The organism is Agrobacterium sp. SOY23, from assembly GCF_027212525.1.
GTDB classification, from domain to species: Bacteria; Pseudomonadota; Alphaproteobacteria; order Rhizobiales; family Rhizobiaceae; genus Agrobacterium; species Agrobacterium tumefaciens_I.
The window spans coordinates 225,574-338,173 of the sequence record NZ_JAPWDT010000004.1; the positions used below are offsets into that span (position 1 = coordinate 225,574).

The following is a 112,600-nucleotide window of genomic DNA, read 5'->3' on the forward strand; positions in this document are numbered from 1 at the left end:
CCTGATAATGCAGGCCTTTCTTTCCACGTTGAAGACATGACCTGCGGTCACTGCGCCGGGGTTATCAAGGGCGCGATCGAAAAGACCGTTCCCGGTGCTGCCGTGCATGCGGATCCCGCAAGCCGCACGGTCGTGGTCGGCGGTGTCTCCGATGCAGCCCGTATTGCCGAAATCATCACCGCTGCTGGCTATACGCCGGAAGCGCGCGCCTGAACGAAAGATACCGGCGGCGTTTTATCCTGCCGCCGCCGGCTCGCCTACCTCGCTTCACGCTGAACCTGCGTGACAGCCGTTGGACGACATTGAATTCGTCCTTTCAGTCCTCCGAACAGATATCTCTCCCAAAGCCGGTGGCGAAAGATTCACGTCTCTTGCCGTCATCCTCGCGTTTGTTCCCGAGGATGACGGCGGAGTGTTTGGCGTAGCTCGTCATTCCAAATCAATATCATGCACATTGTCGAGAAATTTAGCCCGGACGGTAATGGCCCTGATCCGGCATCCGGCTGCTGCGCGACCGCATCATATCAGCAAAATGGCCCGGCTCTTGCGAGCCAGGCCACGTTTCGTCAGGACCGTCAGATCGGCTTATTTCGTCGCCAGATCCTTGGTCATGATGAAGTAGTTGATCGGATGTGGCTTGAAGTTTACGACCTTCTCCGAATAGGCATCGAAAGCGGTTTCATGGATGAGGTAGACGGTGACGGCTTCGTCGTAGACTCTCTTCGCCGCCTCGGCATAGATGGCATAACGCTTGGTCGGCTCAGCCACCGCATAGGCCGATTTGATCAGCTTGTCCGTTTCCTCACTGCAATAATGCGAGATGTTGTAGCCGCCTGTGCAGGTATAGTCGGCATTGAGGAAACCGATCGGTTCCGCAACATCCGTGGCATAACCGCGTGACAGAAGGACCATGTCGAAATTGCCGGAGAGGAGATCGGGCTCGATCGCGGTGTAGTCGGCAACGCGAACATCAACCTTGATGCCGATTTCCTGCAATTGGGCCTGGATAACGGCGGCAACGTCCTTGAGTTCGGTTCTTTCAGTGTAGGCCAGAAGCGTCAGCTTCAGGCTGCCGGGAGCAACTCCCGCCTCTTTCAGCAGGGCCTTTGCCTTCTCCACGTCATAAGCGGGTGTGACGTCTTTCGGCGCCCACGGCTCTCCCGGTGCGAAAGGCATCGTTGCGGGCTTTACCGCGCCTTCATAGATGCTGTCGGCAATACCGGCGGTGTCGATGGCAGCCCGGATCGCCTGCCGAACCTTGATATCCTTGAACGGCGGCTTCGAATTATTGAGCAGCATCTCCGTAATCCGGGGCACGGTGATCGGCGCAACCTTGACACCCTTCGTGGCTTCTATGGTCTTTACCGCCCAGGGTGGGATCACGCGCGAAATATGCACTTCACCGCTTCTTATCTGGGTGGCGCGCGTATCCGCATCCGGAATGAAGTTCACACGACCGCCCGAGAGCTTCGGCATGCCGGCCCAATAGTCATGGTTCGCGGTCAGCTCCATATATTGGTTAGCATCGACCTTGGTGATCTTGAACGGCCCGGTGCAGGTTCCGATCGGATCGACCTTGCCATCCTTGTAGGCGGCCGGCGCGAGGATCGAGGTCGCCGGGCTTGCCATCTGCGCCGGCAGCAACACCGACGGCTCGATGGTCGTGATCTTCACGATATCCTCACCGCCGGCATCGACGGCAGCGATGAGCTTGGGCGAAAAGGCACGGGCCGGAACCGGCGCCTTCAAGAGATTGGTGAGCGCATTGACTGCGGCTGCGGCATTGAGCGGCTCGCCGTTCTGGAACTTCACGCCCTTGCGCAGCTTGAATTCCCAAACCTTGGGTCCGGTCTGCGCCCAGGATTCGGCAAGACCCGGCTCCAGTTTCGTGTCATAGCCGACGCGGACCAGGCTTTCGAAACAGCCCGCGCGCGAACCGAGATAGGCGTCGTCGGAGGCCATTTGCCAGCCGGTCTTGACGCCCGTATAATCGTCATAGGTGATTGTTCCGGCGTTTGCCGCATGCGTTCCAAACGAGACGACGATGGCGCAGGTCGCCAAAAGTGCGTGCTTCATCATAGAATATTCCCCTTTTATTTTTGATGATAACGCTCTCAATTCACATATTCCACGAATTTCCATTCAATATTTGCGATTAATCAACAGACAAAAAGAATACCCAATGGATATCTTTCGATTATCCATCTGGATATTCTTTATTTTATGTTTTCATACTCGGAATTTTATTCCGATATTAATCCACAAACACACAATTCATCTGTTTTTACCGCAACAGAAAACTGTAACTGCGCCACCCCTCAGCCCAATTCCCGCCAGCGGTGGCAGCGTGCGAAATGCTCGCCTGCAACGCCTTCCAGAACCGGCTCCACCTCACCGCAGATCGCGGTCGCATATTTGCAGCGAGTGTGAAACTTGCAGCCGCCCGGAGGATTGAGCGGGCTCGGCAGGTCGCCGTCGAGAAGCATTTCCGGCGCATATAAGCCGGTCTCGTCAAGCATCGACGAGGCGATGAGAGCCTTGGTATAGGGGTGCTTCGGCGCCCGGAAAAGCTCTTCACGATCGGCGATTTCAACAACGCGCCCGAGATACATCACCGCGATGCGATCACAGAGATAACGCACGACGCGCAGGTCATGGGAAATCATCAGCACCGTCAGGCCGTGACGGCGCTTCATGTCCATCAGGAGGTTCAGGATCTGCGTGCGCATCGAGGCATCAAGCGCCGATGTCGGTTCGTCACAGACGAGGAAGCTCGGATTGAGGAGAAGCGCGCGGCCGATGACGACGCGCTGCAGCTGGCCGCCGGAACACTGGCTCGGATACCGGTCATAAAAGGAACCGTCGAGACCGACCTCCTCCAGCATGCGGAAAACCCGCGCCGTGCGTTCCTCGCGGGTGCCGATGCCGTGCTGGGCGAGCGGCGCTTCCATGCTCTGGCCGATGCGCATGCGCGGATCGAGTGCCGAATAGGGATCCTGAAACACCAGTTGCACGACCCGGCGCATGCGCCGGAGCGCTTCGCCCTGCATGTGCAATATGTCGTGATCTCCAATGCTGACCTCACCCCGCGTCGCGTGCGTCAGGCGCGTGATCAATCCGGCAACCGTACTTTTGCCGCAGCCGGATTCACCGACCAGACCCAGCACCTCCCCCTCGCCGATCGTCAGGGAAACATCATCGACGGATTTCACCACGCGGTGACCGAGGCCCGATATGGGATAATATTTGCAGAGGTTCTTCGCGACCACATAGGGCCGGCTGCTGTTTTCCGCCGAGGGCGGCATCTGTGTCATGACTTTGGATAACATCATCGCCTCCTTCAACAAACCGCATGGCCGGCATAGTCGTGATCGGCATGGTCATCGCCGACTGCCCAGCACCGCGCCTTGCGCCCTTCAGGCAAGGCATTCAAGGCCGGCTCCGTCGCCATGCAGCGGCTTCCCATGCCCTCAGACTTGGCAAGCGCGCAACGCGGATGAAAACGGCAGCCGCAGGACATGTCATGGGCCTGTGCGCCCGAACCGGGGATCGTCAGCAACTGTCCCTCGCTGTCGGTCGTCAGCAGCGAGCAGCTGATCAGCGCCTTGGTATAGGGGTGTTGAGGCGCCTTGAGGATCGCCTGCGTCGGCCCCTCCTCGACAATGCGGCCGGCATACATGACCGCGATCCGGTCCGCAAAGGCGGCGACAACCGAGAGATCGTGGGTGATGAGCAGCGTGGCCAGACGGCGCTTGCGGCGTTCATCATCCAGCAGGCGCAGGATTTGTGCCTGCACGGTGACATCGAGCGCCGTCGTTGGCTCATCGGCGATCAGGAGCTGCGGATTGCCCGACAGTGCCGCGGCAATCATCACACGTTGCGCCATGCCGCCGGAAAGCTCGTGCGCGAAACATTGCGCCCGCGCCGAGGGATCCGGAATGCCGACATCGGAAAGGAGGCCGACGACCCGGTTCAGCGCCGCGCTGCGACTCATCTTGCGGTGGATCCAGAGTGGCTCGGCCACCTGCGTCCTCACCCGGCTGGTCGGGTCCAGCATGGCCTGCGGCTGCTGGAACAGCATGCTGATATCGGCGCCGCGCAGCGCATCGAGTTCGGAGGATGAAAGAGCGAGAATGTCGCGTCCGGCAAAGGAAATACGGCCGGAATTGATTTCCGCGCCCTGCGGTAGAAGCCGCATCAGCGACAGAGCCGTCATGCTCTTTCCCGATCCGGATTCGCCAACGAGAGCGACGACTTCCCCGGCATTGACGGAAAGCGTCAGGCCCGAAATAACAAACTTGCGGCCATTTTGCGCCGGCACCGAAACGTGCAGGTCCTCGATCTCCAGAAGCGGTGCGCATTCGGGGGACATGGCCGTGTTGGCAAGCGTTTGTCCTTCGATATTCATAAGAGTTCCCCTTATTTTTATTGAATCGGAGGCATTTGCGTATTTTCATGCGGCTTCAGACGATATTACTCTCCTTCCGGTCCTGCGGCCTCATCTATGTTTGATAATCGTCAAATCTGCCTTCACCTGTTTGCAGGCGTCAATGGCTGTTCGTTTTCTTCGTTTCCAGATTGAGGCCATGGCCGATCCAGGTCACGCTGAGCGCCGACAGGAAGATCGCAAGACCCGGTGCTATGACGAGAACCGGCATGCGCTCGGCATAGGCCTGTGCATCGGAGAGCATCAGCGCCCAGTCGGCGGCCGGCGGCTGTACGCCGAGCCCCAGGAATGACAGGCCGCCTACTGTGATCAGCTTGTGGCCGAAGCGTAGGAACGCCACGGCCGCGATCGGCCAGATGGTGTTGGGAATGATGTGCCGGAAGATGATGAAGCCCCGCTTGCAGCCGAGCACTTCCGCCGCGCGGATATATTCGCGGGAATTGATCGACAGCGTCAATCCGCGCGCCAGCCGCGCAAAGGGTGTCCAGCCGACAATGGTCAGCGACGCGATCAGCGTTCCATATCCGGGGCCAAAGATGGCGACGAGGAAAATCGCGATCACCACGTCAGGTATGGCGATAAGCAGGTCGACCACGCGCATCAGCACCTCATCGAGGATACCGCGGCTGCGGCCGCTGATGATGCCGATGAAGGTTCCGATGACGACCGACAGAATGACGGTGATGGCGGCGATCGTGACGGTGAAACGGCCGCCGATCAAAAGCCGGCTCAGCACATCGCGACCGAGATGATCCGTCCCGAGCCAATAGGTGGCGCTCGGCGCGTTCAGTCTGAGGCGAAGGTTCTGCTGCGCCGGATTATAGGGCGAAATCGACGGCGCGATCACCAGGAGCAGGATGATGGCGAGAAAGATTGCCGATCCCGCATAGAAGGTCCAGTGCCGCCGGCGGATGAAATCCGTGAAGCGGGAGAGTGTCGAGGGGCGCGTGGGCAAGGTCATCGGCATGGCGGCGGCAGGCGCGCTCGTGAAAAGACTAGTGGTCATGTTGACCTCGCATTGCTGGATTGATCAGAACATAAAAGCTGTCGGCCAGGGTATTGACCAGAATGGACAGGGCCACGATGCAGATGAAACCGCCCTGCAGCATCGGGATGTCGCGATTGATCACGGCGTCGTAGAGAAGCCGGCCCATGCCGGGAATGGCGAAGATGACCTCCACCACCACCGATCCGCCAAGCAGGCCCGCAAGCCACAGCGCAAAGAAGGTGACGACCGGCAGCGAGCCGTTGCGGATGCCGTGGCGCATGACCGTGCCATGCATGCCAAGGCCGCGGCTGCGTGCCGCCGTGATATAGGGCGCGCGCAGAACCTCGGCCATGGCGGCGCGCGTGACCTGCGTGAAATAGGCGAGCGGCCGCAATGTCAGCGTCAGCGCGGGAAGCACCAGCGAACGCCAGCTGTCCCAGCCGGCCGAGGGCAACCAGCCGAGATAAAGCGCAAAGACCAGTGCCGACATGGGCGCGAACCAATATTCCGGCGTTGCGACGAAGGTCTGGATCATCAGCGTCGCGAAATTGTCGAGCCGCCCGCCCGGACGCATGGCCGCCAGCGTGCCGAGCGGCAGCGCCACGGCGACCGCGATGGCCAATGCCGTCAACGCAAGCGTCACCGATACGCCGAGAGAACGCAAAAGCTCGTTGGCCACCGGCTGGCTGCTGGTGAAGGAAAACCCGAGATCACCGTGCAGCGCATTCCACAACCATGTGAAATATTGCACGTAAAGCGGCCGGTCGAGCCCGAGACTGACCCTCAACGCCTCCACCGCATGCGGATCGAGCGCGGTATCGCGCATGCGCGAAAACAGGATCGTGCGCGCCGGGTCACCGCCCGCCATATAAGGCAACAGAAACGCGATGACGGAAACAATGGCCAGCATCAGGCACAGAATAAAGAAGCGCTGTATTATCTGTATCCACATGGCCTGCTCTCCTTCATCATGATTGGCATTTGCACTGCATTCGCCCCCAAAAGGGAACCGGGGCCTATTTCGCGGGACGCTGTAAATCCATCGCCGGACCGGATGTCCCCTTCAGCATGCCTGTCCGTTTGGGCACGACGGCAACCGTCGAAAAATCAAGATCTTCCGCATGGGCGAGGTCATGAATGATCGGGCACTCCGGCTCGCCATTGTCAGGGCAATAGGTGGCGAGGTTCCGAAGCGTGTCGGCCATCTCCCTCAGCGTATCCATCTTTGCTTCCAGGTCGATGACATGTTCCATGACGATGCGTTTGACATCGCAGGAGGCGCCGCCCGGATCGCGCCACAGGGTCATGAGCTGCCTGATCTTTTCGATGGAAAAACCGAGATCGCGTCCACGCCGGATGAAACGCAGCGTTTCCAGATCATTGGCCGTATAGACCCTGTAGCCGGAATCCGTGCGGCTTGCCGATTTGATCAGGCCGATCGTCTCGTAGTGCCTGATCATCTTTGCAGAAACACCGGAGGCGGTGGCGGCTGTGCCAATGTTCATCGATCCTGCTCCTATCTTTCCGGGGTGAAAAATACATCAGCATGAATGTCGGCCGTACGCATGCCGCGCGCCAGAAGCTGCGGCACCGTTGCCTCGATCATGGCCGGCGGGCCGGCAATATAGGCTTTCCAGCCATCGAGATCGTCGAAATCATCCGCCACTGCCGCACCGACATAACCGCGACGGATATTCGTATGGTCTTCATTCGAAAGAACCGGGACGAAGCTCAGATTGCCGTGCCGGGTGGCGAGGTCCTCGAAACGGTCGAGCATATAAAGGTCGCGCTCGGCGCGGGCACCGAAATAGACATGGACCGGACGCTCCCGGCCCGCTGCAAGCGCCGCTTCGACCACGGCCTTCACGGGGGCAAGCCCGGAGCCACCGGCAATGCCGAGGATCGGTCCGCAATGTTTTTCCCGCAGGAACGACGAGCCGAAAGGCCCCACGATCGTAACGGGATCACCCGCTTTGGCGAGCGAGAAGATGCGGCCGCTCGTCATGCCGCCGGGAACATGCCGGATGTGAAATTCAATCAGTTCCTCATCCACCCTGCTCGCGATCGAATAATCGCGCGGCGAACAGTCCGGATAAAGCAGGCGCACATATTGCCCGGGTTTGAAGGTGAACTGCGCCCGATCCTCGAGCCGGATGCGGATGAGCTTGATGTCATGGGTCGCATCCACCGCTTCCACGACGGTGCCCTCGAAACGGCCGGTCGGGATATCGGCGAATTCATCCTCGCCGTCGAGCCAGCCGATCGTCATATCGCTCATCGGCACGGCGCGGCAGGCAAGTGTGAGGCCTTCAGCCTTTTCCTCTTCGGTCAATGAAAAGGGCGTATGCTTGAGAAGATCGATCTCACCGGAGATGAGATGTGATTTGCAGGCGCCGCAACGGCCCATGCGACAGCCATGCGGATAGGCAATGCCGGCGGCGAGCGCGGCCTGAAGCACGGTCTCGCCGGCAGCCGCCATGATGCTGCGGCCGATCTGCGGCAGATAGATTGTGTTGCCAGGCGTCACCATATCCGCCTCCTATTCGGCCGCTGCAAGCTGCAGGTCGGACGATCTGTCCACCAGCGGCGCACGGAAGCTTTTCAGACGCAGCGCATTCGTCAATACGAAGACGCTGGAAAGCGCCATGGCTCCGGCAGCAAGGACGGGCGACAGCAGAACGCCGTTGACAGGATACAATATGCCGGCCGCCACGGGAACAAGCGCGGCATTGTAAGCAAAGGCCCAGAACAGATTCTGGCCGATATTGCGGATCGTCGCCTTGGAGAGAGCAATCGCGTTGGCAACACCGCGCAGATCGCCGGACATCAGCACCACGTCGGCACTTTCAATCGCGACATCCGTGCCCGTGCCGATGGCAAGCCCGACATCGGCTGCGGCAAGCGCCGGCGCATCATTGATGCCATCGCCGACAAAGGCGACCCGTCGTCCGCCGGCGGCAAGCCTCTTGACCGCCTCCACCTTGCCGTCGGGCAACACTTCGGCCACCACCTCGTCAATGCCGAGGCGACGGGCAATGGCTTCCGCCGTGCGGCGATTGTCACCCGTGATCATCGTGACCTTGAGGCCCAGCGCATGCAGCGCCGCAATCGCCTCCGGTGTCGTCTGCTTGATGGGATCGGCAACGGCGATGATCGCGGCCAACCTGCCATCGACGGCAGCATAAAGTGGCGACTGCCCTTCCCTGCCCATCCGCTCGGCATCGGCGGCGAAGGCCCCGACATCATAACCGAGTTTCACCATGAACCGGTCAGCACCCGCCTCTACCCGGTGGCCATCGACCATTGCCGCGACACCGAAGCCGGGGGTCGCCTCGAAAGCTTCAGCCTCGGCAAGCATCAGACCGCCATGTTTTGCAGCCTCGACGATCGCCTCGGCAATCGGATGCTCAGACCGGTTCTCGAGCGAGGCGACAAGGCGCAGCACCTCATCCGCATCGAAACCCTGGGTCGTGTTGAAATGCACCAGCTTCGGCTTGCCGAGCGTCAGCGTGCCGGTCTTGTCGACCGCGATGACATCGGCGTCGCGCAGCGTCTGGAGCGCATCGCCGCGCCGGAACAGCACGCCCATTTCGGCGGCGCGGCCGGTACCGACCATGATCGACGTCGGCGTGGCAAGGCCCATGGCGCAGGGACAGGCGATGATGAGAACCGCAACCGCATTGACGAGCGCGAAGGTCAAGGCCGGATCGGGCCCAAAGATAAACCAGACGGCGAAGGTGACGAGTGCGGCCAGCATGACCGCCGGCACGAACCAGTTGGTCACCTTGTCCACCAGCGCCTGGATGGGCAGCTTGTCGGCCTGCGCCTCCTCCACCATGCGGATGATCTGGGCGATCAGCGTATCGCTGCCGACCTTGGTGGCGCGGAAGGTGAAGGAGCCATTACGGTTCACCGTGCCACCCACGACCTCGGAACCCTCCGTCTTGGTAACCGGCACCGGCTCACCCGTGATCATCGATTCATCGACATAAGAAGAGCCGCTGAGAACCAGACCGTCGACCGGCACTTTCTCGCCGGGGCGAACGACGATCACATCGCCCGTTCGCACATCCTGCAGCGGTACATCGACGGTTTCGCCGTCGCGCAGCACACGGGCCGACTTGGCCTGCAGGCCGACGAGCCGCTTTATCGCCTCGCTGGTGCGGCCTTTGGCGCGCGCTTCAAGGAAACGGCCGAGCAGGATCAACGTGACGATGACCGCGGCGGCCTCATAATAGACATTGGCCGTGCCGCGCGGCAGGATTTCAGGCAGGAAAGTCGCGACCACCGAAAATCCCCAGGCGGCGGCAGTGCCCAGCACCACAAGCGAATTCATGTCCGGTGCAAGCCGCATAAGCGCGGGAATACCCTTTTTGAAGAAGCGCAGGCCCGGCCCGAACAGGACCAGCGTGGTCAGCACGAATTGCAGATACCAGCTTTCCTGCATGCCGACCGTTTCCATGACGAAATCATGGATGGCGGGCACCAGATGTGAACCCATTTCCAGCACGAAGACCGGCAATGTCAGGGCAACGGCCACGGCGAGGCTGATTTTCAGGCTGCTCATTTCCGCTGCGCGCCTGTCCTGCTCCGCATCACCGGCTTTGTCAGCGACGATTTCCTTCGCCTTGTAGCCCGCCCGCTTGATCGCCTCCGACAAGGTGGCGGCAGAGGCGGCATTGCCCGCCACGCGGATGGTGGCACGCTCGGTCGCGAGATTGACGCTCGCATCGGAAACACCGGAAACCGCCTTCAGCGCTTTTTCGACGCGCCCGACGCAGGAAGCACAGGTCATGCCTTCAATATCGAGCTCGACGGTTTTTTCTTCGACGCCATAACCCGCATGCCGAACCGCGGCGATCACCGCAGGCAGGTCAGGCGATCCGGAAAAGGAGATATCGGCACGTTCGGTCGCAAGATTGACCGAGGCCTTCAAAACGCCCGGCACCTTGGCAATCGCCTTCTCCACGCGACCCACACAGGAGGCGCATGTCATGCCGTCGATCGCAATCTGATGACTCGCCCGGATCTCCATTTGTGACATGCGTATGACCCCTCTTTTCTTTATATCGAAAAAGATAGGGCTTCCCATCGTGGCAAGGTCAATAGGTTCTTTTTGATAACTTTCAAGAAGGAATGACGCAGCCGTGAACAGGTGTCCCAACGCCGGGTAAAGTCTGGGTTACATCCGGTGCGAGAAGCAGAGGCGCAAGGCCGTCAAACGCCTGCACCTTCTTAAGGATGTAGTCGAAGATGCTTTTGAAAGCCGTAAAGCCGAATTGAAGGTGGCGGCAAGGTGAGGCGACGGTTCAGCCCGCTTGAGCTTCATATCTAGCCGAAACCGGGAAGACTCAGGTTGCAGAAATAGGACAAATGCAAACTCGAGATGCGCCTTCCCCCAATCTAGCAACGAAAGCGGCAACAGCACAAAAGGCACCGCCGCTCTAGATCTTGATGTCGACGACAGGCATCAGACGCGGGCACAAGTGATCGAACACGCGCAGAGTGCCGAGACATCAAGAACGCCGACTTCGCTCCACATCATTTTCAGCCGTTGAGGGCATGCGAGATAAGCTAAATGATGACCTCGCAGAAGCACGCCGTAGCCAGTCGACCTTGGCGTTCAGATACCGCACCCACCATTCATCGAAATAGCAAAGTGGCAAGGCGATGGACACGCAAAGTACCGCTGTAGTCGCGAAAAGAGGCATCCCTCCATTTGTAAATATGTGGAGAAAAAGCCAACTCGAGACTGAGCCGAATACAAGAAGGTGGACGAGGTACAAGGAAAAACTAAGACGACCGAGCGCGAACATCAGCCGATTGTTCATAACGCCATATATTTTACCGTTCGTCATAGTCGCAAATATCACGCAGGCGGAGCCAGCAGAGTAAATAATAGACCACGCGATTTGCGGAGAAGCGGCAGCAAGCGCCGACGACCATGCATAGGCCTGTGAGGGTTCAAAATATCCAAGCAAATAGATACCGAACCCTAAAATCCCCGCCGATAAGTACAAATTAACCCCGTGAATCTCCCATCTGCTTATGGCAAACGATACTCCCATTCCAACGATGAACGGCAGCATGAACGCCATGCCAGCTAAGGCAGGCAATCCAGATCCTGAAACACCGAAAATCGTTGCGAGGCATGCCATACAGATGAAGGTAATTGACCTGTTGTTGCCTAACTTCGAAAGGACAGGCATTGCGGCGAAAACGATAAGGCTGCCATAATACTCGTAGACCATTGTCCAGAGGCTTGGGTTTACTCCAGACTGCCCTGAGAAAAAAGTCGTCAGTCCCTGCCAGATGGCAGTGAGGAATGAGGGATAGCTTTCGTTAAAGGAAGAATGCCCAAACGTTTGCATCCAATAGCTGCCGCTCTTGGCCCCCGCGTCTTTGTAGAAATATAAGTCTGCCCGGAACAGAAGCGCGCTGAATAGGCAGACAACGACAACCGGTCCAGCGAGCCTCGGCCAGCGCTTTAATCCAGACCAAAGTGAGCGGTATGGATCGGGGTTTTTGAAGTATCCCCAACTCAAAACGAACCCGGACAGGGTGAAGAAGAAAAAAACTGCTCCGTTGCCGTTTATGAAAAAGAAGAAAGGCGATCCCACCAAGCTGCCGTCGTTGCGCTTGTCGGCTATGATTCCAGATATTGAAGGATGAAACGCCAGAACGAAATGGTGAACCGCCACGATTATGGCTGCGATGCCTCTCTGGCCCTCTAGCGGTATGAGCTTGTCAGATGATAAATATTTCGCGCGCACAGTTAGGATTGTCCTTCTAGTCTCTCGCCCCCGCTGACGCGCGAAAGGCTATTGTGTATTTGCGCGGAACCTTTTCCAAAAGGAAGGTTTTTCCACGGGTACGGTCGCCTCAACGACAACATCGACAGAGGTTGTCTCCGGCTTTTTGCTGACCACAGTCAAAAACTGAAGCGCCTCATCGTGAAACACGTTAACGATTTCCAGCCCGACAGACTCGGTGAATACCCTAGCTGCCCGGTCGTTGAAAAACGTATAGTGTGAATACACGACATATGGATCTCGATATGCGGGAACCTGCCAGACGAAAAGGCCACCTTCTTTCAGCTTCGTGGTCACAGCCTTTCCAAGCTCAAAAGCGTTGGGGATATGCTCCAACGTGTGCCACATGAAAATGGCATCCACGTTGCCAGGAACGTCGTCAAGCGACCCGGCAACCTTCAGTTTATCTCCCAGACCAAACTGAGGCACTGTTTTGTTTAGAAGGTCGACGTTGATGTCGATCGCCCACGACGTCTCGTAAAACGAGCAAGCGGCGGCAGCTAAATACCCCTCACCAGCACCGAGATCGACAATCGATTTTCCTCCGATGATGTTCCCCACCAGATAATTCAAGAAAGAGATATTCTCTCTGTTCTGGTGTAGGCGAAGGTCATCGATTTTTTGGCTATAGAACCCATCAGCGCTGTTGATCTGGACTTGCAACGCCTCGACAGAATCGACCTGCTCTTTGAGCAAGTTCGTACGGTTTGTGATCGCCGTACATGCAGAGCATATGCATATTTCAACGCTGTCGCCAGAAACATCAAGCCGCCTCTGAAACAAGTGCGTCGTGCCGATCGATCCGCAGCACGGACAACTTTCATTATTCATTTTCGTCCCTTTCAGACAACTTTCGCGACAATAGTTAGAAGGTGGGGGAAGCACAACTCTTGAAGCCGCAAGAGCCGGCTGCGTACATGAAAATGCTTACATCTTACAGGGAGCTTCCAACAAATTAGTCAAACTGAAATAGCGTTCCCGCCCGCCAAGCTGCAGTTGGGCTTTCCATGTATCTCACTCATGCAGATCGGGATGCGGCACGTCCGGGCGGGTTTCGCGAAGCGCGGTTTGCTGAAATTCACAGGTTCACTAGAACTTTCCGCTCAGGCTGAGTGGATTGTCTACTGCACGATACCCAGCCTTACCCCTCACCTCGTTGCAGGGACTAAGGTGACAATCTGCAAGAGGACCTCATCATCGGGACAGGTTGCTTTCATTGGCATCGAATATTCGCTCGATCACCGTAGTGAACGCGCGCTTTTCGACGGGTAAAAAGTGAGCAGAAAGGTAGATTAAAAACAGGGTATTCCACCTATCGGTTTAAAATATAGGTGCCCTTCTAAATTTATATGGTGCGGACGGCGGGCATTGAACTTCAGTAAAGCCGCGTAAGCTCTCGTCGCGCTGTGTCTCTATCCCCTTGATTCCCAGTCTATCCACTGTAAATGCCTGAATCCAAGCGAGAAATATCGAAGGGGACACTCTGATGACTGACCACGACGAGAAATCGAAGAGACCCAAAGAACGCCACGTTCCTATCGCGCTTCGGGGCGCCACCGTCATGGAAGGATTTCGCGAAAACCTCTTCGACGCTGCGAACCGCTCGGGGATGACCCCCAATGAATTCGTGCTTCAGGCAGCCGCCGAGAAGCTCAGGGCAACTGGCCGCAATTTCTCGGGCTTGTTTGCCCCCGGCGACCTCAAGACGATGGAGTGCAGATAATGGGTTTTCTCAGCTCTTTGACCGGAAGCAAGACCGGTAAAGCCACGATGACGGCGTCCGACCAGAACAAGGACGCGCTCTTTGCGCTTCGTGCGACTGGAAACAACATCATCGCGGATGGCGAAGGAAAGGCTCTTGGCGAGTTGGACAAAGCCATCGGCGTCTATCAGCCTTGGGTGGACAGCGGCAACAACGCACGCGGCATGTATGACAATGCGCTTGGTTTGAACGGCGCAGATGGCAATGCAGCTGCAACCGGCGCGTTTCAGGCTGGCCCCGGGTATCAGTTTGCGCTCGACCAAGGCACGCAGGCGGCCCTACGCGGCGCCTCTGCCTCGGGCATGCTCAACAGCGGCAACACGCTGACAGCGCTTTCTCAGTACGGCCAAGGGCTGGCAAATCAGGAATATGGCTCTTGGCTGGATCGTCTGTCTGGCGTTTCGTCTCAGGGCCTCTCTGCGGCTGGCGGTCAGGCAAGCGGTTACGGCGCGCGCTCTGGCGTCTATCAGGACTCCGCCGATGATCGACTCAGCCTCGAAAGCGGCGTGACGCAGGGTTTGCAGGGCGCAAACAACCAGTGGGCGACCGGTATGGAAGCCAATAACACGGCCCGCGGCAGTTTCTTGGGCAAGCTCCTGAACGGCGGCGTCAGCGCCCTGACCGGCGGCAAGGTGGGAGGTCTCTTCTGATGGCAATCGCAAATCTCACCGTCGCCAATCCTATTATTCCGCAGCCAGACCATTCGTGGCTCGACAAACTGGCAGGCAATCTTCAAAGCCTCGCGGTGAATGCCGGTGCCGGCAAAATCATCAACGAGGATCTAGCCGCGCGGGGTCTAGCTCCCTCACCTGCATCCGGTGGCGGCTTTCTCAGCAAGTTGTTCGGCGGTGCCAACCAGCAGCAGCCGCAAACCGCCTTCACCGGCCCCGTCACATCGAAAGAGCTTCCGGGCCAACCGGTTGTGTCGTCAGCGCCTGCCGCTCTTCAGGGTGACACCTACAAGCCGTTTATCGAGACGGTGCGTGCTGGCGGTCTCACCAACCCCTTTGGCCTCGCTGCCGTCGCATCGACCGGTAAGGCAGAAAGCGGCTGGTCTGCCAAGAACGCCATGCGCACATGGAGCGACCCGAGCGAGAGCGGTCAGCCCGGAACTGCTGGTGGCATCATGTCGTGGCGCGGCCCGCGCTATCAGGCTCTTGCTGCGACTGGCGACCTTTCCCCGGAAGGTCAAGCGCGTTTTTTCCTTCAGGAAGACCCGTCGCTTATCCAGAAGCTCAACAGCGCCAAGAGCGTGGAGGAAGCTCAGCAGCTTATGAACAACGCTTGGGCCTTCGCTGGTCACGACCGCCCCGGCGGTGAAGCTGCCCGGCGCATGGCAATGGCGCAGAACTACTACGCCAACGAATTCCGCAACGTCCCGCCCAATGGTGGGGCTGCTGCTATCGAGGCGATTGCACCGCTTGAACAGGGTGACACCAGCGGGGCAGAAACTGCTTACGTCGATCCCATGGTGAAGGTTGAGCCACGCGCCGACGCGGCGCCTTACACCATGGCTTCGCCCACGGCTCCCGCTCAGCAGTCCCGCGCCCCGATGCAGGTTGCTGACTCATCGGGCCGCGTCATCTCGCAGCCGCAGGCGCAGCAGCCCACCATTCCCGTCAATGCGGACCTCATCCGCCGCATGGTGCAGAACCCCATCACACGGGAACGCGGACTTGCTCTTTGGCAGCAAGCGACCGAAGGCCGAAAGATGGGCTTTGATTTCATGCTCGGCCAGAATGGCGACTTGATCCGCACCGACAATCAGGGCGGGGCAAGCGTTGTCGGCAATTTCTCGAAGCCAGACAGACAGGGCCTCGTCAATGCCGGCAATGGTCAGCTTTACGACCCAAACAGCGGGCAATGGCTTTCTTCACCAAACGCGGGTCAGCAGTTCCGACAGGCTACCCCGGAAGAGGCGAACCAGTACGGCGCCCAAGCTGGCCAGTTTGGACCGGACGGCAAGTTCTATCCGATCAACCCACCCTCTGGCACATCGCTTTCAGTTGGCGCGGACGGGCAGGTATCCGAGCACGCGTGGGAAGACTGGAGAATGCATCTCATTCGAAGCTTCGGCGGTCAGTTGTGGTAATATTGGCTGATGGCCACCCTCGGGAAGAAATTGATGCATTTCTGTCCAATGAGGGCATTCACCAGGATGGGCTCCAGCCGATTATTATTTTCAACGCCGGCCACGCAAACATTGCAGGCTGCGAGCGTAAGCCTCTGAGGATGGTATAGATGAGAAATCTCGTATCGCGGCTAGAGAAGCTTGAAAACGACAGGACCGGCGGGGCACGCCTCATCTTGGTCCGAACCGGCGGAGGCCATACGAGCGCTGACGTGTCCAAGATGCTGAAAGAGAAAGGCATCAACGAAACGCCGACCGACAGAGTCGTGTGCTTCGCAACGATCTACTTGGATCGCGACGGCCACGACATCCCCGCAGATTTTGAGCCTGAGCTGCTCTCCGTACACTGAAAACAATCAGGAAATATTTGAGCATGGCAAAGATAGGTGGAGCGAGACCAGGAGCCGGCCGGAAGCCGGGAACAATGAACCAGCGTACTGCGGAACTGGCGGCTGATATCCTTGGCTCGAAAAAATCACCCTTGGAATATCTGATGGAAGTGATGATGGATGAAAACGCGGATCTGAAGCGGAGGGACTGGGCTGCCGAAAAGGCATCAGCCTACATCCACCCCCGCCCCGCTCCTGTTGCTCGACCGATCCAGATCAGCATCCCCAGCACCGCAACAGCCTCGGAAATCCCCGCTGCTATCTCTGGCATTCTCCAGGCGGTCGGTAGAGGCGAGATATCGCCCTCCGAGGCACAGGGCGTTGTTTCGATCATAGAAGCTCAGCGGAAAGCACTGGAGACCGCGGACTTACTGAGACGCATTGAGGAGCTTGAAGCTGCTGCCGACAGAAAACGATGATCTGCATTCATGCTTTCGTTTGCTGGCGGTGGGACAACGCTCGGCCACCGGCGTACACTTTCATGAGGTGAGAGGTGGTGAACTCCTGGGCCACATTGAGTTTGAAATATCTGGATGCTAGCTTCCCGACAAAGGAAGACACCATGCAATACGATTATTTTGATGCGGACTATTTCCAGAACGGCCAGACGAAGGGGACGGTATATAACAATTACCTTGAGGTGGCGCGCACATCGGCTATCTATCGAGAAATAGCCAAGCTCGTTTTCGAGGTATTCCGGCCTGTCCGCACGCTCGAAATTGGCTGCGCCACGGGGATTATCGTCAAGCATCTCAATGAGCTCGGTGTCGAGGCGCATGGCATAGATGTTTCTGAATGGGCAATTGCCAACAGAGAGCATGACAACGTCGTCCTGGCAGGGGCTGAACAGTTGCCTTACCCGGACGGGCATTTCGATTTTGTCTATTCAGTCCACGCGATTGAGCATATCCCGACCGCACTCAAAGAAGCTGCGTTCGCTGAATTGAAGCGCGTAAGTGGATCAGCAATCCATTTCCACATGCTGCCAATCGTGGGGGAAGGACCATATTCAGGACCCAAGGAGGTAGTGGACGAAATTCTCCATCGAGACCCGACCCATAGCTTGCTCCACAGTATCGGCTGGTGGCGCCAGCAGTTCTCGGAAATTGGCTTTAATCCCGTTCGCGCTTCCGTGTCGTTCGCCCACGAGAGCGGTACCGTTGACTTGGGCGTGAGCCAGCTCTTCGTTTCGAACTACGATGTCGGCCTGGATGTCCACGACCGTATCAGGGTGTGGAATGCGGATGTCGTCAATCAAATCAGGTCAAACTATCTCGCCGCTAAGAGAGGGTTACATCTCCCGGCCGGTGCGCTCTCCACCGACCACACATTGGCCGCAACAGGCGAGTGGAACGATGTTGTCTTTGAGCCGAAAGGCCTGAGGGTCAATCAGAACTCGGTAATGTCCGCAAAGGTATCCGTTCCTGGTGGCACCGGTTGCTCGCTCCGATTCTGCTTCGTAACCGAGGACGGAGCCGAGGCCGATCTTTGGCGGGATTTCCCCGCTGGCACCAGCGTGTTCTCTTTCCAGTTATCTGATTTCTTTCCCCGGATTGGCTCTGTAGATCGTTCGCCAGTCAGAAGAATTCACTTTGGCGGTGTTGCCAGCGCTGACACCACGCTCTCACTGGCGGTTACGGATAGCGGCAACTTGGTCTTCACGAGTTAGTAGGGCATCCCAACTCAAGTGAAGAAACACAGGCGTCTTTCAGACGGCTTTTATGAGCCATCGCATAAATCGCGAAAGGAGCGCGTGTTTATCTTCGGCGTCACTAGTGATAGCGTTTGTTTCAAAGTCGATCCTTGATTTGATACTCGATCGAAGCGCGCCAAGATTCGTCTTAACTTTAAGGAGGGCGTCCCTACGACTTGCTTCGCTATTCACGGGATTAGACGCTTCGTTGAACCCAGCCAAAATCTTGTCTTGATAGCCGTTGAAGTCTTCTAGCCAGTCGTCACCCTCAGCGAATTCGCTGTGATTTGCATCTGTCAGACGGGTCTCAACTTTACTCAGGGCGTCAATTGTCGCTCGGTTTAGGTCTTGAATGTCTTGGCCCAACTGCTTGAGAGTTTTACCACTACGGGCGATTGCCTCGGATTTGGTTGCAGCCTCCTCACAATCCTTCAGCGCATCAATTAGTGGTGTCTTAACTCCTGTTCGGAATTCCTCGAGTCTAAGAGTTTGTTTTCTGAGCTTTTTAGTAGCTTTGTTCGTACTCTGCCTATTTCTCTCGCTCACACACAAAGAAACGAGCGAAATGACGACCGCGCCCCAGAGACGAACATCATCCCACGTACTTGTGGCCGCCTTCGCTGCAATTTCTTGAGGTTCGGACATGCTTTACTGCCTGAATGCCGATCCGCGCCTCTCAGTGAGACTACGATCTATCCCCCGGAGGATCTGCTCCATCATCATTGGGCGAGCGATGAAATTGTAATGGCGCAAAAATTCATCCTTGGAGCCAAATTTTTTGACGCTTTCGGAAAACATTCCTTGAAAAAAAGACGCTGCGACGGCATCGATGTCGTCGGGAATAACTATAGATGCAATGTCGCCGGACGCATCCACGACATCGAGCTTGTACCGTCTCCGAGCTTCAGCACCACGCTCGTGCCCGGAGATGTTTCGTACGCCGCCAGCAATGTCACCGAAATTGATCTTCAACGCATCAAGCGCCATCGAAGCTTCTCCTTAGCACCTCTGGATCCAAATAAAACCCGATGCTTATCGCCGTTCCAGGCAGGCTGCCATTTAAATCAAAGACGAAATTCGGATCCGGAGGGATTCTAGCAGAATTTTCGTTATTAAACCATTGCACGCGGGGACCATCCGCTCCGCTGGTGTGCCCTCTGTTATAGTTACCCTTCAGTTGGATGCAAGAAGAGCCAGAAATAATTGTGACTTGAGGAGCATGCTTCTCGTCAACAGTTCGGCCGAGCACAGAGACAAAGTCGAGAATGTCCATCAAGCCATAGCCACCTCGGTCAGCGTTCTCCGCTTCCTCGACGCACGTTACTCCATCTTGCAATGCGGCAAGCGTTTTAAGGGTTTCCTCTGACTGGACCGCGCCTTTAGTTTTCATGTCCGTTATATATTCGCTGATGTTTGTCTTTTGGTCGGTGTGCGCACGATCAAGGCTTTCCGAGAAAGTGTCGCCAAGGGAAAGTATCCCAATACTGGCGCGATAAACTGGCTCACCCGCTTCACTGCTGCGCTTTGCCAGAAATCCTGATACCGACCATGAACCATCCCGACGGTGGCCGTCGGAATGACGCTCAGCATTCTCCAGAACCTCGCCCAAGAGGTTCATTAGCTTCTCACGTCCGGAGTCCGACAACTCTAGCTCAATCTCCGGACGGCCCAGCCACTCGTCCACCGCCTCCACAAACCGGTCGGTGGCATAGTCCCGAGTGGGTACATCAACGAAGGGAGATTTTGAGTCGGACGCACCGGGTTTGCGGCGCCGAGTGAGGGGAAAAGCCCAGACATCGTTAAAGTCGGAGATGCCTGTAAATCCCACGCCTAACGCGTACTGCACGCCGACAGCAGCGAGAACCTTCTGCATTGGCAAGTTCATCTCGCCGCCTTCGAAAACTGGCATCATCTCCTTCCAGCATTCTACGAGAAGCATAAACGGCGCAACGTCCAAGCAATACTCATCCTTGAAGTTTATCCTAGCGCCGAGCGCGCGGGATTCTGCTTGCGCGATAGCTTTCAAAGCGTCCAAGGTAGCCTGTGGACTTCGCAGAAAACTAAATTCTTCTAAGTCAATCTCAGTATTAGCTGTCGCGGGGTCTCGGCTGCGCAGTTTTTGCCAGTGATTTCGCTGCCGCCGTATTGGATATAGACCGTCCAACACAGTCGAAGGCCTTATCTCTCTCAAAAGCAGAACTCGATCCGCAGCGCTCAATCCAGAGCGTTTTGGATTGTAGGTTTTGTCTTTGCGAACCACTTTTTCTATCGCGCGCTGTAATTTCTTTTTGTGCCGGATACTTTTGCCGCTGACGTTCCACGCCTTTTTCAGTGAAGCCCTTTTTGATTGTGCTGACTTCCGCTTGACCAAATCCACGGCAGTCTCATTTTTAGCCAGCGCGCGGGCCACTATCTCTATGATGCTTAGACTTCTCATGATGCTCGGCGACACTTTTCCATCGAAATTTTAGCTGATTGCAGATCAATAGCCGCCAGGTTGAGCCCAAGCCCTACGGTTACCGCACCTATTCCCGGCCACGTCGCGTGCCGATTGCATTGGCAGTTGCCGCGGTATGCGTTTGGCGGTGGAGCTCCCCCCAACGCAATTGTTATTGGCACAAACGGGGACTTCGATCCCCACCATAGAGACAACAACCAACGCCGCAGCGCCGCCTCCAATATCTTCCCAAAAATGACAAAAACACGCAGAGAGATTGGAGTCGAGTCTACTCAACTAGAATTTTCATTAGGGAAGGCAAAAAGAAGTTTGGACTCTTGCGGTTTCAAATGATTTCTGGAGATATCCTGCTCGGGGACAAGCGGGGGCAAGTGGAACATGATCCGGAATCTTTGGCAGATTATCACGAACTACCGTCATCGGAGTGAGCTTTGGGGGATTCGCGCGGGTCGTGCGCTACCTGGTATGCTACGGCCGGCGCCGATCATGCTTTTGGTGATGGCTTGGTATATTTTGGCTTGCGTCCCTCTGGCTCTCGCCCATCTCCTGCTAATTGGGCTTGGCGCGAGCGAAACGGTCGCTGTCATGATTATGACCCTGCCCGCCATCGCCTTTTTGTTTATGATCACACCTTGGTTTTTTCGATGGTTTTGGATTGGCCTGAGCATGCAGTTCGGGGACTTCAAAAGTGCCGATGCGAAAGAGAAACAGTTGGTGGCATGGACCGAGGCATACGAGGCTCGTCGTCCGGCGACCTGAACCACAGCAGCGCGGCTCGGTTCCGAAAGCTCAATCTCCTACGTTCTTCCGGACACATACTTCGAAATCGGCAGTCTCAAGGGAATGCCGGCACTTTTCTCGAATCTGAAATGCCTTTAGTTGCGCTTCATCTATCGGCTTGCTTGAAATCGCCTGATGATAGAGGGGGTTCGCATTATCGAACAACGCCAGAGAGAAATGAAAGCCAAAAAGCCTTACGAAAGATTCTAATAGGCATTCACGTGTATCTCCACCCATGCTTGGGTCAATCAAAATTGAAGCTTCGTAATAAATGTCCTCTGAATCATTTTCATTTATTGCTCCTACATAACAATAGTCGTAACGACTATTTACAACATCAAAATTAGATCCAAAACCTGTGATTTTACCAGCTTTTGCCTCTTTCAAAACGTCTTTTCCAATGAGTATTGCAATATTATTTCTATTTGGATGCTGCGTAAAATTAAAGAATTCTGCATAAAATTTGTACCACTCAGAGATATATTCAAACAGTGGCTCACTGCCAGTTCCCGCTCTTATGTTAATGAAAGTTGGGGACCTGTAGTCGAAAGACCCTTTTTTGGCCGCACGCAGGATGTACGACTCGAGGACCGCGTTGATTGAGGCATCCTTGTTGGGGTCAGATGCATATGTGCGGGTGGTTACGAGGCAGTAGCAAACCACGGCGACAAACCAAGTAAAAAATATCCTTGCCCCTACTGAAGGGCCGCAAAAGCGTAACCGCTTGCACCAATGCATACACGCCTCCGATGAATTTTGTCCCTGCGTCCGTCTCTGCCAGCCTGTCTTGCGGCTAAAGCCGAAGAACACCATTAAGACAGCCGGGATGCTCGCACCAGTGGTCGCCTCATATGTCTCTCCCGGACACAGTTATCCACTGTTTGACCCGAAGCTGGGCACACCCCTGTGGATGTTAGTTATTGGAGAACCCTCGTTTTCGGCACAACTTGCCCTGTAGAGCGCCGGGTCTAGGTTCGGATCGTTAGCTGAATGAACAATACGAGGCCCGAACATGACCCCCACGGTCGCAAAACCAATGTCCACACGCTCCAATCTAAACAACGATGAAGCGGAAGTGGCAGCACATTTCGTTAAGATGGTAGCCGCAGTCGGCGCGGCCCAACGTCTCCAAGACGGGAGCACAGACGTAGAAAAAGAAATGGCAGACGAAGAGTTTGCTGCGTGCAATTTTGACGCTTGGATTCATGAAGAGGGGGAATGGACTCCACCGACCAATGACCAGTGGGCCAAACTCGCCAATCCGCATTTGGTTACAATCCGGATCGCATGGCTAACACTCTACAAGACAAAGGCCGAACTGATTGAAATGCTAAGAGACCAACTCCGCGATAGCGAAGATGATGGGAATGAATTTATTACTTCAATACTCGATCACCTTTCGGCAACTTCAGACTTCCTGAACGGCATGCTCACTGTGGTGGATTCAGCGCTCGCGCGATTGCTGGTTGCCGGAATGAATATTCCTAACTCGGAATTCAATACATCATTCACCAGAGACAGCGCTTGAGATTGCGCGCCACTTCAATCCTTAGACATCCTTCTTCGCGAGCCGGACGCCGGGGCCGCCGTCGATCAATACCCCATCGTCTTGAAAGATGATGCCGGCCTCTTCGAGCGCAGATTGAATTGCCCGCAACGTGGAAGCCTTCGGATCAGCAGCGTTGCGTTCAATGTTGTTTAGGCCGGTGGTTGAGATACCGGCAGATTTAGCTAGCTGGGCCTGTGTCAGTCCAAGCATGGCGCGCGCGCCTCGGATTTGGTCAGGTGTAATCATTCCTCTTTCTACATCGCACTTGTTTTTTTATCAAGCAGGCTTGACGTTATCGGCAATTAACGTTAACACAACTACAGTTGACAAATTCTCAAGTGGAGCCGCCCAGATGCCGAACACCACCGTTCCGGCCACCGCCGAAGGCATGCCCAAATTCAACCTGGCAGCAATCATGTCTGATGCATGGGAGCGCTACCGCCATATCCGCCGCCAGTACGGTGCATGGCAGATCGAGCGCGGCATTGTTGACGCCTCGTTCTCGGCCTGCCTCAAGACCGCATGGCGCGTTGCCAAGCAGGCCCGCACAAAGGCCGCCGTTGCTGCGAAAGTTGCGAAGCTGGCTGGATCCCCTGCCGGTGACCGACTCCGCGCTCTCCGCGCCGCTCTGGCAGACACCGACACGCTTTCATTCCGTTACAGCGCCGCCGCCCGTCGCGCTTCCATCAAATCCGAGATAGCCGCCATCACGGCTCACTGATCCGCACCAATTAAACAATCAGGAGACATCATCATGCCAAACACGATTCCGGCCGCTGGCGAAGCTATGCCCGCCGAAGTGAAATCCTCGAGAAAGCAGCTTGACGCCCTTCTTGAAGGTGCGGTGAAAATCATCCGGGATAATCCCGATCTGATGATCGACCACATCACCGCCTACAGGCACGGTGTTTACACCAGCCTCACTATTCCCGGTACTGAGGAACACCCGTGGACCAAGGCGCGCCGATTGATGAAGGAGCTTTCGGACACGCTTGCCGACTGCGACAGCGCAAAATGGTCGGCTTACGTGATGCCACCGGTCCCGCCGGTTTTTAACGGATTCGCGGCCTATCCTATGGGACAGAAGCCAGACGAGTTGCCGGTTGACCATGTCGAGCGCTTGTCGTGGGAGCTTTCGGAAGCCTTGAGCCGATACCAGAACGGCGCTTTCTCGGCCATGGTTTTGCCTTCCATCTCGGCTGGCCACACGGTGATGCTGACCAAGGTCGGCGTGTTCGATCTGAGGGCAAAAGTATGAAAACGACCCGTCGCACCTTCCTCGGCGGCGCTGCCGTCGCCTCGCTGCCGGTTGCTGCTGCTACCTGCGTTGCTGTTACAGCCATTCAGGCCGAGGCCGCCGCGCCTGCGGTTGTTGCTGAAAACCCCGATCTGCTGGCGGCATATGCCCGCCTTCAGGATGCCCAGGCCGAATTGCACGCCGCAAAGGACGCGCTGGAGTGGATCGTAGACGAGTGGCGACACCGGTGGCCGCTCGCTCCCGAGGAACTGCTGGGCGGCTCGCACGCCAACGCCAGTTGGGGGCGCTCCGATGGCGCTGAGCGAGATATTGTTGGTCGCTTCCTTGTCAGGGACACAAGCACACTGTGCAAGCGGTTCAGCAAGCGGCAACGGCAGGAAACCCCGACTGCTTGCTTCTTCGTCATGAGCCCCGAGGACGCCGCCGAAACCCTTGAAACCTTGCGTAACCGTACGCCGAGTGGACGAAGCGAGAAGGCGCTGGCCAAATCTCGTGCGGACTTGGATGTTGCTATCAAACGGTTCGAACACAAACTGGTTCTGGCGCAGGAATACGAGACAAACACGGCCATACTGCGCGAAGCTGCCGGCGTTGACGCTGCGAAACAGCGCATCAAGGAGGCTGAAACCCGCGTGGCCGTAATCAGTTCTCAAATCTCAAAAATACCAGCCTTCACTCATGAGGGCTTGGTGATCAAGGCCGACGCCATCAGCGCCAGCGGCATTTTCGAGGCTATGCGGCGAAGCGAGGGCATTATTCCTGAAATGGCTCGTTTCATCAAACAGGTGATTGCCATGGGCGGGAGGGTTTCAGCATGAAGCCCCTTCAACCATTCGTATTCGATCCCGAGCCGTTTCAGAAGCAGCTCATTGAGCTTGAAACACTTCTTGCTCTCATCAGTGAACACCGCGCCACGCTCGATGCTTCCGAAGCCATTACAGCGGAGGAATTCGAAGAGGCCGGCGGCGGCGAAATAGGGCAAAAGGAAGTTGCGCTCCTCATGCAGGTGGCGTCCTTCCCGGCCTCGTCAGCCGAAGCCATTCTTTTAAAGGGCCGCTATCTGGCAGCGCTGCATGCCAATCATGCCCTCGGCTTCGAGTTTGCGGAGGCGTTCGTTGAAAGCTTTGCTGCTCTTGGGAGGGCTTCTGCATGAGCAATATTTCGCGGAAGCCTCTCCTGCCGTCCTCGCTCTCTTCGCAACTGCTGAACGGGACCGCTACCGCTGATGAAATCCAGCAGGTAGCCGATTATCTGGCTGACCTTATGCGTGGCGTTTACGGCGGTGATTGGCGCGTGTCGGTCAATCATGAAGCTCGTTTCGTCATGATTTCGGAGAACTTGCGATGAGGGAAGCCCGCGCCCAACATAAGGACGTGCCAATGCGCCGCTCCTCTGAAATCCTTATGCTTCGCCGCGCTGAATTAGAGAAGAAGATTGAGGAGTTGATTGCGCTCCTCGATCTGCTGGACGGCGACGAAAACCTTGAACCGTATCTGGCCGATACCGACCCGGAAAATGAAGACCGGGAAGATGACGACGAAAGGGAGCCCGGTACCGATGACGAGCCTTCGCTTGGTTGGTCTAATCCAGGCGGCCTACGTGTCGAAGTTCCTGAAGACTTGGAGCAGCTTTTGATAAACGGCCTGAGACCTGCTTGTTGAAAGCAGGCGAAGACGCATACTCAACCGAGATACTCCAGTCATCTACATTTTGATATGTGCCGAGCTAGACATCATCAGTTCTGCAAATTGAGGCGCTCAAGTAGCCTCTGGTAGGCCTTCAGTGCTTCCAAAGCTGAATCCAGGACCTGCCCAGTGGACATGCTTCCGCGATAAAATTCATTGATCTGGGCTGTAGGATTGAGGCCCTCTAAATTCATTAGCCGGCCCAATTGCTCTGCTCTGACCGGGCTCGTTCTGAGAAGCGTAAGAACGTCTTCGTTCACAGACTTTGCTGAGAATGCAAGGCGGGAGTAAACGTCTTGGAACTGGATAAAATCGCGCATTTCGAGAAGCATCGGACCGCTTCCGTAACGAAACTCATGAGCAAGTACGGGAATGTCGATGCTGGCGGGCAATTGCTGTCTCGCCAGCAGCCGGATCAGATCCTCGGTGTCCCTAATTGCGTCAGAAAGACTGCGGCGCAAGCCGCCCTCGACTACATTACTGACGGCGTCCCCAGATGAGATGGACCGCCGAGTAGCGGTGATTGCTGCGTACCCTTGCGCTAGCGTACCGAGTGCCCCAACGGCACTGATTACCAGAGTCGCTATTAGAAATGGGTCAGGGTCAATGAGGTCGGTTTCAAAATTATCCTGATTCACTACCAGTTGCGCCTTATCTCAGAGGGAATTGTAAAAAATGACTTGAATGCCGACAGCTCACTCGTCCTCCATTTCGAAGGTTCGGTACTCACCGCTTTCATTGTCATACACTTCGACTTCGACAGACGACCCCGAGCGTCTAATTGATTGAACTTCGACATCGCGATACGAGCCGGAGCCGTAATCATAAACCTCTATATCGCGACCGGGGCGAACTAGATTACCGCTTCCTATTTCAACGTCGTTTCCGCTTTCCGTATCGACGCCATCCCAGGCGAGCGAATTGGTGGCTGGAGAAAAAAACACTGCAAGAGCAGCAAACAGATACCTTGTCCGCATTGGTATACTTTCTTCAGTAATAGCCACCGGGGCGAGCCCATGCGCTGCGATTGCCGCAGCGGTTACCGGCTGCATCGTATTGCCAGTTGTATTGACAATTGCCGTGGTACGATCGAGGCGGAGGATAGCCGCCACCCCCACAATTGTTGTTTGCACACACGGCTACAGCGGTGCCCACGAGCGCTACAGCAACAAGCGCAGTGGCCGCTGCATCCTGATTCTGAACCATCTGAGGACAGTCAAGAGCTTGAACGCCACGGCGATTGAGTTCTTTCAGAATATCTTGCTGGAATACTGGATCTTGGCTCTGCAAGTATGTCCGACAGAGCGTCGGTTTGTCGATCGACTTTGGATTAGCGTTGAATGCTTCCCGCGAAGTTGTACATGCGCTCAGGGCGCACGAAATGAACAGGGCGCCAAGCACCCGCAAATACACCATTGTCAAGAAAACCCCCAATAACGTCCCCGCCGCTACAAAAACACGCAGAGAGATTGGAGTCGAGCCTACTCAACTAGAATTTTCATTTGGCGAGTGGAAAGGAAGAAGGATGGATCGGTTCAAACGCTCATTGCTTTGAAGAATTGGCGTCGTGTGAATTGTTGGCCAATTCATTATTTTTGGCCGTCAGCCGCACTATCTTCAAGGCAGTTTTCGCGTCTGTGCCTTTGCAGAACTCGGCTCTAGTTCTTTGAAGCAACAATTTTATAATTGCTTTGTCGTATGCCATTATCCAACTCCGTAGGACTGTTATTCGCAGCGAGCGCATTATGGATACTCAGGGCAGACAGCAGGCCGCCAATGTGATGTTTGACTTTATTACGGCGATGACAGCGGCCAACGATGCAGACGCTATCATTCGCGACCTATCGACAGTTTCCAAGACATTTGGCCTCGATTGCTTCGCAATTTCGGGAATTCCCCTACCTGGCGAGACAATCGATCGGTACGTTTTGCTGAGTGCCTGGCCGGAAGGATGGTTCGAGCGTTATGTGGCGGAAAACTACGTTCACATCGATCCCGTGATTTACCAGAGCAAAATTTCAGACGGTGCCTTTGTCTGGTCGGAAGAGTTGGGTGGAAAGCCTATTCGGCGCGAAGCGAGAAAACTTATGAACGAGGCGTCAGAATTCAGAATGATCGATGGCTATAGCGTGCCGCTACACATGCCGGGTGCGCTTCAGGCTATCGTCACATTCGGCGCTGAAAAAATCGACCTCTCTACCGAAGCAAAAGGTATTCTCCACATCGTTGCCATTTACGCCCACAATCGCCTCAGGGCTCTTCTAGAGCAGCAAAGCGGGGTCGGCAGGAAAGATGCTCCCTATATCACACAGCACGAACGTGACGTAATTCGCTGGTGTGCGGAAGGCAAAACCAATTGGGAGATAGGGCAAATTCTCGGGCGCTCAGAGAAAACCGTCCAGCATGAGCTACACAACGCGCAACGAAAGATGAATTGCGTCAATCGTGCGCAGCTCATAGCCGAAGCCATCCGCATAGGTATCATTCGCTGACAATAGGCAGAACGGCCTATTTACCCAAAAGCACGCTGCATTATCCCTACCCCTGAAAATCAGTGGGAGTTATAATGCTACGATATTTCAAGGGTTCATCACTCCAAGCTTCCGGTTTTGCCGAGCGAGTTTGGCAATTCAGGCACAGGCATTTTGTCGAACGCTTCGGCTGGGAGGCGCTTCGTAAACCAGATTGCCGGGAAACGGATATCTTCGATACAGACGAGGCAGTTCATCTCGTCCTGGAAGATGACGGTGTCATTTTAGGTTATTCTCGACTTCTCGCCACAAACGCACCGCATCTGCTCTCCGACGTCTACCCAGAAATCATGGGTGGCCGCGACTATCCCTGCGAGAAGAGTGTTTATGAATGGACACGATGCGTTGCGGAGCCTGGCGCAAGATTATGCGGTGTAGAAGCGTCGCACATGTTGCTCACTGGCGTTGCCGAATTCTGCCTGAGTGCGGGAATTGAAGCTCTCATAGTCGAGACACATCCGAAACTCGTCAACCTGCTCGTGTCCAATCTCTGGGATGTCACACCCCTAGCAGCGCCAATGGTATATGACGGCGCTCTCGTTGTTCCGATCCTTGCTGTACCCTCTCCTGCCGCACTGGCGTCTCATCACCGCGGCGCGGGCATTAATGGCAGCGTTTTGGAATTGGTCGCTGACGCCTCAAATCCGGTGACTGGGCAGACCCTGACCACATGTGTTGGCCACGCGCATACTGGCTTGGTTGCGGAGGTGTCCTATGCATAATCCGCTGACCGAGCATGCCGTCGCGCAATACATTGCTGAACAGACGGACGAGTTGATCGCCTTAGTCAATTTTTGCCAGCCAAGCGATCGACTACAGTTCCTCACCTACCTGTTGGATATGGTCCGATTAGAGGCGAAAGAGATTTATAATGACGCGCCAAAACAAAAGCCGATGCTTGTCTATTCGAGAACCGAGGCACCCGCTAACGATTGATGTCAGAGTGAGCGCTAGTAATGGATACGCCAGCCTTCCGGCTTTTTTTGCGTCAGTCTATGGGACGGGAAATTCCGGCATTAGGTAGCAAAGACCACCAAAAGCGCCTTACGCCTCTGAATCGAAACAGAACTTCAGGCCAGCATTCCCATGAATACGGATGACGTTGATTGGGTTAGTGACAACGTTGCCAGGGAGCCGACATCGGCGGAACGGCAATGCGATTGTGGAGAGTGACGCTTTTCAGAGCAGAGGGTGGGAATACTTCGGACATGTTGCCTCTGGTTGGGCAATTCGATGCACGGCTTGGGCTGCCTAAGCCTCCCTGGTCCCGCGCCCCTTTTCATCGGATGCAGGTGTTCGCGATTCCTGACCCGGCATCTGTTCCGCCTCGTCAAGAATCCATTCGCGAAAGGCGACGACACGGGGATCGGAAGCCGTTTCGTGCGGATACACGAGGAAATAGGCGAGTTCGGACGGGATCGGGATGCCAAGATCGAAAAGCCGGACAAGCCGCCCCTCGGCCAGATCGTTTGCGACAGTGGTGAGGTCCACAAGTGCCACAGCATCCCCGCTGATCGCGGCTTGAAGCATTTCCGATGACGTGGCGAGCGCAACCGTACGACTGTCGTCGAAGGCGTCGATACCGGCAGCCGCCATCCACGTCGACCAGTTCGGCCACGCGACACCCTGTCGCTCCCATTCGATATGGACCAAGGTGTGATCAAGCAGATCAGTCGGCGTTCGAATGGGCCTCTCGGACGCGAGTAGCCGAGGACTGCATACGGGCACGACAACGTCATCAAACAATCGATCAGCGCAAAGACCGGGATAGTTTCCCGTGCCAAAGCGAATGCCGATATCGATGTCGTCCAGCTCGAAGTCGCGCACCTCGGGGGAGATATCAAAGCGCAGGTCGATTTCCGGCCAAGCGCCACGGAAGCGTTTCAGCCGCTGCATCAACCATTTTACGGCAAAGTCCGGATCGACGGTGATTTTCAGGTGGCGGGAGCCGCGCTCGGTCCTGCGGGCCTGCGCGACGGCACGCTTCATGAGCTCGAGCGCGTCAGCGGATGCGCGGCAAAGGATCAATCCCGCCTCCGTCATGCGGATCGAGCGATTGGTGCGCTTGAAAAGCGACAGGCCGAGCTGGTCCTCGATTTCCTTGATCTGGTAGCTGACCGCCGCCGGGGTCAGGCCAAGTTCGTCGGCCGCTCGGCTGAAGTTCAGATGTCGCCCCGCGGCATCAAGCGCTCTTAGCGCCCGCATTCCAGGAATCATGCTCATTTTTTCTTCAAAGAAAATTTGAAATTCTGAACAGGAATACTCGTTTCCCTGCCCGCATTCAATATGCGATTATGTCAATTATTCGAGAAATATCAGCTCACTGCAAGAGCGGCAAGGAATATGCCCCATGGACTCGCCCAAAATTCTCATCGACTTTTTTAATTCAAAAATGCACGATCTGTTGCGTCGATTCAACGATGAAACGCGCCGGCGGCGAACACTGAATCACCTCAAGCGAGACCTGCGTCGTCTTAATGAGCAACGCCTACGGGACATAGGCATCAACCCGGAGAACATTCCTCATCTGACGAAATGTGAATTCGAGTTTTGAAATCAGGCCCCAATGAGCTTCTGCGAAGAAAGCCCCGACATCTGGGCATTCATTTCCACATGCCTGCAATGGGCCGAAAGCAATCGCGGGTCGCACGGATATCCAGCAAAAGGCTTTCGATCTCTCGCCAAAATTAACCATTTAGACCTCCTTCGGTCTAGCGCATGCATCAGTTCCTGAAACTCGGCCCGCTCCCGTTCAATCTGCTGTAGCCTGTCAGTCAAGGCGGCTCGCTTCTGCTTCAACTCGTACGCTACACTCATTCGAGGCTCCGTTTTCACCGGAACCAGGGTAGTCTGGATGCCATTTCAGGTCTGGTGGTTTTTGCTACCTAATGCCGGAAAATTCCCGGTTCTCGCTTTTTTTCACTCAGTCCAAGAGAGAAAAACGAGAAGCTAGTTCTATGGAGTTGACTAGAAATAGGTCAACGTGCGCAATGCGCTTTCGAGTACAGATCCACGGCGGCGTTTTTCCCTACAATGTTTAGAAGCTATTGTTTTACGACGATTATATTGGCAGTGGCAGCGTCATGGAGCCAAGCGCTATGCGCTGAAGGGGTGCAGACTCCTTCCCCACCGCCAACTGAACAGGTTGTAACCGAACCCGATAAAAGCCAGAATGAAGCGTCTCCGTTTCCTGTTATTATCGTTGAAAGTGGAGAACAAGCTGATGCTAGCAAGGGGAAAGAGGTTGAAACCCGTGAGCACGATGCCCGAGAGCTTGATGCCCAAATAAGAGCTGCGAATGCCGCCGAGAAGCAAATATTTCCTGCGTGGATAGGAGTCCTAGTCGGCGCTATTGGAACGGTCCTTTTAGTATGGACGTTGTTCGAAACCCGTAAGGCTGCCAAAGCGGCGTGGGATGCAGCTGATAGTGCCAGAAACGCTCTTCATAGCGACCGAGCTTGGATTACGCCAAATGAAGTTTGGGCCGATTTTGTTGATGATGATGGTAATGAAAAAATTCAGTGCGGGATAAGATGGGAAAATACTGGAAGGAGTCCAGCTCTCCGCGTCAAGTTTGGCTCCCACATCTCTTTTGTAGGCCCAAACGCCAAAGCTAATGTCGTCAAAATTGTTATGCCAAGCGATGCACCTTACTTTGTGCTGGGCGCCAATAAGAACGCCCTCGGAGCAATTTATACATGCGGGAAAAACGTTACTCCGGAAATGATTGCCCATCAAACTGTCGTTCATTTGTGTGGGCGTGCAGAATATGTTGATATTTACCAGGCTGAAAAAGTCAGAGTTTCCGAAGTTTTCTACCGTGTATTTGTTCACAAGAGTAAAGAAGGCAGGGCAGTTGTCCAAGCCCAACCTATCGGCCCCCAAAATTTCGCGGAATAAAACGAAGCGTGCTCTCTTGGCACTTCACTCGTGAAGGTCGGGATGACGCACGTTTGAAAGGGTTTCGCGAAGCGCTCTTTGCAGGAACTCACAGGTCCGCTCGAATTTTCCTCTTTGGCTGAGCGGATTGTCTATCACACGATACCCTGAACCGCCCCTCACCTCGTTGTTGGGGTTGCGCTGCCAAATATGAACGATACCCTCGTCATCCGGACCGGTTATCGCAAAATCTATATAGGTAAGCTTCCCGACCAGTTTCGTAATTTCCGGATGGTCGAACGAGTTTATCTCCAGACGATGCGCAAAAAGATTGCGGATCTCAGCTATCTTCTTGAGTGTAGTTAAAGCACCCTTTCCGATTATGCCCAAAGCAAAAGCCACATCCACGCGAGCAGTGAACGTACTAAGTGGCCCGTTCTTCATCGGGTCGAATATTCGCTCGATTACCTTTGGGTCCGTAGCTAGTCCGGGAAAGTGACGTTCGATCGCTGACCGCAAATGCTCCTCAACGACGCTTGTTTGCACAAGCGCCACTGAACGGTCTGCCTCGATGCGAGCTTGGTTAATCGCATTGATTTGTACCTTGTGTCGATCGTACGCGTGTCTTCCACCGAAACCTGAAGCAATTCTTTCTTCTACCTTTGCAGCAAACGCGTCTCCCCACGCAGATAATTCTTCCGGCGAAAAAACAGGAGGAGACGGAACCGGCCCCTGCCTGCCCGGCATCAATCTATCTAGGGCCGCCTCCTGCCACTGACGGAATTGTTCGTCCATTTCAGCGAGACGTTCTTCACTAATTGCTCCCAATTTTGCTCCCCGAAAACGTTGAAATCAGCTATCGGCGGATGTGATCAATGTCCATCCGTCCGGCGCCATCCGAATATACTCTCTCGCTTCTTCAGTTGTCGGATCCAGTCCTTCAACATACTGCGCAGGGACTGGATAGAGGCAGCGCACTCGCGGGCCATCAGGAAGGTCTTCGAGGAAGAAGATGTTTTCGAAAGGATGTTCAAGCACGCCTTTTTCCAGGCGGTACTGAACCAACCGAATAACCCCCTCGACCGGCGCGAACACCTCATGCGTGGTGTAGATTAATAAGTGAATCGGCTGCGGACCGACCGTATAGTGCTTGGCCTTATGTGCTATTGTGGCGATTAGGCGATCTGCTGCCTCGCCGAAAGTGTATGTGAAAGCTTCGCCTTTGCGATAAGGGCTTCCTTTCGTGGCGGGGGGAAATACCAGCTCTGTTAATTCTAGCTTTACAGAGCCTCTCGACGTTTCCAAAGTGAAGTCCAAATCGTTTTCTTTGCGACTGGGGAGCGCCCTGACCGAGACACCATTCGCGGCCCATGCCTCAACAAACTTGTCTGCTACAGCGCTTTCGATCTGTTCTTTTTCATGCCCCAGAAACTCGCGCATGAATGTGCCCGTTGAAGCGCCATCGGCTTGAACCTCAATACGGTAAAAGCCTTGTTGGCCGGTCGGCTTTTTCGGCATTTTGAATTAACCTCACAATGCTTTTCGACGGCGCTGCCTCATGTATGTCAGCAGCCCGAAACTGCTCCCAAGATGCACGACCAGTGGTCGTTTCGCAATTTAAGGAACGTAATCGGTAGGTTTTATGTGCCTCATCACGGGCTTGTGAACGACCATCTACCGACGCGCAAAAGGTGGGTAGAAAGGTGGATTGAAAACCACCACTGCCGCCTAAAAAATTGAAATATATGAACTTTTTATGATTTAATGGTGCGGACGGCGGGACTTGAACCCGCAAGACCAATGGTCGGCAGATTTTAAGTCTGCTGCGTCTACCGATTTCGCCACGTCCGCATTGCCGTGCCTTGCCCCCTTGCGGCCAAGACATTGCAAAAAAATCGTCACCCTCCGGGCGTGCGGCCCAACAGCCAGTCCCAAAGGCGACAGAGCCTCATCTACACAGGCCGGGCGGTTTCGGTCAACGGGGCCTCAGCCACACCAGGACTGATTTTTTGCCGAGACCGGATGGGCGAGCCCCTCCCGCACGAGCTGATCGGCAAAGGAGACGCCCGAACGTGAAAGCCGTTTGCGTTCCGTGGCTTGCCCGGCCGCATCGCCGGAGGACGCCACATCGAAGGCACCGGCATTCAGCATGTCGCGAAGCCTGACCTTTGCGACGAAACCGCGCTGGCGCTCTTCCATGCAGCGCGCCCGGTCGATCTGCGGAACGTCGATGCCGGCGAGCTGTGTCTTCACGCCCTTCATCCAGAAGGTGTTGCCATCGGCCACGCAATTATTGAGGCCGGAGCGGCCGCAGAAGGCAAAGGCGCCACTTTTTTCGCCGAGCGAGATTTTTTCGACTGAGGGACGCGTTTCCGGCAGGATAGCGGCGACCTGGCTTGGCTGCGCGGCGGAGGGCATGGCGATCGGACGTGGCGGCACCGGGCCGTTACCGGGCAGAACCGGCGCTGCTGGGCGAATGGATGCCACTTTCTCGGTCGTAACTGTGTCGCGTTTGGCCGCCGTCGCGACTTTCGGGGAACTTGTAGCCGACGATGTCGCCTTCGCGACATGCCGCTGCGGCAGAAGGCTTTCGCGATGTTCGTAGGCCTGAATGCCGCCGGCAACGACGCCCAGCATCAGCACCCAGGGCCAAACGCTGCCGCCGCTCGATTTCTTCGCCGTGCGGCGTCGCGCTGTCGATTTTCGGTTGCTCACGATCGGGCTCCTTTCAACGGAGCCGCATTATCGGCCAAAGGAGTTTCCGAAAGGTTGGCATTCCCAAACAGCTGTGGATAAACCCTCAGCGAACCTGATCGAGCAGGCGCTTGCATTCCAGCAGGTCGAACAGGGCTTCCTGCAACAGAGCCTGGTCGTCCTTGCCGATGCTCGATTTGCCGACCGATATTTCGGCATCGCTGCTGCCGCCACCGAAGCCGAAAAAACGGCCGCTCGGCTTGGCCTTCGGACGGCCGACGACCTCGTCCCCATCCGTATCGATGACGCGCGGTTCGGCGACTTCCTTTTCACCGCTCGCCGCCATGATGGCTTCCATGGTCGCCAGATCGCCGGAGGCGATTGCCGCCACGAAACGGTTGCCATTGGCCTTCAGAAGCTTCTGCACACCCTTGATGGTGTAACCATGGTCATAAAGAAGGTGACGGATGCCCTTCAGAAGATCGATATCATCCGGGCGGTAATAACGGCGGCCCCCGCCCCGCTTCATCGGCTTGATCTGCGGGAAGCGTGTTTCCCAGAAACGCAGCACATGCTGCGGCAGGTTCAGCTCATCCGCCACTTCACTGATCGTCCGAAACGCGTCGGGGCTTTTGTCCAAATTTCCACTCCCATCCGAACCGGATCGCCATGCATCCGGCCGGACACTGAACGAGAACGCTTTTCACTCACCGGTCAAACACCACACGAAAGTCCATCAGACCCTCGCGCCGGCGCCATTGCGGCGAGATACAAATCACTAAAATTGATTATGATGTGAGTCGACCGGATTTCAACGGCTTGCACGTTGAAATTCAAGTATGTTCACAAGAAGAATGGGTAAAAAGGCTTGCGATACAGCAAAAAGCGCGTATCGCGGCGGCTTCAGGGCGGGCTTATGCCCCGGCCTTCTGGCCCTTTTGCTTGGCCTTGCGGGCCGTATGGGCCTTGAGAATACGCTGTTTCAGCACATTCGAGGCCTTGAAGGTCATGACACGGCGCGGCGAAATCGGAACTTCCTCACCCGTCTTCGGGTTGCGGCCGATACGCTCGTTCTTTTCCCGGATCTGAAAAGTGGCGAAGGACGAAAGCTTGACGACCTCGCCGCGGGTGATCGCGTTGCAAATCTCGTCGATGATGGTCTCGACCAGTTCGGCGGATTCGGTGCGGGACAGCCCGACTTTACGAAACACAGATTCTGCAAGATCTGCGCGTGTCACTGTCTTCCCGGCCATTTTTCCCCACAAACCGTGTCTGAATTTTTCTCTAGGAGCCGCCGAGATTATTTCCCTTGTGGCGACCGGTCAAGGGATTGTTCCAGATTCATTTGAGGCTTTCGGCAATCAGTGCAAGGGCTTAGAGTGACTGATACGGTTTTGACACACGCTCGCGCCGTTCGGGCGCATCTGACCGGGGCATGAGCGCGAAAAACACAACCTATTTCGCGCCACCGCCCCGACAAATGCGGAAATCACGCCTTTACCAGCGCAGCAGCACGGCACCCCAGGTGAAGCCGCCGCCCATGGCCTCCAGCATAACCAGATCGCCCTTCTTGATGCGTCCGTCGCCGGCCGCAACGGCAAGCGCCAGCGGAATGGATGCAGCCGAAGTATTGCCGTGCTTATCGACGGTGATGACGACCTTTTCCGGATCGATGTTGAGCTTCTTCGCGGAACCGTCAATGATGCGCTTGTTGGCCTGATGCGGAACGAGCCAGTCAAGATCATCCGAAGTCGTGCCCGTCGCCTCAAAGGCCTGTTCGATTACGTCGGTGATCATGCCGACGGCGTGTTTAAACACTTCCCGGCCTTCCATGCGCAGATGGCCGACCGTGCCCGTCGTGGAAGGTCCACCGTCGACATAAAGCTTGTCCTTGTGCGAACCGTCGGAGCGCAGCTGCGCGGTCAGGACGCCGCGATCGGCCGAGGTGCCCTCGCCTTCGCCGGCTTCCAGAACCAGCGCACCGGCACCATCGCCGAAAAGAACGCAGGTGGTGCGGTCCTTCCAGTCGAGAATGCGCGAGAAGGTTTCGGACCCGATGACCAGAACGCGCTTGGCCATGCCGCCGCGAATATAGAGATCGGCGGTCGATACGGCATAAACGAAGCCGGAGCAGACGGCCTGCATGTCGAAGGCGAAACCGTGGGTCATGCCAAGTCGGTTCTGGATGTTCACCGCCGTTGCCGGAAAGGTATTATCCGGGGTCGAGGTGGCCAGAATGATGAGATCGATATCGTCGGGCGTGAGACCGGCATTGTCGAGCGCGGCACGGGCCGCCGCCTCGCCGAGAGACGCGGTGGTTTCACCTTCGCCGGCGATATAGCGTTGCTTGATGCCCGTGCGTTGCACGATCCATTCATCGGAGGTTTCGACAACCCCTTCGATTTCGCTGTTTGTCATGACACGCTTCGGAAGCGCTGCCCCGAAACCACGGACTATAGAGCGGATCATTCCCTTATTCCTCGTCAGCCACGAGAGCTTCGGGCGCCGGGGGCGGAAGCCGTCTTGCGTGGTAAATCTTCAGATCATTTTCAATCTTGGCCGTCAGGCCGTTGTGCACCATGTCGTAACCGACATCGACAGCGGAGGCAAAACCGATGGCATCCGTACCGCCGTGGCTCTTGATGACAATGCCGTTCAGGCCGAGAAAGACGCCGCCATTGACCTTGCGCGGGTCCATTTTTTCGCGCAGCACGTCAAAGGCGCTTTTCGCCAGGACGTAACCGATCTTGGCGAAGAAGCTGCGGGAGATCGCCTCACGCAAAAGCGTGGTGATCTGGCGCGCCGTACCTTCAGCGGCTTTGAGCGCGATGTTGCCGGTGAAACCTTCCGTCACCACCACATCCACCGTGCCCTTGCCGATATCGTCGCCTTCAACGAAACCGCGGTAATCGATGGTGCCGAGGTCAGCCTCGCGGATCAGCCGTCCGGCCTCACGCACTTCTTCCTGACCCTTGACCTCCTCGACGCCGACATTGAGCAGGCCGACGGTGGGGCGGTCGATATCAAAAAGTGCGCGCGCCATGGCGCCGCCCATCAGGGCAAAATCGAGAAGCTGCTGGGAATCGGCGCCGATCGTTGCACCAACATCGAGAACGATGCTTTCGCCCTTCAGCGTCGGCCAGATACCGGCAATCGCCGGGCGCTCCACCCGCGCCATGGTGCGCAAACAGAATTTCGCCATGGCCATCAGCGCGCCGGTATTGCCGGCGGAAACCACAACGTCGGCCTCACCAAGCTTCACCGCCTCGATGGCGCGCCACATGCTGGAGACGTAACGGCCACGGCGCAGCGCCTGGCTCGGCTTTTCGTCCATGCTGACCGAGACTTCACAATCGTGAAAGACCGACTTTTCCCGAAGGGCGGGATACTGTGCCAGAATGGGGTCGCATTTGCTCTTCTGCCCGTAGAGCAGAAAAGTTACATCGTTGTGCCGTTCAAGCGCCTTGGCGGCACCGGGTATGGCAACATCTGGGCCGAAATCGCCACCCATGACGTCAATTGCAATTCTGATCACTCGTCCCTTATCCTTCTTGCCGCCACTCAGGCGGTTTTGCGCGAAAATACCTTTTCCGGCCCTTGTTACAATAAAATTATTTCAGCCCGGTCGGGCCATTCAGTCTTTTTTCCAATCTTTCAGCACGGCAAAGGGCGACGGGCGCTTTTCCTCTTCGGGCTCCTTTTCAGCCGCTTCGGGAAATTCCGCATCCGGCTTGCGCGGATAGGGATCGATTGCAAGTGCGGCAAATTCGGCAACCACGGCACCGACATCGATGCTGTCGCCGGTGAACTGGTCGGGAATGTCCGGTCCATCGGGGTCGAGAACGATCTCGCCTTCCTCGTTTGTGACCATCCGCGCCAGTTTCGAGCCTTCCGGAACGAAAATCTGCTCGATGGCCTCGTCGATCTTGCTCGAGACCGGCTCCAGCGTAACGACGCAGGATTGGGTTATTGCCGCATGCACCTCACCCTTGACCTTCACGCCATCCTTCTTCCAGCGGGAGACCTGCAGCTCCGCCTTCAGATATTCGACAGAAACCACATCCCAGAATTTTGCCAGCGCCTTCAGTTCCTCGGCACTGGCCTCGAGACCAATCCTGACGGGATTGGCGGAAATATGGCCTACCTTTACGGGATAGGAAAAAGGCAGGTCGTCATTTGCGGGGTGTCGCGCGTTCATCGTGAACCTCATTGTCCAGGCAAGGGCAGCGTCAGGCTTCCGGTTGCTATCGTCTCTTCGGACTGGGCGGCAAGGGCTTGCGATGTTTCCATCATCCAGCCCGCCAGCCCCTCCATCTCGGGTGCCTTGTCGTCTGCCTGCGGATATATATTGCGCCGGAGCGCTGCGGCAAGAGCAACCCGGTCGGATGCATCCAGCGCCGCCGCATAGGATTCGAGCCGCCCATAGAACATGCCGGCGAATTTCTTCATGCGTTTCGGCACGCCCTGATCGCCTATGCCCAGCTCGCGAATGGAGTGGTCGAGGTCCTGAAAAAAGGCATCGACGATCTCCTGGGCGATCTCCTGCCCGCTGACACCGGAAGACTTGGTACGGCGGAAATAGAGAATCATGATGACCGACAGCATCTCGAAACGGCCCATGACGGTGTCGGGAACACCAAGATCAAGATAAAATCCGGGCGTGCGGGCAGCGGCCGTCAAGGTCGAATATTGCCGGTCGACTATGGCGCGATTGTTGTTTTTTTGTCTGAACAGCCCGAATATCATCTTTTTTTCCGAACGGGGCGGGTGAATTCACTTACCGCCCATCGCACTTGTTGCATGATCGTCAAAGCTGGTTTACCGAAGCATCCACGAATTGCAATGCTGTCGCGGTCACGTTCGTCTTTGGGCTGAAACAGTCGAAGAGAACCGGAGGAGCTCCAAAAGACCGGGAAAGCATTGAATTTGGGGAGTGATCGGGGTTTTCCGTCCCCGGATTGACACAATCATGTGCACAGACACTGTGCACCACGCAATGCCGGAAGGTGCCATTCATGATCGCAGTCGGGGAAAAGCAGTTGAGCAAGCAGAAATCCGCAAGTCACGGCAAAATTCTGAGCAAGACCGCCATCGCAATCGTGCTCGCATCCGGCCTGCTTTCCGCCTGCAGCAGCACCACCGACGTGTTCCACAACGGCTACGTCATGGACGAGCAGTCGCTTCAGCTGATCCCGGAAGGTTCCAGCCGCGAGCAGGTTCTGCTGACCATGGGCACGCCCTCCACCACCGCGACCTTCGGCAACGAGGTATTTTATTACATCTCGCAGAAGCGCGTGCGCCGCGCCGCCTTCATGAAGCCGTCGCTGGTCGAGCAGAACATTCTCGCCATCTATTTCAACAAGGACGGCGTCATCGAGCGCAAGGCCAATTATGCGCTTCAGGACGGCAAGGTCTTCGACACGATTTCGCGCACCACGCCGACCGGCGGCAAGGACCTCACCTTCCTGCAGCAGCTGCTTTCCGGCGGCACCTCTGGCGCCAATATCGCCAAGAGCATTCTCGGCCAGAACGGCAACAACCCCTGACCTCGGGGAAGAATGGAAAATTCAAAGGCCCGGGGATATCTCCCCGGGCCTTCTCATTTGTCAGGATGTCAGCCTTCAGTGGGCAAGAACCGCCAGCAGCAGCAACGCCACGATATTGGTGATCTTGATTGCCGGGTTGACGGCGGGACCGGCGGTGTCCTTGTAGGGATCGCCGACCGTGTCACCCGTCACAGACGCCTTGTGGGCATCCGAACCCTTGACATGGCGCACGCCGTCCTTGTCGATGAAACCGTCCTCGAAGCTCTTCTTGGCGTTATCCCAGGCACCGCCGCCTGACGTCATGGAAATCGCCACGAACAGGCCGTTGATGATGACACCGAGCAGCGATGCGCCGAGCGCGGCAAAGGCCGAGGCCTTGGAACCGGAAATCAGCAAAACGCCAAAATAAACGACGAGAGGCGCCAGAACCGGCAGGAGCGAGGGGATGACCATTTCCTTGATAGCCGCCTTGGTCAAAAGATCGACCGCCTTGCCATAGTCCGGCTTTTCCGTTCCGGCCATGATGCCGGGCTTTTCCCGGAACTGGCGACGGACCTCCTCCACGATGGAGCTTGCGGCCTTGCCCACCGCCGTCATGGCGATGCCGCCGAAGAGGTAGGGTATCAGGCCGCCGAACAGCAGACCGGCCACGACGTAGGGATTGGCGAGGCTGAAGGATATCTCGCCGATGTCCTTGAAGTAAGGATAGGTATCGCCGTTCGCAGCGAAATAGGACAGGTCGTTGGAATAGGCGGCAAACAGCACCAGCGCGCCGAGGCCTGCCGAACCGATGGCATAACCCTTGGTGACCGCCTTGGTGGTGTTGCCGACGGCGTCCAGCGCATCCGTCGCCTTGCGCACATCCGGGTCGAGACCGGCCATTTCGGCGATACCGCCGGCATTGTCCGTTACCGGGCCGAAGGCATCCAATGCCACGATCATGCCGGCAAGGCCGAGCATGGCGGTGACCGCGATGCCGGTGCCGAACAGGCCGCCGAGCTGGTAGGTGCCGATGATGCCGCCGACGATGACGATGGCCGGCAATGCCGTCGATTCCAGCGAGACCGCAAGGCCCTGGATGACGTTGGTGCCATGGCCCGTGACCGAGGCCTGGGCGATGGAGTTGACCGGCCGCTTGTTGGTGCCGGTATAATATTCGGTAATGACGACGATCAGTGCCGTGACGACGAGGCCAACCAATCCGCAGAAGAAGAGATTGGTGCCGGTGATCTCCACACCGGCAACAGTGCCGACCGTTCCCCAGCCGATCGTCGCATAGGTCGCGACCGCAAGGCCCACGACCGAGAAGACGCCGGTGGCGATGAGGCCCTTGTAAAGCGCGCCCATGATGGAATTGTTGGTGCCGAGCTTGACGAAGAAGGTGCCGGCAATCGAGGTCAGGATGCAGGCGCCGCAAATCGCCAGCGGATAGACCATGGCGCTTTCCAGCACCGGTGTTCCTGCGAAAAAGATTGCGGCGAGAACCATGGTGGCGACCACCGAAACGGCATAGGTCTCGAACAGATCGGCCGCCATGCCGGCGCAATCGCCAACGTTGTCGCCGACATTGTCGGCGATGGTAGCGGGGTTGCGCGGGTCATCCTCCGGAATGCCGGCTTCCACCTTGCCGACAAGATCGCCGCCGACATCGGCGCCCTTGGTAAAGATGCCGCCGCCGAGACGGGCAAAAATGGAAATCAGCGAGGCGCCGAAGCCGAGCGACACCAGCGCATCGATCACCTCACGCGATCCGGCCGGATGGCCCATCACTGCGGTGAGGATGTAATAATAGATCGAGACGCCGAGCAGCGCGAGGCCCGCCACCAGCATGCCGGTGATGGCGCCCGACTTGAAGGCGATATCGAGACCGGCGGAAAGGCTGTGCGAGGCGGCCTGCGCAGTGCGCAGGTTGGCGCGCACGGACACATGCATACCGACAAAACCGGCGACGCCCGACAGCACCGCGCCGACGAGGAAGCCGATGGCGGCCATGGATGAGAGAAGATACCAGGCCAGAATGGCGACGATCAGGCCGACAATGGCGATGGTGAGATACTGGCGGGTGAGATAAGCTTGTGCACCTTCACGGATATAACCTGCTATTTCACGCATGCGCTCATTGCCCTGATCGGCATCGAGAACGCTCTTGGTTGCCCATACCGCGTAAACCACGGACAGGACACCGCATAAAATTACTATGGGTATTACGGTCATGCGCACTTACCTCCCAAAAGGCCGGGTCTCACTCCCTCCCCGGCGCGGCGAAACCTTGTGCAGAAGGAGACGGACAGCCTGTCCGAAGTCCCCCATTGGGCATTTGTTCCCCTCCCAAGGAAAAATGTCCTCGCACGGAGATTGCGTTGGCGCGAGGTCTCGCGTCAAGCCCACAAATTTGCCTGAAACTTGAAAGGGGTAGAGTGCCGCGCGCGACTCAGGCGGCTTTTTTGCGCGTTGTCAGAAGCAGGGAGAGGACAAGCACAAGGCAAAGTCCCGCAACCGGCCAGATGACGAGGTTCATCACCGACCAGCCCCAGGCCGTGAACACCTTGCCGGACGAGAAGGACGACAACGCCACCGTGCCGAACAGCACGATATCGTGGAAGCCCTGCACCTTGTCCGCCTCATGCGGGCGGTAGCTGGAAGTGATGATGGCGGTTGCGCCGATGAAACCGAAATTCCAGCCGAGACCAAGAAGGATGAGCGCCGCCCAGAAATTCCACAGTTCTATGCCCATATGGGCGACAATCGCGCAGGCCATCAACACGATGAGGCCCGTCGCCACGATTTTTTCCGCGCCGAATCGGGAAATCAGCATGCCGGTGAAGAAGCTCGGGCCGAACATGGCGAGAACATGCCACTGGATGCCGAGCGTGGCGAGTTCGGTCGGGAAACCGCAGCCGACCACCATGGCGAGCGGCGCGCCGGTCATCATGAAAGTCATCAGGGCATAAGAGCCAATGCCGCAAATCATGCCGGTGACGAAACGCTGGGTGCGAACGATTTCCGACAGGGGTCTCACCGCCCCCGTATGGGTGGAAGCCGCCTTCGGGTCCGGCAATTTCAGAAATGCCAGAATGGCGATAGAGACGAGACCGAGCGGCACCAGCGCGATGAATGCACCAGCGAAGGTGACCGGTGCAAGCAGGTCCTTCCCGAGAATCGCCAGTTGCGGCCCGACAATGGCGGAGATGATGCCGCCTGCCAGAATCCACGAGATTGCCTTCGGCTTGTAGAAGGATGGCGATGCGTCCGCAGCGGCGAAGCGGATTTTCTGCGTGAAGCCGCCGGAAATGCCGATCAGCAGCAGGCCAACTGCAAACAGCCAGAAATCCGAACGGAAGAGTGCAACCGCGGCAATGCCGCCGCCGATGGAGCACATCAGCGCGCCGACCATGAAACCGGCCTTGCGGCCGAGGAAACGGGATGCTGCCGCCACGCAGATGGCGCCGAGCGCCACGCCAATGTTGAAGCCGGTGAGCGGCGCGGTCGCCAGTGACTTGTCGGCGCCGAGCAGCTGATAACCCGCGAGCGCACCGACCGAAAAGCTTAAGGGCGCGGCCGATCCCATGATCGCCTGCGCCATGGAGAGGAGGAAGACGTTGCGCTTCGCCTCGTCCAGTTGAACTTCAAGTCCGGGGACGGAAACTGCGCTCATCTCTTCCTCACCTGCCTGTTATTAGCGTTTTGCCTCGCCGCGCACCTGTTTGGCGATGCGGTCAAGCACCGCATTCACCAGTTTGGGCTCGTCGTGCTCGAAGAACGCACGGGCGATTTCAACATATTCCGTGACGATGACGGCAACCGGCACGTCCTTGCGCTCGAGAATCTCGAAGGTGCCGGCACGCAGGATGGCGCGCACGGTGGCATCGAGACGCGAAAGCGGCCAGTCTTCCAGAAGGGCGGAGCGCACCAGCGGGTCGATCTTCGTCTGGTCGCGTACCACACCCGAAACGATCGAACGGAACCACGAAGGATCGGCCTTCAGATAGGTATCGCCATCGACTTCCTGGCCGAGACGGTGCGCCTCATATTCGGCAACGACTTCCATTACGCCGGTTCCGCCGACATCCATCTGGTAAAGCGCCTGCACGGCCGCAAGGCGGGCCGCGCCGCGCTGGTTGGCGGGCTTTACCGAAGGCTGGCGCGGTTCGCCGCCATTTTCAACATCCGACATGCGTTCAGCCACCCAGTTTCTTTTTCAGCTCGATCATGGTGAGCGCCGCGCGGGCGGCAAAACCGCCCTTGTCCTTGTCGGAGCGGCGCACGCGCGCCCATGCCTGCTCGTCATTTTCGACGGTGAGGATGCCGTTGCCGATCGGCAGCGATTCGCTGACGGCGAGATCCATCAGGGCGCGGGAGGATTCGTTGGAGACGATATCGAAGTGATAGGTCTCACCGCGAATGACCATGCCGAGCGCGACGAAGCCGTCATATTCGGTGCCGTCATTGTCGGCACCATCGAGCGCCATGGCGATGGCGGCGGGGATTTCCAGCGCGCCGGGAACGGTGATGACGTCATAGGTGGCGCCGACTTCATCGAGCGCGAACTTCGCGCCTTCGAGAAGGGCATCTGCCATATCGTCATAAAAACGTGCTTCCACGATAAGAAGATGGGGTTTGGACATGTGAGGGTTCCTGGGGATTTTCCCGAAAAGCTTTACGCCGGATCATACCGGCATTTGCGGCGGTCAAACCACGGCTGGCCGTTCTTGGCAAGTATTTTCATGCATTACCCGCGCAGCATGACCCGTTTGCGCGGCATCCTGCAAGGCTTGATGTCCGTGTGGCGCGGCTGAAAAATCAGCTTTTCTGGAAAGCCAGATGTACGCCGAGCCCCATCAGCACCGTTCCGGCGGCGCGGCGGGCGAGTGCCTGCACGGCGCTGGATCGCTTCAGACGCCCGACCATGGCGCCCGCCAGAAGCACGCCGACGAGATCGGCGGAGGAGAAGATGAAATTGACGGCGATGCCGAGGATCAGGAACTGCAGCCAGACCGGAAAGGCGGCTGCCGGATCGACGAATTGCGGCAGGAAGGCCAGAAAGAACAGTGCCGTCTTCGGATTGAGCACGTCAACGATGATGCTGTCGATGAAAGCGCGGCGGGCCGATTTCGGCTCGATGGTCAGATTGACCGCCTCGCCTTCCATCTTGCTGCGCAGCATCGAAAAACCGAGCCAGACCAGATAAAGCGCGCCGCACAGCTTCACCGCAAGGTAAAGCCACGGCACCGCCTGAAACAGCACCGAAAGACCCGCAGCCGCCGCGAAAATGTGGAAATAGCAGCCGACATGGATACCGAGCACCGCCATCAGCCCGGCAAACCGGCCACGCGCCATGGTTTGCGCCGCCGCATAAAGCATGGCCGGGCCGGGAATATAGGCAAACAGGGCAGTGGTGATGAAAAAGGCTGTCAGCAGTTCAAAAGACGGCATGTTGTATTTCCCCTCCCCGTTTTGGGTGAAAACGGCTGAAGAGACGTCTTATAGTGTTTTGAGCTTCATCGGAAGCAAGGTAGCGACCATTATGCGGTTTGCTGTACTCGTCGCGATCGTTCCGTCATACCGGCCTTGAGCCGGTATCCAGTCGACGCGCATCTGCGCGGCGGTCACGCCCGCTTTCAGCCCAAGGACTTGGGCTGGCTGGATTCCGGCTCGGGGGCCGGAATGACGGGTGGACGGGGCGTCGGCGAGCATAATAACCCGCCGTGTCCCTTGTCGGTCTACGCCGAGGGAAATTCCGCAAGCCTTGCGGCATAACGCGCCATCGTATCAACCTCGAAATTGACGAAATCGCCCGGCTGGCGTTCACCCCAGGTGGTGACGGCAAGCGTGTGGCGGATCAGCAGCACGTCGAAATCGGTGCCTTCAACGGCATTGACGGTGAGCGAGGTACCATCGAGCGCCACGGAACCCTTGGGGGCGACGAATTTCGCCAGATGCTCCGGCGCGCGCAGGCGAATGCGCACCGCCTCGCCTTCCGATTCGACCGACAGTATTTCCGCCCTGCCATCGACATGGCCGGAGACGATGTGGCCACCGAGCTCGTCACCGATCTTGAGCGCCCGCTCCAGATTGACATGCGTGCCCTTCTGCCAGCCTGCGATCGTGGTGAGACGCAGCGCCTCTTCCCACGCCTCGACCTCGTACCAGCGCTCATTGCTGCCGTCGTCAGGCAGCTTTGTCACGGTCAGGCACACGCCGCCATGCGAGATCGAAGCGCCCATGTCGATGGTCTTCGGATCGTAATTGGTGGCCACCCGCAGGCGGACACCCTCCGGCAGCGCTTCCAGTTCGGACACGGTTCCGACATCGGTGACAATTCCGGTAAACATCAAATCGGCCTTTCATATTCGAAGCAGCGATCCGGCCCGTAGGCTATCTCGCTGACAAGAGCATAATCGCCCGGAATATCGGCACGGCTGAGCGGCGTTTCAATGCCACCCTCACCGATCACGACCGGGCTTTCGAACAGCATGATACGGTCCACCAGCCCGGCTTCAAGGAATGATTTTGCGGCAAGAGCCCCGCCTTCGACCAGAAGTTCCGACATACCGCTTTCGGCGAGGATGTGAAGGAGGTTTTCTAGCGACGGCGCTTCGAGGATTTGCACGCCGGCGTCGGTCAGGAGTTGGCGCTTTGACTCGGGGTTACCCCCCTCTGCCCTGCCGGGCATCTCCCCCTCAAGGGGGGAGATCGATGGGGCACCGTCCTGCCCGGCATCGATAGACAGAGAATGAGAGGTGGGTTCAAAATTTGAGCGAGCGGGCAACGCCTTGCCGATCTCCCCCCTTGAGGGGGAGATGCCCGGTAGGGCAGAGGGGGGTATCGCCGCAACGATCACCGGCACCTCGCGCGCCGCCTTCACCAGCTTAGACGTCAACGGCAACTCAAACTGCCGATCCAGCACGATCCGCACCGGCGAGCGGCTCTCCAAACCGGCGATGCGCACCGTCAGTTCCGGATCATCCGCAATCGCCGTCCGGATACCCACAAGGATGCAATCACAGCGCGCCCGCAGTTCATGCACGGCATGGCGGGCCTCGGGACCGGTGATCGCCACCTGCCCCTCGCCTTTCCTGCCAATCATGCCATCGGCGGAAACAGCAAGCTTCAGAATCACATGCGGGCGTTTTTTCATCTGGCGTGTGAGGTAACCGGCGAGCGCTCTCTTGCCTTCATCGCGCAGCAGGCCGGTTTCCACAACGATGCCCGCATCGCGTAAGATCGCGTAACCGCGGCCCGAAACGCGCTCATCGGGATCATCCACTGCCACCACGACACGGGCGACGCCGTATTCCACCAGCGCATTGGCGCAGGGCGGGGTCTTGCCCCAATGGGAACAGGGTTCAAGTGTCACATAGGCGGTCGCGCCACGCGCCGCCTCGCCGGCGATTTCCAGCGCCTGCCGTTCGGCATGCGGCCGGCCGCCGATGGCGGTTACGGCTTCGGCAATGATTTTTCCGTCCTTGACGAGAACGCAGCCGACCGATGGGTTGGTCAGCGTCTGGCCCTGGTGGCGAAGCGAAACCTCGATGGCCCGCGCCATGAATCTTTCGTCATCGGCACGGCTCGTCACATCTATGCTCCACCGTCCGTATCACGGGCGATCTTGGCGTTGATTTCGGCAATCACGTTCTCGAAATCCTCGGCATGGCTGAAATCGCGATAGACCGAGGCATAACGCACGAAGGCCACGTCATCGAGGCTCTTCAACGCTTCCAGAACCTGCAGGCCGATTTCTTCCGAGGGGATTTCGGTCTCGCCCGAACTTTCCAGGCGGCGGGCAATGCCGGAGACGGCACGCTCGATCCGGTCACGATCGACCGGGCGCTTCCGCAGCGCGATCTCGAAGGAACGCACCAGCTTTTCGCGGTCGAAGGGCAGCTTGCGGCCGCTTTTCTTGATGACCATCAGCTCGCGCAGTTGCACGCGCTCATAAGTCGTAAAGCGGCCGCCGCAATCCGGGCAGATGCGCCGCCGACGGATGGAGGTGTTGTCCTCCGCCGGACGCGAGTCCTTGACCTGTGTGTCTTCGGAACCGCAAAATGGGCAGCGCATCGTCTTCTTTTCCTTACATGTACGGGTACATCGGGAAACGGTCGGTCAGGCCGACGACCTTTTCACGCACCGCAGCCTCGACGGAGGCATTGCCTTCATCCGAATTGGCAACCTTCAGGCCGTCGAGAACCTCGACGATCAGCTTGCCGATTTCGCGGAATTCCGCTTCCTTGAAACCACGCGTCGTGCCGGCCGGCGTGCCGAGACGGACGCCAGAGGTGACGAAGGGCTTTTCCGGGTCGAAAGGAATGCCGTTCTTGTTGCAGGTGATGTAGGCGCGTCCGAGGGCTGCTTCCGCACGCTTGCCAGTCGCGTTCTTCTTGCGAAGGTCAACCAGCATCAGGTGGTTGTCGGTGCCGCCGGAAACGACATCCAGACCGCCTTCGATCAGGGTTTCGGCCAGCGCCTTGGCGTTCTTCACGACCTGTGCGGCATAATCCTTGAATTCCGGCTGCAACGCTTCACCGAAGGCGACGGCCTTGGCGGCGATGACATGCATCAGCGGGCCGCCCTGCAGGCCGGGGAATACGGCCGAATTGAACTTCTTGGCCAGATCCTCGTCATTGGTGAGGATCATGCCACCACGCGGGCCGCGCAGAGACTTGTGCGTGGTCGTCGTTGCGACGTGGCAATGCGGGAACGGCGACGGATGCTGGCCACCGGCGACGAGACCGGCGATGTGGGCCATGTCAACCATGAGATAAGCACCGACTTCATCGGCGATCTCGCGGAAACGCTTCCAGTCCCAGACGCGCGAATAGGCGGTGCCGCCGGCGAGAATGAGCTTCGGGCGGTGTTCCTTGGCCTTGCGCTCCACTTCGTCCATGTCGAGAAGGTTGTCGCCTTCGCGCACGCCGTAGGACACGACATTGAACCACTTGCCGGACATGTTGACCGGCGAACCATGCGTCAGGTGGCCGCCCGAGTTCAGGTCGAGACCCATGAAGGTATCGCCCGGCTGCAGGAGCGCGAGGAACACGGCCTGGTTCATCTGCGAACCGGAGTTCGGCTGGACGTTGGCGAAGTTGACGCCGAACAGCTTCTTGGCGCGCTCGATGGCGAGCTCTTCAGCGATATCGACGAACTGGCAGCCGCCGTAATAACGCTTGCCCGGATAACCTTCCGCATATTTGTTGGTCATGATCGAACCCTGCGCTTCGAGCACGGCGCGGGAAACGATGTTTTCCGAGGCGATCAGTTCGATCTCGTGGCGCTGGCGACCCAGTTCCTTCTCGATCGCGCCGAAAATATCCGGATCGACTTCGGCAAGCGGACGGGAGAAGAAAGCATCTGTGTTCGACATGGTGAAGGCTCCTGAAACAGTAATGCGATGGCGTCTTAGCGCCCTGCCCCGACAAGAGCAATACGGGCAGCGAGATTTGCCCGTCAAACTGCGACGTTGCGACAAAAAACGACAGTTGTTTTTATGATCGACAAAGAAAAAAGCCGCACCAGGATGGCGCGGCTCTCTTTATCGAAAATTCTGGAAGACCGATCAGTTGCGCGGCAGCAGATCGTCGTCCACCGCACCGGCCGGCTGCTCCATGCCGCTCGTGGTGTTGAGCGCCAGTTCGGCATTGCCGTCCTTGCCGTAGATATCGTCGCGGAACTGAACCACGCCGTCCTTCGCCGACCATGCGGTGATGTAGACGAAATAGACAGGAACTTCCTGCGCCAGCTTGATCGGCGTGTTAACCCGGGTGGCGATGACGCGTTCCATTTCCTGACGCGACCAGCCGGGCGTGTCGCGCAGCAGCCAGCTCGTCAGGTCGCGAACGTTCTGCACGCGCACGCAGCCGGAGGATTCGAAACGCATCAGCTTGTTGAACAGGCCCTGCTGCGGCGTATCGTGCATATATTCGTTGTTCGGATTGTGGAAGTTGATCTTCGTCGAGGACATGGCGTTGATCTTGCCGGGATCCTGACGGAACATCAGGTTCGGGGCCTTCGGGGCGAACCAGTCAACCGCGGTCGGCGAGACTTCCTGTCCCTTGCCGTCGATGAGGCGGATGTTGTTCCGCTCCAGATAGGTCGGGTCCTTCTGCATCAGCGGCACGATGTCCTTTTCGACGATCGAGCGCGGCGCGGTCCAGTAAGGATTGAGGATGACCTCGTAAATCTTGGAGTTGATGACGTGTGTCGGGCGGCTGGCGCGGCCGACAACGGCGGTGTTGCGCAGCACGACACGTTCATTTTCAACGGCTTCGATGGCGGCAGCCGGGATATTCACCATCAGGTGACGCTGGCCGAGATCACCGGACATGGACTGGATGCGCACGAGGTTGGTCTGCAGCTGCGCCAGACGGATCTGCGCCGAAACATTGAGCGCCTTCGTGGTGTATTCGCCGCTGACGCCGTCCGCCGGAAGGCCGTGACGGGCCTGGAAACGCTTCAGCGCGCCATCGACATAGGAATCGAAGGCGCTGGAAATACCGGCTTCGCGCGGCAGGTCGCCCGATACCATCAGTCGCTGACGCAGCGCCTGTACGGAAGGGTCGGAGACGCCGATCTGGAGACGCTGCTGGGACGTCGGCACTTCCGGCCAGCCGCCATTCTGAACGATCTGCTGATATTGCATGATCGCCTGCTGCATGTAGACAGGGGCTTCCCGTCCGAGAACCGGATTGTTGGAAACAACGCCCACGGCCGAACGCGAGGTATTCGCGTCGAACTGGTCATCCCAGTTGCCGCGGCGCGAAGAGCCCATGAGGTCGTTGAGCGCGTTCTGCGCAAAGGCCGGCGCGGCAAGTGCTGCTGCACCAACGGAAACGGCCGAACGCAGAAGCGCGCGGCGCGATACGGAATCGGAAACGGATTTTTTTGTCATTCTACCTACCAGCCACTCTCTTCGGCATTCTGAACAATGCCTAAATCAATATGATTAACAAACACGTACAACGTGTCTGCCGGCCGGTATTACCCGATACGCATGATCAGGGCGCTGGTGTCTGGCAGTACAATCGGCACTTGCCGCAACAACAGGAGGAACAGCCGGCTCCTTAGACTTGCGCGTCCCATATCAATATGGCCGATTCGTGTCACGGCCCTCTTCTCACGAAGCTGTGTTCCCCTGAAAAACAGGGCGAAGGCCTGGCGGATGGTCGGGCTTGACAGGCAAAAATGCGTGGCGGCAGGGTGTGGAATCCGCAAGCCGGGAGCAAAAAATGCCCCCGGCTTAAACAGTGAAACCGTCGCGGTATTACAGGCGGTAAGCGATCGAGTCGTTCCAGAAGCGATCGAGGCGCTGCAGCAGCTTGTTCATTTCGGAGAACTCGCCGGTGCCGATGCCGCCGACCTTTTCGATCGAACCGACGTGGCGCTCATAAAGGCGGGCAACCGTTTCGGCGATTTCCTGGCCCTTTTCCGTCAGGCTGATGCGGACCGAGCGACGGTCGACACGCGAGCGCTGGTGGTTGATGAGACCGAGGTCGACCAGCTTCTTGACGTTGTAGGAGACGTTCGAGCCGAGGTAATAACCACGCGAACGAAGCTCGCCGGCCGTCAGTTCGGAATTGCCGATGTTGAACAGCAGCAGGGCCTGAACGGCATTGACGTCATCGCGACCCTGACGGTCGAACTCATCCTTGATGACATCGAGGAGGCGGCGGTGGAGACGTTCCACCAGGTGCAGCGACTCCATGTAGAGCGAGCGGATGGTATCTTCATGTGCATCGGCAACAACGGCCTGGGGCTTAACTTTGCTATTGATCATGACTGCCTCACTGTTTTGTTTGGCGGTGTGTTTGTTTGTCTCCCGCCTTGAGTGAGAACCTAATCAATGCGCATAAAATTCTACTTAAAAGCTACGATTAACAAATGCTTACCTGCATTTTCCCCAGAGGGCCCAACTTGTGGCGAAGCGGGAATGGCCATATACAGATCATTATAAATCAATGGCTTAGCAATAAAAATCGGCCCGAAAACAGGCCGAATTGCTTTATTCTTATGGTAAATCAATTCTTGCGCGTTCTTCATTCTGGCGCTGATCCAGCCAGAAAGCGACCAGGAATAGTATATAAATGGTTGCCACGAGACCGTGCATGACGGGAACCAGCGTGTTGGCGCCGAAGATATGCGGCCAAACCTTATACATGGCGATCTGCGCGCCCGCGCCCATGACCCACATGACCGCACCCCAGGAGGCACCGAGCCAGAGTCCGAGCGCCGCGACCGGGAAAATAACCGCCAGTGCGCTGCCCGCCACACGCCAGGGCAGGTTCAGCATATCGAAGCGCCCATGGCCGCCAAGCGAATAACCCGTCAGCATCGCCCAATATTGCAGGCCGAACCAGAAACAGGAAACCGCGACCAGTCTCATGAAGACCAGAAAGAGAATTTCGGCAAGCGGACGCTTCGGCAGAGGTTGAGAATCAGGTTCCATGGCCGGAAGATACGGTCTCGATGGGCGGGCGACCAGTCCATATTGAATTCAGCCGCCTGCCTTGTCAAAGCATGATCGCCCACGCGGTACGTCAATGAGGGAAGATTGTCGCATTCGCATGGGCAACGCTTCATGCTATGCAGCTTTCGAAATTTGACCGAAGGACATTCTGACATGCAGGACAAAACGCACCTGGTCGACGAGATCACCGGCCATCGCCGCATGCGGCGCAATCGCAAGGCGGATTGGACGCGCCGTCTGGTTCAGGAAAATCGCCTGACCGTAGACGATCTCATCTGGCCGGTCTTCATCGTGCCGGGCAGCAATATTGTCGAACCCATTCCCGCCATGCCCGGCGTCAACCGCATGAGCGTCGACCGGCTGGTGGAAGCGGCAAAGGAAGCCGCCGATCTAGGCATTCCGGCAATCGCGACCTTTCCGAATATCGAGATGGAGCTGCGCGATGAAACCGGCTCGAACGCGCTCGAGGCCAACAATCTCATCAATCAGGCGACGATTGCGGTCAAAAAAGCCGTTCCTAATATCGGCATGATCACCGATGTCGCGCTCGACCCCTTCACCAGTCACGGGCATGACGGCATTCTGCGCGGTGACGAGATCGTCAATGACGAGACGGTGGAACAGGTCGTCAAGGCTGCAATCCTGCAGGCCGAGGCCGGCTCGGACATTATCTCTCCGTCGGAAATGATGGACGGCCGTATCGGCGCCATCCGTCGCGGTCTTGACGCGGCCGGGCACCAGAATGTCGGCATCATGTCCTATGCGACGAAATTCTCTTCCGGCTATTACGGCCCCTATCGTGAGGCGATTTCCACCGCCGGCCTGCTGAAGGGCGACAAGAACAGCTATTACATCAGCCCCGCCAACGGCATGGAGGCGATCCGCGACGCAGCACTCGACGTGGAGGAAGGCGCCGATATGCTGATGGTCAAGCCCGGCCTGCCCTATCTCGATATCTGCTGGCGGCTGAAGGAAAATTTCGGACTGCCGACTTTCGCCTATCAGGTCTCCGGTGAATATACCCAGATCAAGGCTGCGGCCATGAATGGCTGGATCGACGGTGAGCGCGTGATGATGGAAACGCTTCTCTGTTTCAAGCGTGCCGGTTGCGATGGCATTCTCACCTATTTCGCCATCGAGGCCGCGCGCAAACTGGCGAAGGGCTGAGGTCAGCGCTTATTGTATTCGGTCGTTTTCTTCCCATATTGTCTGCTGACACGGCATTCATGCCGAGCTGTCAGATCCTTTCAGGAGAAAACGACCGATGAGCCTCGAACAGAACCCCACCTATGCCGCACCGGATGACTGGCGCGCCTATAGCGGCGTCCTGAGCCGGCGGGTTTTTGCGTTCCTGATCGACTATGCGATCGTTCTGCTTCTGTGCATCCCGGCCGCGGTCATCGTATTTTTTCTCGGCGTGATTACCTTCGGCCTTGGCTGGTTCCTCTTCCCGGCGCTGTTCGTCATCGTTGCGGTGCTCTATTTCGGCATGACGCTCGGCGGCCCGTCACAGGCCACCCCCGGCATGCGGGCGATGGGGATTGCGATGGCGCGCATGGATGGGCAGCGAATCGATTTCCTGCTGTCGACCGTGCACATCGTGCTTTTCTGGGTCATCAACTCGGTTTTGACGCCGCTGATTCTGCTTGCAGGCCTGTTTACCGAGCGCTCGCGCCTTGTTCACGACTTCCTGCTTGGCACCGTCATCGTCAGAACGCGCTGATATTGCCGAAAGCTGCGAAAACGTGGCTTGCAAACCCGGCAAATGCCGCATCTCGCATTGACGTTTTCCGGCATTTTGCCATTCTGTGACATTATGCATGTCGCTTGAAGCGCCGCCGCCAGCCCCGTGAAATTGCGGCGCGCTTTATAACAGACGCAGGAGGCGATCACGGTTCGATGAACACGCAGGCGACGCCCTCTCCTCAATTCTATCTTACGGCGCCGGCCACATGCCCCTATCTGCCGAACCAGATGGAGCGGAAGGTCTTCACCCATCTGGTCGGCCCGCGCGCTTCGGAAATGAACGATCTTCTGACCCAGGGCGGTTTCAGGCGCTCGCAGAACATCGCCTATCGCCCGGCCTGCGAAAACTGCCGCGCCTGTGTCTCCGTGCGCATCCTCACCGAACAGTTCCAGCCGACGAAATCGATGCGGCGTGTTCTCGCCGCCAACAGGGATGTCGTCGCCACGGTTCATGCCGCCGAACCCTCCACCGAACAATTCGCCCTGTTTCGCCGCTATCTCGACCACCGCCACCAGTCCGGCGGCATGTCCGACATGTCGGCGCTGGATTATGCGATCATGGTGGAAGACACACATGTGAACACCCGCATCATCGAATATCGCGTGCGCGAACCCGGCTCCGGCATCGATTCCAGCAAGCGTGGCGAGCTTCTTGCGGTGGCGCTCAGTGACGTGATGAGCGACGGCCTGTCGATGGTCTATTCCTTCTTCAATCCCGAGCTCGAAAAACGCTCGCTCGGCACCTTCATGATCATCGATCACATCACCCGCACCCGCGCACTCGGCCTGCCGCATGTCTATCTCGGCTATTGGGTCGATGGTTCGGAAAAGATGGGCTACAAGACCCGCTATCACCCGCAGGAGCATCTGACGCCGCGCGGGTGGGAGGTTTATGTGCCGGAAGAAAAATGAGCTGTCGTCAAAGCCTCAGTGAATGCTGAGCTCTTGTAAGTAAGACAGGAAAGACGTCCCCGGCTTTGCCACCGGGAACGTCATTCACATATTATCCGCCAAACTTCCCGCTGCGCGGAAAGCCCTTCGGCACGGTACGGCCCGCCGTCGCGCGGTCGGCCAGCCATTCGCGCAGTTCTTCATCCACCTTGTTGAAGAGACGCCCGGCCGTGTCTGACCATGACAAGCCCTCGGCGAGCGCGAAACATTTCACATCGACGACACCGCCATCCTTGTAGCGCTGCAAGCGCACGCCCTTGCCGCGCGACATTTCCGGTACCTGCGCCAACGGGAAGGCCAAAAGCTTGCGGTTTTCGCCGACAACCGCGACATGGTCGCCCGTGACCGGCACCGCGAGTTTTGCTTCATCCGGCATCGAGACATTCATGATCTGCTTGCCCTTGCGGGTATTCGCGACCATTTCGCTCTCGGGTACGATGAAGCCGTTGCCGGCGGTGGAGACGAGCAGCAGCTTGCGCGACGGATCGTGGACGAAGGCGGTCAGGATGTCCTGATCGTTCTCCATGTCGACCATGATGCGGATCGGCTCGCCATGACCGCGCCCGCCCGGCAGCTTGTCGGCGCCGAGCGTATAGGCCTTGCCGCCTGTCGTCAGCAGCAAGAGCTTGTCGGTGGTCTGCGCCGGGAAAGCGAGTTTCGGGCCATCGCCTTCCTTGAAGGTGAGCGACGAGGTGTCGGACATATGTCCCTTCAACGCCCGGATCCAGCCCTTCTGCGAAATGACGATGGTGACCGGTTCCTTCTCGATCATCGCCTGCTGGATGGCCTCGATATCGGCATCCGGCGCATCCGCGAACTGGGTGCGGCGACGGCCGATCTCGGTTGCCTTGGCATATTTCTTTTTGACTTCGCCAATTTCCCAGGCGACGGTCTGCCACTGCTTGTCATCGGAAGCGAGCAGCGCCTCGATCTCGGCTTTTTCGCTGCTGAGTTCGTCGTGTTCCTTGCGGATTTCGATTTCCTCGAGCTTGCGCAGATTGCGCAGCCGCATATTGAGGATGGCTTCGGCCTGATTGTCGGTGAGTGACCACTTGGCCATCATCACCTGTTTTGGCTCATCCTCTTCGCGGATGATGCGGATCACCTCATCGAGATTGAGATAGGCAACCAGAAGGCCGCCGAGAATTTCGAGCCTGCGGTCGATGGCCGCCAGACGATGGCGGGAGCGGCGGACCAGCACGTCCTTGCGGTGCGCCAGCCATTCGCTCAGCACCTCGTTCAGCGCCATCACCTTCGGCACCTTGCCGAGCGACAGCACGTTCATGTTGAGCGGCAGGCGGCTTTCGAGGTCGGACAGGCGGAACAGCGATTCCATCAGGAGCGTCGCATCGACGGTGCGGCTCTTCGGCACCAGAACGATGCGCACATCCTCGGCGGATTCGTCGCGGATATCTTCGAGCAGCGGCAGCTTGCGGGCGATCAGCAACTCGGCGATCTTTTCGATCAGGCGCGATTTCTGCACCTGGAAGGGGATTTCGGTGATGACGATCTGGTAACCGCCGCGACCGAGATCTTCCGTTTCCCATTTGGCGCGCACGCGGAAACCGCCGCGGCCGGTCTTATAGGCATCGAGAATATTCTCGCGGCTTTCTACGATCACACCGCCGGTCGGCAGGTCGGGGCCGGGAATGAACTCGACCAGCTTTTCCACCGTCGCATCGGGATGCTTGATGAGATAAAGCGCCGCGTCGCAAAGTTCGTGGGCGTTGTGCGGCGGGATCGATGTCGCCATGCCGACGGCAATGCCGGAGGCACCGTTGGCGAGCAGATTGGGGAAAGCGCCCGGCAGGACAACGGGTTCCTCGTCTTCCTCGTTATAGGTGGCACGGAAATCCACCGCATCCTCGCCGATGCCTTCCAGCAGCAACGCCGCAACTTCGGTCATGCGCGCTTCGGTGTAACGATAGGCAGCGGCCCCATCGCCATCGATATTGCCGAAATTGCCCTGCCCGTCGACGATCGGATAACGCTGCGAGAAATCCTGCGCGAGGCGCACCAGCGCATCATAGACCGACTGGTCACCATGCGGGTGGAACTTACCGATCACGTCACCGACGATACGCGCGCATTTCTTGAAGGCCGAATTGGGACGAATACCCATTTCACTCATGGCGTGAATGATGCGGCGGTGAACCGGCTTCAGGCCGTCGCGCACATCCGGCAGCGCACGATGCATGATCGTGGACAAGGCGTAAGCGAGGTAGCGCTCTTCAAGCGCCGCCTTCAAATCGACCGGATGAATATTATCGTCTCCGCCGGACGGAGGTACAAGATCTTTTCCCATGGTGCTTGACTAGCGGAAATGCCGATAACCGGCAAGAAATTCAGGGGGTGCAGCTGTGGATGAAAGCAACCTTTTCATGCGATTTTTTGTTAACCGCGTTGCAAATGCCGCAATGCCGCCGTCATGGGAATCGATCTAAATCCTATAGACCTTTGAATAATCGCGAATATAAGTATCACCATTAGCATTCTGACACGGTGCACAGCCGTACGTTGAGGGAAGAAACATCATGAGACTGAAATCCACCCGGCAGGTTCTTTTTGCGAGTGCCGCGCTTCTTACGCTTTCGGCGCCGGCCTTTGCGCTTGATGGCGGGGATGTGCTGAAGAAGATCAATGCAGCTTACGCAGCGCAGGGCGGTGAGATCGCCGCCGGCTCCGTCGCCGTCAACGGCTCGACGGTGACGCTGAACAGCGTGACCTTCAACGCGGCCGCAGATCCGGCAAAGAAGATCCCGGTCGGCAATATCACGCTTGAAGGCGTCGAGGAAAACAACGGCGGTTACAAGATCAAGAACGCCCGCTTCGACAATATCGACTACAAGCAGGAAAACATCGAGATCAAGGCGAGCGACATCTACATGTCCGGCCTTGTCATTCCGGCCGATGCCACCACGGGCAACGTCGATGCGCTGATGTTCTATGACGAAGCCCATAGCGGCCCGATCTCCGTTTCCGTCGACGGCAAGCAGGCTTTCTCGCTTGAGGAAACCAGCGCGACGATGTCGGTCAGCGACGACAAGAACTCGATCGGTTTCGAACTCGACGCATCCGGCTTCAAGGCTGATCTCAGCGAAGTCACCGATCCGGCGACCAAGGATGCCATCGAAAAGCTGAAGCTGCAGGCGCTTTCCGGCGACATGACCATGAGCGGCAGCTGGGAAGTGGCCTCCGGTACCGTTGATGTCGAGGAATACGCCATCGACCTCGATGACGTCGGCCGTCTCAACATGTCGTTCGGTTTCTCCGGCTACACGCTCGACTTCATCAAGTCGATGCAGGAGACGGTAAAGGCGCAGGCTGCCAACCCGAACAAGGAACAGGCAGACCAGGCGGCAAGCCTTGCCATGCTCGGCCTGATGCAGCAGCTGTCCTTCGTTAATGCCGAAATCAGCTTCGAAGATGCCAGCATCACCAAGCGCGCGATCGACTATGCCGCAAGCCAGCAGGGCATGACCGGCGATCAGCTCGCCCAGACCATCAAGGGCATGGCCCCGATCATGATGGCCTCGCTCAACGTGCCGGAGCTGCAGAACATGGTGTCGACGGCAATCAACGCCTACATCGACAATCCGAAGAACTTCTCGATCACGGCAGAGCCGGAAAAGCCGGTTCCCTTCCCGATGATCATGGGTGCCGCCATGGGCGCGCCGAACACCCTGCCGAAAATGCTCGGCGTGACGGTGACGGCAAACGAATAAAACCAAAAAGCCCCGGTCATGCCGGGGCTTTTTATTTGTGCGAGATGCAGCGGCGGGTCGATCAGGCCGCTTCGTGCAGGCCGTATTCCTGTAAGCCAGCTTCGCTCAGCCGGAACTGCTGCACCAGTTCCTTGAGACGCGTGGTCTCGCCGGCCAGCATGGCGCTGGCGGCATTGTTCTCCTCGACCATGGCGGCATTCTGCTGTGTGCCCTGATCCAGATGGTTGACGCTGGTGTTGATTTCGGAGAGTCCAAGCGACTGCTCCCTCGTGGCTGCCGCGATGGCCTCGATGTGGTCATTGATCGTCTTTACCGAGCCACCGATGCGCGACAGGGCCGCGCCGGTTTCCCGGACGAAACGCGCCCCTTCCTTCACTTCGCTGCCGGAGGTCTGGATGAGTATCTTGATTTCGGCCGCCGCCTTTGCGGAGCGCTGCGCCAGTTCGCGCACCTCCTGGGCAACGACGGCAAAGCCCCGGCCCGCTTCGCCGGCGCGGGCCGCCTCGACACCGGCATTGAGCGCCAGAAGGTTCGTCTGGAAGGCGATCTCGTCAATGACGCTGATGATGCTGCCGATCCTGCCCGAGGATTGCTCGATCTTTTCCATAGCCGTGATCGTGTCGACGACGAGGTCAGCCGTACGATTGGCGTCCTCATCGGCCGAATGGGCGATCGTGCGAGCTTCCACCGCACGATCCGCCGAAATGCGGATATTCGCCGTCAGTTCATCGAGTGCGGCAGCGGTCTCCTCCAGCGAGGCCGCCTGCTGCTCGGTACGGCGTGCGAGATCGGCAGCACTCTGGCTGATTTCCTGGCTGCCGCCGTCAATCGCCACGGTCGACTGCACGACGCCGGACATGGCCGCATCAAGCTGACGGATCGTCAGGTTGAGATCGTGACGCAGCGCCTCGAAATCCGGTGCGAAAGGCTCGTTCAGTTCGAAGGAGAGATCGCCAGCCGCAAGGCGGCGCAGCGCCGCCGCAAGCCCGGTCGTCGCCTGCATAAGCCTTGCCTGCGCTTCGGCCTCCGCCTCGCGCTGGAAGCGGGTCTTTTCCGCCTCGGCCTGCTGCCGGGCCGCGAGCGCCTGATCTTCCAGTTCGATCTTGGCGATGGCCGCCTGCCGGAAGATTTCCAGCGCATGGGCCATGGCACCGAATTCATCCTTGCGACGCAGGCCGGGAACGGCGAATTCGGTTTCACCCTCGGCCAGACGGCGCATCGCGCCGGTGATTGCGGTTGCCGGCCGGGTTATCGAGCGGCCGATGAAATAGACGCCCGCGAAAAGGCTCACGACGGCAAGGGCGATGAGGGCAACAACAATCGAAACCGTCGTTTCCGCCGCAACCTGGTTTTCGAGCGCGCTTGCCTCCCTCTCCTGCCGATAGGCCGTGGAAATCTCCGTAACGATGGGCAGCAGGGCATTATAGGCGGAAGCGAGGGTTTCGCGCGCCTTCTGCTCGTCCAGCACGGCCGCAGCGTAAAAACGGAAGGACGCCGTGTATATTTCCAGTGCATCCATGATGCGCTGACGTTCCGCACCCGGCCGGTATTCCAGCTTCACCAGCGCCTTGAAGGTCTCTACCTCGGCGGCATGTTTTTCCACATAGGCTTCGTCGCGCCGCAGGATGAAATCCTTTTCGTGCCGACGCATCATCAGCATGCTGGCGCGGATTTCGGCATTGGCGACGACGTCGACGAGCTTTTCGATGGAATGCACGCCATTGCGCATTGCGCCTTCCAGGCCTTCGGCGGGCGTGAGGCCAAGCTCCCTGTTCTTGGCAACAAGCGCCTTCATGCGTTCACCATAGGCCACGGCACCCTGCGCCAGCGCTTCGAGCCGCGTCCGGGTCTGGGACGTCGCACTGCCTTCGAGGAAGCTCAGGGACTGGTGCATCTTCTCCATCGTCTGATCGAACTGCGCCACGGAACTCATATCCCTGGAGAGGAGAAAGTCCCGCTGGTGCAGGCGGCTTTCATGCAGATCGTCCACCAGCCTCATCAGCACCCCGTCCCGCTGGATAAGTCTGTCTTCGGCGACGCGATAACGCGCCTCCATATGCCTTTGCCAAAGCAGCATGCCGGCAATGACGGCAATACCGACCAGCGCAGCCAGCGCCAGCACCGAGATACGGTGACCTATCCTGAACGTTGAAACCAGCGAAAACATTCAACCCTCGTTTGCAGAATTTCATGAGGGATAAATGGGGGCACAAGGCTTAAGAACTCCTCTACCGGGTTTGTCAGTTTGATTAAGTTTTTATGACAATTCACAAGCGACAGCGGGCCGCAACAATCCGGGAAATCACCCGCAACGCCGCTGCCCGCTGCCATGCGGATTGGATAAGGGACGGGCGAGCATTCCCTCTCCCGCCCCATTTATCCAGCCGATCCATGCCGATCCGACGGGACCGGGTGGAGGCTATGCGGCCTTGTCGGTAGCGCGTGGCACCTGCAGAGCGCCGGCTCCCGACCAGTCGACCCTCCGGGTGGCGAACATGGTTGCGGCAATGGCGATGAAGGAGATCACCGCGCCCGCCAGCAGCGCATATTCGTCTTCGTTCAGGACCAGATACATGACGCCATAGGCGACCGCGAGAACCGTGAACAGGGCCGCACCGTTCCTGCGACTATTGATTGCGCTCCCGAGGTAAAACGAGATCAGCACCGCCGTCGACAATGAGGCCGGGGCATAAGCGACGGTGAAGCCTGTATGTTCGGAGAGTGCCAGCAGCAGCACGTAAAAGACGATCAGCGCCAGCCCCGTCAGCACATATTGTATCCAGTGCACGACGGTACCGCCCTTGAGTTCGACGATGAAGACGGCAAGGAAAACCAGCGAGATGAAGCCGATCGAATATTTCAGCGTCCGCGCGATGATCTGGTAGAACTTCACGGGTTCCACAAGGTTGATCGTCATCAGGCTGCTGGACAGCGGCAGGCGCGTCCCCTCCACCACGCGGTCTATGCCCCTTGCGAGATAGGGGATCGTCCAGCTGGCCGTAAAATCGGTGGCGGTAACGGTCTTTGCCTCCGGCAGGAACAGTCCCTCGAAACCGGGATGCGGCCAGTCGGCCTTCGCCGAAAAGCCTGTCGTCTGACCGGCGGGCGCCACCGCAAAACTGCCGGACCCGTTCAGGGAGAATGCGATGTCGAAGGCGAAACCGGTTTCGATGAGGCCTTTACCTATCGACCTGTGCACCCCGGCATCCGACCTTATCGCGATGTCCTGACCGGCGCGGGTCGTCATTGCCGAAATATCCCGCATGCCGGGATCGAAGGGCAGAACCGGACCGCCGTCTATGCTGACACCGGCACTGGAGCGGATGCCGGTAATATCCTGAATGCTGAGAACCAGAATGGCACTGTCCAGCCGCGGCGTGCCGGAGAAACGAGCGAGATCCTGCAGGATGCCGGGGCCAAAGCGGCCGTTCAGGACAAGATTGCCGTTATAGACCGGCAGGCTGTAGATCGACAGGCGCTTTTCCTCGGTCTTCAGGTCGGCAGTGACCTGCAGCGTTTCCGGCATCACCAGCGCCCACTCCGTCGTGCGATCGACGATGCTGCGGCCATCCACCTCCCGGCGGCGTTCCACATCGAAAGGTACGGCGAGATAGGGACCGTTCACCACCTGATCGCTGCCCCAGCCGCTGGCAATCCGCCCGGAGACGTCTTCCGCCCGTGAGGCACGTTCTTCCGTCAGCCCCCAGACAAGCAGAAGCGGCACCAGCAGAACCATGGATATGAAGCCGATCATCAGGAACTTGGCGCCCGGCGAACGCAGGCTGACGGCGAAATTGCCGCGTGGCTGGGCCGGAGACGCCTGCCCTCCTGCCGGTACAAGGTCTTTTTCCGTTTCATGTGCCATTCTGAAATCCTTCTAAATATGATCGCGCCGAAACCAAGAACGAAGTTCGGCCGGCGCTGTCCCAAGTTTAAAACCCCAAATAGTCTTGCGTCCCCCAGGTGAACGCGGGGCCTATACTGGGATCGGATTTCGGCTGATTGTGCGCGGAATTCGGTTTAATGCGCGGTAAAATTGTGACTTTGCCGCGTTCGTTGCAAAAACAAAAAGGGCTGGCGTCGCCGCCAGCCCTTTGTTTCAAACCTGAATAAATCCAGATCAGTCCTTCTTGGACGGAACCACACGCAGTGCCAGTTCGCGAAGCTGGGTCGGCGTTGCCGGCGACGGCGCGTTCATCAGAAGGTCCTGCGCCTGCTGGTTCATCGGGAACAGCGTGATTTCGCGCAGGTTCTTGGCGCCAACCAGCAGCATGACGACACGGTCGATACCGAATGCGCAACCGCCATGCGGAGGCGCGCCATACTGGAACGCACGGTAGAGGCCGCCGAAGCGCTCTTCCACATCCGTCTGGCTCAGGCCAACCTTTTCGAAGGCCTTGACCATCAGCTCAGGCGACTGGTTACGGATCGAGCCGGAGGCGATTTCGAAGCCGTTGCAGACCGCGTCATACTGGAACGCCTTGATGGACAGCGGATCCTGCCCTTCCAGCGCTTCCATTCCGCCCTGCGGCATGGAGAAGGGGTTGTGGGCGAAGTCGATCTTCTTTTCTTCCTCGTTGTATTCGAAGAAGGGGAAATCGACGATCCAGCACATCTCGAAACGGTCGCGGTCGATCAGGTTCAACTCGTCGGCAGCGCGGGTGCGCGCCTCACCGGCGAACTTGTAGAACTTGGCCGGATCGCCGGCAACGAAGAAGCAGGCGTCACCCGCCTCGAGGCCAAGCTGCTGGCGCAGCGCCTCGGTGCGTTCCTCGCCGATGTTCTTGGCGAGCGGACCGGAACCGCCGACCTTGCCGTCTTCTTCCTTCCAGAAGATGTAACCAAGACCGGGCTGGCCCTGGGACTGCGCCCAGGCGTTCATGCGGTCGCAGAATGCGCGCGAACCACCGGTCTTGGCCGGGATCGCCCAGACCTGAACCTTCGGGTTGGAGGCGATCATGTTCGCGAAGACCTTGAAGCCCGAACCATCGAAATGTTCGGTCACGGCTTCCATGACGATCGGGTTGCGCAGATCGGGCTTGTCGGAGCCGTATTTGCGGATTGCCTCGTCATAGGGAATGCGCGGCCATTCTTTGGTGACCGGCTTGCCTTCGGCGAACTTCTCGAACACGGCCGTCATCATCGGCTCCATCGTGGTCCAGACATCTTCCTGGGTCACGAAGCTCATTTCGACGTCGAGCTGGTAGAACTCGCCCGGCAGGCGGTCGGCACGCGGGTCTTCATCGCGGAAGCACGGCGCGATCTGGAAGTAGCGGTCGAAACCGGCGATCATCAGAAGCTGCTTGTACTGCTGCGGCGCCTGCGGCAGCGCAAAGAACTTGCCTTCATGGATGCGCGAGGGCACGAGGAAGTCGCGCGCGCCTTCCGGCGAGGATGCGGTGAGGATCGGCGTCGTATATTCGGCAAAGCCCATATCGCCCATGCCGGTGCGCATGGCGGAGATGATCTGCGTGCGGCGAACGATGTTTTTGTGCAGCGTTTCGCGGCGCAGGTCGAGGAAGCGGTACTTCAGGCGGACATCTTCAGGGTACTCGGGCTCGCCGAAGACCGGCAGCGGCAGTTCCTTGGCAACGCCCAGAACCTCGATTTCCTGCGCATAAAGCTCGATCTCGCCGGTCGCCATGCCCTTGTTGACGGTGTCTTCCGAACGGGCCTTGACGAGGCCGTCGATGCGGATGACCCATTCGCCGCGCACGGTTTCTGCAACCTTGAAGGCCGGGCTATCAGGATCGGCAACCACCTGGGTGATCCCGTAATGGTCACGAAGGTCGATGAAGAGAACGCCGCCATGATCTCGCACGCGATGAACCCAACCGGAAAGGCGAACGGTTTCGCCAACGTCGGACTTGCGGAGAGCGGCACAGGTGTGGCTGCGGTAACGATGCATTTTTTTATCCTGGAACGTGTCGTGGGCCTGTTGGAGGCCAGATGGGCGGCACTGTCGAAATTTGCCGGAAAAGCGCATGGCCAGCCTGATTTGTCAAGGCAAAGCGCAACAATGTCGCCTTGCGACTGTCCTTTCCCCCGCCTTGGCTTTAGATAGGGCTAATCCAGCCCGCCAAACCGAGTCGGCCCGCAATGAGCCAGATCAGACCTCTTATCCCGCTTCTCGTCACCGCCGGCATTCTGATCGGCGGCAACGGCCTGCAGGGAACCTATATCGCGCTGCGCGGCCTTTCCGAGGGATTTTCAGCCAGCACCATCGGCCTCATCAGCGCCGCCTACAGCATCGGCTTCGCGCTCGGCTGCATTTCGGTGACGCAGCTCATGCGCCGGATCGGCCATATCCGCACCTTCGCCACCATGGCGGCGGTCGCTTCCGCGGCATCCATCGCCATGCCGCTCGTCATCCACCCCGTGTTCTGGATGCTGATGCGTTTCGTCATCGGCATTGCGGTCGCCTGTCTTTTCGCCGTGATCGAAAGCTGGATCAATGCGCAGGTCACAAATTCCAACCGGGCGCGCACGCTCTCCGTCTATCGTTTCGTCGATCTCGGCTCCGTGACGCTTGCGCAATATATCATTCCCATCGCCGGCATCGGTGGACCGGTGGTGTTTTCACTGATCGCCATGGCCCTGTCGCTTTCGCTGGTGCCGATCTCGCTTGCCGACAAATCCAACCCCACCCCGCCGAAGCAGATTCCCTTCAATCTTTTCGCGGTCTGGCGCATCTCACCGCTTGCCGTAGTCGGCTGCGTGGCCGTCGGCCTCAGCATGGCGGCGTTTCGCAATATGGGGCCGATCTATGCCGAACAGATCGGCATGTCCGTCACCGCCATCGCCACCTTCATGAGCGCCGGCATCATCGGCGGCGTGGTGCTGCAATATCCGCTCGGCGTCTATTCCGACCGTTATGACCGCCGCATCATCATTCTCGCCACCACCGCCGGCTCTGTCATCGTCGGCCTGTTCCTCGCCTTCTTCGCCGGCACCGACGAGTGGAGCAACATCGTCGGCGTCTTCGTCTTCGGCGCCTTCGCGCTGCCGCTCTATTCGCTGAGTTCCGCGCATGGCAACGATCACGCCAAGGAAGGCGAGCATGCGATGATGTCGGCCGGGCTCCTGTTCTTCTGGTCCGTGGGCGCGACGGTCGGACCACTTCTCGCCTCCGTGCTGATCGACCAGTTCGGCCCGAAGGCGCTGTTCAGCTATACGGCCGCGATCCAGATCGTTTTCATCGCCTATACCATCTACCGGCTGCAGGTGCGCGAGGGCGTTCCCGTGGAGGAGCGGAACTGGCGGTTCAGCTCGCTTTTGCGCACCTCAGCCTATTTCCAGAAGCTCGCCGCAGCTCCACCACCCAAAAAGGATGGACAGGAGCCCGATCCGCCCGAGAAAAACGATCCTTGAGGCCGGAAAAGCGGGCTTTGTATTGACATGCGCCCGGCAAAGGGAAAGTAAGACGGATAATTTTCACGAGTGGCCATTTGCAATGATTGAAACGACTGCCGCCCTCGCCGAAGCCTGCACGGAACTGGCGAAATCGGAATTCATCACCATCGACACCGAATTTTTGCGGGAAACGACCTTCTGGCCGGAGCTGTGCCTCGTACAGATGGCGAGCCCGACGCTCGAAGTACTGGTTGATCCGCTGGCCAAGGGTCTCGATCTTACGCCGATGTTCGAACTGATGGCCAATCCAAACGTCGTGAAGGTTTTCCACGCCGCACGGCAGGATATCGAAATCATCTACCACCTCGGCGGGCTCATTCCGCACCCGATCTTCGACACGCAGGTTGCCGCCATGGTCTGCGGTTTCGGCGATTCGATCTCCTACGACCAGCTGGTGCAGAAGATCAAGAATGTGCAGATCGACAAATCCTCGCGTTTCACCGACTGGAGCCGCCGCCCGCTGACCGAGAAGCAGCTGGATTACGCGCTGGCCGATGTGACCCATCTGCGCGATGCCTATCTGGCGCTGAAGGCGCAGCTGGAGCGCGAAGGCCGCTCACTGTGGCTGACCGAAGAGATGGATATTCTGGAATCGCGCGACACCTACGACATGCATCCCGACGATGCGTGGCTGCGGCTGAAATCGCGCCTGCGCAAGCCGACGGAACTCGCCATCCTCAAATTCGTCGCCGCCTGGCGCGAGCGTGAGGCGCGGTCGCGCAACGTGCCGCGCTCCCGCGTGCTGAAGGACGACGCCATCTTCGAAATCGCCCAGCAGCAGCCGAAGGATGCCGAGGCACTGTCGCGGCTGCGCACCATCCCGAAGGGCTGGGAACGATCCGCCTCCGGCACCGCCATCGTCGAGACGGTGAATGCGGCACTGGCGTTGCCGAAGGAAGAGATGCCGAAGGCGCCGCGTCACAGCCACGCGCCGGAAGGTTCCGGTGCTGCCGTGGAGCTTTTGAAAGTTCTCCTGAAGCTGACGGCAGACAAGCACGGCGTCGCCGCCAAGGTCATCGCCAATAGCGACGATCTGGACAAGATCGCCGCCGAGGGCGAGAACGCAACCGTCGCGGCGCTGACCGGCTGGCGGCGCGAGCTGTTCGGCGATGTGGCGCTGAAGCTCATCAATGGCGAAGTCGCCCTGCGTTTCGCCGGCAAGAAGGTCGAGGCCGTGGAGGTTGCGGCGAGCGAGTCGTAACCGCCCGCCGCTTTCCACCCCAATTTTGCCCGCATCGCGCCCCATCTCTCTGCTGATGGTCGCGCGATTCCAAGGGTATTTCCATGAAACCTGCCCGCATTCCGCTGCTCGCCGCACTTGTCGCGGCGGCAGGCATTCTCCCCTCTCTTCCCGCCCACGCCGCTGAAGGCAAGGTCGACCTTCAAGGTGAATGGACGACAGATTGCCTGAAGATCGGCAAGAATGACCGCCACGGCATCGTCACGCGTATCACCATTCGCGGCGAGCGCATGCAGGCAGTCTCGCAGCTTTATGCCCGCAGCGGCTGCCAGCAGCCAACGGTGCAGGTGCGCTACGAAGGCACGTTGGACGGTGGCCTGAAGGATCAGGACAGCCTGCAGTTTGCCCATACCGCCACCTCGATCACCATGACGCCGAACGACAGCGACGTCGTCGAGCACTATAATCGCGACCCGAAAGGCGCCGGCTGCGGCCTGACCGGCTGGAGGGAAAATATCCCCTTCGACGTCGATGGCCGAACCTGCGCGGCGATCGCCTTCGCCCGCAAGGGCGATACGCTGTTCGACCGGGCCTGGATCGACGGCAACAGGCTGCGCTTTGCCGCCTTCCCGATCAAATGGTCGAACCGCACGCAAGAGGACCGGCCGCAATCCCCGCTTGAAACGGTCTATTACAGAACCTCCTATTAGGGCAGTTCCAGAAAAGGTGGATCGTAGTTTCGCGCCCCAAAAATGCGACAAAACATCTCAGTCGCAACGGCGCATCCGCACCCGTTTGCGGCAACGGGGCAACAGCCTTACCAATCCTTCATGCAACCTTACCGATTGCTCACTTTTTGCGGCGCTTTTTCCCCATTAATGTCGCATATGACCTGAACAGATGCTTCGCCCGAAGGGAGCGGCGGGCCTTCCCTTCCCGAGACCAGAACCGATATGAGAAAATTGCTGCCCATCCTGGATTACGTGGTGCTCTTCGTTGCCGTGGCCGGCAGCGGCGTGGCCTACGCCTTTCTGGAATATGGCGGCGGCGCGTTGATCGGCGCCACCTATGCGCTCTTCGCCTGCGCGCCGATTCTCGCCTTCGAGCGCGGTTACATCATGCCCGGCCTGTCGCGGCAGGTCAGCGCCCTGCCGACGCCTGCCTATATCGCCGTCGGTCTCATCATCTACGCCATCCTCGTCTTTTGCGGCTTCGGGCTCGGCGGCACGATCCTGTGGCTGAGCGGGATATTCCCCGGCACCTGGAAACGGGCCGTGCATGCCGAGGTGCAGACGTTGATCTTTACCCTGATCGTCTGCGGCATCATCGTCTTCATCATGCGTGTGCGTGAGCTTCTCGGCCGCGATATCTTCATCGATCTCATTCTCGGGCGCTATCGCCGGCCGGTCAGCGAAGACCGCGTCTTCATCTTCATCGATCTCGTCGGCTCCACCTCCTTCGCCGAAACCCATGGCGACCTGAAGGCCCAGGAGTTTCTCGGCGAGATTTTCGCAAGCTATGCCGCACCGGTGAGGAAACACGGCGGCGTCATCGATGATTATATCGGCGATGCCGCCATCATCACCTGGCCCTATCACATGGCGATCCGGCGGGCGGCCTGCGTGCGCTGCGTCTTCGATATCCAGGCCACCATCGAGGACAAGCGCGACATCTGGCTTTCCCGCTTCGGCGAAGTGCCGCGCCTGCGCTTCGCCATCCATGGCGGTCCGGTCATCACCGCCGAAATCGGCGTCGACCATCACAAGATCACCTATTTTGGCGATACGGTGAACACGACCTCGCGGCTCGAATCACTGAGCAAGATGCTCGGCCATCCGGTGCTGATTTCCGCCGATCTCGCCCACCAGCTGGTGCTTCCGAAGGGCGTGCGCAGCGAATATCTCGGCGAACATGCGGTGAAGGGCCGTGGCCAGACGCTTGGCGTCTGCACGCTCAGCCAGCAACAGGCCTCCGCCGCATAAGGGCCTCTCGCCCCCAGAGGCCATCTGTCGGTGATGGCCGTCATAAAATTTCATCAAAGCTTCAAACGGCAATCACTTGCCTGTCATGCGACGACCCTATCGCGTCAATCCAGTCTTCAACAGGTATCGAGGGGTCACCATCATGAAGCACATTCTTTTCGCCTCCTGCGCGCTTCTTGCGCTTGCCACCGCATCGCACGCGGCAGAGCAGGAGTTTCCGGCAAAGCTCGTCTCCCACGCCATCCTGCCGGCCAACACCATCATCGCGGCGCCCGCCGATGCGCCGGAGCACCTCAAGACCTCCGCCAAGTTCACCACCGCCGACCGCAAGCGCGCCGAAGGCCTGGGCACCGTGCCCGGCAAGGACGGCATGCGCCTGACCGGCCTTTCCATGCCGTTCAACGGCCAGCCGATGCAGGGTTTCTCCGGCATCAAGGCCATGCCCGATGGCAGCTTCTGGAGCCTTTCCGACAATGGCTTCGGTTCCAAGCTCAATTCCAGCGACGCCATGCTGATGCTTCACCACCTGAAACTCGACTGGGATGCCGGCAAGGTCAATGCGCTTGAAACCGTGTTCCTTTCCGACCCGGACATGAAGGCGCCCTTCCCCATCGTTCTCGAAGGCACTGCCAAGCGTTATCTGACCGGTGCGGATTTCGACGTTGAGTCCATTCAGCCGGTTGCCGATGGCTTCTGGGTCGGCGAAGAATTCGGCCCCTACATCCTGAAATTCACCCGCGACGGCAAGCTGACCGACGTCATCGCCACCAAGGCCGGCGACATCGAGGTGAAGTCTCCGGATCATCCCACGCTTGCCCTGCCCGGCAACCCGACACAGAAGATGCCGGCCTTCAACCTGAAGCGTTCCGGCGGTTACGAAGGCATGGCGCTTTCCAAGGATGGTTCCAAGCTCTACGGCCTTCTGGAAGGTCCGCTTTACATGGCCGATGGCCAGGTGGAAAAGACCGAAGACGGCGCAACCGCGCTGCGCATCATCGAACTCGACACCGCCAAGAAGCAATGGACCGGCCGCAGCTGGCTCTACCCGCTGGCCCAGGGCGGTGAAGCCATCGGCGACTTCAACATGCTGGACGACAGCACGGCGCTGGTCATCGAACGTGACAATGGCGCCGGCACCACCGACAAGGCCTGCGCCGACCCGAAGAAGCCGGAAGCAAACTGCTTTGCCGTGCCCGCCAAGGTGAAGCGCATCTACAAGATCGAGTTCAATGACGCCAATGTCGGCAAGGCCGCGCGCAAGATCGGCTATATCGATCTTCTGAAAATCTCCGACCCCGACAACAAGAAGCGTCAGGGCGGCGGCAACGGTTATTATGACATGCCTTTCGTCACCATCGAGAATGTCGACCGCGTCGATGCCACGCATATCATCGTTGGCAACGACAACAACCTGCCCTTCTCGGCCGGCCGTGCGCTGGACAAGGCTGACGACAACGAATTCGTCCTGCTGGACGTCAAGGACCTGCTTGACGCCAAGTAAGACCAAAGCTGCTGTCAATCGCTTTGGCAGCGGCGAATGATCCCGACGGAGCGCCCGGCAGACACAATATCTGCATGGCGCTCCGTTTCGATTCTCCAGAGCTGGAGCAATTCCGGTGAACACCGGTTCACCTCCATTGCTCTATCTCTTTGTTTTTGCGCATTTCCGGACGCAAAACCGAGCACAGTTTTGCTGGAAATGCTTTAACCGAAACATGCTTGCGGAAAAGAAGACATTTCATGCAGGACCATGCAGAGAGACTATATTACGCCCTGAAGAAAAGCTGGTCGGGTGAGACCAGCAGCCTTTGGTCGCGCGAAAACCCCGCCAAGGGACAAGGCAGCGTCACCGCGCTGGTGGTGCAGGATATTTTCGGCGGTGAACTCGCCAAAACCGCTGTCAGCGGCGCCGAGCATTTCTACAATATCATCGAAGGCATTCGCTGGGACTTCACCTTCGCCCAGTTCGATATTCCGGTCGGTTATCAGGACAGGCTTGCCAGCCGCACGGAGGCCATGGCGACGATAACGCCGCTGCAATATGCCTATCTCAGCGCCTGCATCAGAAAGGCACTGGGGCACGGCTGAACCTTTGCGCGGGAATTTCGCCCCTGCGGTTTACCCGGCGACTTCCGGCATGACGCGTAATTATTCCGCCCCGTTCCACAACCGCAATTTCTGCCTTTCCGCAAAGCGGTCACAATCAATGCGATAATCCTGGCTGGCGCAATGGATGCAGTGACAGGAGAGTCTTTGATGAGTGAGAGTTGTCCGGTACCGACACCGGCAGAGCGGCAGATCCAGGATATATTGGAACGCAAGGAAGCGGCGATGATGGCGAGCATTCACGCCGCCCTTGAGCGCGCCAGCAAAGAGGTCGCTGAAGCGTTCAAGACCGTCGATTCGGACATGCAGCCACCGCCCCATGACTATTTTGCCGCAGTCGCGCATCAGCAGCTCTTCCTGCTCCTATGCGGGGCCGACCCGAAGACCTTCGAGGGCGGAGACCCTGAAATCGCCGGTCACATCATTCGCAACGCTCGGAACATAACCGAGCACTATTGGGAGACAAAAGGGACCCCGACCGATGTCACCGTCAGGTGATGCGCATCATGAAGAGAAGACGTTTGCACGAGCAACCGGCGTGATCCGCACTTGAGAGAAAATGGCGGCGGCCACGACCGGATAGCTTTCACCATCCCGCGTCACAGGCCCTTCATCATCCCCGGTTAAGCAGGCGCGAAATCCGGAGACTGGAATGGACTCGACCGCTCAGATCAAGCGCCCGAAAATCGCAGAGACCGTTATTCATGCGACAGCGAGCATAAGGGATTCAAGCATCGGTGAATGCTGCGAAATTCTGGCTGATACCTCGCTGCATAATGTCGAACTCGGGAGCTACTCCTATCTCGGTCCCCGCTGCATGGTAGGGGACGCGATAATCGGAAAGTTCTGCGCCATCGCCGCGGAAGTCAGGATCGGTGCGCCGAACCATCCGATGGACCGGCCATCCATGCATCGTTTCAGCTACTGCCCGGAATATTACTCCGCCGATGCGGTGCGCGACGACGCCTTTTTCGACCAGCGAAAGCAGGATCGCGCCATCATCGGCCATGATGTCTGGATCGGTCACGGGGTCATCGTCTTGCCGGGTGTAACGGTTGGAGATGGCGCGGTACTTGCCGCCGGTGCCGTGGTCACCAGAGATGTGCCGCCCTACACCATCGTCGGCGGTGTTCCTGCGAAAATCATTCGCGAGCGCTTTTCGCGATCCATCGCGGCGAAGCTTGCTTCCATCGCCTGGTGGGACTGGCCATTCGAGACGATCATGGCGCGGCTTGCCGACTTTCAGTCGAGCGATATCGAAGCCTTTTGCGAGCGCTGGTCGTAGCCAGCGCCGCAAGACGGGCATCGCCGCTCGTCACTCGAATACGAAGGCCAGTCGCTTGCCCGTCAGCTTCGCCAGCTGCTGCAAACGGCCATCCAGACGCTCGCCCGCGAAATCGCAATAATCATGCGGCACGACGAATTCCAGATCGAGATCCGGATTGTCGGATTTGCGGAATTTCAGATGGTCGACGACGCCCGGCATCGAGGCCGAAAAGAGGTAGACGACACGCAGCAGGCCGCCGAGCAGCTTGCCGAGTTCCTGCAGACGTTCGCCTGCCATTACCGCAAGCGGCTCCGTGGTGCCGTTATCGTTCAGGCCTTCGAAGCGATAATAATTGGCGAGCGCAATATAGGCGCGGCCGGGATGGGTGATCGCCACGAAGGACGAATGGGCGATGATGTTGAGCGCCTGCAAGCCGCGATAGTCCGGATGGGCGCGCCAGCTGATATCGGCCAGAAGGCAGGCCGCCTGCCGGTAACGGCTCTCCTCTTCGGTCTCATCAATGCCGAAGACCGGAAAGGTGCGACCGCTCCAGTCCGCCAGTTCGCGCGCATGTTCTGGCGAGCGGGCGCGCAGAATGGCAAGCTCATCCGCCGCGACCAGCAGCGGATCGGAATCCCGCTCCTCTTCCGTCAGCAGCGAATAAAGATAACCTTCGCGCACACCCTGCGCCGAAAAGGCGATCTTTGCCGGTTTCATCACCTTCAGGACTTCGCGCATGGCGATGGCGCCGAAAGGCAGCAGCGAACGGCGGTTCTTGGAGACCGCCTGCCAGGCCGGATCCTTGCTGTCCCGGGAGACGATGACCTCCTCCAGAAAATTCAGCATTTCCTCCAGCGGCAATTCATATCCCTGCATCATATGCAGCGAATAGCCGGTGATCTCCATATGCAGCTTGGCGATGTTTCGCCAGGTGCCGCCGACCGCATAAAAGGTGCGCCCCTCACCCGCCGCCAGAAGCTTCGCAAAGGATTTGACGTGTTTTCTGGCGATGGTGGCCGCTTTTTCCAGCGAGCCGTCCGATTGTTCCGACAGCCGCAGGCCGCCGAGCGGCAGGGTGATGCCCTCGCCGCAGCTCTTGCCCTTGATGTCGATGAGCTCGAGCGAACCGCCGCCCAGATCGCCGGCGATGCCATCGGGATCATGGAAACCGCTGATCACGCCATAGGCCGAATAAAGTGCTTCCTTTTCGCCGGACAGCACCTCGATCTCGCAGCCGAGAATGGCTTCGGCTTCACGGATGAAATCCGGGCCGTTTTCCGCTTCACGCGCCGCAGCCGTCGCCAGCACATAAAGCTTCTGCGCCTGCGCCTGTTCGGAAAGCACATGGAAGCGCCTCAACGCCATCAGCGCCCGGCTGACACCTTCCTCATGCATGCGGCCCGTCAGCGCCAGTCCCTTGCCAAGGCCGCAAAGGACCTTTTCGTTGAACAGCACCGCGGGCGCGCGGGAAAGGCCTTCATATACAACGAGACGAACGGAGTTCGAACCAATATCTATGACGGAAACGGGGGCAAGGCCGGTCAGCCGCCCCTGTGCTTCTGATCGAGTCATTCAGCCTGTTTCTTGCGGGAGGAAATCAACCCGGCAATCAATTTGGGCGCACTGGATTTCAGGGCTTCACCACGTCCGGAAAGGCTGGGATTGGTCATGAAATAGTGCTGCGCGTTGAACGGTTCTTCGCCTTTACGCACCTCAATGCGCCTTGACGTTCCGTCCGCAAGTATCTCGTAGCTCTGCTGGTTGTCAATGAGATTGCCCAGCATAATCTGTGAAAGAACCTGCTCGTGCACGGTCGGATTGGTGAGCGGAACAAGCGTCTCGACGCGACGGTCGAGGTTGCGCGGCATCATGTCGGCCGAGCCGATATAGACCAGCGCCTTGTCCGAAGGTAGCCCGAAACCATTGCCGAAGCAGAAGATGCGGCTGTGTTCCAGGAAGCGGCCGACGATGGATTTGACGCGGATATTGTCCGACAGTCCCGCCACCTGCGGGCGCAGGCAGCAGATGCCGCGCACGACCAGATCGACCTCCACACCCGCCGCGCTGGCGCGGTAGAGCGCATCGATGATCTCCGGATCGACCAGCGAATTCATCTTCATCCAGATCGCTGCCGGCGCACCGCGCTTGGCGTGCTCGATCTCTTCATTGATGTGCTTCACGATGCGGGCGCGCAGCGTATAAGGCGAAACCGCCAGCTTCATGCCCTCTTCCGGTTCGCCGTAACCCGTGATGAAGTTGAAGATATTCGCCATGTCATGGGCGATCTTCGGATTGCAGGTGAAGAAGGACAGGTCAGTGTAAATCTTCGCCGTGATCGGGTGGTAGTTGCCGGTACCAAGGTGGCAATAGGTTCTGAGCTTGCCGTCTTCACGGCGCACCACCATCGACATCTTGGCATGGGTCTTCAGTTCGATGAAGCCGAACACCACCTGCACGCCGGCGCGCTCCAGGTCGCGCGCCCAGCGGATGTTTGCCTCTTCGTCGAAACGCGCCTTCAGTTCCACCAGCGCAGTGACGGATTTACCGGCTTCGGCCGCATCGATCAGCGCGCGAACGATCGGGCTGTCATTGGAGGTACGATAGAGCGTCTGCTTGATGGCGAGCACGTCGGGATCGCGCGCGGCCTGCAGCAGGAACTGCACGACCACGTCGAAGCTCTCATAGGGATGGTGGACCACCATGTCCTTTTCGCGGATGGCGGCGAGGCAATCGCCGGCATGTTCGCGCACGCGCTCGGGGAAACGGGCGTTATAGGGCTCGAACTTCAGGTCGTCGCGCGGCGCGCGCACGATTTCCGAGATGGTGTTGAGCGCGAGAAGGCCGGGCAGAACGGCGACACGATTGTCCGGAACGCCCAGCTCATGCACCACGAACTGGCGCAGCGACTGCGGCATTTCACTGTCGGTCTCGATACGGATGACGGAACCGCGACGGCGGCGCTTCAATGCGCTTTCGAAAAAGCGCACCAGATCTTCCGCCTCTTCCTCCACCTCGATATCGCTGTCGCGGATGATGCGGAACGTGCCGGAACCGCGAACGGTATAGCCCGGATAAAGGCGGTGAATGAACAGGCCGACCACGTCTTCGAGCGTGATATAGCGAATGGCGTTCTTTTCATCCGGCAGGCGCACGAAGCGGTCAAGCGCCGGCGGCAGGCGCAGGAGCGCCGTCATCGGCTCGCGGCCGTTGACGCTGTCGAGCTGCAGGCCCATGGAAAAGCCGAGATTGGGAATGAAGGGGAACGGGTGTGCCGGATCGATGGAGAGCGGCGTCAGCACGGGGAACATGCGCTCCTCGAACTCCGTTTCCAGCCAGGTGCGGTCCGCATCCGAAAGTGCGGCGGGCCGCACGATGAAGATTTCTTCCCTGGCAAGATATTGCTGCAGAACGGCAAGCGAAGCCTGCTGCTCCATCTGCAGATTGTCGATTTCCTTCAGGATATCTTCCAGCTGTTCGGCCGGGGTCTTGCCATCGGGCGTCTTGACGGTGATCTTCTGGCGTACCTGGCCTTCGAGGCCGGCGACGCGGACCATGAAGAATTCATCGAGGTTGGCGGCCGAGATGGACAGGAAACGCAGCCGCTCCAGCAGCGGGTGATCCGTATTCAGCGTTTCTTCGAGGACGCGGCGATTGAACTGCAACCAGGAGAATTCGCGGTTGATGAAGCGCGCTGGGCTATCCCAGAGGTTCTCGCCCTCGTTCACTGGCTGAACCTTGTTGAAATCTTCCTGCGCGACAGCGTCCATGCCCTTTTCCATCCCCTTAGCTGTTTCCGTCCCGTGATCCTGTTGCATCGCGTGATCGTCCTTCTTGCCCGTATAACAGTTTGACGACGGAACTGTGACAGTTATTCGTCGTCCAATCCGCTGCCCGTGGGTACCGTGTCCATCGCATTGAGAACTTCCGCCACCAGCGGACGGGTTATCCGTGTTGCGCGCGCGAGCGCCAGCCGATCGATCCGCTCCACAATCGTCTGCGCGGTATCGAGCGAACGCTCCATTCTATTGACGATGTAGCCTATGAGTTTGTCGTCCATATAAAGCTGCCGGTCAGCGAAAAGTTTCACCAGCACCTGCGCCAGCAGCGCCTCGTCCGGCTCGCCGGTTTCCACCACCGTCACGGCCTTGAGGCGCGAACGCAGATCCGGCAGCGTCACCGGCCATGCGGCCGGCCATTGCCGGCTGGTCATCAGGAGCGTGGTGCCGTGCTGGCGCACGCTGTTGATGACATGGAAAAGTTCCGTATCGTCGAAACCGCGCCGATCGGCGTCCTCGAAAAGAACCGGTCCCGTTTCAGCCGCGCGCGCGGCATCCGCACCGGCCTTCGGGTGAATATCGCGGGCGTCGCTAATATTTTTCCAGATATTGGCGAGATGCGATTTCCCCGAACCCGGCGGCCCGGCCAGCACGACGACGGGCGAGCGCCAGTTCGGCCATTCGTCGATGAGGCTGACGGCAGCCGAAAGCGAGGCGGAAACGAGGAGATCCTCCCGGCCGGAAGCGGACTGGTGCGAGAATGCGAGCGGCAGCTGCTCGGCCTTCGACCGGGCGTTGTCGGTTTTGATTTGGTCAGTCATCGTCAGCTCTGAGAGTCAACCTTGCCGGAGGACGTTTCCCCTTCTTCCAGGGCAGGATTTGTGTCCCAGGGAAGGTTGGCGGCGTGCCCGTGGTAGAGATCGCTTTCAAGATACCGCGACAAGGCGAAGCGGACAAGCACGCCGACCGCCGCCGCAGCCGGCACCGCGACCAGAAGCCCGACGAAACCGAAAAGCGCACCGAAGGCGAAGAGGGCGAACATCAGCCACACCGGATGCAGGCCGACGCTTTTGCCGACAAGCTTCGGCTGCAGGATGTTGCCTTCGATGAACTGGCCGGAAAAGAACACGACGAGTGTCAGGAAGACATAGATATAGTCCGGCCAGAACTGCACGATGGCGACACCGACCGCAAGGATGAGGCCGACCATCGAACCGATATAGGGAATGAAGCTGATGAGACCGGAGAAAAGGCCGATCAGCAGGCCGAAATTCAGGCCCACCAACGACAGGCCGACGGCGTAATAAACCCCGAGAATGATGCAGAGCGACCCCTGCCCGCGCACGAAACCGGCGATCGTCTTGTCCATGTCGCGGGCGATCTGGCGGACGGTGTGCACGTAGTCGCGCGGGATCCAGCTATCGACCTTGTCGATCATCCGGTCCCAGTCGAGCAGCAGGTAGAAGGCGACGACGGGCGTGACTACCAGAAGCGACATGACATCGACGAGCGATTTTCCCGAATTCCAGATCTGCGTCAAAAGCGTGCCGATGAAACCGGCGCCTTCGGTCAGAAGCTTGGAGAAATTCTCCTTCACCGCGTCGATCTGGCTGCTCACCCAGTCCGGCAGGAGGTTGGTATCGGCGCCGGCGATCAGCTGCTGCAACGAGGAGACATATTGCGGGATGCGCGTGATGAATTCCGATGCCTGGGCGACGATCAACGGAATGATGATGATGAGCGACAGCGCAAAGATCAGCACGAAGGAAACGAGGATGACGACGGTCGCCATCAACCGGCTCAAGCCCCGCCGTTCCAGCCAGTCGGCCACCGGATCGAGGAAATAGGCAAGCGCCATGCCCGCCACGAAAGGCAGGAGAATGGAGCTGAAGACCATCAGGAACAGGACAAAGACGGCAAGCACGCCGATCCAGAAAAACACCTGCCGGCGCAGGCTCGTGCCGCTCACATGGGGTTGCATCCGTTCATCCTTCTGTCGCCGTGCCGTCATCGCCCATCATGGAGATAGGATGCGCGGATGCATATGGTCAAGACCGACGCTGTTGCCCTGCATGCCTGCAAAGAGCGCCCGCTGGCCGCCGGGTCCTTCGCGCAAACCCCGCATGCTGGTAAAATCGCCCATTTCCAGCCAACCCGCCGCAACGGCAGGTTGACCCGCGACAAATATTAGATAACGATCAAATATCGCCGGGCGGGCCAGCAGCGCTCTTCATGCCCGGTGGCCGGAGGCACGATGCAGAGCACCAGTGAAAATGGCATCGCGGAATATAATGCGGGTCTCTTCGATAACCCCGAAGTGGCCGCATGGTATGACAACCAGCAGCTTTACCCCGCCGAACGCATCATTCTTGAAGACTTCCGCCATGCCTATGCCGGCAAGCGGCTGCTGGACCTCGGGGTCGGCACCGGCCGGACGACAAAACCGCTTCTACCACTGGTGGGCGAGTATATAGGCATCGACCTTTCGCAGCCCATGCTTTCCCTTGCGCGGCGCAATTTTCCCGAGGCCACCTTTCTTGACATGGATGTGCGGGCGATCGGCCAGTTCGGGGCGGAGCGCTTCGATTGCGTGCTCGGCGCACTCGCCATCCTGAGCGCCTTCGACCATGAGGACCGGCTTGCCATCATTCGTGCCGTCCGCAGCATCCTGTCACCAGACGGGTACTTCATCTTCTCGTTTCATAACCGGCAGTGGAAGCGGGCCGGCGGCATGCCGCTGCATCGACGCTCCTGGCATCCGCGTGAGGTGGTGAATTCGCTGCATCCGCAAAGCTGGATCAATTATCTGCGGCTGCAATCCGCCACGCGGCAAACACCGGAATATGCCATTCTCGCGGATCAGGCGCACCGCTGGAGCGGCCTGTTTTATTTCATCGACCTTGCCGCCCAGACCCGCCAGCTGCAGGATGCGGGCTTCGAGGTGGTTGCCCGTTACGGCGAGAATGGACGGCGGATCGAGGAAAGTTCCGATACGTCCAATGACGGCCTGCTCAATCTCGTCTGTCGCGCCGCGCCGCAGTCATCCTGAGCCCCCGATACGGCAAGCCCCGCCAAAGCCGTTAAAAACCGGAGCTTTTGCCACTCAAACCCTTGCATCAGGCCCCGTCCCGTGCGAATGGCGACGCCAAAGGAACCAGCGGAGACGAGAGCCATGAGCCAGTCGGGCAAGAACGGTCTTACCTATAGTGATGCAGGTGTGGATATCGATGCCGGCAACCTGATGGTCGAAAAGATCAAACCGGCGGTGCGCTCCACGCGGCGTCCCGGCGCGGATGGCGAAATTGGCGGCTTCGGCGGCCTGTTCGATCTGAAGGCGGCAGGTTTCACCGATCCGGTTCTGGTGGCTGCCAATGACGGCGTCGGCACCAAGCTGAAGATCGCCATCGACGCGGACTATCACGACACTGTCGGCATCGACCTCGTCGCCATGTGCGTCAACGATCTCGTCGTTCAGGGCGCAGAACCGCTGTTCTTCCTCGATTATTTCGCCACCGGCAAGCTTGACCCGGATCAGGGTGCGGCGATTGTTTCCGGCATCGCCGCCGGCTGCCGCGAATCCGGCTGTGCGCTGATCGGTGGTGAAACCGCCGAAATGCCCGGCATGTATTCCGATGGCGACTACGATCTCGCAGGCTTTGCCGTGGGTGCTGCCGAACGCGGCCAGCTTCTGCCGGCCGGCGATATTTCCGAAGGCGACGTCATTCTCGGCCTTTCCTCCTCTGGCGTTCACTCCAACGGCTTTTCGCTGGTGCGCAAGATCGTATCGATCTCCGGCCTTGGCTGGGACGCCCCGGCCCCCTTCGCCGATGGCAAGAAGCTCGGCGAAGCCCTGCTGACGCCGACCCGCATCTATGTGAAGCCGCTTCTGAAGGCGATCCGCGAGACCGGCGCGCTGAAGGCGCTGGCGCATATTACCGGCGGCGGTTTCCCGGAGAATATTCCGCGCGTTCTGCCCAAGCACCTCGCCGCCGAAATCGATCTTGCCGCGATCGAGGTTCCGGCCGTCTTCTCCTGGCTTGCCAAGACCGGCGGCGTCGAAGCGAAGGAAATGCTGCGCACCTTCAATTGTGGCGTTGGCATGATCGTCGTTGTTTCGGCTGAAAACGCCCAGAAGGTTACAGAGGTTCTGACGGCGGAAGGCGAAACCGTCTTCCCGCTCGGCCGCATGGTTGCGCGGCAAGAGGGTGAACATGGCACGATCTACAAGGGCACCCTCGACCTATGATGCGCGCCGCCTTCACGTCCGGCCGCAAGCGCGTCGTCGTTTTCATCTCCGGCAGCGGCTCCAACATGGTGTCGCTGGCCAAAGCCTGCCAGGCGACGGATTTTCCGGCGGAAATCGTTTGCGTGATTTCGGACAAGGCCTCTGCGGGCGGGCTGGAAAAGGCCCGCGCTCTCGGCATTCCGACGCTGGTCTTCGAGCGTAAAACCTATGCCAGCAAGGCCGAACATGAAGGCGCCATTCTGGCCGCACTTGGCGAGATCGCGCCCGACATCATCTGCCTTGCCGGTTACATGCGGTTGATTTCGGGGGAATTCATAGCGCCCTATGAAGGCCGGATCATCAATATCCACCCTTCCCTGCTGCCGCTCTTTCCCGGTTTGCACACCCATCAGCGCGCCATCGACAGCGGCATGAAGATTTCCGGCTGCACCGTGCATTTCGTCACCGAAGGCATGGATGAAGGCCCGACCATCGCGCAGGGTGCCGTGCCGGTGCTTTCCGGGGACACGGCCGATACGCTTGCAGCGCGCATCCTGACCGTCGAGCACCAGCTTTACCCGCTCACGTTGAAGCGGCTGGCGGAAGGCAAGGTACGAATGGAAGGTGGCAAAGCTGTCTCCACGGACAATGACAGTAAATCAGAGTATTCAAGCCTGATTTCCGCTTTCTGATAAATAAATTTTTAAAGTACAAAAAATAAATCAGAAGTGGTATTTTTCGGAAAAATAAACCGATCATTTACCATAATCGCCCTTAATGCCCGCAACGGCCCCTATTTCAGGCCCTCCGGTCATTCAGGAGCGATCATGCCATTTTCGAGATTTTCACTGCCGCTTTCGGCCCTTCTGCTGATGGGCGCCAGCCTGCCGGTCATGGCCGAACAAGGCGGCGTTACAGCTTCACTGGATGCGGGTGTTCTCAATCTCCGTGCTACGGAGACCGTTCATCTGGGCGGACGCAAAGTGAGTGAACTCGAATGGGAAACCAAAAACGCCGTGGCGCTGCGCGGCTCGCTCGGGCTTGAGCTGGCGCCTGGCTGGCGCGTCAAGGCGGAAGGCCGCGTCGGCTTCGAAGGCGACGGCTACATGACCGATTATGACTGGATATGGCCTTTTTCCAGAGATAGCTCCAAAGAGAATTGGAGCCATCGCTCCCAGCATGACGATACGCGGCTCGACCATTATTTTTCGGGAAGCCTCGAACTCAATCGCATGTTGCTGGAAGATCCCCAGCAATATCTCAGCGCCGGCGTCGGCTTCCGTTATACGGATGTGCAATGGTCTGCCTATGGCGGCAAGGGCGTCTACAGCCTTTTCTCGCCAAGGGACCTGAGCGTAAGATTCAATGATGATGTCAAAGGCATCACCTACCGTCAGCAAATCCCGGTTTTCTACGGCAACCTGACGGGCGGCCAGAGGTTTGGCAACTGGTCGCTGAATGCCGGCGTCGAAGGCGGCGCGATGGTCTATGGCAAGGCAACGGACGACCATCACCTGCGCGACATGCGCTTCACCGACAAATTCGATGTTGCCGGCATGTTCGGGGTAAAGGCAGGCATTGCCTATGACCTGACCGAGAATGCCTCGATCTATCTCGACGGCGCCTATGACTATACCAGCCTGGGGCGCGGCGACACTCATTACAGCGGCGCAGGTGCGGGAAATCTTGCGTCGGAGAAAAATGCCGGCGGCGGTGACCTGCAGTCGATTTTCGTGGGAATGGGCGTCAAAGGACGGTTTTGACTAGAGGGCCCAGCACCAAAGAAGGGTGAGTTTCGCTCCCCTTGGCCAATAACACGCTCCTCGCAACGCATGACAAGGAACTTGCCGCGGTTGCCAAGCTGAGGAACACATCCTTCGTTTAGGGTTTTCTCAAAACCGCACGGTTCAACATTGCCCATTGCAGCAGGATGATCGTCTTGGAATCGGTGATTTCGCCTGATGCGATCATGGCGAAAGCCTCGTCGAGGCCATAGGTCAGAACCTCCAGATCCTCGCCTTCGCTTTCCAGTCCGCCGCCGCTGCCGGCCTGCACATCGAGATCGATGCGCGCAACGAACAGGCTGACCTTTTCCGTCAGCGTGCCGGGGCTGGCATACATGTCGAAGAGATATTCGACCTTTTCGACCGCATAACCGGATTCCTCCATTGCCTCGCGGCGAATGGCATCGGCGGCATCGTCCTCATCGAGCAGCCCGGCCGGCACCTCGATCATGAAGCTCGGATCGCCGTTCACGAAAGCGGCGGGACGGAACTGGCGCACCATCACCACGCTGTCACGTTTCACGTCATAAAGAAGAATGGCGGCGGCGACGCCATGATCGTGCACTTCCCGCACGATGCGCATTGTCCTGCCATCCGGCATGCGCTGGTCGAAAATGAGCTTCTGCATGTGCACGAAGCCCTTCCAGACCGTTTCCTTTTCCACCAGCCGGATTCTGCCGGCATCCATGTCGGCCGGAAGGTTTTTCGCCTGCGTCTGTGTCACCGGATATGTCCTTGCCTGTCGTGGGATTGTTTCAGACTGCCTGTGTTGCGGTGCAATATCAAGCCTCGCTGGCCTCGTCGTTTCGGCGGAGCCATACCTTGTTGTCGTGAAACGCCGCGCCGCCATAGGGGGCGACGGCATCGGCACCGGTCAGAACATTGATGCCCTCGCCGTCCAGATGCGCCTTGTTCGGCCACAGGCCCTCGGCAATCAGCACGCCGGGCCTTGCCCCCTCCACGATCTTCGCATGGAGGCGCACTTCGCCGCGTTCATTGCCTATACGGACGATGTCGCCATCGGCGATACCCTGATCTGCGGCATCGTCGGGACAGACCATCAACTCCGGACGACCTTCTTTCTGCACGGAAGTCTTGGTTTCCGCGAAGGTGGAGTTCAGGAAATTGCGCGCCGGTGATGTCGCCAGCCGGAAGGGATGGTCCGCATCCGCAACCTCGATGACGTCGACCTGATCCGGGAATTTCGGAAACTCGGAGACAGGCCCCATGACACCGATATTCTTCGGCGGCTTGTTCGGAGAAGGTCCGGTTGCCCAGTCGGGGCTGAAACGGAATTTTCCATCGCCGTACCCAAAACCCTCGAGATAATGCGCCACCTCGAAAGGCGGCTGCGCATCGATCCATTTCTCTTCCGCCAATGTGTCGAAATCGCCCCAGCCACTGACTTTCAGCATACGGTCGACATGCTCGCGGGCAGAGAGGCCGAAGCCGAGCATATGATCGACACCGAGGCGCTTTGCCAGTTCCTCGATGACGAAGAGGTTGGTGCGCACCGTTTCCGGCGGCTCCACCAGTTTGGGCCCGAGCAGAATGTGGTTCTGGCCGCCGGCGCGGTAGATGTCGTCATGCTCCAGGAACATGGTGGCCGGCAGCACGATATCGGCCACATCGGCCGTCTCAGTCATGAACTGCTCGTGCACGGCCACGAAAAGATCGTCGCGCAGGAAACCCTGTTTCACCAGCCGCTGTTCGGGCGCGACATTGACGGGATTGGTGTTCTGGATCAGCAGCGCCGTCACCGGGCCGCCATGGCGCAGCGCCTCCGCGTCCCCCGTCAGCACGCGGCCGATCTGCGACTGGTCAAGCTGGCGCACTTCGGGGTCAGCATAGGCCGTGCCCATCAGCTCCGCTTTGTTGAGCCGGAAGATGTCACCATTATTGTGGAACGCGCCGCCGCCTTCATATTGCCAGGAGCCGAGAACCGTGGCGATGGAAAGCGCCGCATGCATGGCGACCGCGCCATTGCGCTGGCGGGCAAAACCGTAACCCAGCCGGAAGAAGGTCTTTTTCGTCGTGCCGACGAGTCGCGCGAAAGCCTCGATCTCCTCCACCGAAAGACCGGTGATTTCGGATGCCCATTGCGGCGTCTTCGACTTCAGATGCGCTTCGAGCCCCGCCGGATCGTCGGCGAAACGCGCCATGTAATCGTGGTCGGCATAACCGTCGCGGAAGGCGATATGCATGACGGCGCAGGCCAGTGCGGCATCCGTTCCGGGCCGGACGACGAGGCGCATATCCGCCTGTTTCATGGTTGGATTGTCGTAGATATCGACAACGACGATCTTCGCGCCGCGCTCCTTGCGGGCCTTGACCGCATGGGTCATGACGTTGACCTGGGTGGCCACCGCATTGGTGCCCCAGATGACGACGACATCGGCCTTGCCGATCTCGCGCGGATCGGGGCCGCGCAAGGCGCCTGTACCCATCACATAACCGGTCCAGGCCATGTTGGTGCAGATCGAGCCAAAGAAGCCGGAATATTTCTTGGCATGGCGCAGCCGCTCAATGGAATCGCGCTGCACCTGCCCCATGGTACCGGCATAGAAATAGGGCCAGATGGCCTCGGCACCATGCCGGGCTTCCGCCTTGACGAAAGCGTCGGCCACCTCGTCCAGCGCCGCTTCCCAGGAAATCTCCTGCCAGTCACCGGCACCTTTTGCGCCCTTGCGGCGCTTCGGCGTCAGCAGACGACCGGGATGGTAGATGCGCTCGGAATAACGCGCCACCTTGGCGCAGATGACGCCGGCGGTATATGTATTGGCATTGGCGCCGCGCACACGGCCGATGCGGCCATCGGCATTGATGTCGACCTCCAGCGCGCAGGCGCTCGGACAGTCATGCGGGCAAACCGTGTGTCCGATACGGACTTCGGCCTTGGCGGTGGCTTTTTCAGCGGAAATCGGGGTCGCAACGTTCATGTCTTTTGTATATTGCATCAACGATGCGGCAAAAAGGCCGAAGTGACGTCCATCAAGAATATTCATCCTGACCATTCATCCCGATACACGGCAAGCGAGACATATCCATGAACTACCGCCACATCTACCACGCCGGCAATTTCGCGGATGTCCTCAAACATGCCGTTCTCGCCCGCCTCGTGCGTTATCTCCAGAACAAGGACAAGGCCTTTCGCGTGCTGGACACCCATGCCGGCATCGGGCTTTACGACCTCACGTCGGAAGAGGCGCAGAAGACCGGCGAATGGCAGACCGGCATCGGCAAGCTGATGGAGGACGATCTGCCCGCGCCCATCGCCGAATTGCTGGAACCTTATCTTGCCGCCGTGAAGGAACTCAATCCGGAAGGCGGTGTAAAATTCTATCCCGGTTCGCCGAAACTCGCCCGTATGCTGTTTCGCCCGCAGGACCGGCTTTCGGCCATGGAACTGCACCCGGATGACAGCCGCGCGCTAGCACGGCTATTCGAGGGCGACTATCAGGTGCGAGTGACCGAGCTGGATGGCTGGCTGTCGCTCGGCGCGCATCTGCCGCCCAAGGAAAAGCGCGGCCTCGTCCTCGTCGATCCGCCCTTCGAGCTGGAAAACGAATATCAACGGCTGGCCGATGGCCTGAATAAGGCCTATCGGCGTTTTTCCACCGGCACCTATTGCCTGTGGTATCCGTTGAAGAAGGGCGCGCCGATCAAGGATTTCCACGAGCGGCTGCAATCCTTCGAGATTCCGAAGATGCTGTGCGCGGAACTTTCCGTGAGAAGCGACCGGCTGGATGGCCTGAGCGGCTCCGGCCTCATCATCGTCAACCCGCCCTATACGCTGAAGGACGAGCTGCATGTGCTGCTCCCCTATCTCAAGACGGCGCTTGCGCAGGACAGGTTCGCCTCGCAACGCGCCTTCTGGCTGCGTGGCGAGGACAAGCCGGAAGAGAATTGAAGGGCTATCTCAGCCCTTCCCTTTTCTGCGCCGCTGCAAGCTGTGATCGTTCGAAGAACAGGATCACGAACAGCGCCATGATGAAGGGGATGATGAGGTAGAACAGGCGGAAGACCAGGAGTGCGGCGATTACATCCGCAGGGTTCATATCCGGCAGGCCGGTGACGAAGACCAGTTCCAGCACACCGAGCCCGCCGGGCGCATGCGAGATGAGCGCGGCCGAAAAAGACACCAGAAATATGCCGAGAATGACCATATAACCGGGATTTCCGGCCTCCGGCAGCGCGAAATAGATGATGCCAGCTGCGCCGATCAGCTCGATCGGGCCAATGACGAGCTGTTGCGCCACCAGTTTCGGCGCGGGGTAAGGCAGCACGAAGGAACCGATTTTCAGGGGCTTCAGCCTGAGCAGGCTGCCGAGAACATAAAGGCTGACGACGAGGAGCAGCAGAACGCCGGTAGTGGTCGAGGCTTCGACGGGCAGGATGCCGGTGAACCGTTCGGTGATGTCAGGCTCATATAACAGCACCAGACCGATGAGCATGATGGTGCCGATAAGGAAGGTGAAGGAGCAGAGGCCGACAAGGACGCCCACTTCCGCCACACTCAGCCCTTTGGACGTATAGGCCCGGTATCGCACCACGGCACCCGAGAATACGGATGCCCCGACATTGTGGGACAGCGCATAGGTGGTGAAAGAGGTGAGCGTGATGAAGAACCAGTTCACCTTGCGGCCAAGATGTTGCAGCGCGATGCGGTCGTAACCGGCAAGCGCAGCGTAGGCCAGCAGGGTTGCAAGGCCGGAACACAGCCAGTCCCGCACGCGAATGGCTTTCAGGCTGTCCCAGAGATCATCGAGCGACAGGCCACGCAGTTCGTGAAAAAGCAGCCAGGCGGAAAAACCGATCGTCGCGAAACCAACGACGGGCCAGATGTATTTTTTGAATTTCATGCGGTCATGCCGCCTATTTCCCCCAACATCGTCCCAGCCCTGTTTCCGTCTTTCGCGGAAGATTCGTTCGACTCTATTCGTTATGCGGCGAAGCTTTCAACCTTTTTGCCCGTTTGCCTCGTTCACAAATTTATGTAAGACCGGATCGTCGCCCAAGGGCGATATGAGGTGGTCCACTTTCCGGGGAACATGCACGGAATGAAACGTTATGCGGGTTTCATAGCCTTGGGTCTTCTGTCGCTTGCAGCGCTTTGGTTCGCGCAGGAAAAACCCTCCCCGAGCCGCCCCTCGAATGACTGGACCATGTATCCGCCGACAGCGCCGGCCGGAAGCCCTCCGTCGGACAATGCCCGGCGCGATGAGGGCGGCAGATCAGTCCCACGCGGTGCCGGCTTTGATTTTTACGTACTGTCCCTGTCCTGGTCGCCGGCCTTCTGCGCCAGCTCCGAAGGTTCCGGCAATCGCCAGCAATGTGGTAGTGACAGGCGTTACGGTTTCGTTGTGCACGGGCTCTGGCCACAGAACGAGAACGGCTATCCCGAATTCTGCCGAAGCAGCGAGCCGGACCGGGTTCCGGACGCCATCGGTCGCAGCCTGTTCGATATCATGCCCTCCATGGGCTTGATCGGCCACCAGTGGCGCAAACACGGTTCCTGCTCCGGCCTGTCGCAGAAGGATTATTTCGCGACGACACGGGCCGCCTTCGAGGCGATCAGGCTGCCCGGAACGATCGGCTCGGGCGCCGGTGCCACCACCCTTTCCGCCGAAGCCATCGAAACCTCCTTTACCGATGCCAATCCCGGCCTGTCGAAACGCGGTGTTTCGATCAGCTGCGATGGCAGGCGCCTTGAGGAAGTGCGCATCTGCCTCAACAGGGACCTGACATTCCGCGACTGCCCCGAGCTTGACCGCAGAGGCTGCCGCGCCAGCGCCACAGAAATCGTTCCCATTCGCTAATCACCCGACATCAACCCATAGGACCCGACCATGGAACTGCTTTATTCGCCCGCCTCCCCCTATTCCGCCAAGGTGCGCATGGCTGCCCGTCATCTCGGCATCGATGTCACCTCCGTGCGCGTCGACACCAATGCCGAGCCGGCCACGCTGATGGACAATAATCCGCTCGGTAAAATCCCGGTCCTGCTGCTGGACGAAGGCGGCTCGGTCTATGACAGCGTGACAATCATGCATTATCTCGACCGCCTTTCGGGCGGCAAGCTTTACCCCAAGAAGAACGGCAAGCGCACCGAAGCGGAAATTCTGGAAGCGCTGTGCGACGGCATCATGGATTGCCTGCTGGCCATCGTTTACGAGCGGCGTTTCCGCCCGGAAGACAAGATCCACCAGCCGTGGATCGACAAGCAGTGGAAAAAGGTGGTGAAGGGTCTCGACCATCTCAACGCCAACCTGCCGAAAACCGGCAAGAAGCTCAATGGCGGCCATTTTGCCCTTGCCGCGATGATCGGTTATCTCGACCTGCGTTTCGCCGGTGAGTGGGCTGAGGGACGCGAGGCGCTGGCAGGCTGGCCGGAAACCTTCAGCAAGCGTTTCGATGCCTATGCGGAAATGAAGGCCGCTGCCTGACCATGTATCGGAGTGATGCCCGGCCTGATCGCCGGGCATTGTTCCGGCCGCATACCGCAAAACAAAAAAGCCGGGGCGAAAACCCCGGCTTTTCTTTAACCGATCCGCGAGGGATCAGAACTTGACGCCGATACCGGCCTTGACGGAATGATCGTCGTAACCACGCGAGAACGCGCCGGAGTCAAGGCTGTAGTCCTTCTTCTGGTAGTCGCTGTAGCGATATTCCAGACGAGCGGTGATGTTGTCGGTCACCATGGCTTCAACACCGGCACCAACGGTGTAACCGAGGGCGGTGGCGCTGTCCTTGGAGGTCGCGTCACGGACCTTGTTGTCGGAGACAGCAAGACCGGCCGTACCATAAAGCAGGAACGGGTTCATGTCGTAACCGACGCGGCCACGCAGCGAGCCGTTGACGCCCTGCTTGCCTTCGACGGCGTTGCCGGCAACCGTACCGGCGGAGCCCTTCTCGTCGCCCAGGTTCACGTCTGCTTCAGCACCGTAAACGATCTGGCCGCTCTGCATGTTGTAACCACCGTAGAGGCCGCCACCGAAGCCCTTGGCGTCACGACCGTCATTGCTGGAGCTGAAACGGCCCCAGTCATAATTGACCGTACCACCGAGGTAGGCGCCGGACCAATCCTTGACCGGTGCAGGCTGGTCGTAGGACACCGGTGCCTGCGGCACTTCATTTACGGCGTCAGCGGCGTGCGCAGCCGAAAAGCCGGCGGCTGCCATGGTCGAAGCCATAAGGGTTGCTACGAAAATACGCATGCTATTCTCCTTTCAGGACCGCTCTGTACTCAAAACATCGTTTTCAGACGCGGCATAATTCGTCGGGTTAATCGCCCCTCTGGAAACCGAATTTGATGGGAGAATGCGGAGATCAAAGAGCCAAAATGTGAATTGTTTGGGGCAGAGACGTGACTAGAATTAGACGTTGCCTAATTGCCACAAGGGTTTTATTAACCCTAACAGAAGCCTAACCAGCAATAGATCGCTTTTAAACTTAGTTATATTCAAATTAAACCGAACTTTCATTGCGAATAAAAAATCGCCCAATTCTTTTGGGGCTGAGTGACAGCTTGCGATTTGCATTTATATCCAGCAAATAGGGCGTGTATGAGCAAATGCAGGTCCGCCGTGAAAGAACATATACCGAAGACAATCTTGATAACGGGGGCCGCCCGCCGGCTTGGTCGGGCAATCGCCACCGATCTGGCCGCCCATGGCTTCGCGATTGCCGTCCATGCCAATGAATCTATGGCCCAGGCCGAGGAATTCGCTAACGAAATAAGGCAAAACGGTGGCAAGGCCGCGGCCGTTCAGGCAGACCTGACACAATCTGCGCCCACCATCGCGCTTGTCGAAAAGGCCGCCTCCGCACTCGGGCCGATCGGCGTCGTCGTCAACAATGCGTCGGTTTTTCTCGACGATTCGGCGGAAACGCCCGATCCGGCGGTCTTCGATGCGCATTTCGCGGTGCATGTGCGCGCGCCGTCCCTCATCGCCGCCGCCTTCGTCGAGCAATTGCCTGCGGACAAATCCGGGCTGATCGTCAATATCATCGACCAGCGTGTGCTTGCGCTCACACCGCGTTTTTACTCCTATACGCTTTCGAAATCGGCGCTGTGGACCGCCACCCGAACGATGGCGCAAAGCTTCGCGCCGCGTGTGCGGGTCAATGCCATCGGGCCGGGTCCCACCTTCAAAAGCGAAAGACAGGCGCCCGAGGACTTTCAGGCGCAGATTGACGGCCTTATATTAAAGCGTGGTCCCGCACCGGATGAGTTCGGGCGGACGATTCGCTTTCTTTTCGACACGCCGTCGGTCACCGGACAAATGATCGCGCTCGACGGCGGCCAGCACCTTGGCTGGGAAACCCCTGACGTGGCGGAGATAAATGAATGAACGGAAAGAAGCTGCCTGATGGCGGTATTCTCTTCGATGAAACCGACGACGAAGACGACGATGCCAGCCTTGCCGCGACGGAAGCGGCGGAGGCGCCGCGCGACGTTGCCGGCGTGGACTGGAATGCGGGCTGGAAGAATGAATCCGGTCTGAAGGGCATGGACCTCATCGGCGAATTCGTCAAACACCTGCCGAATTCGCCGGGTGTCTACCGCATGTTCAACGAGGCTGGCGACGTGCTCTATGTCGGCAAGGCGCGCTCGCTGAAGAAGCGTGTCGGCAACTATGCGCAGGGTCGTGTTCATTCCAACCGCATTGCCCAGATGGTGCGTTTCACCACCCATATGGAGTTCGTCACCACCCGCACGGAGACCGAAGCGCTTCTGCTGGAAGCGAATCTCATCAAGCGCTTGCGGCCGCGCTTTAATGTGCTTTTGCGTGATGACAAGTCCTTTCCCTATATTCTCATCACCGCCGACAATCGCGCGCCGGCGATCTTCAAGCATCGCGGCGCCCGGGCGCGCAAGGGCGACTATTTCGGACCCTTTGCGTCGGCCGGTGCCGTTGGCCGCACGATCAATTCGCTGCAGCGCGCCTTCCTGATCCGTACCTGCACCGACAGCGTGTTCGAGACCCGCACGCGTCCCTGTCTGCTCTACCAGATCAAGCGCTGTTCCGGGCCCTGCACGCATGAGATCAGCGATCAGGGCTATGCGGAACTCGTCAAGGAAGCCAAGGATTTCCTGTCCGGTAAGAGCCAGAGCGTCAAGACCGCGATTGCGCAGCAGATGAACGAGGCGGCCGAAGATCTCGATTTCGAGCGCGCCGCGGTCTATCGCGACCGGCTGGCGGCGCTTTCCCACGTCCAGAGCCATCAGGGCATCAATCCCGCCGGCATCGAGGAAGCGGATGTCTTCGCCATTCACCACGAAGGCGGCATTTCCTGCATTCAGGTGTTCTTTTTCCGCACCGGCCAGAACTGGGGCAACCGCGCCTATTTCCCGAAAGCCGATCCCTCCCTGCCCGGCTCGGAAATCCTCAATGCGTTTCTCGCACAGTTTTACGACGACAAGCCGGTGCCGAAGCAAATCCTGCTTTCCGAAACCGTGGAGGAACAGGAACTGCTGGCCGCCGCACTCGGTGAAAAGGCCGGGCACAAGGTGACCATCAGCGTGCCGCAGCGCGGCGAGAAGAAAGACATTACCGACCATGTGCTTGCCAATGCCCGCGAAGCGCATGGCCGCAAGCTGGCGGAAACCTCGTCTCAGGCGCGGCTGCTGAAGGGTTTTGCGGAGACCTTCGGTCTTTCCACCGTGCCGCGCCGGATTGAGATTTACGATAACTCGCACATCATGGGCACCAATGCCGTGGGCGGCATGGTGGTGGCGGGGCCGGAAGGTTTCGTGAAGAACCAGTATCGCAAGTTCAACATCAAATCGACCGACATCACCCCCGGCGACGATTTCGGCATGATGCGCGAGGTGATGACCCGTCGTTTCTCGCGCCTCTTGAAGGAAGAAGGCAAGCCCGACCGCGAACGGGTGCCGACACCGGAAGAAGCGGCCGACATGCCCTTCCCCGCCTGGCCGGATGTGATCCTGATCGATGGCGGCCAGGGCCAGATGACGGCGGTGCGGGCTATCCTCGATGAACTCGGCATTCGCGACTGTGTGACGGCCATCGGCGTGGCGAAAGGTGTCGACCGCGAGGCGGGTCGCGAGCGCTTCTTTGCGGATGGGCGCAGCGATTTTTCCCTGCCGCCGCGCGATCCCGTGCTTTATTTCATCCAGCGCATGCGCGACGAGGCGCACCGCTTCGCCATCGGCTCACACCGGGCGCGGCGCAAGAAAGAAATGGTGCGCAATCCGCTTGATGAAATCTCGGGAATCGGGCCGGGACGCAAACGCTCCCTGCTGCAGCATTTCGGTACGGCCAAGGCGGTTTCCCGCGCCGGCCTCAACGATCTGATGGCCGTCAGCGGCATTTCCGAGACGGTTGCGCGGCAAATCTACAATCACTTCCACGAGAGCGGCAGCGATTGACGCAGAACGGTGGGACCGAACTGCTAAAAAAACATAATGACGTGTTGACGCTATGCCCTAGCGGCGGCATCAAGGCAGCTGATCTTTGACTGACAGGTTTCCCATGGCTTCGCGCGCATACAGCATTCCCAACCTTCTCACCTATGGCCGGATTCTTGCGGTTCCTGTCATCGTTCTGTGCTTTTTCATCGAAGGAAAGCTGGAAAGTTCGGATTTCGCACGCTGGACGGCGTTGTGGCTGTTCATCATCGCCTCGCTGACCGATTTCCTCGATGGTTATCTGGCGCGTATCTGGAACCAGACTTCCAATATCGGCCGCATGCTGGATCCGATCGCCGACAAGCTGCTGGTCGCCTCCGTGCTGCTGCTGATGGCTGCGGATGGCACCATTGCCGGCTGGTCGCTCTGGGCGGCCATCACCATTCTCTGCCGTGAAATTCTGGTTTCCGGCCTGCGCGAATATCTGGCGGCGCTGAAGGTCAGCGTTCCCGTCACCCGCATCGCCAAGTGGAAAACCACCATCCAGATGGTTGCCATTGCCTTCCTGCTCGCGGGCCCCGCGGGCGACAAGGTGCTGCCCTACACGACCGAAATGGGCATTACCCTGCTGTGGATCGCCGCGGCGCTGACCATGTATACCGGCTATGACTACTTCAAGGCCGGCCTGAAACACATCGTGGACGAAGACTGATGACACGGATCGTTTATTTTGCCTGGGTGCGTGAGAAGATCGGCACGGATGAGGAAGAGCTGGACATCCCCTCCTCCGTCACCACCGCCGGCGAGCTGATCGCCTGGCTCACGACCCGCGGCGAAAATTACGAGGCCGCCTTCGAGTTTCCGGATGTGATCCGCGTTGCCGTCAATCAGGAACACGTCGAGCATGACGAAAGCATCGTCGGCGCACGCGAGATCGGCATCTTTCCACCCATGACGGGGGGATAAACGGATGCAGAAAGCCCTTGAGCCAACTGTCCGCGTGCAGGCAGGGGATTTCGACGCCGCCGAAGAAACCCGCCTATTGACGCAGGGCGACAGAAGCATTGGCGCGGTCGTGGCCTTCACCGGGCTCTGCCGGGATGATGGCGGTACGCTCGCAGCCCTTGAACTCGAACATTATCCCGGCATGGCGGAAGCGGAAATCACCCGTATCGCCAAATTCGCCATGGAACGCTTCGGCCTGCTCGGCCTCACCGCCATCCACCGCCACGGCAAGATCGCCACCGGCGAGAACATCGTCCTCGTCATTGCCGCCTCCAGCCACCGGCAGGCGGCCTTCGACGGCGCGAATTTCGTGATGGACTATCTCAAGACCTCCGCCCCGTTCTGGAAAAAGGAACATGGCAAGGATGGCACGGCGGGCGATTGGGTTGCGGCCAAGGCGACCGACGATACGGCGAAGGACAAGTGGCGATAGCGCTTCTTCTTTTCTCGCATTTCCGGACGGAAAACCGGAACCGAGTTTTCCTGGAAATGCACTAAGGCGCTTCAACCCTGCTGCGCATGACGATCAGCCAGCCGACCAGCAAAGCCAGGACCGCCGCATCCCGCCAGGCAACAGGGCCGTAACCCACCCAGAATGTTTCCGCAAAACCGACGGCAGCGGCTCCGAGGCCGCAGATGAACGGGCTGGCATAACCGCCCGCCGCTGAAATCAGTACGACTTTCAGCCCAAAGACCAGACCTGCGCCGAAATCCATGGTGCCGTAATAAAACGTCGCCAGCACGCCGGCGATGGCGGCGACGAGGCCCGCTGCGCAATAGGACAAGAGAAATATCCTGCCCGCATTCACCCCGCAGAGCGAGGCGGCAAAGGCATCATCCGACACGGCCTTCCAGCGCCTGCCGAAAGCCGAGCGGCGAAGATAAAGCGAGCCTGTGAAAATGAGCAGGCAGAAAGCCGCCGTGTTCAGCATCTGCAACGGCGTCAGGGTCACGGCAAAGCTGCCGTCGGACCAGAAACAGACCGGGTTCGCGAGAAGCGGCGGAAGCCATAATTGCCTTGTATCGGCGGCGAGCCTCGCGCTTTCGGTCAGCGCAATCAGCACACCGACGGAGGCGACGGTGACCGCGTTGGGAGAGGCCTTTGCCAGTGGCCGCATCACCGCCCTGCCGATAAACCCCGCCGCCCAGAGCCCGCCGAACAGACCGGCCCCTGCCCCCAGCGCCAATGTTGCCGGCAGAACCAGCCACAGCCGGTTCCAGCCGAAATCGGCAAACAAGAGGCAGGTCTGGCCGGCAAAAGCGAATATGGCGCCATAGGTCACATCGGCGCGTTTCGTGACCGAAAAGGCGATGGCGTAACCGAAGGCCAGAGCCGCATAAAGGGCGGCGACCGGCACGGCATTCAGCAATTGTTGCAGGAAATAAGCCAAGCCCGTCCTCCCGTCGCGATTATAACTGTTAAAACGTATTTTGATAGTTATAATATGCGCATGACATTTCGCTGGACGGAACATCGTTTTGCAGGGGGAGCATTGGCGCTTGATGTCGCCAATAGTGTCATCCTGCGCCCGGACGCGGCAAGAACGCTCGACCGTTTTGCCGTGCCGGAACAGATCGCCGCCTTTGCCGAGGCCGCGACACGGCTTGGCACGGAGCGCGACAGGTTTCCCGACCTCATCGCGCCGGAAGCGGAAGAACGGCCGGTTTTTCTGGAGCTTCGCGAGGCGATCGACGATCATTTCCGTTCGTCTGTCTCCAGCGGGGCCGATGACGATGGCAAGCTGGCCCGGCTTCTCCTGGCTGGCGGTATGGCGCTGCGGGTATTCCCCAGGGCCGAAAATCTCGCCAACGCCACGGCCCATTCCGCTCTGTCTCTGCTTGCCGGCGAGACACGGGAGCGGCTGCGGATCTGCGGCAATTGCGGCTGGCTGTTCATCGACCGCAGCAGGAACAAAAGCCGTATCTGGTGCGACATGGCGGTGTGCGGCAACCGGCAGAAGGCCAGCCGGCATTATCACCGCAAGAAGGAGGTGCAATCGTGAAAAGAATTGCCCTGCCCCTGCTGGCGATTGCGGCGATGCTTTCTCTTTCCGGCTGCCAGCGCGATGAACCGCGTGAAGTCGCGAAAGTTTCCGGGCGCATGTTCGTTTTCAACTACCGTGTGGCCATCGCCACCTATCTGGTGACACTTCAACGCATCGCCCCCATCCGCGACGGCAGCAGCGTGGAAGCGGCCTTCGAAAACCCGCGCGGCGGTCCCGATCTCACCACCCGGGAAAAGATTTTCCCCAAGGACGGAAAGATCACCGTCCAGAGCCCGCCGGTCGAATGTGTGAAACAGGACCGGCCCTATAAGGTCACCATCCGTATCAAGGGGCCGGATGGCGATATTCTGCAGACGATCGAGACCACGATCCGTTCCGATACCGACCAGTCGGCTCTTCCGGCCAAGCCGCTGGTAGTCGGGCCGCTCTATACGCCGAATCCGGAAGTGTTCAAGCCGGATGGCACGACGGATATGCGGCCGGTTCAGGGGTGCCCGGCGTCGTAACCCTTCACCGCACCTCAACAAAAAACGGAGCCTTTCGGCTCCGTTTCTTCGAGTCTTTTCAACGGCCTCAGCCAATCACCTGAAACAGCGATTCAAGCCGTTGAGATTTTGAATCAGCCGACGATTTCGGTTTCGGCGAACCAGTAGGCGATTTCCTGTACAGCGGTTTCCGGAGCGTCGGAACCGTGAACGGAGTTTTCGCCGATGGAAAGCGCGAAGGTCTTGCGGATGGTGCCTTCAGCGGCCTGGGCCGGGTTGGTGGCGCCCATGATTTCGCGGTTCTTGAGGATGGCGTTTTCGCCTTCCAGAACCTGAACGATGGTCGGGCCGGAGGTCATGCCTTCAACGAGTTCGCCGAAGAAGGGGCGCTCTTTGTGAACGGCGTAGAAGCCTTCGGCTTCGCGCTTGCTCATCCAGACGCGCTTGGACGCGATGACGCGCAGGCCGTTGTCTTCAAATACCTTGGTGATCGCGCCCGTGAGGTTACGCTTGGTTGCGTCCGGCTTGATCATCGAAAATGTGCGTTCAATCGCCATGTGTCCGTTTCCTTTTCCTTCAGAGAAAGTGGGCGGTCTTTACCCGCCCAAAAGCCCGAAAACAAGGGGGATCAACGAGATTGCGATGATCACGGCAGACATTTCACGCCGCTGTCACACTGCGGCCTCTTGCATCGTAGAGATCGAGGCAGCCTTCGAACCAGTCCAGCACCGGGTCATTATCGGCAAACAGATCGGCCCCGGTGGTGATCCGCGCCCATTGCAGCGCGCCGAACACGATGTAATCGGAAAAGAGCGGCGAAGTGCCGCCGATAAAGGGCTGGAAGTTCAGCATGCGACGGATCGGTGCCAGCAATGCGGGAAAGGCGGCGATTTCCGTCTCGCGGTTGGCCACCACCTCCTCAAGCGGGCGACCGAGCGCCTTCGTGCGGCTTTCACGGAAATAACGGCGATCGGGCTCGTCCAGCATATTGTGGATATCGAGCACGGCAATGCGGACGATGGCCGGGTGAAGCACCGTCTGCGACCAGCTTTCGACAAAACGGGCCATCGCCTTGCCGCCCTCCCCGTCAAACAGCGACGGCCGTTCCGGGTAAGCCTCGTCAAGATAAAGCGCGATTTCGAAACTGTCGCTCACCAGCTGGTCGCCATCGCGCAGGATCGGCACGGTCTTCGAAAACCCATCCTCCACCGTCGGGATCACCGTGAAGGGCAAGGGACGCTCTTCGAAATCCAGCCCTTTATGGGCCAGCGAAAGCACGGTTTTCCAGCAATGGGGAGAAAAAGGCCGGGAAATATCGCTTCCGCACAGCGAATAAAGCGTTCTGGAATTCGTCATGGGCTGCCCTTCTTCTGCAACATCGATGAGCGATATTAAGAACGGCCACCGCATGAAATCAAATCAGGATTTGTCATGCAATCGATCAAGGAACGGCCACCGACCCGCATACGCAGCTGCGGCAGAAATTTACCGCTTCACGGGGCCAAAAATCTTTGCGGATTCAGTCTATTTTAAACCGTTACTTGTAAGAATAGCGTCATTCAACAATCGGTAATCGCCGATCAATTCATAATATTCTATTCGTATGGGGCTGTCAGTGACGACATCGGCGGGCGATAAAAAACGTGAACAGGCAAGAGGTGCTCTTGTCGTTACCAAAATCACGCAGTTCATCGCCAAGATGAATATTGCGCCGCTGCCGCGCAATTACGAACTGATCTATGAAATATTATCGGGACATAACCCGGCCATGGGCCGTGATATCCTTGCACTTGGCAACGCCCCGCAGCAACATGAAATCGACCTCATCGGCCAGCGGCACAATCTGCCCGGCTTTTCCCGGATCGAGGCCGAACAGATGGCAAGCGAGGCCTTTGAGACGCTGACGCGTATTTCCGCGCGGCTGGATGCAAGCCTTCAGCGCACTGAGACTTTCATGGACAGCCTTCAGCAGGACGGGGATGGCGAGCCGCCCGCAGCGGAGCGTTTCTTGGATCTGCTGGGCGATATTCACGAGGAACAGACGAGCCTTCGGCATTTCATCGCCATGGGGCTGGTGAAAATCCGCGAAGTTGAACGAAACCGGACGGAGCTTCAGGCCGCCTCGCTGCGCGACAGCCTGACGGCGCTTCCCAACCGGGCCGCCTTTCTTGAAAAGCTCGGCGCCCTGTTTGCGAAGGACCGGGCGGCATCCGCCACCTCGCTGGTGCTGATCGACATCGATCATTTCCGGGAAATCAACGGCAAATATGGCTCTTCCGCCGGCAACAAGGCGCTTAGAAGGCTCGCCGCCCTGTTTCGCAAGACCATCAAGAAGGACGATTTCGTCGCCCGTATCGGTGGCGATGAATTCGCCTTTCTGTTTGCCGGCGTGCCGCAGAATACGGCCGAGGCGATTGCCGAGCGGCTGCGGCAAAGCGTGGAGGCATTGCGCTTTGCGACCAGCGGCGGTGACGGCGAGCATCTGACGGTGTCGATCGGCGTCGCGGAGGTGGATGGCACCACCACGCCCGCCGAATTTTTCGGCCATGCCGAACTCGCCCTGCTTTCCGCCCGCTGCGGCACGCGCAACTGCGTTATCGGTTATTCGCGGGACGTGGCACAGCACAGCCGCAGCAGCTATCTGGCGCAACTCGGCGCGTGAGGCAGCATTCTCTCATGGTGTGGCGCGGGCGCTCTTGCCTTGGCCAGACAGTTCGGCCAAAACGGCGCCATGATTACGATTACCGATCTTTCCGCCCGCATTGCCGGGCGTCTGCTTCTTGACCATGCCAGCGTGACGCTTCCCGCCGGTGTGAAGGCGGGTCTCGTCGGCCGCAACGGCGCCGGCAAATCCACCCTGTTCCGGGTCATCACCGGCGATCTGGCGGCGGAAAGCGGTTCGGTGACGATCCCGAAACTCGCCCGCATCGGCCAGGTGGCGCAGGAAGCGCCGGGCACGGAGGAATCACTGATTTCCATCGTGCTCGCCGCCGATAAGGAGCGCAGCGCGCTTCTGGCGGAAGCGGAAACCGCGACCGATCCACACCGGATCGCCGAAATCCAAATGCGGCTTGTCGATATCGACGCGCATTCGGCCGAAGCGCGCGCCTCGAGCATTCTTGCCGGCCTCGGTTTTGATCACGAGGCGCAGCTTCGTCCCGCCTCCTCCTTCTCCGGCGGCTGGCGCATGCGCGTGGCGCTCGCCTCGGTGCTGTTTGCCGAACCGGACCTTTTGCTGCTCGACGAGCCGACCAACTATCTCGACCTCGAAGGCACGCTCTGGCTGGAAGATTATATCCGGCGTTATCCGCATACCGTCATCATCATCAGCCACGACCGCGATCTTCTCAACAACGCCGTCAACTCCATCGTGCATCTCGACCAGAAGAAGCTGACCTTCTACCGCGGCGGTTACGACCAGTTCGAGCGGCAGAAGGCCGAGGCCGACGAATTGCAGATGAAGGCGAAGGCGAAGAACGACGCCGCGCGCAAGCACCTGCAAAGCTTCATCGACCGTTTCCGCGCCAAGGCCACCAAGGCACGGCAGGCGCAGAGCCGCATCAAGGCGCTGGAGCGCATGGGCACCGTCGCCGCCGTGATCGAGGACCACGTCCAGCCGATCACATTTCCCGAGCCGGAAAAGCAGCCCGCCTCCCCCATCGTCGCCATCAATGGCGGTGCCGTCGGTTACGAGCCCGGCAAATCCATCCTGAAACAGCTCAATCTCAGGATCGACAATGACGACCGCATCGCGCTGCTTGGCTCGAACGGCAACGGCAAATCGACCTTCGCGAAATTCATCTCCGGCCGGCTTGCGCCGCAGGCGGGCGATCTCCGTGTCGCCCCGGGCCTCAAGATCGGCTTCTTCGCGCAGCATCAGCTCGATGACCTCGTGCCGGATGAAACGCCGGTCGAACATGTGCGCAAGCTGATGCCGCTGGCGCCGGAAGCGCAGGTGCGCGCCCGCGTGGCGCAGATGGGTCTAGCGACGGAAAAAATGGCGACGGCGGCGAAGGACTTGTCCGGTGGCGAAAAAGCCCGGCTGCTGATGGGGCTTGCGGCCTTCCACGCGCCGAACCTGCTGATCCTCGACGAACCGACCAACCATCTCGACATCGACAGCCGCCGGGCGCTGATCGAGGCGCTGAACGATTATAGCGGCGCGGTCATCCTCATCTCGCACGATCGCCACCTGATCGAGGCGACGGTGGACCGGCTGTGGCTGGTGGCCGATGGCACGGTCAAGACCTTCGAAGGCGACATGGAGGAATATCGCGATCTCGTCGTTTCCTCCGGCAGGAAGAAGGAGGACAAGGCAGAGGCGGCCAACGATCAAGCCTCGAAGGCCGACCAGCGCAAGGCCAATGCGGAAAAGCGCGCCCAGCTGGCACCGCTCAAGAAAAAGATCAACGAAATCGAATCCCTGACGGCAAAGCTTGAGAAAGTGATTCAGTCGCTCGACAAGGAACTGGCGGACCCTGCTCTATACGAAAAAGCGCCCGCCAAGGCCGCGCTGAAAGTGAAGGAACGCGGCGAGGCCGCCAGCAAGCTCTCGGACGCCGAGGAGCAATGGCTACTGCTTTCGAGCGAATATGAGGACGCGATGGCGTCCTGATGCATGACCGGAGGGGCCGGCGGCTGGAAGCCGCCGATCCCTGTTTTATGATGCTTACTTGGCGCCGATGGCGCTGAGGCCTTCGCGGGCGCATTCGGCGTCGATCGCGCCCGACGGTGCGCCGCCGACGCCGATGCCGCCGACCAGCGCATCGCCGATCTTGATCGGCAGGCCGCCCGCCTGGATGACCATGCGCTCATCCATGTTGCGAAGACCATCATTGGCCGGCTTGGAGGCGATGAAATCCGCGATCTCGCCGATGTCACGCCCGAGCGATGCGGCCGCAAAGGCCTTGCCGGTTGCGCTGGAGACGGTGTGCGGGCCGGAACCGTCCGCCTTCAGCACCGTCTTGGTGGCGCCATCGCGGGTGACGATGGCAACGGTGACGGCATTACCCTTGGCGGAGCAGGCCTGCAGCGCAGCCTTGGCAGCCTTTTCCGCCATGTCGAGCGGCAGATAGGGCGCGGTCGGCAGCGTCTGCGCCAATGCGGCCGAAGGAGCGATCAGGGCGGAAACGATAAGAAGGTTGCGGATCATGAAAAGGTCCTCTTGCTTGATGAGGACCCCAGCTTAGGCGGACGGCGCGGGGCTGCGAATCCGTAAGATTTGCCGGCCGCTCGGTAGTTCTACTGATCCGCGCCGGCCTCCAGCCACAACCGCGTCATTTCCGCCTGCGAGGTGGTGCCGAGCTTGAGGCCGATGGCCGCGCGGTGGCTATCGACCGTGCGCGGCGACAGGCCGAGCCCATCGGCGATCTGGCGCGTGGTGAAACCGAGCGCGATACGTTCGAGGATTTCACGCTCGCGCGCCGTCAGCTGCGCCAACAGCGCCCTCGTCTCGGCATGCAGCGCTTTCGCGTCGAGCGTGCGGGCCAATATCCCGTGCGCTTTCTGGATTGCGTCGATGAGATCCTGCTCATCCACGGGCTTGGAGAGAAAATCCACCGCGCCATTGTGAAAGGCGCGGCGGCAGGCTTCGATATTGCCATGCCCGGAAATGATGATGACCGGCCAGTCGACGCCCTCCTCCGCCAGCTTTTCCTGCAGCTTCAATCCGGTGATGGCCGGCATGCGGATATCGAGAATGAGGCAACCCGGCTCGAGAGCGGAAAGCTGGCCGAGGAAAACCACCGGATCGGCAAAGCCCTTCGCCTTGATGCCGACGGTGGACAGCAGCAATATCAGCGCCTTGCGCACGGCGTCATCGTCATCGACAAGATAGACAGGCAGCGTCATGGGTTCCGCGCCTCCGCCGCGACAGGCAGGATGACGCGGAAAAGCGCGCCATTCTCATTCTCGACATAAAGGATTTCGCCGCCGGCGCGCTCCACCAGCCGCTGGCTGAGGGCAAGCCCCAGACCCATGCCGTCCTTTTTCGTGGTCGCGAAAGGCGTAAACAGGCGGGCGCGCAAATCCGGTGCGACGCCGGGGCCGTTGTCGGCCACGTCGAATACCGCAAAATCGCCGTCGCGGCTCAATGTGGCGGTAATGGCTTTCCTGCCTTCAACGGCTGCGAGCGCATCGAGCGCGTTGCGCAGCAGATTGAACATCACCTGCTCCATTTCCACCGGATCGGCCCGCACCGGAAGCGCCGTCTCCGGCATGGCGATATCGATACTCGCCTCGTGCCGTGCCGCCTCGCCGGCAAGCAGCGCATCGACATTGCGCAGGGCGGCACGCAGGTCATGCGCGGCGGCGGGCTGACGGTGCGGCAGCGACCAGTTGCGAAACCGCACGAGCATGTTGGCGGCACTTCGCGCCTGATCGATCATGTCGTCCAGAGCGCCGGAAAGGGCAGCGGTATCCTGGCGCGCAAGCAACCGTCGGCCAGCCTGCGCCTGCGCCAATATCGCCGTCAGAGGCTGGGTCAGCTCATGCGCCAGACCGCTCGCCATCTCGCCCAGCGCATTGACCCGCGAGGCATGGGTGAGCCTTGCCTCCATGCCGCTCAGCTCGGCCCGCCTTTCGGCGGCGCGCATGCGCGTCCTCTGCTTCGCCATCACCATGCCGAGCAGGAAAACGACGGTGGAGCCGGCCATTCCTGCCAGCAGGGCGCGACCCGGCAAGAGATCCCGCCAGGTGATCGAAAGGGCGGCCTCGAGAAGCAGCGGTTGCGTGGCGCTGCTCAGCTGCCGGACATATTGCGGCTTTTCCGGCAGCGTCGGCGGACCGAACAATATCGTTCCATCCGGCATTTTCAGGCGGATCACCGCCTGTTTCGACGACCAGAACGGGGCATCGGACGCCAGAAGCTGCGCCGCGTCGATGGCAAGAACCAGAACCTTCGATGCCGTCTCGCTGTTGGGGCTGCGCTTGACGATCATGTAATGCCCGGGCCTCAAGGCACTCGCTACCAGAGCCGGCCGGCCGGAAAACACCGATGCCGCCTTGCGGATCACCCCAGCCAGTTCTTCTTCCAGAGGCCGGGTGCCGATCACGGGGCCTCCATCGTTGAGGGACACCAATTGAAGCTCATCGATGCGCGGATAAAATTGCAGAATGGGAGCGGCGACGTCGAGCAACAGGCCGTAATCCGCCCCCTGCTCCGCCTGCGCCACCGCCGAAAGCGCGGTGACATGGGCGTCATGCTGGTCGGCCCGGCGCGATACCTCAGCCCGCAGCGCGTCGCTCTGCCGCTCCAGTTCGCCAAGCAGGCTGACATAATGGTAAGCGGCCAGAGCGGCAATGACGGCTGCCATGAGCAGCGCCCAGGCTAGAACCACCCTGGGCAGGGACCATGCCGCCAGCGGGCGCGGGCCACCCGGCAAGTGCTGAGCCGGCTTTCCGGGCATGTCACTCCATGCGTCGTCGTTTTCAGGCATCGGCTCGCTCGCGCGACCGGAAAAGGCGGTCGCAACATTGGTTCGTCAAAGGACTTTTCTCAGCACAGGCCGCGGAAACATTCAATCCGGCATGGCCGAATTTCCTTCCCGGCGCCATTGGCCGCTGAGACAATGCCTCGGTCCCGGCACGCTAGGCGCATTCCCTGCGGGGCCGCAACCGCTCCAGCGGCACGGCGGGCGAATAAAGATAACCCTGTCCGAAGCGGATGCCCATCTGCATGAGAAGCCGGCTCTGCTCCTCCGTTTCTATGCCTTCCGTCACCAGCTTGGCGCCATAGCGTTCCGCACTTTCGAAGGCGAGCGCGATGGCCTCCCGGAACCGCGACTGACCGAGCCGGGATGTCATCCAGTGATCGATCTTGACCTCTTCGAACGGGAACCGCGCCAGCAGGGTGAGCGCGGCATATCCGGTGCCGAAATCATCCAGCGCCAGCCGCACACCGGCAGCGACCAGCGTATCGAAATTCTGCTGCACGACATCGATGGTCGGCATCCTGCTCATCTCCGTCACCTCGATCGACAGGCGATGCGCGGGCACCGCCATCTCCCGCAGGAACGCCACCACCCGGTCTCCGAAATGCGCGGTCGCAAAAGACGAGGCGGAAATATTCACCGCCAGGTGAAAATCCGGATCGAGGCTGCGCAGTTCGCGCAGGTCACGGACGACGGCTTCGATCGTCGACCATTCAAACTCCACCAGCAGCCGGTGACGTTCGGCGATCTCCAGCACATAATAGGGTGAAAGCCTCTGCCCGCGCGCGTCGACCGCGCGCAAAAGCGCTTCAGCGCCGATCATACGGCGATTGTGCATTTCAAATTTCGGCTGGTAGTGGATGGGCGGGCTGCCGGATTTGATCCAGGTGACCAGCATCTGCCGTACACCCTCATCCCGTGTCGCTTTCTCGGCGAAGGAAAAGGGGAAAATCTGCACCGGATTGTCGCTGCCTTTCAGCGCCAGGCTGAGATGCCGGAGGAAGGAGGCGACGTTCTGCCGGGAAAGCCGGTCGAGATTCGCCGCGCCGATCTTGAGGTGTGGAACCGGTCCCGCCTCCGCCGTTCGGGAAAAGGCGCTCAGCCCGTCATGCAGGCGCATCATCAGTCGTGCGCTTTCCGACTTCTCCAGTGAAATCCCCTGAATGACGACCGCAAGCGTCGTATCGCCGAACATGAAGCTGCTGGGCGCGTTGGAACTCGACAGCATACCGTTGTTACCGTCGCAGACCTCCTGCGCCAGCCGCGGCCAGAAAAGATCGCCCCAATCCTCACCCTCGCAGGCGGCGACATCGGCGATATTGACGATTTCGATCAGAACGAGAGCGTGCGGAACGGTCGGATCATGCCGCATGGTTGTTTCTATGTGGTCCTTGAGGGCACGGCGGTTGGGCAGGCCCGTCAGTGGGTCCGTCCGCGCCGCGGCATCGCGTTTTTTGTCCTGTTCGCGCCCCCGCGCCTCGCTGCGCAGCAGGACGAACAGGCAGACGATCATCGGCAGGCCGACAATCGAGCCGAAGATGCGCCGCCCGACATTGCTGAGGAACAGTTCCTGATTGATCATGCCGAGACTGTAGGTCACGGAAACGGCGCACAACACTGCAAAGACCCTGATCGAGAATACTCCGGCGACTTCCCGGACACCGATCTCGGTCAAGCTGCGCCTGCGCATCCAGCCATACATCATTATCCCGAATGCGGAGATGATGCACATATCCAGAAAGGCGGCCCCGAAGAGGGCCGGACCACCGAACAGAAAACGCCCGGCGGAAACGAATGCCAGACTTATCAAACCACCTTGCCAGGACCCCAAAACGCCGGCCAGAAAAAGCAGGTCGGAACGGATATAGGGCTTGGAGGGCAGCTTGATGAATTCGGACACCAGCGACGTCAGCAGAAAACCGGCCACTCCGAACACGATGCCGAAGTAGATTTTATAGCGCGGGTCTTCCAAAGCGATATTGCGCCGCAGAAGGATCAGCACGGATATCATGCCGACGACGGCGGCGGCCTGGAGCAGCAGGAATGGAAGCTCGGCGGAGGAGGCTGCCGCCTGGGCGGCGATCAATTCCATCATCTGCAAATCCCCGGTTATTATTTATTATGGCGCCGGATCTCCGGCGTATCGCCTGCGCAGGACAGAACTATAACACATCGTCAGGTCTTCGGTTTTCCAAGCTTTGCATGCCCTGGAGCGACACCGCGTTTCGACGCCGACGACTTCGGCCGATCCGCCGCATCCCGCTATATGTCCGGCGGCCGGCATCAGCGCCGCGCCAACGGGCAGGCAACGGCTGCGGAGAGCGGCGCGAAAATCAAGCCATCGACAGCGAATTGACGCCTGCTTTCATTGGCTTTCTGAACGAAGCCGGAAAACGGCCATCTTCAAACGGAACCACCATAGACCTGCTTTTCAAAAATTCATTTCAGTGAAATATAATATTGTTATCGAATATTCACAGAACATACCTCGTTGAAATCAATATTCAAACCGTTAAAATCAAAAATAAAACTTCAAATTCCGGAAAGTATTTGTAGAATCCAGATATCACCTGATAAATAAACAATAATTACGGAATTTTTCTTATAAAGTTACAGCTTAAAAAAAGACGCCCCGCACAGGGACGATTGCCTTGCTCCTTCGAGCGTTTCTGCTAAAAACTTGTAAAAATCACACTTTATCCCATCATGCAGCACTCAAACGGGTTCCTCTCCATGTCAGCCACCAAGCTTGCCATTGTCGGCGTCGGAAAAATCGTTCGCGACCAGCATCTTCCCGCCATCGCAGGCAATCCGGATTTTGAATTGATCTGCACCGCGAGCCGTCACGGCACCGTGGATGGCGTCGCTTCCTATGGCACCATCGAGGCGATGCTTGCGGCGGAGCCGCAAATCGACGCGGTTTCGCTGTGCATGCCGCCGCAATATCGTTACGAGGCGGCTTATGCGGCACTGAATACCGGCAAGCATGTCTTCCTCGAAAAGCCGCCGGGCGCGACGCTTTCTGAAGTGCAGGATCTCGTTCGTCTCGCGGATTCGAAGGGCCTTTCGCTGTTTGCCAGCTGGCATTCCCGTTATGCTCCCGGAGTGGAAGCCGCAAAAGCCTTTCTCGCCTCGACGAAAATCGACAGCGTGCATGTGATCTGGAAAGAAGACGTGCGCCATTGGCACCCGAACCAGGACTGGATCTGGCAGGCAGGCGGCCTCGGCGTGTTCGATCCCGGCATCAATGCGCTCTCGATCATCACCCACATCCTGCCGCGCGCGCTGTTCCTGACCAAGGCGACGCTCGAATTCCCGGAAAACCGCGACGCCCCGATTGCCGCCGACCTGCATTTTTCCGACGTGACGAAAATGCCCGTCCACGCCGAATTCGACTGGCGCCAGACCGGCAAACAGAGCTGGGACATCGTTGCCGAAACGGCAGCGGGACGAATGGTGCTTTCGGAAGGCGGCGCAAAACTCTCGATCAACGGCGAGGAAAAGCTGTCCGAGCCGGAACGGGAATATCCGTCCCTTTACGAGCGTTTTGCCGAGATCATCAAGGCGGGCCGCTCCGACGTCGATCTTGCGCCGCTCACCCATGTGGCCGACGCCTTCCTGCTCGGCCGCCACAAATTCGTAGATTCCTTCTACGACTGAGCAGCCGCAGCGCTTGCCAAAACACAAGCTTCAAAGGGCGCGACTGATGAAACGGTCGCGCCCTGATTTTTTGGCCTGATTCAAACCGCGCCGCCGAGACCCTTCGGGCTTTCCCAGACCCCGGATGCGAAAACCGGTAATTGACGCCACATGGCCAATCAGGCCTTTTTCTGCCAGCGGCCTTCAGGAGACTGCTGCCAATAGGTCAGGGAATGCCCCTCCGTCTTCAGCCTTTTCCAATGGTTACGCGCCATTTCCAGCTGGTAGGCATCGTATCCGTCGAACATGAACACGACGCGCTCATAGGCCTCCACCGCCGGTGGCTCGGCGCCATCGACCAGAAAGCGCACACTCGCGGCATTGTCGTTCTCATCCGATGCCGTCAGAAGAATCGGCTGGTTTTGCGGTGCCGGAGAGGCGTCCGTGGCGTGCGGCAGGAAACTGTCGTCGCGAAAGGTCCATAGATGCGAGTCGAGGAAATCGCGGCGCTCCTCATCCACCGTCTGGATCGCGACTTTCCAGCCGCGTTCCAGCGATTTCTCGAGCAAAGGCGGCAGCGCATCCTCCAGCTTCGATTCCGTCAGATGGTAGAACAGAATTTCAGTCATCCGCAGACGTGCCGCTCCGCTTTCTTCAATCTTCGTAATGGGCACGAACGAGTTCGTTCAGCAGACGCACGCCATAACCCGATCCCCAGGACTGGTTGATCTCGGTCAGCGGCGACCCCATGGCGGTTCCGGCGATATCGAGATGCGCCCACGACGTCTCGCCAACAAAGCGTTTGAGGAACTGCGCGGCGGTGACGGAACCCGCCAGGCGGCCGGAGCTGTTCTTCATGTCGGCGAATTTGGAATCGATGATCTTGTCGTAATCCTTACCGAGCGGCATGCGCCAAAGCTTTTCAGCCGTCACATCGCCCGCCTGCGCAAGACGCGCCGCCAGCTCATCGTCATTGGAGAAAAGCCCGGCCTGAAGATTGCCGAGCGCAACCGTGATCGCGCCTGTCAGCGTGGCGAGGTTCACCATGAATTTCGGGTTGAAGCGATCCTTGGTGTACCAGAGCGCGTCGGCCAGAACCAGCCGGCCTTCGGCATCGGTATTGATGATCTCGATGGTCTGGCCGGACATGGAGGTGACGATATCGCCGGGGCGCTGAGCGTTACCATCCGGCATGTTTTCGACAAGGCCGATGACGCCGATCACATTCGCCTTGGCCTTGCGGGCGGCGAGCACGTGCATCAGGCCGGTCACGGCGGCAGCTCCACCCATGTCGCCCTTCATGTCTTCCATATTGAGGCCGGGCTTCAGCGAAATGCCGCCGGTATCGAAAACGACGCCCTTGCCGACAAAGGCGATCGGCTCGTCCTTCTTGTTGCCGCCGTTCCACTGCATCACCGCAAGCCGTGGCGGACGGGCCGAGCCCTGCGCCACACCGAGAAGCGCGTTCATGCCGAGCTTCTTCAGCTCCTTCTCACCGAGAATTTCAACATCGACGCCGAGCTTGCGCAGCTCTTCGGCTTTTTCGGCGAATTCGACGGGGCCGAGAACGTTCGGCGGCAGGTTGACGAGATCGCGCGCCAGAATCACGCCGCCTGCGACAGCTTCGGAAACGGCAAAGGCCTTTTCGGCTTCCTGATGGGCGGCGGTTACGATGACGACATCAACCTTCTTCGGCGTCTTTTCATCGTCGGACTTCTTCTTGGTCTTATAGGCATCGAAGCTATAGGCGCGCAGCAAAATGCCAAGCGCGAAATCCGCAGCCGCCTCAGCACCGACCTCGACGCCCGGCGCATCGAGATAGACGACGACCTTGTCGGCTTTCCTGAAATTGGCAGCGGCGGTGCCGCCGGCGCGCAGCCAGTCATGCGCGACCAGCTTGGAGGGCTTGCCCAACCCGACGACGAGCAGCCGGTCGGCGGTGGAACCCTGCGGCGCGATCACGTCGAGCGTCGCCATGGACTTTACCGAAAAGCCCGAAATCTTCGCCGCCCTCGCGATCACACCACCCGGGTCTGCCTCGGAAGCACCGGCGACGGCCTGCGCCTCACCCGAGGCCTGCAGCACGACGGCGAGCGCGTTTTCAAGCGAGGCGGAATTGGCGAAAGAAATATCGAATTTGGCGGACATGTTTTCCTGCTCTTCCTGGACAACCTACATGATGCGCCCGATCATGGCCTTTTCGGCTCCCGGCGCAACCCTGCATTCTTTAAAGACCTACAGTCGTTAAAGGAAAGGCATTTTTGTGGAATGCGAAATCACGTCATGAAACCGACAGCTTGTTCCACAAAAAGACACAGGCGGTGGAAAAATCGTCGCGCAAAACATATTTGTGAGCACGCCGGAATAGCCAATTGCAAATGATGCGATTAGATAAGCGGAAATTCGGCGAGCGATCGCACGAAAAAACAATATCGAACAGGGCCGTATGAAGCTTCTCGAGAACTATATCCTGCGGCGGACAACGCAGATGTTTCTGGTCGCGCTGCTGCCGGTGCTGGCCATCATCTGGACCATCCAGGTTCTCCAGAGAATCAATCTCGTCACCGATACCGGCCAGTCGATGGGCTCCTTCATGGCGCTCGCGACGATGATCCTGCCGACGCTCATTCCCGTCGTGCTTCCTTTCGCGCTGGTGATCGGCATCACCCAGATCTTCACTGCAATGAACAACGACTCGGAGCTTGCCATCATCGATGCGGCCGGGTCGCCGCGTTCGGTCATGTATCGCCCGGTGCTCATTCTCGCCGCGGTTTTGAGCGCTCTTTCCTTCACCATCACCAATTTCATCGAGCCGCCTGCGCGCAGCTCCGCCCGGCAGATGGTGGCCGCCGCCTATGCCGACCTGCTGTCTTCGGTGATCGAGGAAAAGACCTTCCGCACCATTCAGGACGGTCTTTACGTGCAGATCGCCCAGCGGCAGGGCCGCATCCTCAAGGGCCTGTTCGTCGCTGACCGCCGCGATCCGAATTTCGACCTCATCTATTATGCCAAGGAAGGCATGATCGACGAAAGCGGCACGTCGCTGACCATGCGCGACGGCGAAGTGCAGCAGAAGACACCGGACGGCAAGGTCTCGATCGTCAAGTTCCTGTCCTATGCCTTCGACCTTTCGACCATGTCGGAAAAGCAGGATTCCGAACCGTCGCTTTCCCCCGGCGACGCCAGCCTCGGTTTCCTCCTCTCACCCGACGAGAACAATGCAAGCTACAAGCGCTCGCCGGAAAACTTCCGCAGCGAGCTGCACAAACGCCTGTCGGACTGGATGTTCGCCTTCTCCTTCGCGCTGATTTCGCTGGTCATCGCCGCCGACGCCCGTTCGCATCGCGAGGCGCGCCTGCATCCGATGGTCGCCGCGCTGGTAACGGCCTTCATGCTGCGCTGGCTCGGTTTTTACGTCACCAATCAAATCAAGCAGAGCGCGGCCTTCATTCCGCTGGTCTATGCCGTGCCGGGTCTCAGCGGCGGTGCCGCCGCCTTCATCCTGCTGACCGGCCGCAAGCCGAAAATGCCGAGAACCATCGCCGATGCAATGGGCCGCCTGCGCCGCCTCTTCTCCAGCCGGCTGGCGAAAAGCTCCGGGAGCGGCAACACATGATCTTCAACACGCTCGCCCGTTATTTTCTGAAGCGCTATCTGATCACCGCCGTCTGGTTCGTGCTCGGCGTATCCTCGATCATCTATCTCGCCGATTTCAGCGAAACCGCGCGGCGCATGTCCGGCCTGCCCGGCTATTCCGTGCCGGCCGCACTCGGCCTGACCGCGCTTCGCCTGCCGCTGATCCTGCAGCAGACCGTTCCCTTCATCGCGCTTTTCGTCGGCATGACGACGCTGATCTCGCTCAATCGGCGCTACGAACTGGTGGTGACCCGCGCCGCCGGCATTTCCGCCTGGCAATTCATCCTTCCCTTCGTGCTCGGCGCGGTTTTCATCGGCATTTTGTCCGTCACCATCCTGAACCCCATCGCCGCATGGGGTCAGAACAAGTCGCTGGCCATGGAGGCCGGTCTGCGCAACGAAGCAGGCGGCGGGCGCCAGCAGGAGATCGTTCCGTGGATGCGCCAGTCGAGCGGCGGTCAGGATACGATCATCGGCGCCAAGAGCTTCGAAGACAACGGAACGATGCTTCTCGACGTGGTTCTCATCGACATCGACAAGGACGGAAACATCGTCTCGCGGAAGGATGCGAAGTCGGCTAAGTTGGAAGATGGTTACTGGCTTCTTAACGGTGTTTCGGAAACGCGCGCCGGACATGTGCCAGTTCGGCAAGAGAGCACGCGGATCAGTACCAATCTGAGACGGGAATTCGTCCAAGAGCGCATGACGCAGACGGAAACCGTTGCTTTCTTTGACCTTTCTCACAAGATCGAAGTTGCAAAGTCCTTTGGACTATCTTCAAAGGCGCTTGAGACGCAGTACCATTTC

The 112,600-nt window shown here is 58.7% G+C and carries 113 protein-coding genes and 1 tRNA gene (2 of these 114 running past the window's edge); 53 read left to right on the top strand and 61 right to left on the bottom strand.

Annotation, left to right across the window (positions count from 1 at the left end; all coding sequences use genetic code 11):
• Positions 1-213, top strand: partial view of a heavy-metal-associated domain-containing protein gene (locus tag O3S81_RS13340; protein ID WP_269343859.1) — the 3' portion only. 42 nt of this gene lie to the left of the window's left edge; 213 of the gene's 255 nt are visible here — the last part of the coding sequence; its start codon lies beyond the left edge, outside the window; it ends in the stop codon at positions 211-213.
• Positions 214-585: 372 nt separating this feature from the next.
• Here O3S81_RS13340 and O3S81_RS13345 read toward each other — a convergent pair whose 3' ends face one another.
• From O3S81_RS13345 to O3S81_RS13390, 10 genes are all read right to left on the bottom strand, one after another.
• Positions 586-2,079, bottom strand: a complete 1,494-nt coding sequence (locus tag O3S81_RS13345) for an ABC transporter substrate-binding protein (protein WP_269343861.1) — start codon at positions 2,077-2,079, stop codon at positions 586-588.
• Between the two features lie 239 nt (positions 2,080-2,318).
• The gene (locus O3S81_RS13350; protein ID WP_269343863.1) at positions 2,319-3,329 is read right to left on the bottom strand and encodes an ABC transporter ATP-binding protein; all 1,011 of its coding nucleotides are present in this window, start codon (positions 3,327-3,329) and stop codon (positions 2,319-2,321) included.
• Positions 3,330-3,340: 11 nt separating this feature from the next.
• On the bottom strand, positions 3,341-4,408 hold the full coding sequence (locus O3S81_RS13355) for an ABC transporter ATP-binding protein (RefSeq protein ID WP_269343865.1): 1,068 nt from the start codon (positions 4,406-4,408) through the stop codon (positions 3,341-3,343).
• A gap of 139 nt (positions 4,409-4,547) precedes the next feature.
• Positions 4,548-5,453 carry an ABC transporter permease gene (locus O3S81_RS13360; protein WP_269343867.1) on the bottom strand — a complete coding sequence of 302 codons (906 nt, stop codon included), beginning with the start codon at positions 5,451-5,453 and terminating at the stop codon, positions 4,548-4,550.
• Positions 5,443-6,387 (bottom strand): ABC transporter permease, encoded by a 945-nt coding sequence (locus O3S81_RS13365; RefSeq protein ID WP_269343868.1) that lies wholly within the window; start codon positions 6,385-6,387, stop codon positions 5,443-5,445. Before O3S81_RS13365 ends, O3S81_RS13360 begins: the two co-directional genes overlap by 11 nt.
• A gap of 64 nt (positions 6,388-6,451) precedes the next feature.
• On the bottom strand, positions 6,452-6,940 hold the full coding sequence (gene cueR, locus O3S81_RS13370; protein WP_269343870.1) for a Cu(I)-responsive transcriptional regulator: 489 nt from the start codon (positions 6,938-6,940) through the stop codon (positions 6,452-6,454).
• Between the two features lie 11 nt (positions 6,941-6,951).
• On the bottom strand, positions 6,952-7,965 hold the full coding sequence (locus O3S81_RS13375; RefSeq protein ID WP_442864915.1) for a 2Fe-2S iron-sulfur cluster-binding protein: 1,014 nt from the start codon (positions 7,963-7,965) through the stop codon (positions 6,952-6,954).
• A 9-nt stretch (positions 7,966-7,974) separates the two neighbouring features.
• Positions 7,975-10,479, bottom strand: a complete 2,505-nt coding sequence (locus O3S81_RS13380) for a heavy metal translocating P-type ATPase (RefSeq protein WP_269343872.1) — start codon at positions 10,477-10,479, stop codon at positions 7,975-7,977.
• A gap of 472 nt (positions 10,480-10,951) precedes the next feature.
• Entirely contained in the window at positions 10,952-12,208 is a 1,257-nt protein-coding gene (locus O3S81_RS13385) for an acyltransferase family protein (protein ID WP_269343874.1), read from the bottom strand.
• Positions 12,209-12,256: 48 nt separating this feature from the next.
• Complete coding sequence (locus O3S81_RS13390) at positions 12,257-13,078, bottom strand: class I SAM-dependent methyltransferase (protein ID WP_269343876.1); 822 nt, start codon at positions 13,076-13,078, stop codon at positions 12,257-12,259.
• A gap of 655 nt (positions 13,079-13,733) precedes the next feature.
• Between O3S81_RS13390 and O3S81_RS13395 the strand changes: the two genes are divergently transcribed.
• The 6 genes from O3S81_RS13395 to O3S81_RS13420 all read left to right on the top strand — a co-directional run bounded on the left by O3S81_RS13395 (position 13,734) and on the right by O3S81_RS13420 (position 18,198).
• Positions 13,734-13,970 (top strand): hypothetical protein, encoded by a 237-nt coding sequence (locus O3S81_RS13395; protein ID WP_269343878.1) that lies wholly within the window; start codon positions 13,734-13,736, stop codon positions 13,968-13,970.
• The gene (locus O3S81_RS13400; RefSeq protein WP_269343880.1) at positions 13,970-14,659 is read left to right on the top strand and encodes a hypothetical protein; all 690 of its coding nucleotides are present in this window, start codon (positions 13,970-13,972) and stop codon (positions 14,657-14,659) included. Before O3S81_RS13395 ends, O3S81_RS13400 begins: the two co-directional genes overlap by 1 nt.
• Positions 14,659-16,101, top strand: a complete 1,443-nt coding sequence (locus O3S81_RS13405) for a hypothetical protein (RefSeq protein ID WP_269343882.1) — start codon at positions 14,659-14,661, stop codon at positions 16,099-16,101. The genes O3S81_RS13400 and O3S81_RS13405 overlap by 1 nt, the downstream gene beginning before the upstream one ends.
• A 149-nt stretch (positions 16,102-16,250) precedes the next feature.
• On the top strand, positions 16,251-16,490 hold the full coding sequence (locus O3S81_RS13410; protein WP_269343884.1) for a hypothetical protein: 240 nt from the start codon (positions 16,251-16,253) through the stop codon (positions 16,488-16,490).
• Between the two features lie 74 nt (positions 16,491-16,564).
• Complete coding sequence (locus O3S81_RS13415; protein WP_269343885.1) at positions 16,565-16,948, top strand: hypothetical protein; 384 nt, start codon at positions 16,565-16,567, stop codon at positions 16,946-16,948.
• 143 nt (positions 16,949-17,091) lie between these two features.
• A complete protein-coding gene (locus O3S81_RS13420; protein ID WP_269343887.1) occupies positions 17,092-18,198 on the top strand; it encodes a class I SAM-dependent methyltransferase in 1,107 nt (368 codons plus the stop codon).
• Positions 18,199-18,237: 39 nt separating this feature from the next.
• On the opposite strand, the gene O3S81_RS13425 is transcribed toward O3S81_RS13420, so the two are convergent.
• Genes O3S81_RS13425 through O3S81_RS13435 form a run of 3 tightly spaced genes read right to left on the bottom strand, consistent with a single transcriptional unit; the run spans position 18,238 to position 20,599 of the window.
• Positions 18,238-18,867 carry a hypothetical protein gene (locus O3S81_RS13425; protein WP_269343889.1) on the bottom strand — a complete coding sequence of 210 codons (630 nt, stop codon included), beginning with the start codon at positions 18,865-18,867 and terminating at the stop codon, positions 18,238-18,240.
• 3 nt (positions 18,868-18,870) lie between these two features.
• Positions 18,871-19,209, bottom strand: coding sequence for a hypothetical protein (locus tag O3S81_RS13430; RefSeq protein WP_269343890.1), 339 nt, complete (start codon positions 19,207-19,209; stop codon positions 18,871-18,873).
• Positions 19,199-20,599: a hypothetical protein gene (locus tag O3S81_RS13435; RefSeq protein WP_269343891.1), complete on the bottom strand. Its 1,401-nt coding sequence runs from the start codon at positions 20,597-20,599 to the stop codon at positions 19,199-19,201. The genes O3S81_RS13430 and O3S81_RS13435 overlap by 11 nt, the downstream gene beginning before the upstream one ends.
• 459 nt (positions 20,600-21,058) lie before the next feature.
• On the opposite strand from O3S81_RS13435, the gene O3S81_RS13440 reads away from it, so the two are divergent.
• Positions 21,059-21,439, top strand: coding sequence for a hypothetical protein (locus O3S81_RS13440; protein ID WP_269343892.1), 381 nt, complete (start codon positions 21,059-21,061; stop codon positions 21,437-21,439).
• 30 nt (positions 21,440-21,469) lie between these two features.
• Here the strand turns inward: O3S81_RS13440 and O3S81_RS13445 are convergent, their stop codons facing one another.
• Positions 21,470-22,273 carry a hypothetical protein gene (locus O3S81_RS13445; RefSeq protein WP_269343894.1) on the bottom strand — a complete coding sequence of 268 codons (804 nt, stop codon included), beginning with the start codon at positions 22,271-22,273 and terminating at the stop codon, positions 21,470-21,472.
• 199 nt (positions 22,274-22,472) lie between these two features.
• On the opposite strand from O3S81_RS13445, the gene O3S81_RS13450 reads away from it, so the two are divergent.
• Positions 22,473-22,988 carry a hypothetical protein gene (locus O3S81_RS13450; RefSeq protein WP_269343896.1) on the top strand — a complete coding sequence of 172 codons (516 nt, stop codon included), beginning with the start codon at positions 22,473-22,475 and terminating at the stop codon, positions 22,986-22,988.
• Positions 22,989-23,009: 21 nt separating this feature from the next.
• On the opposite strand, the gene O3S81_RS13455 is transcribed toward O3S81_RS13450, so the two are convergent.
• Positions 23,010-23,255, bottom strand: coding sequence for a helix-turn-helix transcriptional regulator (locus tag O3S81_RS13455; protein ID WP_269343898.1), 246 nt, complete (start codon positions 23,253-23,255; stop codon positions 23,010-23,012).
• A gap of 106 nt (positions 23,256-23,361) precedes the next feature.
• On the opposite strand from O3S81_RS13455, the gene O3S81_RS13460 reads away from it, so the two are divergent.
• From O3S81_RS13460 to O3S81_RS13485, 6 genes are read left to right on the top strand one after another with little or no spacing between them, the layout of a single operon-like run.
• The gene (locus tag O3S81_RS13460; protein ID WP_269343899.1) at positions 23,362-23,730 is read left to right on the top strand and encodes a hypothetical protein; all 369 of its coding nucleotides are present in this window, start codon (positions 23,362-23,364) and stop codon (positions 23,728-23,730) included.
• A gap of 33 nt (positions 23,731-23,763) precedes the next feature.
• A complete protein-coding gene (locus tag O3S81_RS13465) occupies positions 23,764-24,267 on the top strand; it encodes a hypothetical protein (RefSeq protein ID WP_269343901.1) in 504 nt (167 codons plus the stop codon).
• Positions 24,264-25,085: a hypothetical protein gene (locus tag O3S81_RS13470; protein ID WP_269343903.1), complete on the top strand. Its 822-nt coding sequence runs from the start codon at positions 24,264-24,266 to the stop codon at positions 25,083-25,085. Before O3S81_RS13465 ends, O3S81_RS13470 begins: the two co-directional genes overlap by 4 nt.
• Positions 25,082-25,420, top strand: a complete 339-nt coding sequence (locus O3S81_RS13475) for a hypothetical protein (RefSeq protein WP_269343905.1) — start codon at positions 25,082-25,084, stop codon at positions 25,418-25,420. The genes O3S81_RS13470 and O3S81_RS13475 overlap by 4 nt, the downstream gene beginning before the upstream one ends.
• Positions 25,417-25,614 carry a hypothetical protein gene (locus O3S81_RS13480; RefSeq protein ID WP_269343907.1) on the top strand — a complete coding sequence of 66 codons (198 nt, stop codon included), beginning with the start codon at positions 25,417-25,419 and terminating at the stop codon, positions 25,612-25,614. The genes O3S81_RS13475 and O3S81_RS13480 overlap by 4 nt, the downstream gene beginning before the upstream one ends.
• Entirely contained in the window at positions 25,611-25,928 is a 318-nt protein-coding gene (locus O3S81_RS13485) for a hypothetical protein (RefSeq protein WP_269343908.1), read from the top strand. The genes O3S81_RS13480 and O3S81_RS13485 overlap by 4 nt, the downstream gene beginning before the upstream one ends.
• A 74-nt stretch (positions 25,929-26,002) precedes the next feature.
• Here the strand turns inward: O3S81_RS13485 and O3S81_RS13490 are convergent, their stop codons facing one another.
• Positions 26,003-26,413, bottom strand: a complete 411-nt coding sequence (locus O3S81_RS13490; RefSeq protein WP_269343910.1) for a hypothetical protein — start codon at positions 26,411-26,413, stop codon at positions 26,003-26,005.
• A 234-nt stretch (positions 26,414-26,647) separates the two neighbouring features.
• Positions 26,648-27,004 (bottom strand): DUF5334 family protein, encoded by a 357-nt coding sequence (locus O3S81_RS13495; protein WP_269343912.1) that lies wholly within the window; start codon positions 27,002-27,004, stop codon positions 26,648-26,650.
• A gap of 693 nt (positions 27,005-27,697) precedes the next feature.
• Between O3S81_RS13495 and O3S81_RS13500 the strand changes: the two genes are divergently transcribed.
• The 3 genes from O3S81_RS13500 to O3S81_RS13510 all read left to right on the top strand — a co-directional run bounded on the left by O3S81_RS13500 (position 27,698) and on the right by O3S81_RS13510 (position 29,419).
• A complete protein-coding gene (locus O3S81_RS13500) occupies positions 27,698-28,444 on the top strand; it encodes a helix-turn-helix transcriptional regulator (RefSeq protein ID WP_269343913.1) in 747 nt (248 codons plus the stop codon).
• A gap of 74 nt (positions 28,445-28,518) precedes the next feature.
• Positions 28,519-29,205 carry an acyl-homoserine-lactone synthase gene (locus tag O3S81_RS13505; protein ID WP_269343914.1) on the top strand — a complete coding sequence of 229 codons (687 nt, stop codon included), beginning with the start codon at positions 28,519-28,521 and terminating at the stop codon, positions 29,203-29,205.
• Positions 29,198-29,419 carry a hypothetical protein gene (locus O3S81_RS13510; protein ID WP_269343915.1) on the top strand — a complete coding sequence of 74 codons (222 nt, stop codon included), beginning with the start codon at positions 29,198-29,200 and terminating at the stop codon, positions 29,417-29,419. Before O3S81_RS13505 ends, O3S81_RS13510 begins: the two co-directional genes overlap by 8 nt.
• Before the next feature lie 315 nt (positions 29,420-29,734).
• Here the strand turns inward: O3S81_RS13510 and gcvA are convergent, their stop codons facing one another.
• Positions 29,735-30,706, bottom strand: coding sequence for a transcriptional regulator GcvA (gcvA, locus tag O3S81_RS13515; RefSeq protein WP_269343917.1), 972 nt, complete (start codon positions 30,704-30,706; stop codon positions 29,735-29,737).
• A gap of 127 nt (positions 30,707-30,833) precedes the next feature.
• On the opposite strand from gcvA, the gene O3S81_RS13520 reads away from it, so the two are divergent.
• On the top strand, positions 30,834-31,037 hold the full coding sequence (locus O3S81_RS13520) for a hypothetical protein (protein ID WP_269343919.1): 204 nt from the start codon (positions 30,834-30,836) through the stop codon (positions 31,035-31,037).
• Between the two features lie 479 nt (positions 31,038-31,516).
• The gene (locus O3S81_RS13525) at positions 31,517-32,383 is read left to right on the top strand and encodes a hypothetical protein (RefSeq protein ID WP_269343921.1); all 867 of its coding nucleotides are present in this window, start codon (positions 31,517-31,519) and stop codon (positions 32,381-32,383) included.
• A 24-nt stretch (positions 32,384-32,407) separates the two neighbouring features.
• Here the strand turns inward: O3S81_RS13525 and O3S81_RS13530 are convergent, their stop codons facing one another.
• The 10 genes from O3S81_RS13530 to O3S81_RS13575 form a co-directional block, all read right to left on the bottom strand.
• Entirely contained in the window at positions 32,408-33,190 is a 783-nt protein-coding gene (locus O3S81_RS13530; protein ID WP_269343923.1) for a hypothetical protein, read from the bottom strand.
• 24 nt (positions 33,191-33,214) lie between these two features.
• Positions 33,215-33,880, bottom strand: a complete 666-nt coding sequence (locus O3S81_RS13535; RefSeq protein ID WP_269343925.1) for a hypothetical protein — start codon at positions 33,878-33,880, stop codon at positions 33,215-33,217.
• A 247-nt stretch (positions 33,881-34,127) separates the two neighbouring features.
• Positions 34,128-34,213: transfer RNA gene (locus O3S81_RS13540), tRNA-Leu, on the bottom strand.
• Positions 34,214-34,348: 135 nt separating this feature from the next.
• The gene (locus tag O3S81_RS13545) at positions 34,349-35,077 is read right to left on the bottom strand and encodes a nuclease (protein WP_269343926.1); all 729 of its coding nucleotides are present in this window, start codon (positions 35,075-35,077) and stop codon (positions 34,349-34,351) included.
• An 85-nt stretch (positions 35,078-35,162) separates the two neighbouring features.
• The gene (locus O3S81_RS13550; RefSeq protein ID WP_269343927.1) at positions 35,163-35,696 is read right to left on the bottom strand and encodes a MerR family transcriptional regulator; all 534 of its coding nucleotides are present in this window, start codon (positions 35,694-35,696) and stop codon (positions 35,163-35,165) included.
• Positions 35,697-35,970: 274 nt separating this feature from the next.
• Positions 35,971-36,309 carry an integration host factor subunit alpha gene (locus O3S81_RS13555; protein ID WP_003502236.1) on the bottom strand — a complete coding sequence of 113 codons (339 nt, stop codon included), beginning with the start codon at positions 36,307-36,309 and terminating at the stop codon, positions 35,971-35,973.
• A gap of 244 nt (positions 36,310-36,553) precedes the next feature.
• On the bottom strand, positions 36,554-37,525 hold the full coding sequence (locus O3S81_RS13560; RefSeq protein ID WP_269343928.1) for a beta-ketoacyl-ACP synthase III: 972 nt from the start codon (positions 37,523-37,525) through the stop codon (positions 36,554-36,556).
• A 4-nt stretch (positions 37,526-37,529) separates the two neighbouring features.
• Positions 37,530-38,591: a phosphate acyltransferase PlsX gene (gene plsX, locus O3S81_RS13565; RefSeq protein ID WP_003496661.1), complete on the bottom strand. Its 1,062-nt coding sequence runs from the start codon at positions 38,589-38,591 to the stop codon at positions 37,530-37,532.
• A gap of 99 nt (positions 38,592-38,690) precedes the next feature.
• Positions 38,691-39,254 carry a YceD family protein gene (locus tag O3S81_RS13570; RefSeq protein ID WP_269343930.1) on the bottom strand — a complete coding sequence of 188 codons (564 nt, stop codon included), beginning with the start codon at positions 39,252-39,254 and terminating at the stop codon, positions 38,691-38,693.
• An 8-nt stretch (positions 39,255-39,262) separates the two neighbouring features.
• Positions 39,263-39,802, bottom strand: a complete 540-nt coding sequence (locus O3S81_RS13575) for a ubiquinol-cytochrome C chaperone family protein (RefSeq protein ID WP_269343932.1) — start codon at positions 39,800-39,802, stop codon at positions 39,263-39,265.
• Positions 39,803-40,071: 269 nt separating this feature from the next.
• Between O3S81_RS13575 and O3S81_RS13580 the strand changes: the two genes are divergently transcribed.
• The gene (locus tag O3S81_RS13580; RefSeq protein ID WP_269343934.1) at positions 40,072-40,602 is read left to right on the top strand and encodes an outer membrane protein assembly factor BamE; all 531 of its coding nucleotides are present in this window, start codon (positions 40,072-40,074) and stop codon (positions 40,600-40,602) included.
• Positions 40,603-40,677: 75 nt separating this feature from the next.
• Here the strand turns inward: O3S81_RS13580 and O3S81_RS13585 are convergent, their stop codons facing one another.
• From O3S81_RS13585 to O3S81_RS13640, 12 genes are all read right to left on the bottom strand, one after another.
• Positions 40,678-42,816: a sodium-translocating pyrophosphatase gene (locus O3S81_RS13585; RefSeq protein WP_269343936.1), complete on the bottom strand. Its 2,139-nt coding sequence runs from the start codon at positions 42,814-42,816 to the stop codon at positions 40,678-40,680.
• A gap of 217 nt (positions 42,817-43,033) precedes the next feature.
• Positions 43,034-44,257 (bottom strand): MFS transporter, encoded by a 1,224-nt coding sequence (locus tag O3S81_RS13590; RefSeq protein ID WP_269343938.1) that lies wholly within the window; start codon positions 44,255-44,257, stop codon positions 43,034-43,036.
• Between the two features lie 21 nt (positions 44,258-44,278).
• On the bottom strand, positions 44,279-44,776 hold the full coding sequence (nusB, locus tag O3S81_RS13595; protein WP_010971444.1) for a transcription antitermination factor NusB: 498 nt from the start codon (positions 44,774-44,776) through the stop codon (positions 44,279-44,281).
• Between the two features lie 4 nt (positions 44,777-44,780).
• Positions 44,781-45,227 carry a 6,7-dimethyl-8-ribityllumazine synthase gene (locus tag O3S81_RS13600; protein ID WP_269343941.1) on the bottom strand — a complete coding sequence of 149 codons (447 nt, stop codon included), beginning with the start codon at positions 45,225-45,227 and terminating at the stop codon, positions 44,781-44,783.
• Between the two features lie 175 nt (positions 45,228-45,402).
• Positions 45,403-46,035, bottom strand: a complete 633-nt coding sequence (locus O3S81_RS13605) for a LysE family translocator (protein WP_269343942.1) — start codon at positions 46,033-46,035, stop codon at positions 45,403-45,405.
• Positions 46,036-46,322: 287 nt separating this feature from the next.
• Positions 46,323-46,934, bottom strand: a complete 612-nt coding sequence (locus O3S81_RS13610) for a riboflavin synthase (RefSeq protein WP_269343943.1) — start codon at positions 46,932-46,934, stop codon at positions 46,323-46,325.
• Positions 46,934-48,178, bottom strand: coding sequence for a bifunctional diaminohydroxyphosphoribosylaminopyrimidine deaminase/5-amino-6-(5-phosphoribosylamino)uracil reductase RibD (gene ribD / locus O3S81_RS13615; protein WP_269343945.1), 1,245 nt, complete (start codon positions 48,176-48,178; stop codon positions 46,934-46,936). The genes O3S81_RS13610 and ribD overlap by 1 nt, the downstream gene beginning before the upstream one ends.
• A 2-nt stretch (positions 48,179-48,180) precedes the next feature.
• Entirely contained in the window at positions 48,181-48,660 is a 480-nt protein-coding gene (nrdR, locus tag O3S81_RS13620) for a transcriptional regulator NrdR (RefSeq protein WP_003502218.1), read from the bottom strand.
• 13 nt (positions 48,661-48,673) lie between these two features.
• Complete coding sequence (gene glyA, locus O3S81_RS13625) at positions 48,674-49,963, bottom strand: serine hydroxymethyltransferase (RefSeq protein WP_269343948.1); 1,290 nt, start codon at positions 49,961-49,963, stop codon at positions 48,674-48,676.
• Between the two features lie 192 nt (positions 49,964-50,155).
• Positions 50,156-51,487, bottom strand: coding sequence for a L,D-transpeptidase family protein (locus tag O3S81_RS13630; RefSeq protein WP_269343949.1), 1,332 nt, complete (start codon positions 51,485-51,487; stop codon positions 50,156-50,158).
• A gap of 372 nt (positions 51,488-51,859) precedes the next feature.
• Positions 51,860-52,369: a transcriptional regulator LdtR gene (gene ldtR / locus O3S81_RS13635; RefSeq protein WP_026363448.1), complete on the bottom strand. Its 510-nt coding sequence runs from the start codon at positions 52,367-52,369 to the stop codon at positions 51,860-51,862.
• Positions 52,370-52,603: 234 nt separating this feature from the next.
• Positions 52,604-53,041: a DUF6163 family protein gene (locus O3S81_RS13640; RefSeq protein WP_003502204.1), complete on the bottom strand. Its 438-nt coding sequence runs from the start codon at positions 53,039-53,041 to the stop codon at positions 52,604-52,606.
• A 174-nt stretch (positions 53,042-53,215) separates the two neighbouring features.
• Between O3S81_RS13640 and hemB the strand changes: the two genes are divergently transcribed.
• The 3 genes from hemB to O3S81_RS13655 all read left to right on the top strand — a co-directional run bounded on the left by hemB (position 53,216) and on the right by O3S81_RS13655 (position 55,720).
• The gene (hemB, locus tag O3S81_RS13645) at positions 53,216-54,229 is read left to right on the top strand and encodes a porphobilinogen synthase (protein WP_269343950.1); all 1,014 of its coding nucleotides are present in this window, start codon (positions 53,216-53,218) and stop codon (positions 54,227-54,229) included.
• A gap of 97 nt (positions 54,230-54,326) precedes the next feature.
• The gene (locus O3S81_RS13650; protein ID WP_269343951.1) at positions 54,327-54,785 is read left to right on the top strand and encodes an RDD family protein; all 459 of its coding nucleotides are present in this window, start codon (positions 54,327-54,329) and stop codon (positions 54,783-54,785) included.
• Positions 54,786-54,961: 176 nt separating this feature from the next.
• On the top strand, positions 54,962-55,720 hold the full coding sequence (locus O3S81_RS13655) for an arginyltransferase (RefSeq protein WP_269343953.1): 759 nt from the start codon (positions 54,962-54,964) through the stop codon (positions 55,718-55,720).
• A 91-nt stretch (positions 55,721-55,811) separates the two neighbouring features.
• On the opposite strand, the gene parC is transcribed toward O3S81_RS13655, so the two are convergent.
• On the bottom strand, positions 55,812-58,064 hold the full coding sequence (gene parC / locus O3S81_RS13660; RefSeq protein WP_269343955.1) for a DNA topoisomerase IV subunit A: 2,253 nt from the start codon (positions 58,062-58,064) through the stop codon (positions 55,812-55,814).
• A gap of 229 nt (positions 58,065-58,293) precedes the next feature.
• Between parC and O3S81_RS13665 the strand changes: the two genes are divergently transcribed.
• Positions 58,294-59,484 (top strand): hypothetical protein, encoded by a 1,191-nt coding sequence (locus O3S81_RS13665; RefSeq protein WP_269343957.1) that lies wholly within the window; start codon positions 58,294-58,296, stop codon positions 59,482-59,484.
• Positions 59,485-59,545: 61 nt separating this feature from the next.
• Here the strand turns inward: O3S81_RS13665 and O3S81_RS13670 are convergent, their stop codons facing one another.
• From O3S81_RS13670 to aspS, 3 genes are all read right to left on the bottom strand, one after another.
• The gene (locus tag O3S81_RS13670) at positions 59,546-61,651 is read right to left on the bottom strand and encodes a methyl-accepting chemotaxis protein (protein ID WP_269343958.1); all 2,106 of its coding nucleotides are present in this window, start codon (positions 61,649-61,651) and stop codon (positions 59,546-59,548) included.
• A gap of 252 nt (positions 61,652-61,903) precedes the next feature.
• Complete coding sequence (gene creD / locus O3S81_RS13675) at positions 61,904-63,349, bottom strand: cell envelope integrity protein CreD (RefSeq protein ID WP_269343960.1); 1,446 nt, start codon at positions 63,347-63,349, stop codon at positions 61,904-61,906.
• A gap of 255 nt (positions 63,350-63,604) precedes the next feature.
• Entirely contained in the window at positions 63,605-65,392 is a 1,788-nt protein-coding gene (gene aspS / locus O3S81_RS13680) for an aspartate--tRNA ligase (protein WP_269343961.1), read from the bottom strand.
• A 191-nt stretch (positions 65,393-65,583) separates the two neighbouring features.
• On the opposite strand from aspS, the gene O3S81_RS13685 reads away from it, so the two are divergent.
• From O3S81_RS13685 to O3S81_RS13720, 8 genes are all read left to right on the top strand, one after another.
• Complete coding sequence (locus tag O3S81_RS13685; protein WP_269343963.1) at positions 65,584-66,855, top strand: MFS transporter; 1,272 nt, start codon at positions 65,584-65,586, stop codon at positions 66,853-66,855.
• Between the two features lie 82 nt (positions 66,856-66,937).
• Entirely contained in the window at positions 66,938-68,098 is a 1,161-nt protein-coding gene (gene rnd, locus O3S81_RS13690) for a ribonuclease D (protein ID WP_269343965.1), read from the top strand.
• 83 nt (positions 68,099-68,181) lie between these two features.
• Positions 68,182-68,787, top strand: a complete 606-nt coding sequence (locus tag O3S81_RS13695; protein ID WP_269343967.1) for a hypothetical protein — start codon at positions 68,182-68,184, stop codon at positions 68,785-68,787.
• Positions 68,788-69,030: 243 nt separating this feature from the next.
• Entirely contained in the window at positions 69,031-70,059 is a 1,029-nt protein-coding gene (locus O3S81_RS13700) for an adenylate/guanylate cyclase domain-containing protein (RefSeq protein WP_269343968.1), read from the top strand.
• 142 nt (positions 70,060-70,201) lie between these two features.
• A complete protein-coding gene (locus tag O3S81_RS13705) occupies positions 70,202-71,560 on the top strand; it encodes an esterase-like activity of phytase family protein (protein WP_269343970.1) in 1,359 nt (452 codons plus the stop codon).
• A 239-nt stretch (positions 71,561-71,799) separates the two neighbouring features.
• Positions 71,800-72,147, top strand: coding sequence for a YunG family protein (locus tag O3S81_RS13710; protein WP_269343972.1), 348 nt, complete (start codon positions 71,800-71,802; stop codon positions 72,145-72,147).
• A 168-nt stretch (positions 72,148-72,315) separates the two neighbouring features.
• Positions 72,316-72,663, top strand: a complete 348-nt coding sequence (locus O3S81_RS13715; RefSeq protein ID WP_269344439.1) for a hypothetical protein — start codon at positions 72,316-72,318, stop codon at positions 72,661-72,663.
• Positions 72,664-72,817: 154 nt separating this feature from the next.
• A complete protein-coding gene (locus tag O3S81_RS13720; RefSeq protein ID WP_269343974.1) occupies positions 72,818-73,450 on the top strand; it encodes a DapH/DapD/GlmU-related protein in 633 nt (210 codons plus the stop codon).
• Positions 73,451-73,480: 30 nt separating this feature from the next.
• Here O3S81_RS13720 and ppx read toward each other — a convergent pair whose 3' ends face one another.
• The 4 genes from ppx to O3S81_RS13740 all read right to left on the bottom strand — a co-directional run bounded on the left by ppx (position 73,481) and on the right by O3S81_RS13740 (position 79,189).
• Positions 73,481-75,004: an exopolyphosphatase gene (gene ppx / locus O3S81_RS13725; protein WP_269343975.1), complete on the bottom strand. Its 1,524-nt coding sequence runs from the start codon at positions 75,002-75,004 to the stop codon at positions 73,481-73,483.
• Entirely contained in the window at positions 75,001-77,199 is a 2,199-nt protein-coding gene (locus O3S81_RS13730; protein ID WP_442864918.1) for an RNA degradosome polyphosphate kinase, read from the bottom strand. The genes ppx and O3S81_RS13730 overlap by 4 nt, the downstream gene beginning before the upstream one ends.
• A 101-nt stretch (positions 77,200-77,300) precedes the next feature.
• A complete protein-coding gene (gene hdaA / locus O3S81_RS13735) occupies positions 77,301-78,029 on the bottom strand; it encodes a DnaA regulatory inactivator HdaA (protein ID WP_269343977.1) in 729 nt (242 codons plus the stop codon).
• A gap of 2 nt (positions 78,030-78,031) precedes the next feature.
• A complete protein-coding gene (locus O3S81_RS13740; protein WP_269343979.1) occupies positions 78,032-79,189 on the bottom strand; it encodes an AI-2E family transporter in 1,158 nt (385 codons plus the stop codon).
• A gap of 63 nt (positions 79,190-79,252) precedes the next feature.
• On the opposite strand from O3S81_RS13740, the gene O3S81_RS13745 reads away from it, so the two are divergent.
• The 5 genes from O3S81_RS13745 to O3S81_RS13765 all read left to right on the top strand — a co-directional run bounded on the left by O3S81_RS13745 (position 79,253) and on the right by O3S81_RS13765 (position 83,196).
• Positions 79,253-79,399 carry a hypothetical protein gene (locus tag O3S81_RS13745; protein WP_269343981.1) on the top strand — a complete coding sequence of 49 codons (147 nt, stop codon included), beginning with the start codon at positions 79,253-79,255 and terminating at the stop codon, positions 79,397-79,399.
• 63 nt (positions 79,400-79,462) lie between these two features.
• Entirely contained in the window at positions 79,463-80,257 is a 795-nt protein-coding gene (locus O3S81_RS13750; protein ID WP_269343983.1) for a class I SAM-dependent DNA methyltransferase, read from the top strand.
• A 123-nt stretch (positions 80,258-80,380) separates the two neighbouring features.
• Positions 80,381-81,454 carry a phosphoribosylformylglycinamidine cyclo-ligase gene (gene purM, locus O3S81_RS13755; protein ID WP_269343985.1) on the top strand — a complete coding sequence of 358 codons (1,074 nt, stop codon included), beginning with the start codon at positions 80,381-80,383 and terminating at the stop codon, positions 81,452-81,454.
• Positions 81,451-82,125: a phosphoribosylglycinamide formyltransferase gene (purN, locus tag O3S81_RS13760; RefSeq protein ID WP_269343987.1), complete on the top strand. Its 675-nt coding sequence runs from the start codon at positions 81,451-81,453 to the stop codon at positions 82,123-82,125. Before purM ends, purN begins: the two co-directional genes overlap by 4 nt.
• 135 nt (positions 82,126-82,260) lie before the next feature.
• Positions 82,261-83,196, top strand: a complete 936-nt coding sequence (locus tag O3S81_RS13765; RefSeq protein WP_269343988.1) for an omptin family outer membrane protease — start codon at positions 82,261-82,263, stop codon at positions 83,194-83,196.
• Between the two features lie 118 nt (positions 83,197-83,314).
• On the opposite strand, the gene O3S81_RS13770 is transcribed toward O3S81_RS13765, so the two are convergent.
• Both O3S81_RS13770 and O3S81_RS13775 read right to left on the bottom strand, forming a co-directional pair.
• Positions 83,315-83,941 carry an NUDIX domain-containing protein gene (locus tag O3S81_RS13770; RefSeq protein ID WP_269343989.1) on the bottom strand — a complete coding sequence of 209 codons (627 nt, stop codon included), beginning with the start codon at positions 83,939-83,941 and terminating at the stop codon, positions 83,315-83,317.
• Between the two features lie 58 nt (positions 83,942-83,999).
• A complete protein-coding gene (locus O3S81_RS13775; RefSeq protein ID WP_269343990.1) occupies positions 84,000-86,222 on the bottom strand; it encodes a molybdopterin-containing oxidoreductase family protein in 2,223 nt (740 codons plus the stop codon).
• A gap of 41 nt (positions 86,223-86,263) precedes the next feature.
• Here O3S81_RS13775 and O3S81_RS13780 point away from each other — a divergent pair, with 41 nt between their 5' ends.
• Positions 86,264-87,127, top strand: coding sequence for a 23S rRNA (adenine(2030)-N(6))-methyltransferase RlmJ (locus O3S81_RS13780; protein WP_269343991.1), 864 nt, complete (start codon positions 86,264-86,266; stop codon positions 87,125-87,127).
• 4 nt (positions 87,128-87,131) lie between these two features.
• Here O3S81_RS13780 and O3S81_RS13785 read toward each other — a convergent pair whose 3' ends face one another.
• Entirely contained in the window at positions 87,132-88,079 is a 948-nt protein-coding gene (locus O3S81_RS13785; protein WP_269343993.1) for a lysylphosphatidylglycerol synthase domain-containing protein, read from the bottom strand.
• A 198-nt stretch (positions 88,080-88,277) separates the two neighbouring features.
• Between O3S81_RS13785 and O3S81_RS13790 the strand changes: the two genes are divergently transcribed.
• Positions 88,278-89,036, top strand: a complete 759-nt coding sequence (locus O3S81_RS13790; protein WP_269343995.1) for a ribonuclease T2 family protein — start codon at positions 88,278-88,280, stop codon at positions 89,034-89,036.
• Positions 89,037-89,066: 30 nt separating this feature from the next.
• On the top strand, positions 89,067-89,663 hold the full coding sequence (locus O3S81_RS13795) for a glutathione S-transferase (protein WP_269343997.1): 597 nt from the start codon (positions 89,067-89,069) through the stop codon (positions 89,661-89,663).
• Between the two features lie 114 nt (positions 89,664-89,777).
• Here O3S81_RS13795 and O3S81_RS13800 read toward each other — a convergent pair whose 3' ends face one another.
• Positions 89,778-90,434 carry an outer membrane protein gene (locus O3S81_RS13800; RefSeq protein ID WP_269343998.1) on the bottom strand — a complete coding sequence of 219 codons (657 nt, stop codon included), beginning with the start codon at positions 90,432-90,434 and terminating at the stop codon, positions 89,778-89,780.
• Positions 90,435-90,782: 348 nt separating this feature from the next.
• On the opposite strand from O3S81_RS13800, the gene O3S81_RS13805 reads away from it, so the two are divergent.
• The 5 genes from O3S81_RS13805 (at position 90,783) to O3S81_RS13825 (ending at position 95,030) form a co-directional block, all read left to right on the top strand.
• On the top strand, positions 90,783-91,571 hold the full coding sequence (locus O3S81_RS13805) for an SDR family oxidoreductase (protein WP_269344000.1): 789 nt from the start codon (positions 90,783-90,785) through the stop codon (positions 91,569-91,571).
• Complete coding sequence (gene uvrC, locus O3S81_RS13810) at positions 91,568-93,613, top strand: excinuclease ABC subunit UvrC (protein WP_269344002.1); 2,046 nt, start codon at positions 91,568-91,570, stop codon at positions 93,611-93,613. Before O3S81_RS13805 ends, uvrC begins: the two co-directional genes overlap by 4 nt.
• Positions 93,614-93,716: 103 nt before the next feature.
• On the top strand, positions 93,717-94,304 hold the full coding sequence (gene pgsA, locus O3S81_RS13815) for a CDP-diacylglycerol--glycerol-3-phosphate 3-phosphatidyltransferase (RefSeq protein WP_059752461.1): 588 nt from the start codon (positions 93,717-93,719) through the stop codon (positions 94,302-94,304).
• Entirely contained in the window at positions 94,304-94,558 is a 255-nt protein-coding gene (gene moaD / locus O3S81_RS13820) for a molybdopterin converting factor subunit 1 (RefSeq protein WP_269344003.1), read from the top strand. The genes pgsA and moaD overlap by 1 nt, the downstream gene beginning before the upstream one ends.
• 4 nt (positions 94,559-94,562) lie before the next feature.
• Positions 94,563-95,030, top strand: a complete 468-nt coding sequence (locus O3S81_RS13825; protein ID WP_269344005.1) for a molybdenum cofactor biosynthesis protein MoaE — start codon at positions 94,563-94,565, stop codon at positions 95,028-95,030.
• A 61-nt stretch (positions 95,031-95,091) separates the two neighbouring features.
• On the opposite strand, the gene O3S81_RS13830 is transcribed toward O3S81_RS13825, so the two are convergent.
• The gene (locus tag O3S81_RS13830; RefSeq protein WP_269344006.1) at positions 95,092-95,988 is read right to left on the bottom strand and encodes a branched-chain amino acid ABC transporter permease; all 897 of its coding nucleotides are present in this window, start codon (positions 95,986-95,988) and stop codon (positions 95,092-95,094) included.
• A gap of 60 nt (positions 95,989-96,048) precedes the next feature.
• Here O3S81_RS13830 and O3S81_RS13835 point away from each other — a divergent pair, with 60 nt between their 5' ends.
• A complete protein-coding gene (locus tag O3S81_RS13835; protein WP_269344007.1) occupies positions 96,049-96,600 on the top strand; it encodes a CGNR zinc finger domain-containing protein in 552 nt (183 codons plus the stop codon).
• Positions 96,597-97,109, top strand: coding sequence for a hypothetical protein (locus O3S81_RS13840; RefSeq protein WP_269344008.1), 513 nt, complete (start codon positions 96,597-96,599; stop codon positions 97,107-97,109). The genes O3S81_RS13835 and O3S81_RS13840 overlap by 4 nt, the downstream gene beginning before the upstream one ends.
• 113 nt (positions 97,110-97,222) lie before the next feature.
• Here O3S81_RS13840 and ndk read toward each other — a convergent pair whose 3' ends face one another.
• Positions 97,223-97,645, bottom strand: coding sequence for a nucleoside-diphosphate kinase (gene ndk / locus O3S81_RS13845; protein WP_138795688.1), 423 nt, complete (start codon positions 97,643-97,645; stop codon positions 97,223-97,225).
• Positions 97,646-97,748: 103 nt separating this feature from the next.
• The gene (locus O3S81_RS13850) at positions 97,749-98,444 is read right to left on the bottom strand and encodes a glutathione S-transferase family protein (protein ID WP_269344012.1); all 696 of its coding nucleotides are present in this window, start codon (positions 98,442-98,444) and stop codon (positions 97,749-97,751) included.
• 259 nt (positions 98,445-98,703) lie between these two features.
• Here O3S81_RS13850 and O3S81_RS13855 point away from each other — a divergent pair, with 259 nt between their 5' ends.
• Positions 98,704-99,750 (top strand): GGDEF domain-containing protein, encoded by a 1,047-nt coding sequence (locus O3S81_RS13855; protein ID WP_269344013.1) that lies wholly within the window; start codon positions 98,704-98,706, stop codon positions 99,748-99,750.
• Positions 99,751-99,819: 69 nt separating this feature from the next.
• On the top strand, positions 99,820-101,703 hold the full coding sequence (locus O3S81_RS13860) for an ABC-F family ATP-binding cassette domain-containing protein (protein ID WP_269344015.1): 1,884 nt from the start codon (positions 99,820-99,822) through the stop codon (positions 101,701-101,703).
• A 54-nt stretch (positions 101,704-101,757) separates the two neighbouring features.
• Here O3S81_RS13860 and O3S81_RS13865 read toward each other — a convergent pair whose 3' ends face one another.
• The 4 genes from O3S81_RS13865 to O3S81_RS13880 form a co-directional block, all read right to left on the bottom strand.
• A complete protein-coding gene (locus O3S81_RS13865) occupies positions 101,758-102,240 on the bottom strand; it encodes a GlcG/HbpS family heme-binding protein (protein WP_269344016.1) in 483 nt (160 codons plus the stop codon).
• A gap of 89 nt (positions 102,241-102,329) precedes the next feature.
• Entirely contained in the window at positions 102,330-102,938 is a 609-nt protein-coding gene (locus O3S81_RS13870) for a response regulator transcription factor (protein WP_269344018.1), read from the bottom strand.
• A complete protein-coding gene (locus O3S81_RS13875) occupies positions 102,935-104,524 on the bottom strand; it encodes a sensor histidine kinase (RefSeq protein WP_269344020.1) in 1,590 nt (529 codons plus the stop codon). Before O3S81_RS13875 ends, O3S81_RS13870 begins: the two co-directional genes overlap by 4 nt.
• A 151-nt stretch (positions 104,525-104,675) precedes the next feature.
• Positions 104,676-106,613: an EAL domain-containing protein gene (locus O3S81_RS13880; RefSeq protein WP_269344022.1), complete on the bottom strand. Its 1,938-nt coding sequence runs from the start codon at positions 106,611-106,613 to the stop codon at positions 104,676-104,678.
• Positions 106,614-107,251: 638 nt separating this feature from the next.
• Between O3S81_RS13880 and O3S81_RS13885 the strand changes: the two genes are divergently transcribed.
• A complete protein-coding gene (locus O3S81_RS13885; protein WP_269344024.1) occupies positions 107,252-108,178 on the top strand; it encodes a Gfo/Idh/MocA family protein in 927 nt (308 codons plus the stop codon).
• A 158-nt stretch (positions 108,179-108,336) separates the two neighbouring features.
• On the opposite strand, the gene O3S81_RS13890 is transcribed toward O3S81_RS13885, so the two are convergent.
• Complete coding sequence (locus tag O3S81_RS13890) at positions 108,337-108,786, bottom strand: DNA polymerase III subunit chi (protein ID WP_269344026.1); 450 nt, start codon at positions 108,784-108,786, stop codon at positions 108,337-108,339.
• Positions 108,787-108,811: 25 nt separating this feature from the next.
• A complete protein-coding gene (locus tag O3S81_RS13895; RefSeq protein ID WP_269344028.1) occupies positions 108,812-110,305 on the bottom strand; it encodes a leucyl aminopeptidase in 1,494 nt (497 codons plus the stop codon).
• Positions 110,306-110,603: 298 nt separating this feature from the next.
• Here O3S81_RS13895 and O3S81_RS13900 point away from each other — a divergent pair, with 298 nt between their 5' ends.
• Positions 110,604-111,773 (top strand): LptF/LptG family permease, encoded by a 1,170-nt coding sequence (locus O3S81_RS13900; RefSeq protein WP_269344030.1) that lies wholly within the window; start codon positions 110,604-110,606, stop codon positions 111,771-111,773.
• Positions 111,770-112,600, top strand: partial view of an LPS export ABC transporter permease LptG gene (lptG, locus tag O3S81_RS13905; RefSeq protein WP_269344032.1) — the 5' portion only. The gene runs 258 nt beyond the window's last position; 831 of the gene's 1,089 nt are visible here — the first part of the coding sequence; its start codon is at positions 111,770-111,772; the stop codon falls past the right edge of the window. Before O3S81_RS13900 ends, lptG begins: the two co-directional genes overlap by 4 nt.

What these genes read in the sequence shown, in the direction of transcription:
- O3S81_RS13345 (WP_269343861.1), bottom strand. Translation starts at nt 2,079, where the DNA reads ATGATGAAGCACGCACTTTTGGCGACCTGCGCCATCGTCGTCTCGTTT.
- O3S81_RS13395 (WP_269343878.1), top strand. Translation starts at nt 13,734, where the DNA reads ATGACTGACCACGACGAGAAATCGAAGAGACCCAAAGAACGCCACGTT.
- O3S81_RS13520 (WP_269343919.1), top strand. Translation starts at nt 30,834, where the DNA reads ATGGACTCGCCCAAAATTCTCATCGACTTTTTTAATTCAAAAATGCAC.
- O3S81_RS13425 (WP_269343889.1), bottom strand. Translation starts at nt 18,867, where the DNA reads ATGTCCGAACCTCAAGAAATTGCAGCGAAGGCGGCCACAAGTACGTGG.
- O3S81_RS13365 (WP_269343868.1), bottom strand. Translation starts at nt 6,387, where the DNA reads ATGTGGATACAGATAATACAGCGCTTCTTTATTCTGTGCCTGATGCTG.
- O3S81_RS13685 (WP_269343963.1), top strand. Translation starts at nt 65,584, where the DNA reads ATGAGCCAGATCAGACCTCTTATCCCGCTTCTCGTCACCGCCGGCATT.
- O3S81_RS13600 (WP_269343941.1), bottom strand. Translation starts at nt 45,227, where the DNA reads ATGTCCAAACCCCATCTTCTTATCGTGGAAGCACGTTTTTATGACGAT.
- O3S81_RS13670 (WP_269343958.1), bottom strand. Translation starts at nt 61,651, where the DNA reads ATGTTTTCGCTGGTTTCAACGTTCAGGATAGGTCACCGTATCTCGGTG.
- O3S81_RS13555 (WP_003502236.1), bottom strand. Translation starts at nt 36,309, where the DNA reads ATGGCCGGGAAGACAGTGACACGCGCAGATCTTGCAGAATCTGTGTTT.
- hemB (WP_269343950.1), top strand. Translation starts at nt 53,216, where the DNA reads ATGCAGGACAAAACGCACCTGGTCGACGAGATCACCGGCCATCGCCGC.
- O3S81_RS13585 (WP_269343936.1), bottom strand. Translation starts at nt 42,816, where the DNA reads ATGACCGTAATACCCATAGTAATTTTATGCGGTGTCCTGTCCGTGGTT.
- O3S81_RS13480 (WP_269343907.1), top strand. Translation starts at nt 25,417, where the DNA reads ATGAGCAATATTTCGCGGAAGCCTCTCCTGCCGTCCTCGCTCTCTTCG.
- uvrC (WP_269344002.1), top strand. Translation starts at nt 91,568, where the DNA reads ATGAACGGAAAGAAGCTGCCTGATGGCGGTATTCTCTTCGATGAAACC.
- O3S81_RS13665 (WP_269343957.1), top strand. Translation starts at nt 58,294, where the DNA reads ATGAGACTGAAATCCACCCGGCAGGTTCTTTTTGCGAGTGCCGCGCTT.
- O3S81_RS13510 (WP_269343915.1), top strand. Translation starts at nt 29,198, where the DNA reads ATGCATAATCCGCTGACCGAGCATGCCGTCGCGCAATACATTGCTGAA.
- O3S81_RS13405 (WP_269343882.1), top strand. Translation starts at nt 14,659, where the DNA reads ATGGCAATCGCAAATCTCACCGTCGCCAATCCTATTATTCCGCAGCCA.
- moaD (WP_269344003.1), top strand. Translation starts at nt 94,304, where the DNA reads ATGACACGGATCGTTTATTTTGCCTGGGTGCGTGAGAAGATCGGCACG.
- ndk (WP_138795688.1), bottom strand. Translation starts at nt 97,645, where the DNA reads ATGGCGATTGAACGCACATTTTCGATGATCAAGCCGGACGCAACCAAG.
- O3S81_RS13700 (WP_269343968.1), top strand. Translation starts at nt 69,031, where the DNA reads ATGAGAAAATTGCTGCCCATCCTGGATTACGTGGTGCTCTTCGTTGCC.
- O3S81_RS13495 (WP_269343912.1), bottom strand. Translation starts at nt 27,004, where the DNA reads ATGCAGCCGGTAACCGCTGCGGCAATCGCAGCGCATGGGCTCGCCCCG.
- hdaA (WP_269343977.1), bottom strand. Translation starts at nt 78,029, where the DNA reads ATGACTGACCAAATCAAAACCGACAACGCCCGGTCGAAGGCCGAGCAG.
- O3S81_RS13505 (WP_269343914.1), top strand. Translation starts at nt 28,519, where the DNA reads ATGCTACGATATTTCAAGGGTTCATCACTCCAAGCTTCCGGTTTTGCC.
- O3S81_RS13440 (WP_269343892.1), top strand. Translation starts at nt 21,059, where the DNA reads ATGATCCGGAATCTTTGGCAGATTATCACGAACTACCGTCATCGGAGT.
- O3S81_RS13445 (WP_269343894.1), bottom strand. Translation starts at nt 22,273, where the DNA reads ATGGTGTTCTTCGGCTTTAGCCGCAAGACAGGCTGGCAGAGACGGACG.
- O3S81_RS13590 (WP_269343938.1), bottom strand. Translation starts at nt 44,257, where the DNA reads ATGAGCGCAGTTTCCGTCCCCGGACTTGAAGTTCAACTGGACGAGGCG.
- O3S81_RS13795 (WP_269343997.1), top strand. Translation starts at nt 89,067, where the DNA reads ATGGAACTGCTTTATTCGCCCGCCTCCCCCTATTCCGCCAAGGTGCGC.
- gcvA (WP_269343917.1), bottom strand. Translation starts at nt 30,706, where the DNA reads ATGAGCATGATTCCTGGAATGCGGGCGCTAAGAGCGCTTGATGCCGCG.
- O3S81_RS13860 (WP_269344015.1), top strand. Translation starts at nt 99,820, where the DNA reads ATGATTACGATTACCGATCTTTCCGCCCGCATTGCCGGGCGTCTGCTT.
- O3S81_RS13790 (WP_269343995.1), top strand. Translation starts at nt 88,278, where the DNA reads ATGAAACGTTATGCGGGTTTCATAGCCTTGGGTCTTCTGTCGCTTGCA.
- nrdR (WP_003502218.1), bottom strand. Translation starts at nt 48,660, where the DNA reads ATGCGCTGCCCATTTTGCGGTTCCGAAGACACACAGGTCAAGGACTCG.
- O3S81_RS13650 (WP_269343951.1), top strand. Translation starts at nt 54,327, where the DNA reads ATGAGCCTCGAACAGAACCCCACCTATGCCGCACCGGATGACTGGCGC.
- creD (WP_269343960.1), bottom strand. Translation starts at nt 63,349, where the DNA reads ATGGCACATGAAACGGAAAAAGACCTTGTACCGGCAGGAGGGCAGGCG.
- O3S81_RS13460 (WP_269343899.1), top strand. Translation starts at nt 23,362, where the DNA reads ATGCCGAACACCACCGTTCCGGCCACCGCCGAAGGCATGCCCAAATTC.
- O3S81_RS13525 (WP_269343921.1), top strand. Translation starts at nt 31,517, where the DNA reads ATGTTTAGAAGCTATTGTTTTACGACGATTATATTGGCAGTGGCAGCG.
- O3S81_RS13400 (WP_269343880.1), top strand. Translation starts at nt 13,970, where the DNA reads ATGGGTTTTCTCAGCTCTTTGACCGGAAGCAAGACCGGTAAAGCCACG.
- O3S81_RS13765 (WP_269343988.1), top strand. Translation starts at nt 82,261, where the DNA reads ATGCCATTTTCGAGATTTTCACTGCCGCTTTCGGCCCTTCTGCTGATG.
- O3S81_RS13870 (WP_269344018.1), bottom strand. Translation starts at nt 102,938, where the DNA reads ATGACGCTGCCTGTCTATCTTGTCGATGACGATGACGCCGTGCGCAAG.
- purN (WP_269343987.1), top strand. Translation starts at nt 81,451, where the DNA reads ATGATGCGCGCCGCCTTCACGTCCGGCCGCAAGCGCGTCGTCGTTTTC.
- O3S81_RS13465 (WP_269343901.1), top strand. Translation starts at nt 23,764, where the DNA reads ATGCCAAACACGATTCCGGCCGCTGGCGAAGCTATGCCCGCCGAAGTG.
- O3S81_RS13740 (WP_269343979.1), bottom strand. Translation starts at nt 79,189, where the DNA reads ATGCAACCCCATGTGAGCGGCACGAGCCTGCGCCGGCAGGTGTTTTTC.
- O3S81_RS13535 (WP_269343925.1), bottom strand. Translation starts at nt 33,880, where the DNA reads ATGCCGAAAAAGCCGACCGGCCAACAAGGCTTTTACCGTATTGAGGTT.
- O3S81_RS13580 (WP_269343934.1), top strand. Translation starts at nt 40,072, where the DNA reads ATGATCGCAGTCGGGGAAAAGCAGTTGAGCAAGCAGAAATCCGCAAGT.
- O3S81_RS13415 (WP_269343885.1), top strand. Translation starts at nt 16,565, where the DNA reads ATGAACCAGCGTACTGCGGAACTGGCGGCTGATATCCTTGGCTCGAAA.
- O3S81_RS13900 (WP_269344030.1), top strand. Translation starts at nt 110,604, where the DNA reads ATGAAGCTTCTCGAGAACTATATCCTGCGGCGGACAACGCAGATGTTT.
- O3S81_RS13875 (WP_269344020.1), bottom strand. Translation starts at nt 104,524, where the DNA reads ATGCCTGAAAACGACGACGCATGGAGTGACATGCCCGGAAAGCCGGCT.
- O3S81_RS13380 (WP_269343872.1), bottom strand. Translation starts at nt 10,479, where the DNA reads ATGTCACAAATGGAGATCCGGGCGAGTCATCAGATTGCGATCGACGGC.
- O3S81_RS13610 (WP_269343943.1), bottom strand. Translation starts at nt 46,934, where the DNA reads ATGTTTACCGGAATTGTCACCGATGTCGGAACCGTGTCCGAACTGGAA.
- O3S81_RS13865 (WP_269344016.1), bottom strand. Translation starts at nt 102,240, where the DNA reads ATGATCCGCAACCTTCTTATCGTTTCCGCCCTGATCGCTCCTTCGGCC.
- cueR (WP_269343870.1), bottom strand. Translation starts at nt 6,940, where the DNA reads ATGAACATTGGCACAGCCGCCACCGCCTCCGGTGTTTCTGCAAAGATG.
- O3S81_RS13470 (WP_269343903.1), top strand. Translation starts at nt 24,264, where the DNA reads ATGAAAACGACCCGTCGCACCTTCCTCGGCGGCGCTGCCGTCGCCTCG.
- aspS (WP_269343961.1), bottom strand. Translation starts at nt 65,392, where the DNA reads ATGCATCGTTACCGCAGCCACACCTGTGCCGCTCTCCGCAAGTCCGAC.
- O3S81_RS13800 (WP_269343998.1), bottom strand. Translation starts at nt 90,434, where the DNA reads ATGCGTATTTTCGTAGCAACCCTTATGGCTTCGACCATGGCAGCCGCC.
- O3S81_RS13720 (WP_269343974.1), top strand. Translation starts at nt 72,818, where the DNA reads ATGGACTCGACCGCTCAGATCAAGCGCCCGAAAATCGCAGAGACCGTT.
- O3S81_RS13775 (WP_269343990.1), bottom strand. Translation starts at nt 86,222, where the DNA reads ATGAATATTCTTGATGGACGTCACTTCGGCCTTTTTGCCGCATCGTTG.
- O3S81_RS13355 (WP_269343865.1), bottom strand. Translation starts at nt 4,408, where the DNA reads ATGAATATCGAAGGACAAACGCTTGCCAACACGGCCATGTCCCCCGAA.
- O3S81_RS13640 (WP_003502204.1), bottom strand. Translation starts at nt 53,041, where the DNA reads ATGGAACCTGATTCTCAACCTCTGCCGAAGCGTCCGCTTGCCGAAATT.
- O3S81_RS13745 (WP_269343981.1), top strand. Translation starts at nt 79,253, where the DNA reads ATGGTCAAGACCGACGCTGTTGCCCTGCATGCCTGCAAAGAGCGCCCG.
- O3S81_RS13570 (WP_269343930.1), bottom strand. Translation starts at nt 39,254, where the DNA reads ATGAACGCGCGACACCCCGCAAATGACGACCTGCCTTTTTCCTATCCC.
- O3S81_RS13785 (WP_269343993.1), bottom strand. Translation starts at nt 88,079, where the DNA reads ATGAAATTCAAAAAATACATCTGGCCCGTCGTTGGTTTCGCGACGATC.
- purM (WP_269343985.1), top strand. Translation starts at nt 80,381, where the DNA reads ATGAGCCAGTCGGGCAAGAACGGTCTTACCTATAGTGATGCAGGTGTG.
- O3S81_RS13705 (WP_269343970.1), top strand. Translation starts at nt 70,202, where the DNA reads ATGAAGCACATTCTTTTCGCCTCCTGCGCGCTTCTTGCGCTTGCCACC.
- O3S81_RS13410 (WP_269343884.1), top strand. Translation starts at nt 16,251, where the DNA reads ATGAGAAATCTCGTATCGCGGCTAGAGAAGCTTGAAAACGACAGGACC.
- O3S81_RS13360 (WP_269343867.1), bottom strand. Translation starts at nt 5,453, where the DNA reads ATGACCACTAGTCTTTTCACGAGCGCGCCTGCCGCCGCCATGCCGATG.
- O3S81_RS13895 (WP_269344028.1), bottom strand. Translation starts at nt 110,305, where the DNA reads ATGTCCGCCAAATTCGATATTTCTTTCGCCAATTCCGCCTCGCTTGAA.
- ppx (WP_269343975.1), bottom strand. Translation starts at nt 75,004, where the DNA reads ATGACTCGATCAGAAGCACAGGGGCGGCTGACCGGCCTTGCCCCCGTT.
- O3S81_RS13485 (WP_269343908.1), top strand. Translation starts at nt 25,611, where the DNA reads ATGAGGGAAGCCCGCGCCCAACATAAGGACGTGCCAATGCGCCGCTCC.
- O3S81_RS13500 (WP_269343913.1), top strand. Translation starts at nt 27,698, where the DNA reads ATGGATACTCAGGGCAGACAGCAGGCCGCCAATGTGATGTTTGACTTT.
- O3S81_RS13375 (WP_442864915.1), bottom strand. Translation starts at nt 7,965, where the DNA reads ATGGTGACGCCTGGCAACACAATCTATCTGCCGCAGATCGGCCGCAGC.
- O3S81_RS13885 (WP_269344024.1), top strand. Translation starts at nt 107,252, where the DNA reads ATGTCAGCCACCAAGCTTGCCATTGTCGGCGTCGGAAAAATCGTTCGC.
- O3S81_RS13780 (WP_269343991.1), top strand. Translation starts at nt 86,264, where the DNA reads ATGAACTACCGCCACATCTACCACGCCGGCAATTTCGCGGATGTCCTC.
- nusB (WP_010971444.1), bottom strand. Translation starts at nt 44,776, where the DNA reads ATGTCGGATGTTGAAAATGGCGGCGAACCGCGCCAGCCTTCGGTAAAG.
- O3S81_RS13850 (WP_269344012.1), bottom strand. Translation starts at nt 98,444, where the DNA reads ATGACGAATTCCAGAACGCTTTATTCGCTGTGCGGAAGCGATATTTCC.
- O3S81_RS13710 (WP_269343972.1), top strand. Translation starts at nt 71,800, where the DNA reads ATGCAGGACCATGCAGAGAGACTATATTACGCCCTGAAGAAAAGCTGG.
- pgsA (WP_059752461.1), top strand. Translation starts at nt 93,717, where the DNA reads ATGGCTTCGCGCGCATACAGCATTCCCAACCTTCTCACCTATGGCCGG.
- O3S81_RS13695 (WP_269343967.1), top strand. Translation starts at nt 68,182, where the DNA reads ATGAAACCTGCCCGCATTCCGCTGCTCGCCGCACTTGTCGCGGCGGCA.
- O3S81_RS13655 (WP_269343953.1), top strand. Translation starts at nt 54,962, where the DNA reads ATGAACACGCAGGCGACGCCCTCTCCTCAATTCTATCTTACGGCGCCG.
- rnd (WP_269343965.1), top strand. Translation starts at nt 66,938, where the DNA reads ATGATTGAAACGACTGCCGCCCTCGCCGAAGCCTGCACGGAACTGGCG.
- O3S81_RS13560 (WP_269343928.1), bottom strand. Translation starts at nt 37,525, where the DNA reads ATGATCCGCTCTATAGTCCGTGGTTTCGGGGCAGCGCTTCCGAAGCGT.
- O3S81_RS13455 (WP_269343898.1), bottom strand. Translation starts at nt 23,255, where the DNA reads ATGATTACACCTGACCAAATCCGAGGCGCGCGCGCCATGCTTGGACTG.
- O3S81_RS13715 (WP_269344439.1), top strand. Translation starts at nt 72,316, where the DNA reads ATGAGTGAGAGTTGTCCGGTACCGACACCGGCAGAGCGGCAGATCCAG.
- O3S81_RS13350 (WP_269343863.1), bottom strand. Translation starts at nt 3,329, where the DNA reads ATGTTATCCAAAGTCATGACACAGATGCCGCCCTCGGCGGAAAACAGC.
- O3S81_RS13630 (WP_269343949.1), bottom strand. Translation starts at nt 51,487, where the DNA reads ATGACAAAAAAATCCGTTTCCGATTCCGTATCGCGCCGCGCGCTTCTG.
- O3S81_RS13880 (WP_269344022.1), bottom strand. Translation starts at nt 106,613, where the DNA reads ATGATGGAATTGATCGCCGCCCAGGCGGCAGCCTCCTCCGCCGAGCTT.
- O3S81_RS13825 (WP_269344005.1), top strand. Translation starts at nt 94,563, where the DNA reads ATGCAGAAAGCCCTTGAGCCAACTGTCCGCGTGCAGGCAGGGGATTTC.
- O3S81_RS13805 (WP_269344000.1), top strand. Translation starts at nt 90,783, where the DNA reads ATGAGCAAATGCAGGTCCGCCGTGAAAGAACATATACCGAAGACAATC.
- O3S81_RS13475 (WP_269343905.1), top strand. Translation starts at nt 25,082, where the DNA reads ATGAAGCCCCTTCAACCATTCGTATTCGATCCCGAGCCGTTTCAGAAG.
- O3S81_RS13750 (WP_269343983.1), top strand. Translation starts at nt 79,463, where the DNA reads ATGCAGAGCACCAGTGAAAATGGCATCGCGGAATATAATGCGGGTCTC.
- O3S81_RS13575 (WP_269343932.1), bottom strand. Translation starts at nt 39,802, where the DNA reads ATGATATTCGGGCTGTTCAGACAAAAAAACAACAATCGCGCCATAGTC.
- parC (WP_269343955.1), bottom strand. Translation starts at nt 58,064, where the DNA reads ATGGGAAAAGATCTTGTACCTCCGTCCGGCGGAGACGATAATATTCAT.
- O3S81_RS13890 (WP_269344026.1), bottom strand. Translation starts at nt 108,786, where the DNA reads ATGACTGAAATTCTGTTCTACCATCTGACGGAATCGAAGCTGGAGGAT.
- O3S81_RS13390 (WP_269343876.1), bottom strand. Translation starts at nt 13,078, where the DNA reads ATGAATAATGAAAGTTGTCCGTGCTGCGGATCGATCGGCACGACGCAC.
- O3S81_RS13430 (WP_269343890.1), bottom strand. Translation starts at nt 19,209, where the DNA reads ATGGCGCTTGATGCGTTGAAGATCAATTTCGGTGACATTGCTGGCGGC.
- O3S81_RS13605 (WP_269343942.1), bottom strand. Translation starts at nt 46,035, where the DNA reads ATGCCGTCTTTTGAACTGCTGACAGCCTTTTTCATCACCACTGCCCTG.
- O3S81_RS13450 (WP_269343896.1), top strand. Translation starts at nt 22,473, where the DNA reads ATGACCCCCACGGTCGCAAAACCAATGTCCACACGCTCCAATCTAAAC.
- O3S81_RS13835 (WP_269344007.1), top strand. Translation starts at nt 96,049, where the DNA reads ATGACATTTCGCTGGACGGAACATCGTTTTGCAGGGGGAGCATTGGCG.
- glyA (WP_269343948.1), bottom strand. Translation starts at nt 49,963, where the DNA reads ATGTCGAACACAGATGCTTTCTTCTCCCGTCCGCTTGCCGAAGTCGAT.
- O3S81_RS13420 (WP_269343887.1), top strand. Translation starts at nt 17,092, where the DNA reads ATGCAATACGATTATTTTGATGCGGACTATTTCCAGAACGGCCAGACG.
- O3S81_RS13730 (WP_442864918.1), bottom strand. Translation starts at nt 77,199, where the DNA reads ATGGACGCTGTCGCGCAGGAAGATTTCAACAAGGTTCAGCCAGTGAAC.